This is a genomic window from Desulfovibrio biadhensis, assembly GCF_055388615.1.
This window is the reverse complement of sequence record NZ_AP042477.1, coordinates 171,027-286,369: the sequence shown is the minus strand read 5'-3', so window position 1 is coordinate 286,369 and position 115,343 is coordinate 171,027. Positions and strand designations below refer to the sequence as shown.

At 54.5% G+C, this 115,343-nt stretch carries 98 protein-coding genes and 1 riboswitch (2 of these 99 cut by a window edge); of the genes, 41 read left to right on the top strand and 57 right to left on the bottom strand.

Features of this window, described 5'->3' with window-relative positions; all coding sequences use genetic code 11:
- Window positions 1-571, bottom strand: the 5' portion of a protein-coding gene (locus tag ACZ5EH_RS01205) for an MFS transporter (RefSeq protein WP_464276322.1). It extends 650 nt beyond the left edge of the window; only the first 571 of its 1,221 coding nucleotides appear in the window; its start codon is at window positions 569-571; the stop codon falls past the left edge of the window.
- 215 nt (window positions 572-786) lie between these two features.
- Between ACZ5EH_RS01205 and ACZ5EH_RS01200 the strand changes: the two genes are divergently transcribed.
- Entirely contained in the window at window positions 787-1,308 is a 522-nt protein-coding gene (locus tag ACZ5EH_RS01200; protein WP_464276321.1) for a PilZ domain-containing protein, read from the top strand.
- Window positions 1,309-1,413: 105 nt separating this feature from the next.
- On the opposite strand, the gene ACZ5EH_RS01195 is transcribed toward ACZ5EH_RS01200, so the two are convergent.
- Window positions 1,414-1,626, bottom strand: a complete 213-nt coding sequence (locus ACZ5EH_RS01195; protein ID WP_464276320.1) for a hypothetical protein — start codon at window positions 1,624-1,626, stop codon at window positions 1,414-1,416.
- 304 nt (window positions 1,627-1,930) lie between these two features.
- On the opposite strand from ACZ5EH_RS01195, the gene ACZ5EH_RS01190 reads away from it, so the two are divergent.
- The 6 genes from ACZ5EH_RS01190 to ACZ5EH_RS01165 all read left to right on the top strand — a co-directional run bounded on the left by ACZ5EH_RS01190 (window position 1,931) and on the right by ACZ5EH_RS01165 (window position 8,369).
- Window positions 1,931-2,818: a radical SAM protein gene (locus tag ACZ5EH_RS01190; protein WP_464276319.1), complete on the top strand. Its 888-nt coding sequence runs from the start codon at window positions 1,931-1,933 to the stop codon at window positions 2,816-2,818.
- A 96-nt stretch (window positions 2,819-2,914) separates the two neighbouring features.
- Window positions 2,915-3,304 (top strand): hypothetical protein, encoded by a 390-nt coding sequence (locus tag ACZ5EH_RS01185; protein ID WP_464276318.1) that lies wholly within the window; start codon window positions 2,915-2,917, stop codon window positions 3,302-3,304.
- Window positions 3,288-5,117, top strand: a complete 1,830-nt coding sequence (locus ACZ5EH_RS01180) for a PAS domain-containing sensor histidine kinase (RefSeq protein ID WP_464278243.1) — start codon at window positions 3,288-3,290, stop codon at window positions 5,115-5,117. Before ACZ5EH_RS01185 ends, ACZ5EH_RS01180 begins: the two co-directional genes overlap by 17 nt.
- Window positions 5,118-5,258: 141 nt before the next feature.
- On the top strand, window positions 5,259-6,479 hold the full coding sequence (locus ACZ5EH_RS01175; protein ID WP_464276317.1) for an HD domain-containing phosphohydrolase: 1,221 nt from the start codon (window positions 5,259-5,261) through the stop codon (window positions 6,477-6,479).
- A gap of 18 nt (window positions 6,480-6,497) precedes the next feature.
- Complete coding sequence (locus ACZ5EH_RS01170; protein WP_464276316.1) at window positions 6,498-7,871, top strand: tetratricopeptide repeat protein; 1,374 nt, start codon at window positions 6,498-6,500, stop codon at window positions 7,869-7,871.
- 54 nt (window positions 7,872-7,925) lie between these two features.
- The gene (locus ACZ5EH_RS01165) at window positions 7,926-8,369 is read left to right on the top strand and encodes a hypothetical protein (protein ID WP_464276315.1); all 444 of its coding nucleotides are present in this window, start codon (window positions 7,926-7,928) and stop codon (window positions 8,367-8,369) included.
- A 19-nt stretch (window positions 8,370-8,388) separates the two neighbouring features.
- On the opposite strand, the gene ACZ5EH_RS01160 is transcribed toward ACZ5EH_RS01165, so the two are convergent.
- Window positions 8,389-9,636, bottom strand: a complete 1,248-nt coding sequence (locus ACZ5EH_RS01160; RefSeq protein WP_464276314.1) for an EAL and HDOD domain-containing protein — start codon at window positions 9,634-9,636, stop codon at window positions 8,389-8,391.
- Between the two features lie 333 nt (window positions 9,637-9,969).
- Between ACZ5EH_RS01160 and ACZ5EH_RS01155 the strand changes: the two genes are divergently transcribed.
- The gene (locus ACZ5EH_RS01155; RefSeq protein WP_464276313.1) at window positions 9,970-11,643 is read left to right on the top strand and encodes a GspE/PulE family protein; all 1,674 of its coding nucleotides are present in this window, start codon (window positions 9,970-9,972) and stop codon (window positions 11,641-11,643) included.
- A gap of 34 nt (window positions 11,644-11,677) precedes the next feature.
- On the opposite strand, the gene ACZ5EH_RS01150 is transcribed toward ACZ5EH_RS01155, so the two are convergent.
- The 3 genes from ACZ5EH_RS01150 to ACZ5EH_RS01140 form a co-directional block, all read right to left on the bottom strand.
- Complete coding sequence (locus tag ACZ5EH_RS01150) at window positions 11,678-12,838, bottom strand: HDOD domain-containing protein (protein WP_464276312.1); 1,161 nt, start codon at window positions 12,836-12,838, stop codon at window positions 11,678-11,680.
- Between the two features lie 4 nt (window positions 12,839-12,842).
- Window positions 12,843-14,123, bottom strand: a complete 1,281-nt coding sequence (locus ACZ5EH_RS01145) for an EAL and HDOD domain-containing protein (RefSeq protein WP_464276311.1) — start codon at window positions 14,121-14,123, stop codon at window positions 12,843-12,845.
- 79 nt (window positions 14,124-14,202) lie between these two features.
- Window positions 14,203-15,930 (bottom strand): GspE/PulE family protein, encoded by a 1,728-nt coding sequence (locus tag ACZ5EH_RS01140; protein WP_464276310.1) that lies wholly within the window; start codon window positions 15,928-15,930, stop codon window positions 14,203-14,205.
- Window positions 15,931-16,458: 528 nt separating this feature from the next.
- Here ACZ5EH_RS01140 and ACZ5EH_RS01135 point away from each other — a divergent pair.
- Together ACZ5EH_RS01135 and ACZ5EH_RS01130 are read left to right on the top strand one after the other, a co-directional pair.
- Window positions 16,459-16,962 (top strand): cache domain-containing protein, encoded by a 504-nt coding sequence (locus tag ACZ5EH_RS01135; RefSeq protein WP_464276309.1) that lies wholly within the window; start codon window positions 16,459-16,461, stop codon window positions 16,960-16,962.
- A gap of 14 nt (window positions 16,963-16,976) precedes the next feature.
- The gene (locus ACZ5EH_RS01130; RefSeq protein WP_464276308.1) at window positions 16,977-18,275 is read left to right on the top strand and encodes a methyl-accepting chemotaxis protein; all 1,299 of its coding nucleotides are present in this window, start codon (window positions 16,977-16,979) and stop codon (window positions 18,273-18,275) included.
- Window positions 18,276-18,370: 95 nt separating this feature from the next.
- Here ACZ5EH_RS01130 and ACZ5EH_RS01125 read toward each other — a convergent pair whose 3' ends face one another.
- The 4 genes from ACZ5EH_RS01125 to ACZ5EH_RS01110 form a co-directional block, all read right to left on the bottom strand.
- Entirely contained in the window at window positions 18,371-18,610 is a 240-nt protein-coding gene (locus ACZ5EH_RS01125; RefSeq protein ID WP_464276307.1) for a hypothetical protein, read from the bottom strand.
- 149 nt (window positions 18,611-18,759) lie between these two features.
- Complete coding sequence (locus tag ACZ5EH_RS01120) at window positions 18,760-18,972, bottom strand: hypothetical protein (RefSeq protein WP_464276306.1); 213 nt, start codon at window positions 18,970-18,972, stop codon at window positions 18,760-18,762.
- Between the two features lie 148 nt (window positions 18,973-19,120).
- Window positions 19,121-19,537, bottom strand: a complete 417-nt coding sequence (locus ACZ5EH_RS01115) for a flagellar protein FlaG (RefSeq protein WP_464276305.1) — start codon at window positions 19,535-19,537, stop codon at window positions 19,121-19,123.
- Between the two features lie 145 nt (window positions 19,538-19,682).
- Entirely contained in the window at window positions 19,683-19,949 is a 267-nt protein-coding gene (locus ACZ5EH_RS01110) for a hypothetical protein (RefSeq protein ID WP_464276304.1), read from the bottom strand.
- Between the two features lie 321 nt (window positions 19,950-20,270).
- Here ACZ5EH_RS01110 and ACZ5EH_RS01105 point away from each other — a divergent pair, with 321 nt between their 5' ends.
- Both ACZ5EH_RS01105 and ACZ5EH_RS01100 read left to right on the top strand, forming a co-directional pair.
- Window positions 20,271-21,152 carry an alpha/beta hydrolase family protein gene (locus ACZ5EH_RS01105; RefSeq protein WP_464276303.1) on the top strand — a complete coding sequence of 294 codons (882 nt, stop codon included), beginning with the start codon at window positions 20,271-20,273 and terminating at the stop codon, window positions 21,150-21,152.
- A gap of 966 nt (window positions 21,153-22,118) precedes the next feature.
- Window positions 22,119-23,318 (top strand): ABC transporter permease, encoded by a 1,200-nt coding sequence (locus ACZ5EH_RS01100; RefSeq protein ID WP_464276302.1) that lies wholly within the window; start codon window positions 22,119-22,121, stop codon window positions 23,316-23,318.
- A 22-nt stretch (window positions 23,319-23,340) separates the two neighbouring features.
- Here ACZ5EH_RS01100 and ACZ5EH_RS01095 read toward each other — a convergent pair whose 3' ends face one another.
- Window positions 23,341-24,750 carry a glutamate decarboxylase gene (locus tag ACZ5EH_RS01095; protein ID WP_464276301.1) on the bottom strand — a complete coding sequence of 470 codons (1,410 nt, stop codon included), beginning with the start codon at window positions 24,748-24,750 and terminating at the stop codon, window positions 23,341-23,343.
- Window positions 24,751-24,882: 132 nt separating this feature from the next.
- Between ACZ5EH_RS01095 and ACZ5EH_RS01090 the strand changes: the two genes are divergently transcribed.
- The 3 genes from ACZ5EH_RS01090 (at window position 24,883) to ACZ5EH_RS01080 (ending at window position 28,825) form a co-directional block, all read left to right on the top strand.
- Window positions 24,883-25,962, top strand: a complete 1,080-nt coding sequence (locus ACZ5EH_RS01090) for a glycosyltransferase family 4 protein (protein WP_464276300.1) — start codon at window positions 24,883-24,885, stop codon at window positions 25,960-25,962.
- 283 nt (window positions 25,963-26,245) lie between these two features.
- Window positions 26,246-27,688 carry a DegQ family serine endoprotease gene (locus tag ACZ5EH_RS01085; protein ID WP_464276299.1) on the top strand — a complete coding sequence of 481 codons (1,443 nt, stop codon included), beginning with the start codon at window positions 26,246-26,248 and terminating at the stop codon, window positions 27,686-27,688.
- Window positions 27,689-27,838: 150 nt separating this feature from the next.
- Window positions 27,839-28,825, top strand: coding sequence for a hypothetical protein (locus ACZ5EH_RS01080; RefSeq protein WP_464276298.1), 987 nt, complete (start codon window positions 27,839-27,841; stop codon window positions 28,823-28,825).
- A 4-nt stretch (window positions 28,826-28,829) separates the two neighbouring features.
- Here ACZ5EH_RS01080 and ACZ5EH_RS01075 read toward each other — a convergent pair whose 3' ends face one another.
- The 6 genes from ACZ5EH_RS01075 to ACZ5EH_RS01050 form a co-directional block, all read right to left on the bottom strand.
- The gene (locus tag ACZ5EH_RS01075; protein ID WP_464276297.1) at window positions 28,830-29,768 is read right to left on the bottom strand and encodes an AAA family ATPase; all 939 of its coding nucleotides are present in this window, start codon (window positions 29,766-29,768) and stop codon (window positions 28,830-28,832) included.
- A gap of 21 nt (window positions 29,769-29,789) precedes the next feature.
- The gene (locus tag ACZ5EH_RS01070; RefSeq protein ID WP_464276296.1) at window positions 29,790-32,921 is read right to left on the bottom strand and encodes an efflux RND transporter permease subunit; all 3,132 of its coding nucleotides are present in this window, start codon (window positions 32,919-32,921) and stop codon (window positions 29,790-29,792) included.
- Window positions 32,922-32,927: 6 nt separating this feature from the next.
- Complete coding sequence (locus tag ACZ5EH_RS01065; RefSeq protein ID WP_464276295.1) at window positions 32,928-34,148, bottom strand: efflux RND transporter periplasmic adaptor subunit; 1,221 nt, start codon at window positions 34,146-34,148, stop codon at window positions 32,928-32,930.
- A 125-nt stretch (window positions 34,149-34,273) separates the two neighbouring features.
- Window positions 34,274-35,971, bottom strand: coding sequence for a chemotaxis protein CheA (locus ACZ5EH_RS01060; RefSeq protein ID WP_464276294.1), 1,698 nt, complete (start codon window positions 35,969-35,971; stop codon window positions 34,274-34,276).
- A 10-nt stretch (window positions 35,972-35,981) separates the two neighbouring features.
- A complete protein-coding gene (locus ACZ5EH_RS01055) occupies window positions 35,982-36,599 on the bottom strand; it encodes a chemotaxis protein CheC (protein ID WP_464276293.1) in 618 nt (205 codons plus the stop codon).
- A 26-nt stretch (window positions 36,600-36,625) separates the two neighbouring features.
- Window positions 36,626-36,982 (bottom strand): response regulator, encoded by a 357-nt coding sequence (locus tag ACZ5EH_RS01050; protein WP_464276292.1) that lies wholly within the window; start codon window positions 36,980-36,982, stop codon window positions 36,626-36,628.
- A 329-nt stretch (window positions 36,983-37,311) separates the two neighbouring features.
- Here ACZ5EH_RS01050 and ACZ5EH_RS01045 point away from each other — a divergent pair, with 329 nt between their 5' ends.
- A complete protein-coding gene (locus ACZ5EH_RS01045) occupies window positions 37,312-37,725 on the top strand; it encodes a response regulator (protein WP_464276291.1) in 414 nt (137 codons plus the stop codon).
- Complete coding sequence (locus ACZ5EH_RS01040) at window positions 37,722-38,270, top strand: chemotaxis protein CheD (RefSeq protein ID WP_464276290.1); 549 nt, start codon at window positions 37,722-37,724, stop codon at window positions 38,268-38,270. Before ACZ5EH_RS01045 ends, ACZ5EH_RS01040 begins: the two co-directional genes overlap by 4 nt.
- A gap of 45 nt (window positions 38,271-38,315) precedes the next feature.
- On the opposite strand, the gene ACZ5EH_RS01035 is transcribed toward ACZ5EH_RS01040, so the two are convergent.
- The 3 genes from ACZ5EH_RS01035 to ACZ5EH_RS01025 all read right to left on the bottom strand — a co-directional run bounded on the left by ACZ5EH_RS01035 (window position 38,316) and on the right by ACZ5EH_RS01025 (window position 42,267).
- Entirely contained in the window at window positions 38,316-39,923 is a 1,608-nt protein-coding gene (locus ACZ5EH_RS01035) for a TolC family protein (protein ID WP_464276289.1), read from the bottom strand.
- 362 nt (window positions 39,924-40,285) lie between these two features.
- Complete coding sequence (locus ACZ5EH_RS01030; RefSeq protein WP_464276288.1) at window positions 40,286-41,668, bottom strand: tetratricopeptide repeat protein; 1,383 nt, start codon at window positions 41,666-41,668, stop codon at window positions 40,286-40,288.
- A 23-nt stretch (window positions 41,669-41,691) separates the two neighbouring features.
- Window positions 41,692-42,267, bottom strand: coding sequence for a hypothetical protein (locus tag ACZ5EH_RS01025; RefSeq protein WP_464276287.1), 576 nt, complete (start codon window positions 42,265-42,267; stop codon window positions 41,692-41,694).
- Window positions 42,268-42,664: 397 nt separating this feature from the next.
- On the opposite strand from ACZ5EH_RS01025, the gene ACZ5EH_RS01020 reads away from it, so the two are divergent.
- Together ACZ5EH_RS01020 and ACZ5EH_RS01015 are read left to right on the top strand one after the other, a co-directional pair.
- Window positions 42,665-44,947 (top strand): ATP-binding protein, encoded by a 2,283-nt coding sequence (locus tag ACZ5EH_RS01020; protein ID WP_464276286.1) that lies wholly within the window; start codon window positions 42,665-42,667, stop codon window positions 44,945-44,947.
- Window positions 44,944-45,669: a DUF429 domain-containing protein gene (locus ACZ5EH_RS01015; protein ID WP_464276285.1), complete on the top strand. Its 726-nt coding sequence runs from the start codon at window positions 44,944-44,946 to the stop codon at window positions 45,667-45,669. Before ACZ5EH_RS01020 ends, ACZ5EH_RS01015 begins: the two co-directional genes overlap by 4 nt.
- Before the next feature lie 2 nt (window positions 45,670-45,671).
- On the opposite strand, the gene ACZ5EH_RS01010 is transcribed toward ACZ5EH_RS01015, so the two are convergent.
- Window positions 45,672-48,383: an ATP-binding protein gene (locus ACZ5EH_RS01010; protein ID WP_464276284.1), complete on the bottom strand. Its 2,712-nt coding sequence runs from the start codon at window positions 48,381-48,383 to the stop codon at window positions 45,672-45,674.
- A gap of 267 nt (window positions 48,384-48,650) precedes the next feature.
- Between ACZ5EH_RS01010 and ACZ5EH_RS01005 the strand changes: the two genes are divergently transcribed.
- The 4 genes from ACZ5EH_RS01005 to ACZ5EH_RS00990 all read left to right on the top strand — a co-directional run bounded on the left by ACZ5EH_RS01005 (window position 48,651) and on the right by ACZ5EH_RS00990 (window position 53,875).
- Window positions 48,651-49,325 carry a 4Fe-4S dicluster domain-containing protein gene (locus tag ACZ5EH_RS01005; protein ID WP_464276283.1) on the top strand — a complete coding sequence of 225 codons (675 nt, stop codon included), beginning with the start codon at window positions 48,651-48,653 and terminating at the stop codon, window positions 49,323-49,325.
- The gene (locus ACZ5EH_RS01000) at window positions 49,313-50,629 is read left to right on the top strand and encodes a 4Fe-4S binding protein (protein ID WP_464276282.1); all 1,317 of its coding nucleotides are present in this window, start codon (window positions 49,313-49,315) and stop codon (window positions 50,627-50,629) included. The genes ACZ5EH_RS01005 and ACZ5EH_RS01000 overlap by 13 nt, the downstream gene beginning before the upstream one ends.
- Window positions 50,630-50,799: 170 nt before the next feature.
- Window positions 50,800-51,432 carry a response regulator gene (locus ACZ5EH_RS00995; protein WP_464276281.1) on the top strand — a complete coding sequence of 211 codons (633 nt, stop codon included), beginning with the start codon at window positions 50,800-50,802 and terminating at the stop codon, window positions 51,430-51,432.
- A 361-nt stretch (window positions 51,433-51,793) separates the two neighbouring features.
- Complete coding sequence (locus ACZ5EH_RS00990; protein ID WP_464276280.1) at window positions 51,794-53,875, top strand: copper-translocating P-type ATPase; 2,082 nt, start codon at window positions 51,794-51,796, stop codon at window positions 53,873-53,875.
- Between the two features lie 94 nt (window positions 53,876-53,969).
- Here ACZ5EH_RS00990 and ACZ5EH_RS00985 read toward each other — a convergent pair whose 3' ends face one another.
- Both ACZ5EH_RS00985 and ACZ5EH_RS00980 read right to left on the bottom strand, forming a co-directional pair.
- Complete coding sequence (locus tag ACZ5EH_RS00985) at window positions 53,970-55,427, bottom strand: IS1182 family transposase (RefSeq protein WP_464274772.1); 1,458 nt, start codon at window positions 55,425-55,427, stop codon at window positions 53,970-53,972.
- 101 nt (window positions 55,428-55,528) lie between these two features.
- Window positions 55,529-57,586, bottom strand: a complete 2,058-nt coding sequence (locus ACZ5EH_RS00980; protein ID WP_464276279.1) for a hypothetical protein — start codon at window positions 57,584-57,586, stop codon at window positions 55,529-55,531.
- A 353-nt stretch (window positions 57,587-57,939) separates the two neighbouring features.
- Here ACZ5EH_RS00980 and ACZ5EH_RS00975 point away from each other — a divergent pair, with 353 nt between their 5' ends.
- Window positions 57,940-58,575 carry a chemotaxis protein CheC gene (locus ACZ5EH_RS00975; protein WP_464276278.1) on the top strand — a complete coding sequence of 212 codons (636 nt, stop codon included), beginning with the start codon at window positions 57,940-57,942 and terminating at the stop codon, window positions 58,573-58,575.
- Window positions 58,576-58,587: 12 nt separating this feature from the next.
- On the opposite strand, the gene ACZ5EH_RS00970 is transcribed toward ACZ5EH_RS00975, so the two are convergent.
- On the bottom strand, window positions 58,588-59,580 hold the full coding sequence (locus ACZ5EH_RS00970) for an SAM-dependent methyltransferase (protein ID WP_464276277.1): 993 nt from the start codon (window positions 59,578-59,580) through the stop codon (window positions 58,588-58,590).
- 131 nt (window positions 59,581-59,711) lie between these two features.
- On the opposite strand from ACZ5EH_RS00970, the gene ACZ5EH_RS00965 reads away from it, so the two are divergent.
- From ACZ5EH_RS00965 to ACZ5EH_RS00950, 4 genes are read left to right on the top strand one after another with little or no spacing between them, the layout of a single operon-like run.
- Window positions 59,712-61,460: a sensor histidine kinase gene (locus tag ACZ5EH_RS00965; protein WP_464276276.1), complete on the top strand. Its 1,749-nt coding sequence runs from the start codon at window positions 59,712-59,714 to the stop codon at window positions 61,458-61,460.
- On the top strand, window positions 61,448-61,828 hold the full coding sequence (locus tag ACZ5EH_RS00960) for a response regulator (protein ID WP_464276275.1): 381 nt from the start codon (window positions 61,448-61,450) through the stop codon (window positions 61,826-61,828). Before ACZ5EH_RS00965 ends, ACZ5EH_RS00960 begins: the two co-directional genes overlap by 13 nt.
- 10 nt (window positions 61,829-61,838) lie before the next feature.
- Window positions 61,839-62,510 (top strand): hypothetical protein, encoded by a 672-nt coding sequence (locus ACZ5EH_RS00955; protein ID WP_464276274.1) that lies wholly within the window; start codon window positions 61,839-61,841, stop codon window positions 62,508-62,510.
- Between the two features lie 37 nt (window positions 62,511-62,547).
- Window positions 62,548-62,913, top strand: coding sequence for a response regulator (locus ACZ5EH_RS00950; RefSeq protein WP_464276273.1), 366 nt, complete (start codon window positions 62,548-62,550; stop codon window positions 62,911-62,913).
- Window positions 62,914-63,097: 184 nt separating this feature from the next.
- On the opposite strand, the gene ACZ5EH_RS00945 is transcribed toward ACZ5EH_RS00950, so the two are convergent.
- The 18 genes from ACZ5EH_RS00945 to ACZ5EH_RS00860 all read right to left on the bottom strand — a co-directional run bounded on the left by ACZ5EH_RS00945 (window position 63,098) and on the right by ACZ5EH_RS00860 (window position 87,752).
- The gene (locus tag ACZ5EH_RS00945; RefSeq protein ID WP_464276272.1) at window positions 63,098-63,871 is read right to left on the bottom strand and encodes a hypothetical protein; all 774 of its coding nucleotides are present in this window, start codon (window positions 63,869-63,871) and stop codon (window positions 63,098-63,100) included.
- Between the two features lie 211 nt (window positions 63,872-64,082).
- Window positions 64,083-66,863, bottom strand: coding sequence for a type VI secretion system ATPase TssH (gene tssH, locus ACZ5EH_RS00940; protein WP_464276271.1), 2,781 nt, complete (start codon window positions 66,861-66,863; stop codon window positions 64,083-64,085).
- Window positions 66,864-66,881: 18 nt separating this feature from the next.
- A complete protein-coding gene (gene tssG / locus ACZ5EH_RS00935; protein ID WP_464276270.1) occupies window positions 66,882-67,985 on the bottom strand; it encodes a type VI secretion system baseplate subunit TssG in 1,104 nt (367 codons plus the stop codon).
- The gene (gene tssF / locus ACZ5EH_RS00930) at window positions 67,949-69,682 is read right to left on the bottom strand and encodes a type VI secretion system baseplate subunit TssF (RefSeq protein ID WP_464276269.1); all 1,734 of its coding nucleotides are present in this window, start codon (window positions 69,680-69,682) and stop codon (window positions 67,949-67,951) included. The genes tssG and tssF overlap by 37 nt, the downstream gene beginning before the upstream one ends.
- A 37-nt stretch (window positions 69,683-69,719) precedes the next feature.
- Window positions 69,720-70,163 (bottom strand): type VI secretion system baseplate subunit TssE, encoded by a 444-nt coding sequence (gene tssE / locus ACZ5EH_RS00925; protein WP_464276268.1) that lies wholly within the window; start codon window positions 70,161-70,163, stop codon window positions 69,720-69,722.
- A gap of 24 nt (window positions 70,164-70,187) precedes the next feature.
- Window positions 70,188-70,670 carry a type VI secretion system tube protein TssD gene (gene tssD, locus ACZ5EH_RS00920; protein ID WP_464276267.1) on the bottom strand — a complete coding sequence of 161 codons (483 nt, stop codon included), beginning with the start codon at window positions 70,668-70,670 and terminating at the stop codon, window positions 70,188-70,190.
- Window positions 70,671-70,746: 76 nt separating this feature from the next.
- Entirely contained in the window at window positions 70,747-72,234 is a 1,488-nt protein-coding gene (tssC, locus tag ACZ5EH_RS00915) for a type VI secretion system contractile sheath large subunit (protein ID WP_464276266.1), read from the bottom strand.
- Between the two features lie 138 nt (window positions 72,235-72,372).
- On the bottom strand, window positions 72,373-72,870 hold the full coding sequence (gene tssB / locus ACZ5EH_RS00910; protein WP_464276265.1) for a type VI secretion system contractile sheath small subunit: 498 nt from the start codon (window positions 72,868-72,870) through the stop codon (window positions 72,373-72,375).
- A gap of 103 nt (window positions 72,871-72,973) precedes the next feature.
- Window positions 72,974-74,626, bottom strand: a complete 1,653-nt coding sequence (gene tssA / locus ACZ5EH_RS00905; protein ID WP_464276264.1) for a type VI secretion system protein TssA — start codon at window positions 74,624-74,626, stop codon at window positions 72,974-72,976.
- A gap of 139 nt (window positions 74,627-74,765) precedes the next feature.
- On the bottom strand, window positions 74,766-78,284 hold the full coding sequence (locus ACZ5EH_RS00900) for a type VI secretion protein IcmF/TssM N-terminal domain-containing protein (protein ID WP_464276263.1): 3,519 nt from the start codon (window positions 78,282-78,284) through the stop codon (window positions 74,766-74,768).
- A gap of 15 nt (window positions 78,285-78,299) precedes the next feature.
- Window positions 78,300-78,974 (bottom strand): DotU family type IV/VI secretion system protein, encoded by a 675-nt coding sequence (locus ACZ5EH_RS00895; RefSeq protein WP_464276262.1) that lies wholly within the window; start codon window positions 78,972-78,974, stop codon window positions 78,300-78,302.
- 6 nt (window positions 78,975-78,980) lie between these two features.
- Window positions 78,981-80,375: a type VI secretion system baseplate subunit TssK gene (gene tssK / locus ACZ5EH_RS00890; RefSeq protein WP_464276261.1), complete on the bottom strand. Its 1,395-nt coding sequence runs from the start codon at window positions 80,373-80,375 to the stop codon at window positions 78,981-78,983.
- Window positions 80,372-80,959, bottom strand: a complete 588-nt coding sequence (locus ACZ5EH_RS00885; protein ID WP_464276260.1) for a type VI secretion lipoprotein TssJ — start codon at window positions 80,957-80,959, stop codon at window positions 80,372-80,374. Before ACZ5EH_RS00885 ends, tssK begins: the two co-directional genes overlap by 4 nt.
- A gap of 1,079 nt (window positions 80,960-82,038) precedes the next feature.
- Entirely contained in the window at window positions 82,039-82,674 is a 636-nt protein-coding gene (locus tag ACZ5EH_RS00880; RefSeq protein ID WP_464276259.1) for a response regulator, read from the bottom strand.
- An 80-nt stretch (window positions 82,675-82,754) separates the two neighbouring features.
- Window positions 82,755-84,857 (bottom strand): PAS domain S-box protein, encoded by a 2,103-nt coding sequence (locus tag ACZ5EH_RS00875; protein ID WP_464276258.1) that lies wholly within the window; start codon window positions 84,855-84,857, stop codon window positions 82,755-82,757.
- Complete coding sequence (locus ACZ5EH_RS00870; RefSeq protein WP_464276257.1) at window positions 84,815-85,267, bottom strand: response regulator; 453 nt, start codon at window positions 85,265-85,267, stop codon at window positions 84,815-84,817. The genes ACZ5EH_RS00875 and ACZ5EH_RS00870 overlap by 43 nt, the downstream gene beginning before the upstream one ends.
- Before the next feature lie 46 nt (window positions 85,268-85,313).
- Complete coding sequence (locus ACZ5EH_RS00865) at window positions 85,314-86,879, bottom strand: ABC1 kinase family protein (protein ID WP_464276256.1); 1,566 nt, start codon at window positions 86,877-86,879, stop codon at window positions 85,314-85,316.
- A 42-nt stretch (window positions 86,880-86,921) separates the two neighbouring features.
- Entirely contained in the window at window positions 86,922-87,752 is an 831-nt protein-coding gene (locus ACZ5EH_RS00860) for a hypothetical protein (RefSeq protein ID WP_464276255.1), read from the bottom strand.
- A 243-nt stretch (window positions 87,753-87,995) separates the two neighbouring features.
- On the opposite strand from ACZ5EH_RS00860, the gene ACZ5EH_RS00855 reads away from it, so the two are divergent.
- Entirely contained in the window at window positions 87,996-89,078 is a 1,083-nt protein-coding gene (locus tag ACZ5EH_RS00855; RefSeq protein ID WP_464276254.1) for a TraB/GumN family protein, read from the top strand.
- 40 nt (window positions 89,079-89,118) lie between these two features.
- Here ACZ5EH_RS00855 and alr read toward each other — a convergent pair whose 3' ends face one another.
- Window positions 89,119-90,249, bottom strand: a complete 1,131-nt coding sequence (gene alr / locus ACZ5EH_RS00850; RefSeq protein WP_464276253.1) for an alanine racemase — start codon at window positions 90,247-90,249, stop codon at window positions 89,119-89,121.
- 209 nt (window positions 90,250-90,458) lie between these two features.
- Between alr and ACZ5EH_RS00845 the strand changes: the two genes are divergently transcribed.
- The 4 genes from ACZ5EH_RS00845 (at window position 90,459) to ACZ5EH_RS00830 (ending at window position 94,615) form a co-directional block, all read left to right on the top strand.
- Window positions 90,459-92,816 carry an LPS-assembly protein LptD gene (locus tag ACZ5EH_RS00845; RefSeq protein WP_464276252.1) on the top strand — a complete coding sequence of 786 codons (2,358 nt, stop codon included), beginning with the start codon at window positions 90,459-90,461 and terminating at the stop codon, window positions 92,814-92,816.
- A gap of 172 nt (window positions 92,817-92,988) precedes the next feature.
- Window positions 92,989-93,558: a hypothetical protein gene (locus ACZ5EH_RS00840; protein WP_464276251.1), complete on the top strand. Its 570-nt coding sequence runs from the start codon at window positions 92,989-92,991 to the stop codon at window positions 93,556-93,558.
- Entirely contained in the window at window positions 93,555-94,217 is a 663-nt protein-coding gene (locus ACZ5EH_RS00835; protein ID WP_464276250.1) for a hypothetical protein, read from the top strand. Before ACZ5EH_RS00840 ends, ACZ5EH_RS00835 begins: the two co-directional genes overlap by 4 nt.
- Window positions 94,218-94,240: 23 nt before the next feature.
- Window positions 94,241-94,615, top strand: coding sequence for a hypothetical protein (locus ACZ5EH_RS00830; RefSeq protein ID WP_464276249.1), 375 nt, complete (start codon window positions 94,241-94,243; stop codon window positions 94,613-94,615).
- Between the two features lie 72 nt (window positions 94,616-94,687).
- Here ACZ5EH_RS00830 and ACZ5EH_RS00825 read toward each other — a convergent pair whose 3' ends face one another.
- The 4 genes from ACZ5EH_RS00825 to ACZ5EH_RS00810 are packed head-to-tail and all read right to left on the bottom strand — an operon-like array spanning window position 94,688 to window position 98,095.
- The gene (locus ACZ5EH_RS00825) at window positions 94,688-95,431 is read right to left on the bottom strand and encodes an ATP-binding cassette domain-containing protein (protein ID WP_464276248.1); all 744 of its coding nucleotides are present in this window, start codon (window positions 95,429-95,431) and stop codon (window positions 94,688-94,690) included.
- 14 nt (window positions 95,432-95,445) lie between these two features.
- Window positions 95,446-96,207 carry a molybdate ABC transporter substrate-binding protein gene (gene modA, locus ACZ5EH_RS00820; RefSeq protein ID WP_464276247.1) on the bottom strand — a complete coding sequence of 254 codons (762 nt, stop codon included), beginning with the start codon at window positions 96,205-96,207 and terminating at the stop codon, window positions 95,446-95,448.
- A gap of 22 nt (window positions 96,208-96,229) precedes the next feature.
- On the bottom strand, window positions 96,230-96,919 hold the full coding sequence (gene modB, locus ACZ5EH_RS00815) for a molybdate ABC transporter permease subunit (protein WP_464276246.1): 690 nt from the start codon (window positions 96,917-96,919) through the stop codon (window positions 96,230-96,232).
- A gap of 9 nt (window positions 96,920-96,928) precedes the next feature.
- Complete coding sequence (locus tag ACZ5EH_RS00810) at window positions 96,929-98,095, bottom strand: TOBE domain-containing protein (RefSeq protein WP_464276245.1); 1,167 nt, start codon at window positions 98,093-98,095, stop codon at window positions 96,929-96,931.
- A 379-nt stretch (window positions 98,096-98,474) separates the two neighbouring features.
- Between ACZ5EH_RS00810 and tsaA the strand changes: the two genes are divergently transcribed.
- Genes tsaA through ACZ5EH_RS00785 form a run of 5 tightly spaced genes read left to right on the top strand, consistent with a single transcriptional unit; the run spans window position 98,475 to window position 101,889 of the window.
- Entirely contained in the window at window positions 98,475-98,981 is a 507-nt protein-coding gene (tsaA, locus tag ACZ5EH_RS00805) for a tRNA (N6-threonylcarbamoyladenosine(37)-N6)-methyltransferase TrmO (RefSeq protein ID WP_464276244.1), read from the top strand.
- Window position 98,982: 1 nt separating this feature from the next.
- Window positions 98,983-99,690 carry an alpha/beta fold hydrolase gene (locus ACZ5EH_RS00800; RefSeq protein ID WP_464276243.1) on the top strand — a complete coding sequence of 236 codons (708 nt, stop codon included), beginning with the start codon at window positions 98,983-98,985 and terminating at the stop codon, window positions 99,688-99,690.
- Window positions 99,690-100,442: an ATP-binding cassette domain-containing protein gene (locus ACZ5EH_RS00795; protein WP_464276242.1), complete on the top strand. Its 753-nt coding sequence runs from the start codon at window positions 99,690-99,692 to the stop codon at window positions 100,440-100,442. The genes ACZ5EH_RS00800 and ACZ5EH_RS00795 overlap by 1 nt, the downstream gene beginning before the upstream one ends.
- Window positions 100,423-101,214 carry a molybdate ABC transporter substrate-binding protein gene (modA, locus tag ACZ5EH_RS00790; RefSeq protein WP_464276241.1) on the top strand — a complete coding sequence of 264 codons (792 nt, stop codon included), beginning with the start codon at window positions 100,423-100,425 and terminating at the stop codon, window positions 101,212-101,214. Before ACZ5EH_RS00795 ends, modA (ACZ5EH_RS00790) begins: the two co-directional genes overlap by 20 nt.
- A gap of 9 nt (window positions 101,215-101,223) precedes the next feature.
- Window positions 101,224-101,889, top strand: a complete 666-nt coding sequence (locus tag ACZ5EH_RS00785) for a molybdate ABC transporter permease subunit (RefSeq protein WP_464276240.1) — start codon at window positions 101,224-101,226, stop codon at window positions 101,887-101,889.
- A gap of 22 nt (window positions 101,890-101,911) precedes the next feature.
- Here the strand turns inward: ACZ5EH_RS00785 and ACZ5EH_RS00780 are convergent, their stop codons facing one another.
- The 4 genes from ACZ5EH_RS00780 to ACZ5EH_RS00765 all read right to left on the bottom strand — a co-directional run bounded on the left by ACZ5EH_RS00780 (window position 101,912) and on the right by ACZ5EH_RS00765 (window position 105,703).
- A complete protein-coding gene (locus ACZ5EH_RS00780; protein ID WP_464276239.1) occupies window positions 101,912-102,415 on the bottom strand; it encodes a hypothetical protein in 504 nt (167 codons plus the stop codon).
- A gap of 135 nt (window positions 102,416-102,550) precedes the next feature.
- A complete protein-coding gene (locus ACZ5EH_RS00775) occupies window positions 102,551-102,853 on the bottom strand; it encodes an MTH1187 family thiamine-binding protein (RefSeq protein ID WP_464276238.1) in 303 nt (100 codons plus the stop codon).
- 150 nt (window positions 102,854-103,003) lie between these two features.
- The gene (locus ACZ5EH_RS00770; protein WP_464276237.1) at window positions 103,004-103,741 is read right to left on the bottom strand and encodes a hypothetical protein; all 738 of its coding nucleotides are present in this window, start codon (window positions 103,739-103,741) and stop codon (window positions 103,004-103,006) included.
- Window positions 103,742-103,915: 174 nt separating this feature from the next.
- Complete coding sequence (locus ACZ5EH_RS00765; protein ID WP_464276236.1) at window positions 103,916-105,703, bottom strand: motility associated factor glycosyltransferase family protein; 1,788 nt, start codon at window positions 105,701-105,703, stop codon at window positions 103,916-103,918.
- A 90-nt stretch (window positions 105,704-105,793) separates the two neighbouring features.
- On the opposite strand from ACZ5EH_RS00765, the gene ACZ5EH_RS00760 reads away from it, so the two are divergent.
- Complete coding sequence (locus ACZ5EH_RS00760; protein ID WP_464276235.1) at window positions 105,794-108,112, top strand: cysteine synthase; 2,319 nt, start codon at window positions 105,794-105,796, stop codon at window positions 108,110-108,112.
- Window positions 108,113-108,151: 39 nt separating this feature from the next.
- Here the strand turns inward: ACZ5EH_RS00760 and ACZ5EH_RS00755 are convergent, their stop codons facing one another.
- From ACZ5EH_RS00755 to ACZ5EH_RS00745, 3 genes are all read right to left on the bottom strand, one after another.
- Window positions 108,152-109,750: an Lcl C-terminal domain-containing protein gene (locus tag ACZ5EH_RS00755; RefSeq protein ID WP_464276234.1), complete on the bottom strand. Its 1,599-nt coding sequence runs from the start codon at window positions 109,748-109,750 to the stop codon at window positions 108,152-108,154.
- A gap of 175 nt (window positions 109,751-109,925) precedes the next feature.
- Complete coding sequence (locus ACZ5EH_RS00750; RefSeq protein ID WP_464276233.1) at window positions 109,926-110,396, bottom strand: amphi-Trp domain-containing protein; 471 nt, start codon at window positions 110,394-110,396, stop codon at window positions 109,926-109,928.
- Window positions 110,397-110,583: 187 nt separating this feature from the next.
- Window positions 110,584-110,889 carry a hypothetical protein gene (locus tag ACZ5EH_RS00745; RefSeq protein ID WP_464276232.1) on the bottom strand — a complete coding sequence of 102 codons (306 nt, stop codon included), beginning with the start codon at window positions 110,887-110,889 and terminating at the stop codon, window positions 110,584-110,586.
- Window positions 110,890-111,341: 452 nt separating this feature from the next.
- Window positions 111,342-111,495, top strand: a riboswitch (FMN riboswitch).
- Between the two features lie 122 nt (window positions 111,496-111,617).
- Here ACZ5EH_RS00745 and ribB point away from each other — a divergent pair.
- A complete protein-coding gene (gene ribB, locus ACZ5EH_RS00740) occupies window positions 111,618-112,301 on the top strand; it encodes a 3,4-dihydroxy-2-butanone-4-phosphate synthase (RefSeq protein WP_464276231.1) in 684 nt (227 codons plus the stop codon).
- A 351-nt stretch (window positions 112,302-112,652) separates the two neighbouring features.
- Window positions 112,653-112,994 (top strand): DVU0772 family protein, encoded by a 342-nt coding sequence (locus ACZ5EH_RS00735; RefSeq protein ID WP_464276230.1) that lies wholly within the window; start codon window positions 112,653-112,655, stop codon window positions 112,992-112,994.
- Between the two features lie 72 nt (window positions 112,995-113,066).
- Here the strand turns inward: ACZ5EH_RS00735 and ACZ5EH_RS00730 are convergent, their stop codons facing one another.
- The 3 genes from ACZ5EH_RS00730 to ACZ5EH_RS00720 all read right to left on the bottom strand — a co-directional run.
- Window positions 113,067-113,936, bottom strand: a complete 870-nt coding sequence (locus ACZ5EH_RS00730; RefSeq protein ID WP_464276229.1) for a transglutaminase family protein — start codon at window positions 113,934-113,936, stop codon at window positions 113,067-113,069.
- 8 nt (window positions 113,937-113,944) lie between these two features.
- Window positions 113,945-114,700 carry a proteasome-type protease gene (locus ACZ5EH_RS00725; protein ID WP_464276228.1) on the bottom strand — a complete coding sequence of 252 codons (756 nt, stop codon included), beginning with the start codon at window positions 114,698-114,700 and terminating at the stop codon, window positions 113,945-113,947.
- A gap of 99 nt (window positions 114,701-114,799) precedes the next feature.
- Window positions 114,800-115,343, bottom strand: the 3' portion of a protein-coding gene (locus tag ACZ5EH_RS00720) for an alpha-E domain-containing protein (protein WP_464276227.1). It continues 440 nt past the right edge of the window; 544 of the gene's 984 nt are visible here — the last part of the coding sequence; the start codon falls outside the window, past its right edge; it ends in the stop codon at window positions 114,800-114,802.

Sequence of the window (115,343 nt, the reverse complement as noted above, 5' to 3'; positions counted from 1 at the left end):
TGACGCCGGCCAGGACCAGCAAGGATGTGCGCCAACCGAAATGGGTGGAAAGAAACCCGGAGCCCAGGCGACCGGCAAAAGCGCCAAAGATTGTGCTGGCAATGTAGAGCGCCATGATCCGCTGCACATTGCCTGTACCTTTGGTGGTGCCGATACGGGTCATAAGCGCAGTGAGCATGGCCGGGACAAGAAGCCCCTGCAGACAGCGCAACACCATGAAGGAGGCATATCCAGGCGCCATGGCCATGCCGCATTGCAGCAATGCGAGCAAAGTCATGCAGCTTATCAACACCAGCCTGGGCGAGATCGATTCAAGCATGAACCCGTAGGCGAGGGGGGCAACAGCAAGGGGGAGCAGGACAACTGTAACAACGAGAGATATAGCTGTTTGCTGTACTTCAAATGTTGTAGCCATTGTATTGAACAATGGCTGCGGCGCATACATCATTGCCATTGTGCAGATGGCTGCAAAGCAGATACGCAGCAGATCATTGCCGGCGGTGCCTGCATGCCCTGCAGCAGAAGGCTCGGCGTACGGAGCAGGGTGCTCGAAAGAAGGAGGAATGCTCATTTAATTGATGGATTTCATTATGCCGGACAGGAAAAAAAGGCCGCGTAACAAATGTAGAAATATAATTTACGCCTGGGTTTATTGCATGGCAAGTGAAGATAGCTACATGCCCTGAAAAACGCAAAAAATGCGTCACATAGTGAAAACTGCTTTACCCGATAAGTCCGGGGTGCTATATTAATAAAAAAAGAAGTATTTTCCGTTGGGGGTCTTACATGCAAATACGGTGTCCCAGTTGCAGGGCGGTGGGTAATGTTCCCGAATCAGCTTTGAATAAAAAAGTCCGTTGCCCCCGTTGTGCTGCAATTTTTCAGGTTTCTGAAAAGCTTGCAGCCAAAGGGGCCGACCGCCGCAAGGCCGAACGGGTCGAGGTGGACAAGGTCGGATTGGACTTCGGCGTTGTCATTGGAAATGCGCAAGTGCTGGACATGAGTGCTGTTGGTGTCGGGTTCGAGCCTTCCGATGCGGACTACGATTTTTCCAAGGGGCAGCGTATTGTCTTCAGTATTGTGGATGGGCAGGAAGAAGTCCTCAAAAATATTGCCGCACGCGTAACCCGCACTTCTTCTGACAGCGTAGGCAGTGAATTTGAAAGCCTGACTGATATCCAGACGAGTGAAATAAAACACTTTCTTGCGAGAAAGCGGTTTGAGGCGGTACACGAGGAAGCCCAGCAGAATGTGGAGCTGGAGATGGACGAAGATTCCATCAGACTCAAGAGTAAAGGGTTTCTCTAGGATTCAGCTTGCGACAGAAATGTATTTCCGGCGCCTCCACACGCAAAATGGGGGCGCCGGTTTTTTTGTACATAGTATGTCTAGCATCATGGCGGGTACGTAGGGTCAGGCGCCACGAGTCATGGGCATGGTCTGCCGGCCAATGCCCATGCCTGCTCCGGCAAGGCTGCGCTCCAGTTGTTCACGCGCGCTGCGCAGACACTGGCCATTGGACATCAGGAATTGAAGTTCGGTTTCAGAAACGCCCGCAAATGAGGCCACGTCGCGGATCGAGTATCCCTGTTCCAGTTGCCGCTGCAATAACCATTGCGTAAACATGGCGCCCTCCTGCTTTTTTTGCGTGATGATTTGTTACCATCTTCTATATGCTGCTCATCGGCATATCTCCAGATTCCTTCAGGTCAATGGCGGAATCGGCCAGGCAAGCGCGCACGCAGGGAAAGAATCTGTGGGCAGCCACGGTGAACGGTTCCTCTTGCCCATGAACGGTTGATCATCTATCACCATGCAAGTCCCCAGGCCCCGTGGTAGAGAACGATTTGTTTTGCTACCATGATGATGCATGCTTTTGTTGTATGCGTTGGAATGATTTTATTCACTATTTTACTAAAATGGTTTGAGAATGCAGACACCCGATGAAATGCAGCATGAAGGGGTGGTCATCCGCCCCCCCAGTGAAGCGGACAGCATACTGTTGCAGGTTACGCTGGGGTGCTCTCACAACAAGTGCACGTTTTGTGGTGCCTACAAGGCCAAACGTTTTACCATAAAGCCGCGGGAGGTCGTTCTGCGCGACCTGGATTTTGCGGCCCGTTGTTGCAAACGGCAGCGTCGGGTATTCCTTTGCGACGGGGATGCGCTGGTGATGCCCCAAAAGAGGCTAGTGCCCCTTTTGCAGGATATAAGGGAGCGATTGCCATGGGTCTCCCGCGTGGCCACCTACGCCAATGCAAAGAGTCTGCGGCATAAAAGTATCGATGAGTTGCGCGAGTTGCGTGAATTGGGATTGCGCACGGTCTATATGGGGGTGGAGTCCGGCGACGACGCCACCCTTGCCATGATAAAGAAGGGGGAGACCGCAGCGGAGATGGTGCATCAGGCAGCGCGGGCAAAGGAAGCGGGCTTGAAGCGCAACGTCACAGTCCTGCTGGGAGTGGCTGGCGAAGAGCGCTCCCTGGAGCATGCCCGGCGGACGGCGGAGGTTTTGAATGCCATGCAGCCTGAATACGCCGCGGCGTTGACGTTGATGCTCATACCGGAAACGCCCCTGGCTTTGGATGCGCAAGCGGGGCGGTTCACGCTGCCGGGCGCCATGAGCATGCTGGCGGAACTGCGGGAAATGATCGCCCACTTGGAGCTTGAACGCTCTCAGTTCTTTAGCAACCATGCATCAAACTATGTGCCGCTGGCCTTGCGTCTGCCCCGTGATAAAGAGCACGCTCTAGACATGCTGGACAAGGCCCTTGCAGGGCGTTTGCAATTGCGAGACGAGACCATCCGCCGGCTGTAGTGGGGGCGGCTTTGCTTGATAATCCTTGTAGGGGAGAGCATACTCGCCCCTATCGTCATAATAGTCTTGTAACGACTGCTGCAAAAAGGAGAAGACGTGCCCTCTGGCGACAAAGATCAGAAAAATGATGTGAGCCTGGCTGCCGCGCCTCAGTGCGCCCATGACGCGAAAACGGTACACGGTGAAAAGGCCGGTGACGCAGCATTGCTGGGCGAACTGTGCGATTTGCTGTTCCGCAAGCGTTGGAATGCCATTGAAATAAGCAATCTTGCCTTTATCTTGCGGCATCGGGAGCATATCGACAGTGTGCCTGAGGCGGGAGACGCATTGGCCTGTGTCGAGCGTTACGGAAGAGAGCTGGTCACGGCCGGCGCCGGTGCCGCCGTGGGTGACGCCTCTCGTGAGCAGGCGGTTCAATGTCTGCAGCGGGCCGCAGCCGCCCTGGGCCTGGAGCACGTTCTTGAGCGCCATGAGCAAGCAACGTAAAAGAAGAGGGCCCTGGGCCTCTCTGGGCAAAAGTCTGCGCAGTTCACGAAAGGCGCGCAGCGGGCTGGAGCAGACCAGAAGGGCGCTTTCTAATGAAATCCGCAAACGCGAGCGCGTCGAGGCGGAATTGCTGCACAGTGCAGGGCGCCTTGCCAAGAGCGAAAGGCTTTTCAGCCTGCTGGCGCGCAATGCCAGCGATGTCATTTTTATTATCGATGCGGATCATGTCTGCATTTATATCAGCCCTGCCATTACAGCGCTTACTGGGCACTCCCCGGAAACAATCATTGGTTCGTCCATAGGCGTCCTGGTCCAAGAACGCTGGCTGCCTCTTTTGGAAGGGGCCAGGAAACGGCGCGACCAGGAAGAGACAGATGGTAAGCGCGATAGCTCCCCTGTTCGCTGGGAGCTGGAATTGGTGCGTACTGACGGCTCTTTGGTCTGGACAGATACCATCATCTCCCCCTTGCGTGGGGAAGATGGCGCGCTAGAAGGATTTTTGGGCGTCGCGCGCAACATTGCCTCGCGCAAGCGCGCCGAAGCCGCTCTGGAAGTGGCGCACCGTCAGATGAGCGGCATCATATCCGCGATCACCGCCATTCTCCTGCTTGTGGATGGAGTGGGCAGGGTAACGCATGTAAACGACGCCGCCCGAGCTGCTTTTGGCCTCATTGGCGCAGCAGTGCAGGGGCGTTTTCTTGGCGAGCTGCCCCTTGGACTTGGCGGGCAGGAGCTGGACGCCTTGTTGTCTGAAATCCGCCGCTGCCGCAAAAGTGGGGAAACGCGCAGGCTGGATGATCTGCATTATTTCCGGAAAGATCAGAGTGAGGGGTTGCTTGGTCTTACGCTTTACCCCATGGAAGAGGGCGGGGTGCTGATTCTGGGGAGAGACATCAGCGAAGCCCGCATCAAGGAACAGCGCCAGGCCCATGAACAAAAAATGCAGTCCATTGGGCGTCTGGCTGCAGGGATTGCCCATGAGATAAACACCCCTGTGCAATATTTGGGGTTTAATGCAGGCTTTTTGGAAAACGCCTTCAAGGATGTGTCCGCCCTTATCGCTGCATACCGCAAGCTCCACGGTCTTGTGTTGGAAAACAGCGTCCCGCCCGCAATGGCCACCCTAAGCGATCACATCAAAACTTTGGAAACCGAAGCCGATATTGATTACCTGCTGCAGGAAGCGCCCCTGGCAATAGCGAATTCCCGGCAAGGCGTAGAACAGATAGGGCGCATAGTGCAGGCCATGCACCAGCTGTCGCACCCAGGGCGTCTGGCCCGTAGTGAGATGGGCGTAGTGGACATAAACGCCATGGTTGCCAACGCCGTGGTGGTGACGCGTAATGAATGGAAACGGCATGCGAAAGTCGAACAGCAACTGGACCCCACCCTGCCTGATATACCCGGTTGGGGTGCCGAGCTTGGGCAGGTGGTCATAAATCTGCTGCTGAACGCCGCCCAGGCTATCGAGGAATCCCGCACCGGCAATCCGGAAAAAAGAGATGTATCCGGTCGCATCGTTGTCAGGACCCGTTGGATTCCGGATGCAACAGAAGGGGCGCAGTGTGAAATAATGGTTGCCGATAGCGGTAGCGGTGTGCCAGAGGACTTGCGCGCGCGCATATTTGAACCATTCTTTACGACAAAAGATGTGGGGCAAGGCACGGGGCAAGGACTGGCCATTGCCCATGCCATTGTGGTGGAACAGCACGGGGGGCGCATAACCGTAGAAGATGCCCCCGGTGGAGGCGCCCTGTTCCGCCTGTATCTGCCAGCCACTCTTGAGGATGCAGCAGGCAATGCCTCCAGGTAGCGGATCACTCCAGGATGGGGAAAATTGATTAAGTACCCACTGATTTCAGTGAATGTTTGGCATTGACGCGATCTTGAACTATTCTTGATACAGCAGACGCCGTGGTATGCTTTACAGATCTGCTGCGGCGCGGGGGAGAGCGTGAGTAGCAAGGGACCAAGGATTCTTTTCGTTGATGACGATCAGCAGGTTCTGGCCGCCTATGCGCGTACCTTTCGCAAAGGGTACGCCGTGGATACGGCCCTTGGCCCCGTGGAAGGGCTCGCGGCCATTGCCGAACGCGGGCCGTTTGCCGTGGTCATTTCTGATCTGCGCATGCCGGGTATTGATGGCATCGAGTTTTTTTCCCAACTCAAAAATCGCTGTCCGGACACCATTCGGATAATGCTGACGGGCTATGCCGATATTGGCGCGGCCATATCTGCCGTGAACAAGGGGCATGTTTTCCGTTTTCTGGCCAAGCCATGCCCTGAGCAGGAAATGCACGACGCCCTGGCTGCCGGGGTGCGGCAATACCGGCTTGTGACCGCGGAAAAGGAGTTTATCCGCGGTACATTAAAGGGCGTTATCAAGGTGCTCACCGATCTTTTGGCAATGGCCAACGCCACGGCGCATCAGCGTTGCTCCCGGGTGAAGCGGCTGGTACTCGACCTGGGGCGCGCCCTGGGCATGAACGAACCGTGGAAGCTGGAGCTGGCAGTGATGCTGTCGCAACTTGGCTTTTTGATTCTTCCTGAGGCGTTGCTGCAGAAATATATACAGGGTGATGAGCTGGACACCGAGGAACGGGAGCTTTTTGCCCTGCACCCGCGGTTGGGAAGCGAGTTGCTGACCAATATCCCTCGCATGGAGGAAGTGGCCACTATCATTGCCTGGCAGGAAAAAGGCTATGATGGTTCCGGTCCGCCGGATCAGGAACTCACGGGGAAAGAAATTCCGCTGGGCGCGCGCATCTTGAAGGTGGCGCTGGACTTCGATGCGTTGCAGCAACGTGGTCTTTCCCGCAGAAAGGCGTTGCAGGCAATGCGCGCACGTAACGAATGGTACGATCCGGCTATATTCTCCTTGATGGAGCCCTTGCTGGGAGCGCGGGAAGGCTACGCCCGCGAAAAACTCCCCGTGGACGAGTTGGCGCCTGGCATGGTGTTGGAAAAAGAACTTGCCGCCGGTGTTCCCACACCGGGCAAGCCTCTCAAGGAACAAGATGTGGCGGCGATCAAGGCTTTGGGGTTGGAAAGCAAGTTGCTCGAGGTCTTTGTTCCGCTGCTGGAACCCTCCATCCTGGACGAAATCGACCCCAGTCTCATGGTCCGCATTCAACGCCTCAGACAACGGCTCGGATCAAACGGTCTCAAACCGTAATCACCCATAAGGATACCCATGAGTTACTCAAAACGGGTCAAGGCCGATCTCAAACTCAAGCACTATGACAAGGTGCTCCACGAATTTTGTAATACCGGCGGCAAGATACTGGTATGCACAGAGGACCAGGCTTTTTTCAAGGCTGTGCGATTCGCCCTGGAACAGGTTGGTCTGGATTTTCGGCAGCATGTGACCGAAGTGACGGATTACGACACTGCAGTGACAAGGCTCACCAAGGAAATCGAAAAGCGCAAGCTGCCCACGCTGGTCTTTCTGGAACGTAAAATCGGCGCGCGCTCCTATGTGAAACCCCTCAAAGTGCTGAAGGAATTCTACCCTGAAAAAGCAAGGGTCATCGTCTCAAGCGATGAGATAGGGCGTGGCGACATAGTTCTCATTTTCGAGGTGGGCGCCGACAGCTTGATAATCAAGCCCATTTCGGTCAATGCAATCATCGAAAAAATGGCTTTTGCCATAAAGCCGAACAATGAACTTTCCGTGCTTTTCGATCGAGCCAATGAACTGGTGGAGCAGGGTGACCTGGATGGTGCAGAGCGTATTGCCGAGCGTGTGTTTGAAGTGAAGGCAGACAGTTTGGCGGGGCACATCCTGCTGGGAGATGTTGCCACCAAGCGCGGCAACTTTGAGGACGCCCGTGATCATTATCTGAACGCCGCCAAAAGTGAGCGGTTGTACGTCAAACCTTTGCAACGGTTGGTGGATCTCGCAAAAAAGACAGGCGACACGGAAGCACAGCTCGAATACCTGAACCGCCTGGAAAAGCTTTCGCCATTAAACTACGAGCGCAAGATCGAGATCGGCGAAGTGTATGTGCAGATGGACGACATGGAGCAGGCTCAGAACAGCTTCCAGGAAGCCAAGAAAGTCGTCAAGCGTGTGGCGGACGAGATGGTCAGCGAGTCCTTGATGCGCATGGCCAAGAGCGTGAGTGACAAAGACAAGGATATGGCCCTGCAGTACATGGAAGAAGCCATTGCCCTTCGCGGGGAAAGCCTTGGAAAGGACGACCTCTGGATGTTTAATGAACGCGGCATCATTCTGCGGCAGCAGGGGCGCTGGGAAGAAGCCATCGATAACTACAAAAAGGCCCTGAAGGTTGTGCCGGACGACGGCGGCATCCATTACAATATCGGGGTGGCGTACGCCGTGGGTAAGGAGCACCGCAAGGCACTGCAATATTATGCAAAGGCCATAGATGTAGACAAGGAAGTGCTACGTCAGTCGCCAGCCATTCCCTTTAACATGGGGCTTTCCTACCTGCATGTAGGCAACAGAACAAACGCCCGTAAAATGTTTCGGTATTCTTTGGAGATAGACGAAAAGTACGCCCCTGCGCAGAGAATGCTCGCCAAACTGGATCAATCATCATAAGCTCGCTTCCGTGTTTCTGTGCAACCAGAAAACGGGGGGAGCAGGAGTTTTGCGATGGCTGTTTGTGACTACCTTGGTTTTTCCACCTACCAGGATGTTGAGAATTTTCTGAGCACGCAGAACTGTCTGGCGCTTGTGGTTTTCGTCAGCAGGAACCGCTGCTATCAGGATCAGGTGGAAGCCTTGAAGTACTTGCTTTCAAAAAGCGATGGCAGGTTGCCCACCTTCGTGCTGCCAGGAGGGTATTGCGATGTAGAGCGGGTCAAATACAACATCGCCGGTTACCCTACCTATCTGTTTTTGGAGAATGGAGCAGAAGTCATGCGCTTTGTGGGCAGAGTAACAGGGCGCATGCTTGCTGACTGGTGGAAATGCTCTACGCGGTTGGACAGAAGCGCCAGTATTGCCGCGACCGCGCACCCAGCCGGCAATAAGGATGATGCTTTTTCTTCCCCTGCTCAAGGTGGGGAGTGGGCCGCGAAACCGCCCCTGCAATAGAAAGGGCGGCGCGATCCTCTTAGGATTCGGCTTGTTCGTGGAAGCTTTTAGCCCAGACCAGGGCCTCGCTGTATGAATTTGCTACGATCATGGGGTCCAGCTTCAGGACTTCGACAATCCCTTCCATCTTGTCCCATTCCCCCGTCTCAAAGCTGCGGGCCAGCTCCAACCATTTGGTGTACTCGTTTTCCTGGTGGCAGAGCGCATTTTTTATCTTGTCGTCCAGGGGGAGGTCCTGGGCGATGGTCTCCATGGGCTGGTCGAGCATGGCCTCCAGCAGGGAGAAAAGCCCCAGCAGATAGAGTGAATCGGCTTTGACGTTCTGCACATCGTGATTCACGGCCAGCCGTTCCAGAAATTTGCCACGGATGGTGGAAAGATACGGCAACTCCGAGGATTTGTCCTCGGGAGAGATGTCAGTGAGAATTACCAGCCACAGCCAGCTCTTTATTTGTTTCCACCCCAGCAAAACCAGGGCCTGCTTGATGGATTCCACCTTTCTGGTGAGACCGAAGGCCGCCGAGTTGATGAAGGAGAGCAACCGGTAGCTGATGGAGACATCGGCTTCAATGACCTTGCTCAATTCTTCGAAATCAGGGTCTTCCTTTTCCAGCACCTTGAAAAGCATCAACCGGGAAATCTGGTTGGAGGAAAGTTTGCGCCCGGGCACAATCTGGGGTTTTTCAAAGAAAAATCCCTGGAAAAGGGCGAATCCCAGCTCGCTCACCATCTGGAACTGGGACATTTCCTCAACGCGCTTGGCCGCCAGCATGAAGGGCATGGCGTGGGCTTTGTCCGCCAACGCCTTGATGGTCTCGCGGTCCTTGCCCAATATGTCGACAAAGACGATATCCGCCAGCTTGTAGAGCTGCAAGCACGAGGCTTTTGCGCGGAAGTTGTTGCAGGCGATCATGTAGTTTTCGGCCTTGAGCTTCTTCAAGGCCTCGATCATCTCCGGGTCCTGGCCAAAGCTTTCGTCCACTTCCACCACCGTGGTTTCCGGCGGCAGAGCCAGGGGGATTTCGCGCTGGATGGAGCCCTTGGTAAAGTGGATAAGCACTTTGCGCCCAGACTCTTTGGCCTTGGGCATGTTCATGATGGCGTTTGAGATGACCGTCAGTGTGGCGATATCGTTATCGTCAAATGATGCATAGGTGTCTTCAGGGCTGCTGCGGTACAGCAACTCATATCCCCACACTGATTTGCGTGCACTGAAGATGGGCTGTCGGGCGAAAAATGTGTCAATATATATACGTTCATTATCCATGGCGATATCCTCTCTCTTCATGGCCCAAAAAAGGGTACGCCGTCAATCGGGATACTATGGTTCGGAACCGAACAAATTAAATGTTTGCCTGTGCGGGATTGCCAACATGGTGTTTGAGGTTGCCGTGAATGGATTGAATGATTACTATTGCCTGCAGATGAAAACATCTTCTTCACTTTCCAAGGTCAATACTGGGCGTCTTTGCTGGCATGCTGCGTTTTTGACTTCGGGGTCGAAATTCGGGCATAAGGTATGGGACGCTCAGATTCTTTCGCGCAGCAGCGCACTGTATAGTGGAAATGAAATCTGTAAGGCAAGAGATAATACTTCTTCATGAATCCTGACGAAACACCAAAATCCAACATCACCCAACGGGGCGAATTCGATCAGTTTAAGGCCGTGCAGCGGAAGTCCGGCGTTAAACTGGCGGAATATTTGCGTCGGCAAGGAAAGCTCGGCGAAAAAGAGCTGATGGATTACGTCAGTGCGCAACTGAAGATAGACCGCTATACCCCTGAAAAATATCCCTTGGATGACAACCTCAAGAGCGAATTGCCCGAGGCTGTCTTCAAGGATCGTCAGCTTGTTCCCTTGCGCAAAAAGGACAACATGCTCTGGGTGGCCACTGCAGACCCGTTGAACCTGGGTTTGCTGGATGCGGTGGAGAAACTTACCAAGTTCGACCTGGAGCCCGTCTATTGCCCCAAAGAGGAACTCAACGACCTTATTTTTTCCTATTTTGGCTCCAAGGCCGATATGGGCGAGATGCTGGGCACCCTGGAGGAGCTTTCTGTAGAAAGTGACGAATCCAGGGATATTACACCAGATATTTCCATTGCCTCTCTGGAAGACGCCCCCGTTGTAAAACTGGTGAACCAGATTCTGGTGCAGGCTGTGAACGCTGGCGCATCTGACGTGCATATCAGCCCCAAGCGCGACAGTGTGCAGCTCAGATTCCGTGTGGACGGTCAGCTCCATGAGATGCCCGCCCCTCCAAAAAGCGTGTTCATGTCCGTGGTTTCGCGGCTCAAGCTCATCGCCAGCATGGACATATCCGTGACCCGCGTTCCTCAGGACGGGCGCTTTTCCTTTCATGTACAGACCAAAGAGGTCAACGTCCGCGCGTCCACATTGCCCACGATTTATGGCGAAAACATGGTCATGCGTCTTTTGATGCGCCAGTCGGGCACCTTGACCTTGGCCGACCTGGGCATGATTGACGAGGAGCGTGAGAAGGTCGAGGCCGCGATCAACAAGTCTTACGGCATGATTCTGGCTACAGGCCCCACAGGAAGTGGTAAAACCACCCTGTTGTATTCTCTGCTGCGCGAGATAGATAAACCCAACATCAACATCATCACTTTGGAAGACCCGGTTGAATCGCGTCTGGACACCATCCGCCAGGTGCAACTGAACCGGAAGGCGGGCATGACCTTTGCCAGCGGTTTGCGCGCCATTTTGCGTCAGGACCCGGACGTGCTGATGGTTGGTGAGATTCGTGACGGTGAAACGGCGCATATTGCTGTTGAATCGGCCATGACCGGTCACAGACTGCTCTCCACGGTGCATACCAACGATGCCCCTGGTGCTGTGACGCGTTTTATAGATATGGGCGTTGAGCCGTTTCTGGTGGCTTCCACACTGCTGGTGGCTGTGGGGCAGCGGCTGGTGCGTCGTGTCTGCCCCAATTGCGCTGCGCCGTATAATCCACCGCAGAGCATGGTGGATCAATTAAAGCTGCACCCCAAGAGCAAGATCAACTTCATGAAAGGGCAGGGGTGCCCCTCCTGTAATAACACAGGATATAAGGGGCGTACCGGTATTTATGAAGTCCTGGTCATCGACGATATGATCGGCGAAATGATTTTGCAGCGGAAGTCTTCAAAGGAAATATCCAGGGCAGGTGTACAGGCCAAGAGTTTCCGCACCATGAAGATGGACGCCATATCTAAAGTCGCCAAGGGCATCACCACTCTGGAAGAGGCCGCCCCCATTATCTTCATGTAGCGTCTTTCGTTCTCTTTCCCCTGAAAAAAACGCGTCAGGCCAGGATCTTGGCCATGTCCAGCTCCTCGTGCAGGCCGGGGTCGCGCAGGGCTGCGAGCATGCGTTTTTTGTTTTGCAGCCGGGCTGCCACAGCAGCAGGCAACGGGCGCCATGGTTCGCCCAGCAAGGCGTGGGCCAGACTGTCAGCCAGGGAAAGGCTCAATACCAAAGATTTTGCGGAATCCGTTTTTGCCTCGCTGTCGAGACGCATGTGGTGGTGCGCCCCAATGACCATGGCTGTCTCCTTGGGCAGGTTCCAGGATGTGGCAGCCATGCGGCCGATGGTGGCGTGCTCCACGCCGAAAAGGGCCTCTTCTTCCTCCACGCTCCACCCAGTATGGTAATCGGGATGCTCTTGCTGCTCGTTGACCATGTGCTCCGCCATATCCGCCAGCGCCAGCTTGCCTACATCGTGCAGCAAACCCAGGGTAAACGCGGTTTCAGGGGGCGCCATTTTGAATGCAACACAAAGATGGGCTGCCAAAATGGCAGTGGCGATGGAGTGTCGCCAGACCTGTTGGCGAATGGTGGAGTAATGCCCTCCTTCCTGTCCGATCATTTTGAAATGATCCTGGAAGTACAGGGTCTTCAGGTTGTTGATGCCCAAAATAAGCACGGCGTGGTGCAAAGAGGATACCTGTCCCGGCATACCGAAAAAGGGGGAATTGGCCTGTTTTAGTACTTTGGTGGAAAAGACAATATCCAGCGTGATGGCCTGCGTCAGCCGCTGCAGGCTTGCGTTGGGGTCGTTGAAGACCCGCATTTTCTGAAAGGTCAGGCCGAAGGCATCCAGCTCTTTGAGGCTTTTATCGATGCGTTTCTGAATTTCCGGGGGGATACCCTCTGGTACGGATGGCAGCGATGCCTGTTTGTCTCCAGCCAGGGCTGCATCAAGGGCTTCTTCCAGCAGGGCCACGCGTTCCGGGGGCGGTGCACTCTGCTCCCGTTGTGCTGGCTGGGTGTCATCCGGAAAAGCCGGGACCTCATTCATTCCAGAGGCTGCTGGCTGCTGGCCGCCCTTTTTTTCAGGGGGGTGGTGTCTTTTTTTTTTCTGTTTCCATATCCAATAGCCGGCAAGGAAGCACAGCAAAAGGATAATGCAGGACAGAAGCCATTCTTCGAGAAACAGACTCAAGCTCGCATTGATGAAGGACACCGGTTTACTCCTTCATGTTTTCGGTGGCGGCTGTAATTTCGGCAGCCCACAGTATGGACATGTTATGGGCGACGGCGACGTCGGCGCTACGCAGGCCGAGCTTTTCCATGAGGGGGGTCAGCTCGCCCCATTGGGCAGTCTCGATGCCTTCGGCAAGATCGAGGAGCAGGCGATAGTCGTTGTGCTCTCCACAGAGGGCCTTGCCTATGCTCTCATCGAGATTGAGCTCCTGTACCAGTTTCTCCATGCTTTCAAGGAGGAGGGCGTCGAGCTTCGAAAAAAGTCCCAGCAGGAAAAAGCTTTCTGTATCATCTTTGAAGCGCGTTGACTTCTGGGCTATCTGCTCCATGAAGCGGGCGCGTTTGAGTGAGACGAAATACAGCTCGCTGCAATGCTGGTCCTCACAGATTTCAGAAAGCGAAACGGCCATGAGCCATTGTTTGAGGGGGTTCTGCCCCAGCAGAGAAACGGCGTGCCCCACAGAGGTAATCCGCTTTTCAAACCCGAAGTAAGGGGAATTGATGAACCTGATGAGCCTGTAGCTCAAGCCCACATCCTCGGAAAGCAGCTTGGTAATTTCCTTTGTATTGTAGTCGTCGTTGGCCAGATTTTTGACAAGGCGAAGTTTGGAAATTTTTGAGAGGCCGGGGGTGCGCCCGGGCAGTACGATAGGCTTGCTGAACAGGTACCCCTGAAAAAGGTCAAACCCCTGTTCCAGTAACAGGTCGAAGGTCTCCTTGTGCTCGATTTTTTGCGCAAGGGCGAGACATTTGCGTTTTTTAATCTGCTCCGCTGCGCTTTTCAGGCTTTGTTGATCAAAAAGCGAAGCATCGATGCGGATGATATCGACAAGTTTGACCAGTTCGCTCTTGGCAGGCACTTCTGTTGCCAGCAAAAATCCAAGGTCTTTGAGTTTTTTGCAACCTGCTATGAAGTCAGTGTCGTTGTGCTTGGATGGCAGGTCGGCCACGATACGCTGCCCCGGCAGGGATGCGTACATCTCGTTAACGACCATATCGTGGGTAAAGTTGATGGCCATACGCTGTGTATTTTTGGTGCCGGCGGAGGCCAGGGGAAAACCGTCCACAATGACCGAAGCCGTGGCGGCTTCGGGATCGTCCATGGTTGCGGACGTGGCGTGAGAACTGGAGCGGAAGAGCAGCTCATACCCCCAGACCCGACGGTCTTTGTCGAATATGGGTTGGCGAGCAATGAATATCGGCTGCACACCCTTTGGGTTTGCAGTGGGGTTGGTCTCTTCCATATCGAATTGCGTATCTTGCATAATCTCTTGCGTTGGTTTTACCTGCGCCTCATTTTACTGGAGGGGGCGGGTTACTTTTCGGTCTTACTGTCACTCAATTTTATATGGCTACGGAAAGGTATTCTTCAAAAGTAGTCAAGCCCTGGAGCACCTTGTGGGCGGCATCCGTCCGCAAGGGGCGCAGGCTGCCATCGGCTATTGCTACGTTGCGAATCTCCTGGGCAGAAGCGCGTTGGATGATGAGCTGTTGTACCTTGTCGTCGATATTCAGGACTTCAAATACTCCCATGCGCCCTTTGTATCCGGTGTTGCCACAGCTGGGGCAACCGCGTCCCTTGAAAAAATGCATTATTGGACTTTGCGACGGGTCGAGGCTCATGGCCCTGAGTTCCTTTTTTGAAGCCTGGTAGGGCTCTATGCAATGCGGACAGATTTTTCGCACTAGCCGTTGCGCGATGACAATGAGCATGGTGCTGGCAATGAGAAAGGGCTCCAGCCCCATTTCCAGAAAGCGGCTCACCGCCCCTGATGCATCGTTGGTATGCAGTGTGGAAAGCACCTTGTGCCCTGTCATGGCAGATTCAATGGCGATATGGGCGGTTTCACCGTCGCGAATCTCACCGACCATTATCACGTCGGGGTCCTGGCGCAAAATGGAGCGCAGACCACTGGCAAAGGTCATGCCCACTTTGGTGTTGAGTTGGATCTGGGTCATGTAGTCCACACGCGACTCCACGGGGTCCTCCAGCGTCACGATGTTGATACCGGAGTCGTTGACCATGTCCAACAGGGTATACAAGAGCGTTGTTTTGCCGCTTCCTGTGGGGCCGGTGGTAAGGATCATGCCAAAAGGTTTCTTGGCCGCCCTGCGAACCAGAGTCTGTTCCCTTTCCCCGAGCCCGAGGTCGCCAAGGGTGAAGTGCTTTTTGTCCTGCACATGCAAGCGCATGACTACCTTTTCGCCGTATATAGTGGGCAGGGTGGAGGTGCGGACGCCGATTTCCTTGTTGGCGACTCGATAGGAAAAACGCCCGTCCTGGGGGACGCGGGTGACCGAGATGTCCAGATTGGAAAGCAGCTTGAGGCGTGAGACCAGAGGAAAAAAATATTGTTTTGGAAACGAGTCGAATCGTTTGAGCTTGCCGTCAATACGCAGTTGCAGCAGCACGTTGTTGCGCACAGCACGGAGATGAATGTCGCTGGCGCCGGCATTGAGCGCCTTCACCAGAATAGAGTTGACGAGCTTGATGACGGGCGCTTCTTCAACCATGCTTTGCAGGTTTGAAATATTGATGGTTTCGTCGGGCTCGTCTTCTTCCTGTTCAATCTCTGTCTCATCGATGGCTTCGAGATCGATGAGCTTGTCATCCGCTGCCTGAAAGTCCCGTCCGTACACCGCCTTGAACACTTCGCGCAGTTCGCTGCGTGTGCAGATGACGCTCTCTATTTCGAGGTGGGTGGCGGACTGCAATTCGTCCGTCATGGAAATATCAGTGGGGTCGGTGCACGTTATGATGAGCAGGGAGCCCTTTTTGAGTAGTGGCGCTGCGTGCAGGCGAAGCGCCTCTTCCTCTGAAAGCACCTCGGCAAGTTCAGGGTGGGGGGTGAATTTGTCAATATTGAGCCGGCGTACGCGAAGGTGCCTGGAAAGGATATCAACTATTTGTCGTTCAGTTACGATGCCACGTTGAATGAGCACTTCACCCAGTTTCAGCTGTGTCTGGGCCTGTTCGCCAAGTGCTTCTTCAAGTGCCTCGGCGCTAATGACGCCAGCTTCGACGAGAACATCGCCGAATCGTTTTCGATTTTTTGTGGTAACAGTCTTCATTTTGAATATTCGGTATGGTGCTTATAGTGCAATATAGCAATTATTGTATTTTATGGACGTTTCTGGCTTCGTAACTAAGATCATTTCCATATTGCCTGGGGCAAACAAGGAATGTCTTCCTATCCTGGAAAAGCGGGCAGTACGCGTAATCTTCCAATCTCTGCAGTAAATATTTTGCATAAGTAACATTGAAAAGTATACACTTTTACAGAGAAAAGTCTGTAGGAAAAAACCTACTTAAAATAATCAGCTTGATTCAATAAACCGTAAGTAGAATGCGGAAATACCACCCAACCCAGTGTTGCCACTCAACTATGCTACAAAACTGTAGTGGAAATTGGCAACAAGAAGGGCAAGACGTCAAACTGATCCATCAGCAATAGATGTTGTGTGTATACCGCTGTATTGCAATAAAAATTGTAGCTGCAAAAAAGCGATGAATACTTGCAGCAGGAATAAATATCATATATAAATCACCAAAATTTAAACTGTGTGCTCTAGACCATGAATTGATCCAGGAGGGGGCAAATGCGCGGAATCAGCATCAGGATACGAATATTAATACTGATAAGTATAGCGGTGATTTTTGCGTTAGGGGTTGGCGGCGCGTTTTACGCGGAAATGCTGACCTTGCGAGGGCTGGCTGTAGACACGACGCAGGAGGCAATGCTTGAAGGACAGAAAGACAAGTTGCAGGTTGCCGTTCACTCCATGGCCGTCAGTATGGGTGAAATGATCCAAGGCCAGGATAATCCTGAATCAATAGTTGAGATGATCCGCAAGGCCGTTGATCCCATCCGTTTCGAGTATGATGAATTCGGCTACTATTTTGTCTACAACGAAACAACGAATATCGCCTTGCCCCCCAGCAAGCAGCTTCAGGGAAAAGATCTCAAAGATCTCAAAGACAAGAACGATGTATATATTGTTCAGGAAATGTTTGCCAACGCCAAGAAAGGGGGCGGTTTCATACAATATATATGCCCAAGCCCAATGCTGGCGACCAACCCAAACTTTCCTACTCAGAGATGATTCCTGGTACGAATATGTGGCTAGGTACCGGCATCTACATTGATAATATTGATGCCAAAAAGGAAAGCATCAATGAAACGATCAGCAACCGTGTAGATAATGTCGCTTTTTACATCGGCAGCGGTGTACTGGCTGTATTGCTGCTGCTGGTTCTGCCATTGTCCATAACGATATTTCTCTCCATTGTTCGGCCTTTGCGTAGTGCAACGGATGCCGCCCAGAAAATTGCGGATAACAATCTGGACGTGGAGGTACAGCCCAGTGGACGCGACGAGATAACGCTCCTTGAGCGGGCGCTGCAGATAATGATCAGCACGCTTCGTAACAACATTCATGAGATAGAAGAGCAGCGGAAGGATGCCCAGACCAAGGCTGAAGCTGCGGAAGAATCCGCCAGACAGGCCGAGCAAGCCCGTATGCGGTCGGAAAGTGCGCGGAGTGAAGGCTTGCTGGATGCCGCCAGCAGATTGGAACAGGTCGTTCTCAGACTGAATGACTCTTCTGAAGAAATTTCCATTCAAACCGAAAATATCAACAAGGGAACCGACTACCAGCGGGAGCGTATCGCCGAGACGGCAACCGCCATTGAAGAGATGAACGCCACCGTTGCCGAGGTGGCGCGAAACGCTTCTTATGCGGCGGAGCGGGCTTCCACTTCCAAAGACAAAGCCCTTGAAGGACGACAGATGGTGAGCAAGTCCGTGGACGCCATGGGCAGGCTCAATTCCATTGCTGGAGAATTACATAAGAATATGGGGATGCTCGGCGAAAAGGCCGGAAATATCGGGCAGGTCATGAGCGTGATCAATGATATTGCCGATCAGACCAACCTGCTGGCGCTCAATGCCGCCATTGAAGCCGCACGCGCAGGAGAAGCGGGCAGAGGTTTTGCCGTTGTTGCGGATGAAGTTCGCAAACTGGCGGAGAAAACCATGAGCGCCACCAACGAGGTGCGCGAGGCCATCACAGGGATTCAGGACGTTTCTCAGGGGGCTCTGGGATTCGCCGAGCAGGCTGTAGAGGCCATTAATGAAGCTTCAACCCTTGCAGACAAGTCGGACGAAATGCTCAGCGATATTCTGGCCATGGCCGAAGACACCGCATCTCAGATAACTTCGATCGCAACCGCTGCGGAGCAACAGGCTGCCTCCTCTGAGGAAATCAATAACTCTGTGGTGGATGTGAACAGAATCGCTTCGGAAAATGCAGAGGCCATGGACCAGGCGACTGCGGCTACCAATGATATGGTGCAGCAGGCCGAAGAACTGCGACAGTTGGTAGATGATCTCAAAAGTGACGGCGGGAAACGCTGATAGATAGAATTGTCTGTCGTTTTTCCTGATGCAAAAAAAAGGGAGCCCGGACCGAAATGGTCAGGCTCCCTTTTGTTTTTGATCAGTGGAGGAGGTTAGTAGTAACGCCACTCGCCCGGGGCTTCGCGCAGATAAAGGTCCATTTCTTCGCTGATGCCCAGGCGGACTTCCTCCTGTCCTTCATCTGTTGCCCTTGTCTCCCGGATGTTCAATTCAGGATCAAGACCTGAATCAAGGGCCAGACCCTCGAGATGTTCCCGCAATCCATCGAGTTTGGCGCGGACTTCAGGGTGTTCCAGGTCATTTTTCTTGAAGCGTGCCACGGTAGTATACATGGCGGCCTCCTTGTGTTTGTCCTACAGGACGTTGCTTCTGTCCTTTCAAATATAGATAATGTTCAAAAGGGCAAAAGCAAGCCCCACCCTTTCCTGGAGTGCTGCACAAGTCAGGAACGGGTGGGGCTTAAGAACCCGCGATCATGTTGTCAGGCCATGATGTTCAAGTTACCGCCCTTGCCGATGGCGCCGGCTTGCAACACGCTGGTTTGAAAAGCGTGGTCAGCGTTTCGGCTGCCATCCGGGTTCGTGTTGAGGTGTTCAATGGTCTGGGTCACGAGCTGGGAGTTGTTGACGTCCTTGGTCATCTGCTGTGCCTGCGTCGCAACCCCTGCCTGGAAACCTGATCCGCTGATTTCCATGCAGTACCTCCTTGTTCATGGTTCATAGTGGGGGGCGGTAAAGCCACCCCCTGGGCCTAAGATAAAACAATTGCCGCGTGTGACGTCCGCTGGTGCGTTACCCGCTTGAGCCGTCAATTCCGTACAGACCGCTGGCGCATTATCAGGTCTATATGGATCGGTTCAAAAAGGTACCGGCCATTTCTCGAAGCGATGCGGAAAGCTCCAGAAGCTCATCTGGAGGGATTTTTCGTACGACCTTGTCGTTATCCGCATTGACGAGTTCCACCTGCAGATCACCGGATTCATGGAATTTGAATTTCAATTCCACCCCGCTTTTGGCGAGGTGTTTCTTGGCATCGCCAAGATACGTTTCCAGTGCTTCCTTATCCGCAGTAGTTAATGGTTCGGACGTTACCTTCTCGTTTTTCTTGGTGCTTTTTGTGTTGTCCGCTATGGAACTGGTAAGGGCGCTTGACGTGCGCTCTTCCCCTTCCATGCGGGTGTTGGCCGACTTGTGTGGCGTGTACGCCACGGGGCCTTCTACCACGCGCTTGAGTTCGGTTTCCATAACACGAGCTTCCATGCCGCCTTACCTCCCGTTGATCATCCTTGACGCGGGAACATGGGATTTCGGTACAAGTCGTATCGGACGATTACAGCGCTAACTTTAGGGGGCGAGGAAGAAAAAAGGAAACTGCCTGGAAAAAGGCGTGCAAGCGGAAAGATTATCAGGAGCGAGGTGCTGTTTCCAAGCTGGAAAAGGCTTGGTGGGCGAGCCGTGTTTCATTGTGCATGATGTTAATGGCGTTCTGCACAATGGCGTGCCCCGGCAGACAGGTGGGGGCGGTTCGGCGGCGTTGTTCCACTACACGCGCCATGGCCCTGCGCAGCATGGTTTGCACAGGGACTTTAGTCCGGGTTGCGTGGGCTTGCAGCGGGGCGAGCACGCGCACCGTGAAGGTGAAGTGGACTGTGGAAAAAGGGCTCTTTCTCATGAACTCAGATATACGCGCAAGCACACCACCCTGCAAGCCCTTTGGGGATATTCTTTGCAGGAAAACACTCGGTTTGGAACAGTTTTGAAACGGGTTATGAACTATAAACGGACAAGATAAGAATAGGGTAAGAACATCTTATGAACAAGTTTTCCACAGAGAAAACCGGCAGACGCAGATGGGGAAAGACTTTGATTCCAGAGAGAAATGGGGTATGGCTGTGGCAGGTTCAGGAACAAAGCAGGCTGTTGCCGCGGCGTCCTTGTATATATGGCTCGTAGGGGCAGAAACGATCTGTTCAAGAATAAACTGAGGTTATCTATGCGCGGTATTTCCAAGTTGCATGCAGTCCATCGTCAAAGCATATTTCCTCCGGCTACCGCCACTGGGCGATGCAATTGGTATCTGCTTGCGGCGTTTGTTTTCGGATGCCTGCTGCTCGTTGGTTGCTCCATGGGAGATACGGCGGGCGATGCCTACAATTTTATCGAGGCTAGCCGTCCTGAAGCGGGAAGCGTGTTGCAACTCACCGGCGCCAGGGGATCCTGCGACGTGGAGGTGGAGTTCCCCAAAGGATATTCAAAGTCGAAAAGCTATCCGGTGATGGTTGTCATTCAGGATTCGTGGAAACACCCGTTGCCGGATTTGAACCGTGCAGCAGCAGCCACAGGCTACATACTTGCCACGCCCCGTCTGTTTTCAATGGATGCTCAGGAGCAAGCCGGGGAAGCAAAGCTGCAATCCGTACTGGATTGCCTTGCATTGCTCCAGGCCCGACTGGTGGCGGACTACGCTGCCGACCCTCGCCGTTTCATGCTCATGGGGCGTGGTGATGACGCCGCCCTGGTGCAGCAGGTAGCCTGTGCGCGCTCCCATTCCATCGGCGGCCTGGCGCTTATTGATCCACCTGCAGTTCCCGTGGGGTGCCGCCCTGTTCATGCTATTCCCGCTGCTGTGCTCACCAGCGATACGTCCTCATCTCCCAGCACGCTTTTTTGGGTGCGCAACAACGATTGCGATACCACCCCTTTGCAACAAACCAAGGGGCAAGTGCTCCGTGAGCGGTATGACTCCTCCTTGCCCGCCGCCACTGTGCAACGCTACACTCTGCTGGAAAAGTCGTCAGATGCTGATCCTTTCACCACGTTTCCGGCTGCTGCCTGGGCAGCCTTGGAATTTCTTGCAAGAGAAAGCAATCGGTAGGGGGTAGGGCTGGTCGCTACGTGCGGCTTTATGAGAGACAGATGGGGTGGGGGGAACTGTCCGGTTTGATCTGCAGCGCTTCTCATTTCTCAATTTCTTTGCTCGTTCAGAATAGTTTATACTGAGCGGAAAACCCTTCCAGCAGCAGGGCGCCGCAAGTCGCTGTTGGGTTCCCAGAGAACAGTGTGGGATGTTCCTGGCTCAGTTGCTCTGCCATAATACCACAAGCGCAGATACACGCGCCCATTCAATGTCTTTGTAATCATTGGATGGGCAGGGTAATGTCCAGTTTCCAAAGGAAAGGGTGGGGAAACTGGCGATGTGTAAATATCTTCAATCGTTCTGGACATTGTGACTCTCAAAGTGCTTCATGGTCTTGAATGAGCCTTCTGGCAGGGAAGGCATTTTTTCCTCGATCGTTTTGGGACATGAATTCCAAGTGCGCCGCGCGTTCTTTATTCCGTAAGGAAAAAAAGGAGCCCGGCAGGGGAAACCGGGCTCCGGAGGGCACTACTGGTTAAAGGTGAGCAAGGGGGTGGGATGTGCGATGGAAAAGACTTTGCACCAAACAAGTTGCTCCAGCCTTGCAACACCATTACAAGCCTGTAATCCTGCTAGGGACTGTTGCCGGGTGATAAGCCCGCAACGCATCAAAATGTAAAAAATATGTTAATGTTGCTGTAATTCAGCGCAGAGTGGGGGGTGCCAGACTGGAAATGTTTGGCGTTCTGGGATAGGTTCCCCAGCGAACTGTGCCTGGGGGTGCCTTCCGGGACGCTCTAAGCGTGCATCGAGTCGGCTAATGAGTGCTTTGATGACACTGCCGACGGGGGAAGTGGGGGTGATGGCGGCGGCTTCATACTGCCATGAAGGGAGCGACATCTTCCATTTGGGGCTTTCCACTTTCCGGTAAATATTTTTGGATGGCAATCCGGCCATCAATCCGGCCTTAAATCCGGAAAGTTGATGATACTCAGAAAAAAGTTCGACATAATCCAGATTAGTATCCGCTACGTCTTCAGAGTCAAGAAGCGTTTCAGCGGGATATTTTTCTCTATTGCCCTGGGTATAGCCGGCTTGATTTTGCTTGTCACCATGGGCTCCAACGTAGAGAAGAGCCTCAATGCCGACCTGGAATTGCTGGGTGGCGCCACAGTCATTAAGCTCGAATACCGCCAAGCAGGGTCGGCCAGCGAAAGGCTTGATGATCCTGTGGAATTCACAAAGGCCACAACGGATCGTGTAAAGGAAATTCCAGGCGTCATGGCCGTTACCATCCTTACCTACGGGGATGGGCTTATCGTCTATAATGGCGAGGATTATTACGGCTTCACGCTGCTCGGGGTGGACCAGGATTTTTGGGCCATCAACACGGTGGAACCGGTAAAGGGGCGTTTTTTCAGCGAAGCAGACGTTGCCGGCCGCAGACGAATATGCGTTTTGGGCGAAGCCCTTGCTAATCAGGTTTTTGGCACGACGGACGTGGTGGGCACCTTCCTGCAGATCCGCGAGGCCCTTTACGAAGTTGTCGGCATCTTAGGGGGGCCCAACGCCGAAGAACGCGTCAATAATGCCTATATTCCGTATACCACCATAAATGATCGCATGACGGATTTAGTTAGACCTCGGATGTATGTACGCACGGATACCTGGGATAACGTTCCCAAGGTCGCTGAGGCCCTGGTGCCTGCCATAGCAGAAGTGCAGTCCGTGGATGGTCTGGATGTGGATGTTGCGCTCGGTCCACTCAAGCACCTGAAACGCATGATTTTCTGGGTTCAGGCCTTTATTGTCTTTTCCATTTGCACATCCATTTTCATCGGTGGCTTTGGCATCTGGAACGGCATGATGGCCTCGGTCAAATCAAGAACCCGGGAAATCGGCCTGAAAAAGGCCATGGGCGGAACGGACAATGACATCATGCTCCAGTTCTTGACCGAAGCCCTCACCGTGACCCTCATGGCCTCGATCATGGGTATTCTTCTAGGGCGCATAGCAGTAGAAGTGTTTTGCTACATGCTCAATACGCGGCCCGATGAATCCCTGTTTTTCCTTTCCAGCGCGGCCAGCTTTTTGTTCTCCCTGTCCATCGGTTTTGTGGCCGGCTGGTTTCCAGCCTTCAAGGCCAGCCGTATGGATGTGGTCAGCGCCATCCGCTACGAGTAGCAGCGGAAGGCGCTGCCGTAGTCTATTTTTTTATTTTTCCGCCATGGCTGAAGCCGCCCACCTCTTCCTCACCAAGGGGTGTGGTCACCGGATTACGTTCAAAATAGGCAAGACATCGTTCAATATCCGCGGTCAACAGGTCGCAAAGGTCGCGGCTGAAGCCGTGACGTACCAACGCACGCATGATGACCAGGTCCTCACGATGGGGGGGCATGGAGTATGCCGCAACCTGCCATCCACGGCTCCTTAAGCGGTCGGAGAGGTCGTACAAGGTGAATGGCGCGTCTGCGTCTTCTTTCAGACTCCAGCTGACGGCGGGAATACCGCCTCGCCCGTTGTAGATGATGTCAAAGGGGCCCAGTTCGGCGAGCTTGTCACCCAGATAGGCCGCCGTCTCATAACAGGACTGGTGGATCTTGCGGTATCCTTCGCGCCCCAGCCTGAGAAAGTTATAGTATTGCGCTACGATTTGCCCGCCGGGCCGTGAGAAGTTCAGCGCAAAGGATGGCATGTTGCCGCCCAGGTAGTTGACCCAGAATATCAGGTCATCCGGCAGATCCTTGGCGTCGCGCCAGACAATCCACCCTACACCAAGGGGTGACAGGCCGAATTTGTGGCCCGAGGCGTTGATTGATTTGACGCGTTCAAGCCTGAAGTCCCAGGGCAGATCGGGATCGCAGAAGGGCGCCAGAAAAGCGCCGCTTGCGCCGTCTACATGCACGGGAATATCGAGCCCTGTGTCTTGCTGCAGCTTGTCCAGCGCTTTGCATACGGCTTCCACGGGCTCGTACTGGCAGGTAAAGGTCACGCCCAGTGTCGGCACAACCCCAATGGTGTTTTCGTCGCAGCGTTTCAGAACCTCTTCGGGAGACATGATCAAGCGGTCTTTTTCCATGGGGATTTCACGCAGTTCCACATCCCAGTAGCGGGCGAACTTGTGCCAGCACACCTGCACGGGGCCGCAGATCATGTTTGGCTTGTCTGTCTGCTTGCCCTGGACCAGGCGCTTTTCGCGCCAGCGCCATTTCATGGCCATGCCGCCGAGCATGGCTGCCTCGCTTGATCCTGTTGTCGAACACCCCAAGGTATTTGCCGCGTCCGGAGAATTCCAGAGCTCGGCCAGCATGTGTACGCAGCGGGCTTCGATTTCAGCCGTTTGCGGGTACTCGTCCTTGTCGATCATGTTTTTGTCCATGCACTCGTCCATGAGCTTGTGCACTTCCGGCTCGGCCCATGTTTGGCAAAACGTTGCCAGATTCTGGCGGGAGTTTCCGTCCAGCATCAATTCGTCATGTACAAGCTGATAGACATTGCGAGGCAGGCTTTCTTTTGTGGGAAAACGGTATTTGGGCAGCACTACACTGCCGGCCGGCCCGGCATATACGTCATCCATGATGTTGGCGCGTACGTTGTCCTTCTTATGCAATGGCATGGCGTGTCTCCTGTTGGCGGTGAATGGTCCCCGGGTAAGCGGAGAATACTCATTACAATAAAAAAGTGTCGGATAAAAGGCGATTGCCCCTTGTTATGAATTTGCGCTACCACCATTGAAATGGAGGAGACAATGAAGGGTAATGCCCGCATCAGAGTAATGCACGTGTTGCACGGCCTGGGGGCTGGCGGCACGGAAAAGACCATGCAGCTCCTTGTTACGGGGGTGGACAAAAAGCGCTTTTTGCCTTGTGTGTTCAGCTTCGAGCCGGGAGAGCGGGAGGACTCGATACGAAAAAGCGGTATTCCTGTCATGATTGGTGGCGATTTGTTCGCTGCATTACAGCAATTTGCACCGCACATTGTCCATTTGCATCGGGCGGGTTGGCCAGAGCGCGCAGTGATGCGCTCCTTGCTTTTGCACAGGGGAAGCGCCGATCTTCCCAAGATAGTGGAAACCAACGTGTTTGGCCGCTATGATCCAACGCCTGACGGCAGAGCAATCGACATGCACCTGTTTGTTTCCGACTTCTGCAGAGAGCGATACGGGCGTATCGTTGGCATTGATCTTTTTCCTGAACGCCACCGCGTTTTGTATAATCCTGTTGATACGGAGTGTTTTGCACGTTTGTGCCCCCAGCGTGCTGCTTTGCACTCGCCCCCGGTTGTCGGGCGTTTGTCCCGTGCGGACAGGGGCAAGTGGTCTTCCCTTGCCTGGGAATTTTTGCCCCATGCGCTGAAGGCATTGCCTGGTTTGCGCTACCGTGTCATCGGCATGGTGGAGGAAGCACAGGCGTTTTTTGAACATATCGGTGTTGCAGAAAGTGTAGAAGTTCTGCCCCCTGTTTTGGGGGATGATGCACTTGCCGCATTTTTCAATTCCATTGATTTGCTGGCCCATGCAAACGATACGGGGGAGTCTTTTGGCCTGGTCATTGCCGAAGCAATGGCAGCGGGCCTGCCCATTGTCACACACCCCGCCGTTGGCGAACGCGATAACGCCCAGCTGGAACTGGTGGAACACGGCGTTACCGGATATGTGGCCACGGGGGCGAAAGAATACGCCGCGGCTGTTGTTTCCTTGCTGCAGGACCCTGCACGCGCCTTGGCAATGGGGGAGGCGGGGCGTGAAAAGGCTGCCAGAGAGTTTGCCGCCCCTGTAGTGGTAAAGCAACTGGAAGATATTTATATGACGTTGCTGCAAGGGGTGTGATGGCGCTGCGCCCTTTTTTCAGTGGGGAGAGCGGCTGCGTGCTCGCGCCTGCTTGCTCAGACTCCTTCTCTTCTCCCCATTTTTTCCCTTTTTATGATTCATTGACGCGAAGGCCCCCCGTGTTATCTTAATGGATGGTGGGCAAGTTTGCGGCTGCCTTTTTCCGAGGATTGCAACGCTGTAATGCTGGCGCAAGCGCAGTGCAATAAATCGGTTCTAAATGCATAATGAACACGTTGACGAAATACCCCTTACGTAAAAAACCTCTTCAAAGGAGTTTCATATGATTCGCAGAATCTACAGTGTTAGCATCGCAGCTGTGCTTTGCATGTTGCTGTCCATGCCTGCCCTGGCGGCAAATTTGCCCGAGTTGGCTGATTTGGCGGAGCAGGCTGGTAAATCCGTAGTGAACATCAGCACAAGTAAAACTGTGAAGCAGCAAAAGATGCCCCGCGGCTTTCCCGGAATGCCCAAGGGCCATGGGCAGGACGGTCCCTTCGAAGATTTCTTCGACCAGTTCGAAAAATTCTTCGGTCAACCCCGCAACACCCCCCGCACCCAACAGTCCTTGGGCTCTGGCTTCATCATCTCCTCTGATGGCTACATCGTCACCAACAACCACGTGGTTGCCGGCGCAGACGAAGTGGAAGTCAAACTGCAGGGCGATGATGCTTCATATAAGGCAGAGATCATTGGCCGCGACCCTGAGACAGACCTGGCCTTGATCAAGGTGGACGTCGACAAGAAGCTTCCTGTGCTTGAGTTCGGCGATTCCAAAGATGCCCGAGTTGGTGAATGGGTGGTGGCCATCGGCAACCCCTTTGGTCTGGACCACACGGTGACTACAGGCATCATCAGCGCCAAGGGGCGCGTCATTGGCGCCGGTCCTTATGATGACTACATCCAGACCGACGCTTCCATCAACCCCGGTAACTCCGGCGGCCCCCTTATCGATCTCGAGGGCAGGGTCATCGGTATCAACACGGCCATCATTGCCAGCGGCCAGGGAATCGGATTTGCCGTTCCCAGCGACATTGCAAGTAACGTCATCAACCAGTTGAAGGAGAACAAGAAGGTCTCCCGTGGCTGGATGGGCGTTTCCATTCAGAATGTTGACGAAAATGCAGCCAAGGCGCTTGGCATGGACGAACCCAAGGGCGCTCTGGTGGCTGGGGTAACCAGCGGCGATCCCGCTGATGAGGCTGGTATCCGTACTGGTGATGTCATCATCGCGCTTGATGGCGATAGTGTAGAAGACGCCGGCGACCTGACCCGCCGTGTGGGTAAATACGCTCCTGGCAGCAAGATATCCGTAACCGTGCTGCGCAAGGGCGATGAGAAAAAGCTGGAAATGACGTTGGGCGAGCGCGACAGCGAAAAGGTTGCCGCAGAGATGGGACGCCCCGGTTCTGGTGGTCCTGACGAAGGCGCCAAGGAAGCCGCCCTCGGCCTGTCCGTGCGCAAGGTCATGGAGAACGAAGCCAAGGCGCTTGGTATGGACAAGGCGGAAGGCCTGCTTGTCATAGAAGTTGAGGCCGGCAGCATAGCGGAAGAGGGCGGTCTGCGCCCCGGCGACGTGTTGCTCGAGGCCAACCAGCATACCCTGGATTCGGCCAAGGATCTTGACGAGGTCGTGTCCAAGGAAGGTAAGAAGAAGGGCGTTATCATGCTTCTGGTGAAGCGCCAGGGTCGCAACTTCTTCAAGACCTTTGAACTGGAAAAATAACCCAACCGGCAGATATCCCTGCCACTGAGCAAACAAGGCGGCTCTCCAAAAATGGAGGGCCGCCTTTTTTTTGTTGGCCAATCAACATGATGCAAGGTAAAAGGAGAGTGAAGCCCCCTGCCATTTTATTGCATTTACAGAGGAGTATACATGCAGAAATTTGTCGCCCTGTTGTTGCTCGCCATACTGTGTGCTGCACCAGCCCATGCAAAGGTACTGGAAAGTTATGGAAGTTACAGTTTGCCAGGCGAGGATGCGAATTGCGATGCGGTGTCGGACCACGTGTACAGGGTGTTGCCCAATTTTGAAGCGTCCGAGGATGATCGTCTCGCCTTTCAAGGGGGCGCCATTGGCAGTAAGCTCTGCTTCAATGCGCTGTATCCAAACGTAAATGACGTGGTCAATATGTTTGATTGGGCCTACATGGTAAGCATCATGGGCAGTTATCCCCTGGAAGAACTAAGCACGCCGCAGCCTGCCATCACGGGGCCCATTGAGGATTGCTGGCCTGTGGATGTGGGGTTTGATGATTACAATGGAGACAATGTCCCGGATATATTGATGCTTATCAGTTGCTACAATGTGTCGGAGCAACAGGAATTGAACAACAACGTTGTCTGGTATTCCGTGCAGGAGCAGGGAGACTTTCACTGGCGGCAAGACCCGGGCCTGAACGCCGCGGTGGCGTCCAAGGTTGATTACGCATCCGCAAAAGCCGCTGTGCTCCAAGCCCTTTCCAGCACGGGAAAAGGGGGCGCGCAAACGGCGCAGCCCGCTCCTCCAGGTGGGGTAAGCGGCATTGGCGGTGGCAAAACGGCCGCTTCGCCTCCTCCACCACCGCCCAGTCCTTCTCCTGCAGCGGGTATCAGTATCTGCACCTACGACACCGAATGGGGAGAGTTGACCATCACCTTTGACGAAAACACCAGCGTCGGGGTGGGCAACTATGCCTACAAGAATGGCCGCATCGAAGGAAAGCTGTGGGAAGGTACTCTGGAAGGCGTCTGGACACAGAGCGACGGACAGGGGCAGTTTTCCTTTGTTTTTGGTCCGGACGGATTTACCGGCAAGTGGAAATATATGGGCGACCCCAATTGGCGTGGAGAGTGGAACGGAACGTTGCGCGGTTGCCGGTAGTCGTTCAGGAGAGGGGCACGCGTTGCATGAGTTCTGTCAGCTCTTCGCGGGAAGGCTCCTGCAGATCATGTTCGCGGCGCAGGCGGTGCAGGGCGACATATGGCAGCACCGCCTGTACGTCTTCAGGCAGCACGTGGTCGCGCCCTCCTAACCAGGCCTGGGCTTTTGCTGCACGCAGCACGCCAAGCCCAGCGCGGGGGGAGAGCCCTTGAACAAAAGCTCCTGACTCGCGCGTGAGCCGTAACACATCCAAAATATACTCCACCACAGGGGGCGCTGCGTACACGTCAGACGCCGCGCTCTGTATTTCCAGCACGCGTTCGGCGTCCATGTCCACCTCGAGCTGCGGTATAATGCCTTTTGTACCACCGTATTGCAGCAGCGAGCGCTCGGCCTCGTACGCAGGGTACCCCAGCTCAATGCGCATCAGGAACCGGTCAAGCTGCGAGTCCGGCAGCGGGTAGGCGCCGGAATGCTCCACCGGGTTTTGCGTGGCAATGACAAAGAAAGGTTTTTGCAAAGGGCGTGTGGCGCCCTCCAATGTTACCTGCCCCTCTTCCATTGCCTCTAACAGGGCGCTTTGTGTCCGCGGGGTGGCGCGGTTGATTTCATCTGCCAGCAGCACCTGGGTGAAAACCGGACCAGGGTGAAAGACAAAGCGCCCTTCTTCCTGTTGCCCCTTTTTTTGCTGATAGATGGAAACGCCAAGTATATCGCCGGGGAGCAGATCGCTGGTAAACTGCACGCGCCGGTATTCCAAGCCCAGACAACGGGCCACTCCCTGGGCCATGGTGGTCTTGCCGATGCCGGGGAGGTCTTCGATGAGCAGGTGCCCCCCTGCGAACAGGCAGGTGAGGGCCAGCCGCAGTTGCTCTTCCTTTCCCAGCACCACGCGTTCCAGTTGAGCCAGAACGTGCTTTACACCACTATCGTGGACATTCATGTAAATCCTTGCCTGTCATCGTTATTCTTCTTCATGCAAGAGGCGGCCATTTTCAGAAAGGCTGCCCGGTTTCTCCATACCTATGAAGAACAAGAGCAATGAAGGTATCACGAAAACGGTGAACACGGTAGACAAAGCCAGTCCGCCAAGCACAACGCTGCCCAGCCCGCGATAGAGCTCGGAGCCTGGGCCCGGAGCAACAGCCAGGGGCAGCATGCCAAAGACAGAAGTGGTGGCGCTCATGAAAATGGGGCGCAGCCTGGTGCGCACTGATTCGCGCACGCCTTCCTTGTGCCCCATGCCATGAATACGGATATTGTTCAGCGACTGGTGAACAATGAGAATGGCGTTGTTCACCACCACGCCGATGAGAATGACAAATCCCAGCATGGTCAGGATGTCCATAGGCTGGGGCGCTATGAACAGGTTTTCCAACTGCAGCCCAAGAAAGCCACCTGCTGCTGCCAGCGGCACAGTGAACAGAATGACCAGCGGATAAATGAAGTTGCCGAAAAGCGCCGTCATCAACAGATAGGTGATGACGATGGCCAACAGGAAGTTCCATTGCAGGGCGCTAGCCGTTTCGGTGAGCTTGTCTGCAGCGCCGCTCATGCGGAACCCTATGCCGTTGAGCGGTCCTTGCCGCAGCTTGGGCACCAGACCATCGGCAATGGTTTCCATGGCTTGTTGCAAAGGCACATTTGCAGGGGGCGTCACTTGCAAGGTGATGGTGCGGCGGCGTTCCAGGTGGCGTATCTGGGTAATACCGGTGGTGCGCTCGAGTTCTGCAAGTGATGAGACAGGCACGAGACGCCCTCCAGCCGTAGCCAGCAAAGAGGTATACAGCTGCTCTGGTGTGGAGATGCTTTCTTCCGCAGCTTTGAGCACCAGGTCGATGGTTTTTGCGCCTTCGCGTTTGAACTCGCCAATTTTGCGCCCCTGCATGAGAACGTCCAGGGCCACACCCAGGGATTCCGTATTCAGGCCGGCAGCTTTGAGACGGTCGCGGATGGGGATGATCTCCACTTCGGGAAAAAGCAGTTCGATTGAGGGTACGGGCCGTATTTGCGCCCCCGGTATGGCTTGCATCAGTGCGCCGAACATGGCGCCCGCGCCGCCAACCAGGCGGTTGATGTCGCTATGGCTCAGGTCCACATCGATGGTGCGCCCCCCGCCGAGTCGGTTTTGGAAGATACCGGCCTGCAGGCTGATGCCGAACATGCCTGGAATGGAGTGGATGATCCCGGTAAGCATGGGGATCATTTCTCCGGCCCGTTGCTCCTGGGTGCTGATCACGCCAAAAAGCATGATGCGGTCTGCCCCGACGTAGAAGACGCTCTGAATGCCTGGAATACCTTGGTATTCGTCCTTACCGTAATAGGGCTGCAGGGACGAGTCGATGTATTCGCCTATTTCCATGCGTTCTTCATAGGAAAGGCCCGGAGGAGGCACGAGGATGTTCAGAATCAGGTTGCGGTTGCCCTGGGGCAGGTACTCCATCTTGGGAAACAGGGTCGTGACCGTCAAAACGGCAAGGGCTGTGAGGGCGCCTATGGTGATCAGCCTAGTGACGACATTGGCCGTGGCCATGCGCACGAAAAGCATGATGAACGAATTGAGCAAATGCCCAATGCCACGGGGCGGCCCTTCTTTGATTTTTTTCTTGGATATCCCAAAGAGCTGTTTGGCCAGCATGGGAATGACCGAGATGGAGACAAAGAGACTGAGCACAATGGCGCAGGTTACGGCAATGGCGATATCCTTGAAAAGCTGCCCGGCTTCCTGCTCCATGAATACAACAGGGAGAAATACGGCGATCGTTGTTGCTGATGAGGCGACAATGGCCCCCCATACTTCCTTGGTGCCGTCATAGGCCGCGGTGTAGGGCTTTTTGCCCATTGATCGGTGGCGGTCGATGTTTTCCAGCACCACGATGGCGTTATCCACCAGCATGCCCACGGCAAAGGAAATACCGGCCAGGGAAACAACGTTCAGGTTCCTGCCAAGGGCATTCATGAAAATGAATGTGCCGATGATGCTTATGGGGATGGACAACCCGACGATGATTGTGGAGGAGATGCTGCGCAAAAAGGTGAGCAGCACGATGATCGCAAGTATGCCGCCGATGAGGATGTTTTGTTGCACCAGTTCGATGGCGCCATTGATGTAGGGGCGCTGGTCGTATGACCAGTCGAAGAAAAGCCCCTGTTCGGCCAATTGCCCTTCGTTGAGAGAGGTGACGACCTCTTCCATGGCGTCGGTAAGGTCCAGGACGTTGACGCCGGGCTCGGGCTGCACGCCGCAGACGATGCCAGGCTCGCCGTTGGAGAGCATGGCCACTTCGTGTTTGGCGTACCCGTATTCCACGTGGGCAATATCGCCTATGCTCACGCGTTGTTCCCCCGTGCTGCTGATGACCACATTCTTTATTTCATCGGGGTCCTGGAATTCGCCCACCGTACGGATGCGGTATTGCCTGCGCCCCACATCCATGGTGCCGGAGGCGACGTTGACGTTTTCCATGCTGAGTACGGCGATGATGTCGTCGATGGTCAGTTTGTGGGAAACAAGCTGGCTTTCGTCCACAATGACGTGCATCTCACGTTCCGTACCGCCGAAGACAAAGAGGTCGGCAACACCGGACACGCGTTCCAGGCTTTGGCGTACATCGTCCTCAAAATATGTGCGATAGTGGCTGATGGGCTCTGGGTTGTCCGGCAGGGCTTTCAGCACCATCCAGATGACGGGCGAAGCGGCAGCGCCAGTGGCGTTTATGACAGGGCGCTCCACGTTTTGCGGGTAGTCCGGCACTTCATTGAGCTTGTTGGAGACCCGCAGCAGGGCGTTGTTCACGTCCGTGCCAATGGCGAACTTCAGCGTGACCTCGGCATAGGAGGTGTAGGAGGCGCTCTCCAGGGTCAGCAGGCCGGGAATGCCTTTGAGCACCTCTTCCTGCTCTTCCACTACCTCGCGCTCCATTTCATAGGGGGTGGCGCCAGGCCAGGACGTGGTGACGGAAATTTCAGGCTCGGTAACATCCGGAGAAAGCTGGTAGGGCAGGCTCAAAAGCCCGATAACGCCGAACAGCACGATGAGGATGATCCCCACCATGACCGGGACGGGTTTTTCAATAAAAAATCGAAGCGGATTCATTATGGTCTATTGCTCCGTCTTTTGGGCGGGAGTGGTGGATTTCTGGTCGGACGGGGCGTCCATATGACCGCTGATTTTTACATTCTGTCCGGGGCGCAGGCGCTCGTTGCCCTTGACCACCACTTGCATGCCTTCCTGCAGTGGTGTTTCTGGCGAGAGTGATTGTACTGCCGCATCAAAATCCTGGTAGGCGGTGACCACCACGGGGATGTTCACGGCGTGGCCATCAACCACAACCCAGATACTGGTGTTCCCCATGTTCATGAGGACGCCGTCCCGCGGGATGAGCACGGCCTGCTCCGCCTTGCCGGAGGGGATGCCGACACGCGCTTCCATGCCCTGGGCCAATCCATCATTTGGGGCGCGGAGCTTGATGGGAAACGTCCGTGTTGCCACGTCGCCTTCAGGGATCAGGGCGTGCACTTCGGCTTTCAGTTTTTTGCTTCCTGTTGTAGCGGGCAGTTTCATGCCCACCTGGAGAAAGGGCAGCACCTTTTGGGGCACGTGAACCAGTATGTCTACCATGTCGTTGCGCGCCAGGGTCGCGACAGGGGTGCCGCGGTTGAGCCATTCGCCCCTGCTCACTGAGCGGCTCAGGACTATGCCGTCAAAGGGAGCCTTGACCCGGGATTTATCGTACTGCAGTTGCAGGCGGCCGGATTGCGCCTTGAGGGACACAACGCGGTTTTCGAGGCCGGCTACCAGATAGTAGGCCCTGTCAAAGTCCTGGGCTGATACGGTTTTCTTTTCAAACAGTGCGCGGATGCGATTCAGTTCGCGTTTGGCGTTATCAAGCTGGGTGGCCAGGTTCTTGTATTCGAACTGCGCGCTTTCCAAATCCTTTTCCACCAGGTCGGTATTCAAACGGACAAGTTCCTGTCCTTTGGTGACAGAGCCGCCTTCTTCGAAAAAATATTCTTCCACCCTGCCTTCGACCTCGGATGCCACCTGGGCCACTTCAGGAAAATATATGGTGCCGATATATTCCAACTGGGGGCGCACCTGGCCGCTTCTGGCCGTTGCCGTGACAACAAGCGCCGGCGGCTGCGCATTCTTTTTAGCCGCACCTTCAGGGGCTTTCTTGGATGCTCCATCGGCCTTACCGTCAGGCGTTTCTTTCTGTCCTTCTGCAGAAGCTGCAAGGGAGCTGGTTGCCGCCACAAACATAATAAGGGCGGTGCACAGGATACAGATGGCCAGCCCGCGATGACCTTTGGCGATGTGCATAAAAGGATCTCCGTCGTTAGAACGGTAAAATGATATAAAAAACTGTATTGATAGTATCTTTAGAAATTATTGTCCAATGAGAGCTGTCATGGTGATTTCATGCTGCGCCCGGGTAAAAACGGGTATCAGCCCCAGCGTTGTTCTTCTTCCTGCTGCGCAGCATCGGCCAATGACGGCATGTCGAGTATCAGTCCCATGGTTCCCTGCTCCGTCACCGTGGCGCCCAGGATTCCATCCACTTTACCCACTGCGTTTCCCAATTGGCGCAAGACAGCCTGATGTTGTCCTACAATCTGGTCTACGATGACGCCAAAACGCCCCACATTGGTTTTTACGACAACAATATGCGAGGCGGCTGGTTGTTCACCTGGTATGGCGAAAAAGCGGCGCAGGCAGACAAGCGGGAGGAATTCCCCCCGCAGGGACAGCTCTCTAAAATCGTTTTCATGGTCTGCCCTCGGGTGGTGTTCGAGGCACTCCTGCACGTAGTCCAGATGGATGAAGTAGTCTTCTCCTCCTGCTTCCACACGCAGACAATCGATGATGGCCATTGAGATGGGCACCTGAATGCGAAAGGTCGCGCCCTGGTCTTGCTTCGAGGCAATTTCGATAGTGCCGCGCAATGCCTGTACGCTGGCCTTGACGGCGTCCATGCCAACGCCGCGGCCGGAAACCGCGTCCACCTTTTCTGCTGTTGTCAGCCCGGGCAGGAATATGAGCTGCAATTTCTCATCGTCCGTAAGTTCATGGCCAGGGGCCTGTTCGGGCAGCAAGCCTCGCTGTCGGGCCAGCCGCTCAAGCCGGTCACCGTCAATACCTGCGCCATCATCCGAAATCTCAATGACAACATCAGACCCTTGCTGCCTGGCTGAAAGCTCGATGCGCCCCTGTTTCTCCTTGCCGGTACGTTCGCGCACATCAGGGGGTTCTATGCCGTGGTCCACGGCATTGCGCAGCAGGTGGATGAGAGGGGTGTTGAGTTCCTCTATGAGCTTTTTGTCCAGTTCCGTATTCTGGCCGTGCATGATGAATGCAGCGTTTTTGCCCAGGTCGGCGCACAGGTCCCGGACAAGGCGGCGGTACTTGGTGAAGCTGATCTGCAGCGGCAGCAGTCTGAGCCCCAGCACCTGGTCCCGAAGCTGGTTGCACAGGCTCTCGATTTCCTCGGCAACACCCAAAAACCGGGACTCGTGATCGGATCTGGCCATACGCCCCAGTCTGCTTTGGGCAATGGACAGCTCGCCCACCCGGTCTACCAGAATGTCCAGTTGCACTGCCGGAATGGTGACACGGGTGATCTTGTCCTGTGCAGCAAAACTTTCCGCTATCTGGCTGATCTCGGATGCTTCTTCCTCAGACGGGGCAGTTTCCTCTCCAGGCTGGGAAGGGGGCGCAGTGTTGTCATTCCCTTGGGCGGCAGAAGGAGGTTCCTGTTCGTCCACCTGGTCGAGCAGTTTCTCAAGACGGGAAAAATCCTGTTCCATGGCCGCATCCACACCCTGGTTGGGGGCAGTGATCAAGGCGCGCAACCTGTCGAAACCGTGGAGCAGCTCGTTGATTATGTGGGTGGAAACGGGCAGAAGCCTTTCACGAACCAGCTGCAGCACATTTTCTATGGCATGGGCATATCCGGAGATGTGTTCGAGCCCCATGGACCCGGCATCTCCCTTGATGGAATGCGCTGCACGAAAAATCCTGGTGACGCGTTCTTGGAATTCATCGCCCTTGGCGGATTCCAGATCAAGCAGCAGGCTCTCTACATCTTTGAGCTGCTCCAGGCAGCTTTCAAGAAAAATCTCTTGTATCTTGTCGTTTGCTTGCATGAATCTCCGCTCAACTCATCTGACCCGCGCCAGGTGCTATGCGGTTGATGGCTGCAATGAGAGAGTCGAAGGTGCCGAGTTGGAAAAAGATGACAATGTCGCCGCCGATTGAATGGGCTTCCAGGTCGAAGCTTGTACGGACCAGCAGTACGGTGCTTTGGCCTTCCCCTTTGGATTCGCGCAGCATATTGCTCAGATCGCCCTCAAAATAGTCCAGGGGAGAATACATGAGATGTTCTTCCAGGATATTTGCAAGAGAGCCGATGACGCCATTGAGCAAAATGTTGCCGACTTCCTGCAGGGTGCCGATGCGCAGGGAATCCATGTCCAGGGGCAATTCTTCCTGGCCGATGATGATGGAGACAAGCTTGGCTGCGCTGTCCGGCGAGAATATCAGGGCGCTGGAACCGGAAAATTCTCCAGAAAAGGAGAGCTGTACGGTTGCGTATGTGTCGTTGTCTTGGGAATTGTAGTGCGCAAGGAGGTCGGCAAACGTCAGCACCCGCAGTTCAGGCACCTGCAGGCGGATGTGCGTATCGACCATGCTGTTCAGCATGCTGGCCGCCTTCCCCACTCCTATGTTGATGAGTTCCTGAAGGACGTCGATTTGGTACGGCGTCAATTCCATTGTCTCTCCTGCAAGAGCTGTCGGGATCAGCCCAGGAGTTCGGTCAGCTTTCCGGTGACCTGGTTTTCGTCCACAGGTTTGTTCAAAAAGTCAGTAACGCCCAGTTCGGCGCAGCGCTGCCGCGTTGTGTTCTGGATGTCCGCCGTAATGACTATGGTCTTGAGCGGTATGGTTTCATCATGAATGGCCTGCAATACTTCCAGGCCGCTCATGCCGGGCATGTTGAGGTCCAGCAACAACAATTCGGCCTTGTTCTGTCGCGCCAACTCAAGGCATTCATTGCCGTTCTTTGCTTCAATCACGGTGTGGCCAAGACTTTGGACCGCTTTTGACAGTAAAAAACGTTGGAACATTGAATCGTCAGCAACGATGATGGAAGCCATTTTCATCTCCTTGAAAAACAACAATCCGGCAACCTAAACCGGAAACAGGCGCTATCTTCTGGCTGAGAAATCCTAGCGTAAAGGATGGGGACAAGCAACAAACTCACTGTCCGCCATTTTGGAGGGTACGGAGTGCGTGTTTGAATCATTTTTTATATAAACCAGCCAGGGAGGGCATGATTGTGATGCTAAATACAGTGCGTATGGTTCATAGGGTTTAACTTACAAATGGAATAATTATGGAATTGTCCCCTGAGTTGTAGTATACTTACTTCTTTATGGTCAGAGCGACACCAGCACAGGAGCGAAAAATGTTGCGGTGCCTTATAGTGGACGACAGTAAATACCAGCGCTTTATTATCGAACTTTGCCTTGCAAACTTTGGTAAATGCGATCATGCCGCTGATGGCGCGGAGGCCTTGGCATTGTTTGAAAGCGCCGTTGTCAAAGGACATCCTTATCAATTGGTGGTTTTGGATATTTTGATGCCTGGGGTTGATGGTCATACAGCGCTGGAACGCCTACGAACCCTTGAAAAAGTCCATGGCATTGCCGAGGGTGCGAAGATCGTGATGCTTTCCAGCCTTGATGACCCCAGGAACATGATGCAGGCGCAATTTCAGGGCGGTGCCGACGCCTATCTCACTAAACCCTTTGAAGATAAAACTCTGATAGAAATTTTACGAAATCTCGATCTGATAGAGAATCCCCTGGAAGACGATATTGAAGAGGATTTTTCATGAAGAATCTTCTCGAGCGTTTTCCTGGAATTGCAACGCGCTATATGCTGGTTGCAGAAGGGGGTGTGTTCAGGGAACCCACTGCGGTGCAGACTGTGCTTGGGTCTTGCGTCACAGTGACGTTTTATTCACCCAGGCAACGTGTCGGCGCCATGTTCCACGCGCTTATGCCGCGCCAGGTCGAGTATGAACGGGGGGCAGCGCAGGAAGCGCCCTTCAAGTATGTGGATTCAGCCATTGAAGCCTGCTGCCGTAAGCTGTTTGCCCTGGGCGTGCACAAACAAGACCTCGAGTGCAAGATTTTTGGTGGCGCCAGCGCCATGTTCAAGCACGAGATTTCAATAGGCCCCAGAAATGTGCAAACCGCCTATGAGACCCTTGCAGCGATTCCTCTGCGTGTCGCCGCCTCCAACGTGGGGGGCAGTTTGGGGCGCAAGCTGCTTTTTATCAGCCATACAGGCGAGGTATACGTCAAGCAACTCAAGCGGACCAACGAACAGGCTCCCCCTCATTCCAGCGCCGCCCAAAAAAAACGCCGCACCCTCTAAAGCAGAGGCGTGCGGCGCTTCAATTCACTGATTGGGGCAGAGGAACTATTCAGGCAGCAGCGTGTAGTTCCGTTCGCCCATTGCAGCATACATATCGGAAAGTGAAAGCTGATAGTCGGCCAGGGCCTGGGTCAGGCTGGCTTCCGCTTCGGTGAGCCGCGCCTGGGCATCCAGCACGTCTGTGTTGGTGCCTACCTGGGCCTGATAGCGGGCAACCGCCATCCTGTAGGATTCTTTGGCCTGTTCCAGCGCCTTGCGAGCAACCTTGATGCGTTCCTCGGTTTCCGTGATGTTGAGGTGCGAGGACTTGATCTGGTAGGCGATCTCCTCGCGCAGGTCCTGCTCGTCGGCCTGGTTCTTATAAATACCTTTTTGGGCAGAGCGCCACCCGTACCAGGTGCTGCCAAAGTCAAAAAGCTTCCATTCGGCATTCACGGACACCGACCACTGGCTGAATTCTGTGCGGCCGCCAATACTGCCGGAGCCCCCGTCAAGCCCGTAATCGTTGCCGTGGACGGTAAAGCTGTCACCCGTGCGGGAGAGGTTTACGTCTGCGCCCACCTGAGGAAGCAATTCGCTGAAAGCGATGTTCGCATCCTTGCGTGCAATTTCGATTTGTCTCTTGGCTACTTCCAGGTCAGGGCGCTTGTCATACGCCTTGGCCAGGCATTCCTGCAGTGTCAGGCTGAAAGGTGTGTACAGCAGTTCGCCTGTGTAGTTAATAGGAGCGTCCAGGGGTTCAGTCAGCAAGGTGTTCAGCCTTGCCTGCTGCGTGGCCACGGCGTTGCGCGCCTGCAGCAGCTGGTCTTCCGCCTGGGCCAGGTCAACCTCTGCCTGCAACACGTCAAGCTTTGGCCGGAGCCCAACGTCGTAAAAGGCCTGGGTGACGCGCAATTGAGAAGTCAAACGGGTCACGGAGTCACGGGCGCTGCGTACGTCTTCCCTGGCCTTGAGCAGGTTCAGGAAGTTTTGTTGTACGCTCAGGATAAGATTGAGTTCCGTGTAGGCCAGATTGTGTTCGCTCAGTTGCTTGTTGAGCCGCGCCCGCTGGAAGTTGTTCGAGAGGCGGAATCCCGTGAAGATGTCCTGGTGCACGTTGACGCCAAGTTCCCAGACATCGTCATCACTCTGGGAAGCGCGTATCGTGTCTCGGGTCGGCTTCTCATGGTCTAATTTTGTGTACCCATACTGTACGCTCACAGAAGGGAAAAAGTCGCCAAGAGCCGATTTGCGTAAGTCTTCGGCAGCCAGCGTGTCGGTCTTGGAAGAAAGAATCGAATAGTTCCGGGAAAGCGCTTCGCGCACCGCCTCGCCCATGTCGATTTTTCGACCGTTGGGGTAGTAGTTTTCCATGCCCTGTCCGGATTCTTTGACAGACATGTCTCCACCATTGGCGTCGGATGCTTTCTTCAGGGCTTCCTGGGCCAGGGATTCTTTCTCCACAGCCTCGGAAGCGGCATTTCCGGCTGGATCGTCAGGATTGGCCGGGTCCGGGGGGAGAAGCGGAATATCGTTGGTGACACTCGGGATGTCCGATATGGGGTCAGCGGATGCGCCGGTGTTTTCCTGGGCCGCAGCGTGCTGTACTGGCGCGCACAAGAACATAAACAGGGCGCTGCAAACCAGAATGCGCAAACAGACAGAAAACGGCATCAGGGAGTCTCCTTCGTCAGGGTTTTGCCTGGTGTTGATGATAGCGAAGCAAAGCCCGCTTCTCACTCGTCGCGGCACATGCCGCGGTTTTATAGCACTTCAGACAGTCTTCTCGTCTTTGCTTACCAAGCACGTTCGTTAAGGCAAGGTTAAAGCAAAAAGTTGCAATCACCAGCACTCGCAAAAGCCTGCAAATGGCGTCAATAAAGGGCGCAGGAGCCATGTACAGCGCAAAGACGCTGCACCATACCCCGTTTCTTTTGGGGCATCAAGCCAGTGGCTGGAACCTTGGCGTACATGTTTTTACAGCGCCCTTGCGCGTATTGAGGCTTCTGCAGCCGTTTTTCCGCAAGCAAAATCCATTAAGGACGCAAAGCTTTTTCCATCTGTTTTTTCCGCTTCATGGCTGTAGCGTCATCAGGGGCCAGCTCCAGGACTTTTTTGAAGTCATCCAGAGCCAGTTGGTGCTTGTTCATCTTGGCGTAAGCACTGCCACGGTTGAAATAGGCGTCCACGTAATTGGGGTCCAGCCGGATTGCCTGGTCAAAATCGTGGATTGCGTCCTGCAGGTCCCCCCTGTTGTAAAGCGCCGTGCCGTGGGCATTGAAAATATCCGGAACATTGCGATTCAACTCTATGGCCTTCTCATAGTCAGCAAGGGCTTCGTTTAAGTCACCCTGCATGAGTAAGGCGTTGCCGCGATGGAAGAAAGCCGACAGGTTCATGTCGTCCAGTTCGATGGCTTTTGTAAGGTCCAGAATGGCAAAATCGTAATTGCCCATCTTGTAATAGGCAAAACCTCTGCCGACATAAGCGTTTACGTTTTTGGGTTCCTGCTGCAGCACCATGGTAAAACCCTGGATGGCATTGGGCAGGTCGCCTACCTGGGTCAGATGGTTGGATACCAGCATGAGCTCTTCCGGGCTGGGGGGTTCACCAGAATCAGGCAACGTGGGGGGCAATTCCGCCTGGGCTGGCTGCTCTTCCTGGCCGACTTCCGAAGGAATCACCAGGTCGGAAGGGGCAGATTCCTGAGGTTGGGAAATCGCGCCGTCAGGACCAATCTGTCCGGAATACGGTTCATTGGCTGGAGCCTGGTACTGCAGATCCGGTGCGGATTGTGCGGGAGCAGGCGCCTGCACAGGTTCTTTTACAGGTGCAGGAGCCGGTGCAGGGGCAGGCGCGGATTGTTTGGGAGTAGGCGCATCCGCAGGTTCTTTCTTACGCGATTTTTTGCCCAAAGCCTGATCGAACAGGTTGCTGTACTTCATGGAGGAAGGGGTATCGTCGCTTTCCGGAGCATCTTGGGAAGCAAGGACCGTTGCGTTGCCAGCATCACCAGAGATGGTATCTTCCAGGGCGATGCGCTTGTCCTCTGGTTCGGCCAGTGTGGCGGCGTTTCCAAGGCCGTCTGGATTGTCCAAGTCCACAAAAACGACATTGTCACGCCCGGGAACGATATTCACTTCCTTGAGCAGCGGTGCATAGCCAGGCTTGCTGATTTCGACGACGTACCGCCCTTCTTTGAGAATGATGCCGGGCTTGTAGCGATACTGGAGATGCACAAAACGTATGTTGGTGTCGCTGGGGGTTGTCTCCACAAAAAGTTTGCCCATGCGGCGGGATGCTTCTTCCTGTGATTGAGCAGCCTGGGCAGCGTTGGCGACGTGGGAAGGCAGCGTAAACATGAGCATAAACATTGCTACATAGGCAATGCTACGGCAGTGGCTGAAAAAGAGGGGCATGAAGACTCCTGTCTTGGTTGCGTTCAGGCAAAAATTTTATCGAGTTGGGTCTGCAGGTAGGGCATGTACTGGAAATACACCCAGCAGAATCCTGCCGAGCCGGCAGCAGTGGTTATGGCTTCAAATACGGAATTGACCCATGGGAAACGAAAAATGCTCAGGAAAAGGCAAACAACCATCACGCCCAGGAACGATACCGCCATGGACAGCAAAGAAAACGCCAGCACCAGAGCCCAATACACGTATTCCCCGTATTGAGCGTAATTCGGTGCGTTACGGAAGGCGATCTTGGCGATTTCCGTTGCCTTGCCCATGTCGAAGATGGTGTACTGGTTGAAGAACCACAGGTTGCCCGCCAGCGTAAGGCAGTAGAACAAAAGGGCGATGGAAAGCCGGCGGTAGCTGATCCCCTTTTTGACGTATACGCGCTTGGGGAAGTCTTTGACAAAGGCATCCACCCTGCCGGAAAGCGAGCGGACTTCGTTCAGTACAGGGGCGCCATGGCCATTGGTTCCGGCTTGTTGGTGCAGGACCTCCTGCTGATGCACCCGGATCGTTCTGCAGGCGTGGTCTATGATGCTGGCAGGGATTTCTTTCATGGGATTTTCGCGGGGGATCATGTTTTGCTGACAAACAGGCCGCCGGCACCATGCCGCCGTACCCAGCACCTTTCATGGCCTTTTTGATGCAACTGAAAGGGCAATGGAACAGGCGCAATATCCAGAAAATCCCCCCTACCACAAGACAGCCTGGATAACAATATGCTGGGCAACAATACCATCTTTGCAGTGTGTTGGCGGTTACTGCAACACACGGCGACTGCTGGCCGGGTAGGTACAGTATTTCTTTACAAAATTACTCTTTTTCAGTATGAAAAAATACAAACAATATAGTAGAATATGTTATGGGGCCGAGACATATTTTTTAAGGGGGATGTTGTTTATGGGGGGAAAAGGGCCGCACCCTGCCAATGAAAATTCATGTAAAGGCAATAGCTTGTCTGGGGGGGGAGACAAGAGCGCCGCACATGATGATTCCTTGCGCTCCAGGGCTGAGCGACATTTCCAGAATGCACAAGAATGGGAAAAGTGGAGTGAAGACGTTCCCGAAGAACGCATGCGCCATGAGTTGAGCGTGCAGCAAATAGAGCTGGAAATGCAGAACGAGGAGCTGTTGCGCTCCCATGCGGAACTGCAGACAGCTCGTAATTATCTGGAAAGTTTGTTTTTTAACTCTCCCGTCGCGTTTATCACCCTGGACGAAGACAAAAACATCTCTGAAGCCAATGCCGCTGCAGAAGAGTTGCTGCAATTTCCTAATGGTCTGGCAGGGGTGAACCTGCTGCGTTTCATCTCTTCCCGGCATCATGCCGTGGCCCAGAATACCATGGGTAAAGCCTTGCGCAGCGGCAGACGCCAGACCTGCGAACTCGAATACAAGGCCTTCGAAGATGCGAGCCTGCGCTGGCTTAAGCTTCATTGTGCTGGGTTGCCCCAGTTGTATAGCAATACCAGCGCCATTTGCCTCTGCGTTTTGGAGGACGTGACAGCGGCCAAGAATTTTGAGCAGAATCTGGTGATGGCCAAAAACGCGGTGGAAAGCGAGGTGCATAAGCGGACTATTGCCCTTGAAGACATGGTCGCCAAATTCAAAGTTGAGCTCGAGGAGCGTAAGCGTGCTGAACAAGCCCTGGTGGATAGCGAGCGTCGTTACCGCACCCTTGTGGAGCAACTCCCCGCAGCAGTTTATATAGCAGCCCCCACTGTTCCGCGTGATTTTCTGTTCGTCAGTTCCAGAATCGCATCTATGACAGGGTATTTACCTGAATTTATATTGCAAAATCCACAGGAATGGCGCAGCGCGATTTTTGAGAAAGACAGACCCCGCATTCAGGAGGCGTTGGTTCGGAGTGTCGCGAGCCTTGAGCCGTTTGCGGAACAATACCGTTTCACCACAAAAGACGGTCGGATAATATGGCTGGAAGATAAGGCGACACCCATTATAGGAAAAGATGGGGCGGTCCTTCTACAGGGCCTGCTTTTTGATGTCACGGACAGAAAAGAGCTTGAAGACGAGCTGGTTGCCGCAAAAGTCAAGGCGGAATCAGCAAGCATGGCAAAGAGCGAGTTCTTGGCGAACATGAGCCATGAAGTCCGCACGCCTCTCAACGGGGTGTTGGGTATGCTCCAACTGATGCAAATGGACAAAGCCGGCAATGGAGACGAACACGAGTATCTGGAACTCGCCATGCAATCCAGCAGAAGCCTTTTAACCGTAATCAACGACATTCTCGATTTCAGCAAAGTGGAAGCCGGCCGTCTGGACATTCTTATAGCGCCTTTTTCCCTGACGGAACTCGTGCAGGGGGTGCAGGGCATCTTTCAAGGACAGGCAGAGAACAAGGGTATAGCGCTGGAAAGCACCCTGGCCAATGAGATTCCGGAGAGCCTTCTTGGCGATGAAGCCAGGTTGCGTCAGGTCCTGTTCAATCTGGTGGGCAATGCCGTTAAGTTCACGTGCTCAGGGAAAGTCAGCGTCGAGGTTGACTTGGTTGATGATTCCACGGGAGAGCACGACTTTTTTGTCCGTATAATGGTCAGGGATACGGGCATAGGCATTCCGGAATCGCATCTTGAAGCCATTTTTGAACCGTTTACCCAGATCGACAGCAGCTCGACACGCATGTTTCAGGGCACAGGGCTGGGGCTCGGCATTGTCAAACGGCTGGTGGAGCTGATGCACGGCAAGATATATGTACGGAGTACCCTGGGCAAGGGCACCACATTCACCCTGGTGTTGCCCATGCAGGAAGAGGTCGCTGTCGTGGCGCCACCTGATTTTCAGGCGGAGCAGAGCGGCGGACGCCCCTTGTCTGTGCTGCTGGCGGAAGACAATGACGTGAACAGAATCGCAGCTCAAGCCATGCTCAAGAGACTGGGGCATGATGTCACCGTGGCGAAGGACGGGCAGGAGGCCTTGGAACGACTGCTTGAAAAAGAATTCGACTGTCTGTTTCTGGATATTCAGATGCCCAGGATGGATGGCACCGATGTGGCGCGCCACATAAGAAGCGGCAACGTTGCCGGATTGGATGGGGGCATATACATTGTCGCCATGACGGCCTACGCTATGTCAGGGGACAAAGAGAAATTCCTCTCCCTGGGAATGAATGATTACCTCGCCAAGCCCGTGGAATTTTCTGAGCTCAAGGAAGTCCTTGTCCGCGCAGCTTCACATGTAGCTGCAATCCGGTCAGGGAAGCAGAACCACGCACCATGACCGGCACAGGCATCGACGGCTGCAGAGGAGGGTGGTGTTGCATCTGCCTCAGCCAGTCCAGCTCAGACAAGCCGATCTGCTTTGTGGCGCCCTCCTTTGACGCGCTTTGGAAGGAATTGCCGCAGGCTCGTTACCGCGATAATCCCGTACTTGTGGACATGCCCATTGGGTTACCTTCTGCTGCATACCCCGTGCGGGAGTGCGATGTGCAGGCGCGCACCCTGCTTGGCAAAAGGCGCTCCACCGTGTTCTCTCCTCCCTGTCGCGAGGCGCTCTCCGCGTCCAACCATGCCATGGCCAACAGCGTGAACAAAAGCGTCACCGGGCGGGGGCTGAGCATTCAGGCCTGGGGTATAGCCAAGCGCATCCGCGAGTTGGATATTTTTTTACAGGAGCATCCCGGATTGGCGGATGCTGTATGGGAAGCGCACCCTGAGCTGTGCTTTGCAAAATTGGCGGGCGCGCCATTGCCGGAAAGTAAACGCAGCAAGGAAGGGCGCATGCGCAGGCTTTGCCTACTGGAGGAGGAAATCCCCGGCGCAACTGCCATGCTGGACTATGCCTGCAAAAAATATCCGAGATCCGTGGTGCAACCGGATGATATACTCGATGCTATGGTTCTGGCGGTGTGCGCATCAAAAGGAATGGGCGGCGTCGAACGCCTGGGCAGTGCAATTTTGGATGAGACAGGGCTGCCCATGCGTATTGCATTACCTGGTTAGTCTCAATTCTCGGAAGAATATTCTTCCAGCACCTTTTTAACGACCCGGGCTGCAGTGTCCATGTGGTCGAAGAGTTCTTGCACGTCAGACTCTTCCAAGGGGTGGTGCAGCTTGGTGACTTTTGCGTCCAGGGCCCTGCAGTAGGCAAGCAGTTCCAGCAGGCCGAGCACCCCGGCCGCCCCTGCCAGTGAATGGGCAAGGTGCGCCAGAACGGCATCTTGTCTGTTCTCCCAGGCCTCCTGCATTGCTTTCTTTTTTTGTACTATGTCGCTGAGAAACTCATCGTAAAGCAGGTGGGACTGGCGCAGTGTCGCATGTCTGGAGCGTAGATTGCGTTCTTCCTTTTCGAGAAGATCATAATTTTCCTCCGGGGCAGCGGCATTCTCTGGTTTTTGCGCCGGCTTTTGATTGGTTGCTGATTGGTAAATGATTTCAATCAGCTCAGGACCTTCTACCGGCTTGGAAATGTACTCGTTCATTCCTGCTTCGAGAAAGCGCTTTTTGTCCCCTTCCATGGCATAGGCAGTCAAGGCGATAATGGGAATGGAGGCGTATTCTTTGCCGCTTGAACGTATCTTATGCGTTGCCGCAACACCGTCCATACCTGGCAGTTGCACGTCCATCAGGATGCAATCAAAAACCTTATTTTCCAGGTTTTCCAATATTTCCAGCGCCTCAAAGGCGTCTTTGGCAAGGGTCACCGTGTGGCCGTCTTCCTCTAAGATACCTTGTAAAAAGAGCCGATTGATGGCGTTATCGTCTACAGCCAGAATATTGAATGAGGTGTTGTGCTGCTTATGGGTAACAGGTTTATCATGCAGCGTTTGTTGCTTTTGCTGCGCTGTTGGTTCTGCCAGTGGCAAAGAGAAGCTGAAAACGCTGCCTTTGCCCTCTGTACTTGAAACGCTGAGATTGCCATCCATGAGTCCGACGAATTCCTTGGAGATGGCAAGCCCCAGGCCGGTGCCTCCATGTTGTTTGGAATACGAGCTATCCAACTGCTTGAAGCTGGTGAAGAGCATCTTCTGTTTGTCTTCGGCAATGCCCACCCCTGTATCCTTGACCTGAAACAAGACCATGGTTTGGCCATCATTTGTTTTTTGCGGTGAAATATCGAGGGTTACAGAGCCTGCATGGGTGAATTTGATGGCATTGGACAACAGGTTGCGTAAAATCTGGGCTATGCGTTGTTCATCCCCCACCAGTATGGCGGGCAGCTTTTCGGATATCTTGATGGCGAACTCAAGCTCCTTTGCAGCAGCCAGGTGTTCGAACATGTCCCTTATGTTGTCTACCATCCGCTCCAGGAAGAACGGTTCGTTAATAATTTCTATGCCTCTTGCTTCCAGCTTGCTGAGGTCGAGTACGTCGTTGATAATGCCCAGCAGACTCTGGCCGGCATGGCTTATCATTTCCAGTTTGTCGCGCCCCATGCGCATGGCCGGGTCTTTGAGCATAAGTTCGGCCATACCGAGAATTCCAGAGATGGGGGTGCGGATTTCGTGGCTCATGTTGGCCAGGAATTCACTCTTGCTGCGGCTTGCAGCTTCTGCGCGCTCTTTTGCTTTTTTGAGCTCATGCTCATGCGCCTTGAGTTGGGAGAGGTCATGGGCGATTACGGAAAAAATGGAGGAGCCTTCGTCACTAGCCTTTTGCGCCAGGATAGTTTGCTTGACGCTGATATGGCTGCCTTCACGACAGAGCAGGTGCGTTTCCCCTGTCCAGATTCCTTCTTCCGTGGCGTGGGGCAGGGCTTCATTTTTCAGGAATTTGTAGTCTTCTGGGGGGTGGATGTCCTGCATGCTCCAGGAGGTGACATCGGATTCGTCCGGTATAAGCAGCAGGCTGCTGGCGGACTTGTTGCAATAGAGCAGCTTGCCTGCGCCATCCATGGTGTAGACAATGTCCGGAGTCACTTCCACCAGTTCAAGCAGGCGCTCCTTTTCTCGCTCCAGATCGTAGAGCCCCGTGATGTCTCTGGCCACGCAGAGGGCGCTTTCCATATTGCCACTTACATCGTGTTCAGGGGCAATGCGTATGTCAAAGGTCACCTGGCGATGTTTCGTGGGAATGGACAGCGTAAGATAGGCTTCGGTTTCCGAGTCAAAGACATGGCCTACGGCTTGTGTCAACTTGGCCTTGTTTTCATCTGATAAACCCAGTGAAAAAAGATCAATACCGATGAACTCCTTGCGGGAGCGGATGCTGTATCGGGTAATAGCCTGGTTGATGAACAATATCCGCAGGTTTTTGTCAAAGCGGATGATGATGTCTGGTGCGTTGTCTATGAGGTTGCGGTAAACCTCCTGACGTTCATGGATAAGGCGCTGCCCTTGTGTGCGCCCTGTTATGTTTTGCGTAATCACCATCCCCGCCATGGGCGTACCTTCGGCATTACAAATCTGGCGCGTGGTTATTTCAAAAAACTCGCTGCCGTGCTGCACGTCCATTGTGGTGTTGTTTCCAGCAAGGGTATTGGTGAAAATTTCGTCGAGAAAAGAGGCCATGCCCTCGTCATGCACATCGCCAGGAGTCTTGCCAATGATATCCGCGGGGAAAATACCGTTGCCGCCCAGTTCATCTCCGCCTGCAAGGATGTACCGCTTTTGGGTATCGAACAGGACTACTGCGCCGTTGGGGAAGCTGTTGAGAACTGTCTGGTAAAGGTCCAGGGTCTCACGTGGTGTGTTGTTTAATTGTGCATTTATCGGCATGGGCCCTCCAATGAAGGCATCCTGCACTGTTGCGGTCGCAGCAACGGATGTTATGCTTGAGGCTTACTCGGTGTCTTGTCTGTACAGAATGCCCGGAACATAAGATAGGCGCAAGGTTAAAAAATCGGGTATTTAAGACACATTCAAGGTGAAGTTGACTCAGGTCAAATGCCTGCACCCTGCAAAATGGTATTGCTCTTTCCGCGTTGGATTTGGTTTATGCAGGGTGTGGAAGGTACTTATAAAGACATTCAGGTGAATAAGAACATGAAAGCAAATGCAGAAGGCCCGAGCGCGGGATGTCGCATAGAAGTTTGTCGTGGTGTCGAGCGCGGGTGTGTGCATGCGTTGCCCGTTGATAGCGGCTTGATCCGCGACCTGGAGCAAGCCGTCCTGGAGAGCGGATTCCAGAAGATGCAGGCCAAGGTGCTGGGTGCAGCGCCAAAGGGGCACCATGCATTTCGTATTTCTATCGCCGCATGTCCCAATGGCTGTTCTCGTCCGCAAGTGGCGGACCTGGGGCTTTTGGCGGCCCAAGCTCCCTTTGTGGTGGAGGAGGCCGCCTGCACGGAATGTGGCGCGTGCGAGCTTGCCTGTCCGGACAAGGCAATACATCTGACGGCTAAGTCAGCAGGCGTGGCAGTGCACCCCGTGATTGATACCGGGCGGTGTTTGCAATGCAAGAAATGCGTCCAGGCCTGTGCATTCGGTGTGCTGGCGGCGGAACACAGTGCTCTCAGAATACAGGTTGGCGGTAAACTGGGCAGGCGTCCGCTTCTGGCGGCTGAACTCTCCGGCACATATGGGGCGGATGCTGTGCAATTGATCCTGTCGGCTGTTCTGCATGAACTGATGCGTCGCTATCGCCCTGGTATGCGGGTGGCGGATATGCGGCATGAGTTTGGCGATCAATGGATTCAGGAGCTGCCGTGCGGTTCGTGATTCAGGGATTCGTGCTTTTTGCGCTGCTTTTGCTGGGCGCACATTCGCTCAGGTGGGGCGATACGCCCCAGACTGCATTGTGGTGTCTCCTGGGAGGGCTCGTCTTTGTTCGTCAGACGTGGTGTCGATATGTACTCGTTGTCGTCTTGGCGTACGGTGCATGGCAATGGTGGGGGACCACCACAACGCTGGTGCAGATGCGCCTTGCAATGGAGGAGCCCTGGCTGCGTCTTGCAGGAATTATGGGGGGCGTTTTCCTGTTAACCCTTTCAAGCGCGTTTTTACTGCTGAGCGCCGCTGCGAAACGTTATTTTGCAGCCGGAGAAGACAAGGCTGGCGCTCAAGCAATGGCGTTCATGCTGACTTTTGCCATTTTGACTGTGGCGCGGGACAAAGCTCCTTTGCCCTTGTTGCTCGCTGACCGCTTTTTTCCCGGATGGGGGCTTTTCCAGACTGGTTGTCTCGCGTTGTATGCTGCTTTCTTGTCAGGGGCGCTGCTTGATCCTGCTCGCCATAAACGGCTGCGCCCCATCTTGTGGGGGGGCTTTTCACTGGTCTTTTTTCTGCAACTCGCACTGGGGGTGTCTGGCCTGGAGCAATTGCTGATGACCGGAAAACTGCATTTGCCCGTCCCCGCCTTGGTTATTGGCGGCCCGCTTTACAGGGGCGGTGGTTTTTTCATGCCTATTCTGTTTGGCGTCACCGTTCTGCTTGTGGGGCCTGCCTGGTGCAGCCACCTGTGCTACATAGGCGCCTGGGATGACATGTGCTCCCGATCGGGCGGCGGCAGCAGGGGAGTGCAACAGCCTGAGCGCCCCCCTTGGCGGGGGCGGGTTGTAGCGCTGGTTCTGACCATTGTGCTAGCCGTGGTGCTGCGAATTTCGGGTGCGCCCCTGGCTGTGGCGGTTTTTCTGGCAGTGGGGTTCGGACTCGGGGGTGTAGCGGTTATGGTGTTTGTATCCAGGAAAAAGGGCCGCATGATGCACTGCACTTTGTGGTGTCCACTTGGTGTGGTGGCCAATTTTATGGGGAAACTGACGCCTTGGCGTATGCGCATCGGGGAGGGGTGCACAAAGTGTGGCAAGTGCGGCACGGTTTGCCGCTATGGCGCCTTGCGGAAGGAGGACCTGGCAGCTGGACGTCCAGGCATTTCCTGCACTTTGTGTGGTGATTGCATCCCTTTTTGTAAACACGGGCAACTCGGGTATTCGTTTGCAAGGGTGCCCCAACATCTGGTGAGGCCTTTATTCATTTGTTTAGCAACCAGCTTGCATGCCGTTTTTTTAGCGATTGCCAGAATTTGAAAGAATCAAGAACTTATTTTCACTTGCCAATAGAGAGTCCTGTCAGCTATAGATATTTTCAAGTTTCAGAATTCTCTAATTTGTAAAAATAGTTAATAAATTGGGCATGAGTCGTAGGGGGGGCAGCCCAGGAGAAGGGCTTTGCAGATTATAATGACGAGAGCAGCGTCATGATAAGGGTACTCATTGCCGATGATCATCCTATTGTGCGTAAGGGGTTCATACAGATACTTGAAGGTGAACCTGACATAGTTGTCGTTGGTGAAGCTGGCGACACTGAAGAAGTACTGCGCAAAGTAGGTGAAAGCAGATGTAATGTTGTGCTGCTGGACCTGGGAATGCCCGGAGCCGGTGGTCTTGAGGTTATACGCGAACTGCGTAACGGCAGTTCGCCTCCCGCCGTATTGGTCATCAGTGTACATCCAGAAGAACGGTTTGGTTTGCGGGCGCTGAAGGCCGGCGCTTCAGGCTATCTTACCAAGGAAAGCGCCCCAGATATGCTCATTAACGCCATCCGCAAGGTACATAGTGGGGCGCGGTTCATCACGCCTTCGCTTGCGGAACTCATGGCCGACGACCTGGGCAAGGACAGCGAAGTCGAACCGCATGAAATGCTTTCGGACCGCGAATTTCAGGTCATGCGAATGGTGTCTCAGGGACTGACCGTTTCCGCCATTGCCGAACAACTCGGCCTGAGTGTGAAGACGGTGAGCACCTACCGCACCCGCCTGCTGCGCAAGATGCAACTCAAGAACAATGCTGAATTGACTCACTACTCCATTCGAAAGGGCCTTGTGGACTGACCCTCCCACCATTCACCGCGTTTTTTCCACTGCTAGCTGCATAATAACACTGGCGGGCTGGCGCGCCTTTAATCCCTGTAGGATAAAAGCCTACGTTGAAAAAGGGCGAAATCTTACTTTGAATTGCTGTCTCGGACTATGGCGCAGTGACGCTGGTGTTAATACATTACCAATCATGGATAGGTCGGATGTGCCGAGCTTCGGCACGAGGCTTCGGCTGACGTCCTTCCTTGCGTGCGCGTCTTTGGCCCCCCCCCTCCCAAATGGCGCGCACGCAATCTAGTCCTCCCACAGTGCTGTAACGGCAGTCCCTTTTTCTGAGTAATTCCAAAGAAATTCAAGATGAAAGGTTTCATTTTCCATGAGTGACAGGAATACGCACGCCGCACATGATGCCAAGAAGCAGGAAACGTCGCAGTCCTCTCAGAACCACGGGCATAAACATAACGAACACAAGGGGCACCAGTCGCACCATGAACATATGGTGCAGGATTTCAAGCGCCGATTTTTTGTTTCGCTTGTATTGACCATCCCGCTCGCCTGGCTGTCTCCCATGCTGCGGGGGTTTGTGGGCGCAGGGGAAGTTACCTGGCTGCCTGGTTCCTCCCTTGTGCTTTTCGGCTTGGCCAGTGCTGTATTCTTTTATGGTGGCTGGCCATTTCTCAAAGGTGCGGTTGATGAGTTGAAGCAGGGCAAGCCCGCCATGATGACACTCATCGGCCTGGCAATCGCCGTGGCCTATGGCTATTCCGGGCTCGTCACTTTCGGGGTCGCGGGCAAGGTCTTTTACTGGGAATTGGCGAGTCTTATCGACATCATGCTCGTTGGGCACTGGATTGAGATGCGTTCTGTGATGCACGCCTCAGGCGCCATGGAGAGCCTGGCTTCGCTGATGCCGGGCACAGCCCGACGGGTAAAAGATGATGACTCCACGGAAGAAGTGCCGGTGGAGGAACTGCAGGAAGGCGACGTTGTGCGCATTGCACCGGGTGAAAAGGCTCCGGCTGACGGCACTGTGGTGGCAGGTAAGACTTCCTTGGACGAATCCCTATTAACGGGTGAAACCAAGCCCGTTTCCAAAGGCGAGGGCGATGATGTCATTGGCGGCGCCGTTAATCAGGAAGGCTCCATTGATGTCCGCGTTGAAAAGGCAGGTGAGGATTCATTTTTGAACCAGGTCATGGGCATGGTGGAAAAAGCGCAGAAGAGTAAATCCAGAGCGCAGGGCCTGGCGGATCGCGCAGCGTTTTGGCTCACCATTGTCGCACTCGGTTCCGGCGCCGTCACTATGCTGTTGTGGGTGTTGCTCAGCAGCAAGGATTTCGCCTACTCGCTTGAGCGCACCGTGACGGTGATGATCACCACCTGCCCCCATGCTTTGGGGCTCGCCATTCCCCTTGTCATAGCCGTTTCCACTTCGCTTGCCGCCAAGCGAGGGTTTCTGGTGCGTAACCGCACCCCCTTTGAATCCGCGCGCAAGATCGACACCGTAATTTTCGATAAGACGGGGACCCTCACAGAAGGGCGATTCGGCGTCAGCGCCGTGCTGCCTGTCAAAGGAAATGACAAGGACGAAGTGCTGCGTCTGGCAGCCGCTGTGGAATCCAGGGCGGAACACCCCATTGCCGTGGCCATTGCCGCAGAAGTGGACGAACCTCAGGACGTTGAAGACTTCGAGGCCATTGCAGGAAAAGGCGCGAAAGCAAAAACCGATGGCGCCGAAGTAATAGTTTGCAGCAGACGCTATGTGGAAGAACTGGGGCACGAAAAAGAACTGGAAGCCCTGGATATTTCTGAGCAAGAGGGCAAAACCATCGTCTATGTTTTGAAGGATGACGAACTGGTAGGCGCCGTGGCGGTGGAAGATCAGATACGCGACGCCTCAAAAGAAGCGATTGACGACCTGAGCGACATGGGCGTGAAGTCGGTGATGCTGACGGGCGATAACGAGGCCGTGGCCAAACGGGTGGCGAAACAGCTTGGGTTGGACGATTACGTGGCCGAAGTGCTGCCCGATGAAAAAGCTGATAAGGTCAAGGACTTCCAGGGTAAAGGCCATGTGGTGGCCATGGTGGGTGATGGCGTGAATGACGCGCCTGCCCTGGCACAGGCCGACGTGGGCATTGCCATTGGCGCAGGAACAGATGTTGCCATGGAGTCGGCCGACGTGGTGCTGGTGCGCAACGATCCGCGCGATGTGGCAGCCATCATGGCCCTTTCCAAGGCCACGTACCGCAAGACCGTTCAGAACCTGTTCTGGGCCACGGGGTACAACGTCATCGCCATTCCTCTGGCGGCCGGGGTGCTGTTTTGGGCCGGCATTATCCTGAGTCCGGCTGCAGGCGCCGTGATCATGTCACTTTCCACAGTGATTGTGGCCATTAACGCGAAGTTCTTGGATTTTCCTGAGAAATACAAACCCAAGGACGCAGAAGCACAATAATGAAAACCAAAAAGCCTTCCGCAAGGAAGGCTCAGCTCATTGACAAACCCCGCTTTTTGCAAAGTGGGGTTTGTTTTTATGAACCGATTTCTTTTCAGGCCGCTGCCAGCTGGGATGTTGGCTCGATCGGCCCCAATCGAACGAGACAGAGAGACTGAGGAAGAAAGTACAGGCATTTGGGCTGCAAATATTTGTATGACAGCTCCAAAGGGGCCAGCAGCAAGGCCATTTTCTTCATGTTTTGACATGTGGCGGAAAGCAGGCTTTGAACCTGGACCTTAGCCAGGCCGCAGAACCGAGCATAGCGATGCCCGTGCAGTTGTTTGGCGTCGGCAAAGCTGCGCTCTACGGTCTCTTTCCGGCGAGCATAGATTCTTTTTCCGAATTCCGTGAGCCGGTGCGCATCCACCGTATCCACGTATTCCCGCCACACATGGCGTGTCACTGTTTTCTTGCAATTCCGGTTTGTTGTGCACTCTTTCAGTAACGGACAGCGGCGGCAAACCTTTGGTAACGAGTCATAGAGACGATATCCTTCGCGGTTGGTGGTGGAGTAGTGAAGCTCCTGGCCTTCGGGGCAAAGATAGCAGTCCTTGTCCGGCAGGTATTCAAAGGCGCGTTTGGGGAGCATCCCTTTGCGACGAGTGGGACGACGATAGCCAATGACACCATAAATATGCTTTTCTTCCAGCGTCTTGCAAATGTGTGAGGTGAAATATCCTGCATCGAGGCCGACGTGCTTCACAGCAAAGCCGAAGCGGTTGATTTGTCGGTCCAGCCGATCGAGATAGGGCATGCTGTCATGCACCGAGGCCGGAGTTACGTAACTGTCGGTGATAATGTTGTGTCGGCTGTCCACAGTGCGATGATCCAAGTAAAAGAAGCCCTTAGGCTTGCCCTCGCGTACCATGTACCCGCTGTCCGGATCGGTTGTGCTCTGCTTGATCCGCTTGGACCCCGCTTCGCGGTTGTCCTGCTTCAGCGGTTTCTTTCCATGCCTGCGCCTGTCTTCCTCCACGGCGTCTTCAAGTTCGCCCAAGTATGACTTCGTGCTTTGGGCAACGAGCTTTTCCGTAAATTTATGCTTGTTGGCGTTGGCTTTCAGGTGGGTGGAATCGGTGTAAAGCGTGTGTCCGCCGACAAGCCTCTTTTTCATGGCCTGGAACACTATACCGTCAAAAATGTCCTGGGCAACGCTGGTGTCGTTAAATCTGCGCCGCCGGTTTTGGCTGATGGTGCTGGCATCGGGCACTTTGTCCTGCAATCCCAGGCCAAGGAACCAGCGATAGGCAACATTGACCTGGATTTCCTTGACAAGCTGACGCTCGCTGCGGATGCCAAACAGATAGCCGATGAATAGCATTTTGAAGAGCACCACCGGTTCAATGGCCGGACGGCCATTGCCCTCGCAATACAAATCCTTGGTGAGCTCATGAATAAAGGAGAAATCAATAACCTTGGCAATTTTGCGAAGCAGATGATTCATGGGGACAAGTTCGTTGATCGAAACAAACTCCATTTTCACCTGCTGATTTTTGGGCGGCTTTAGCATGAAGATAGTATAAGAAAACCCTCGCCGATTGGCGAGGGTTTGTCAGCATTCTGAGCCTTCCGCAAGGAAGGCTTTTTTTGTGTAGTTGGGACTGCGCGGCCTTACTGCCGCAGGCTGGGTTTGCGGTGGTAGCCGTCAACGATGGTTTCCAGGATTTTTTCCAGGTTGTTGAAGCTTCGTTGCAACCTGTCGGTGAAACTGCCGTTGAGGTCATCATCCAGCCGCAGTTTGTTGCCCCCCATGATAATGGGGATGCCGTCATGCATCTGGCGCTCTACCTTGCGCCAGAAACGTTCATCCTTTTTCTTGATGGCGTCCACTTCGCGCAGACGGGAGACCAGCTGGGTCATGCTCTTGCCCAGAGGTTCGAAGCTGTTGGCGGAAAAATGCTTGCCGTTGCCGGCAGGGGAGGCCGCCAGTTTTTCCAGCATGCGTTGCAACCCTTGGCCGGACTCCAGGGCCTTGTTGGCCTGGTGCATGAGTTCCTGCAGCGTCTTGTTGTCGGAAGCCAGATCATCGGTACGGCGTCCGAGTTCCTCGATGCGTTCAAAAGCCCGCTGTACCTGTGCTGTTACCTGCTCGAGCTTGTCTGCAAGTGCTTTGGTCTTTGTAGAAAAGGCATTTTCCATATTCTCCGCTGTGTGCAAACCTTGCTGCCGTGCCTGCTCCTGGGCGATATCGGCGAGATGAGCCGCCCATTCCTGAAGCTGGGGCGCAAAGCTGTCCTTGAAGCTGCGCACTGCGGTGCGTGCGGCTTCCGCCGCAGCGGTGGCCTGTTGTCTTGCCAGCTCCCGGGCTAGTTCGTTGGACACTGCTTCGCGCATTTCCTGCACCAGGGCGCGCTGCTCTTGTAGGGCAGCGGTCAGCTGTTTTTGCCCTTTGGCCAATGCCTGTAAGGATTTTGCGCTTTCTCCGCCTTGGCGCGACTGTAAAATCTCAAGCTCTGTCAGCCGCGAATGCAGCGTCTGCATACGCTCCGTCATGGTCTGTTGCACACCCGGGAGAATTTGTGCGGCCAACGCCGCCAGGCTGTCGGTTTGCTCTCTGCTTTCCTGCAATAAGGACTCCAGCCTTTCGCTGTGTTGTCTCTGCTCTGCGGTGGCGGCTATCATTGCTTCGCGGGTTTCGGCCGCGGCTTTTTCCATGGTCTCGCGCTGCAAACGCCCTTCTTCGCGTATCATGTGAATAAGGTGCGCCCGGGTTGCATCGGCGGCGTCCATCCTGTTTGCGATCATATCCCCTGTCTGGCGGGTCTGGTCGCTGATGATTCTGGAGAGGGCGTCGGTCTGGTCTTTGAGACCGGCGCGAAGGGATTGTCCCAGATTTTTGGTATTGAGGGTGCGCAGATGTTCGTACAGTGCGCCCATGTTGGTCTCCAGGCGTTGACCGCGTTCGCGTTGCTCCAGCCGCACGGCCTGGAGCTGACTGGTCAGGCTGCGTTCTCCTGTGCCGGAGAGTGAAGCGGCTATGTGTTGCAGCAGTTTTTCCTGACGCCGCCCCTGTTCGATCATGGATTCCGTATTACGCAGCAGATCCTGATGGAGGTTTTGGACTTGGTCGGAAAGCGGGGGTGCTTCCGGGGTGCGCAGGGCGCTTACCACGGCTTCCTGCAATTCTTGCGAATTGCGCTTCAGGTACGGGGCCAGGGCGCGCACATCATGACGCACCCCTTTGAGCATATCCAGTGAGCCGCCTGCGTGTTTCTGATCTTTGCCATAGGCCTTGAGCTGCAATTTCAAAAGACGTTTGAGTACAAACAGTTCGTTGTTTTCCAACGCCTTGCGCATCTCCACCTTGTAGTGCGTCATGGAAATGAGCTTGCCGAACAGAAGTGATAACGCAATCCCGGCAAGGGCGGTGGCGCAGGAGCCCAGCAGGCCTTTGAACATGGTTTTGGAGCCGGAAAGCAGATCCTCGGGTGAAAAACCCCAGATAAAACCGATACTGCCGCTTATGGCCCCCAGTATGCCAAGAATGGTGAACACAAAGGGGATCATTTGCAGCAGGTAACGATTGATGCTTTCGTAATCGCGAAACGCTTTTGCTACATACCAGATGCTGAACAGCAGCCAGGCTCCCATGGCCCAGTATGGAAACGGGTTGAGCTGGTAGAGGCTCTGCAGAACGTTCAGGGCTTCTGTAATGTGGTTCATATTCATTAAAAGCGCCCCCTATGGTGCGTGGGGTACATTTCCGGGCAATTTTTGTCAGTTGAACATAGCACGACGGCCTGTGAACGCAAGCTGCGTTCTGGTTAGTCGGGGACACCGTCCGTTGTCAGCAATATTCGGTCACTTCAGCAAAAGGTTTAGAGCAGGGCGTCCTTGAAAAACACCAGGTCATTTTGCATGGCCCTGAAATGTAGAAGTATGTTTCAGGACAAGACGACAGCAAAATGTTCGCCGCTTCCGCCAGGGGTGTTTTTTGCCTGCATGAATTAATAATGCAAAGGGCGGGCCTAATATGAATAATGCGATTGTTCGAGTCCTTTGGCTGTGGTAGGGGACAATGCATGAAAGAAGCTAATTCCCAAGATGGTTGCCAGGAACTGCGCCTGGATACCATGCAGCAGGACCTGCTGCAGGAGCTTGTGAATATTGGCCTGGGGCGTGCTGCAGGCGCACTGAATCAGATGACGAATACGCATGTTGACCTGGAGGCGCCATCTGTGCGCTTGGTCAAACTTTCCGTGTTGCAACGTCTGGCCCGGCTGCGGGAGCAAGAGGGACTGGATGTGGTGCGCCTCAGCTTTTCCGGCGCCATTCACGGAGGGGCGGGGCTCATTTTTACTGCGGAAAGCGGCGCCAGCCTGCTTCGGTTATTATTTGCAGGGCGCATGGAAGAGGAACAAATGGCCGACTACCGGAGCGACGCCATACGCGAGGTGGGCAATGTTGTCCTGATCTGGACCATGGGCGCCATAGGCAATGCCATTGACAGTTATTTCGAGTATTCAAAGGTCGAGTACCTGACCTCCCTGGGCGAGCTTCTTACGCAGGATGTACCGGCTGCAAATGCACTGGTTATTCGCGCGGCCTTCCGCATGCAGGGCAAGGTTGTGGAAGGCAACATCATCCTCTTTTTCGACGGCAGGCATTGCGAATCTTTGCTGCAGGCCGTGGACGCCATCATCGAGAGTAGTCTCTGATTGTTGCGGTGTTTATTCTGCTGTGTCCAGTTTGTACCAAGTGAGCTCGTGCTTGTTATGGAACAGGTGCACCAGCCGCGAACCTGGGATGGACGCAAATTCACGCGCTGTGGCGTAGTCCGTTTCCCCTTGGAATTTAAGGGTGCAGGCAAAATTGCGCACCACCCCCGTTTCCATCCAGCGATGGATGTGGGTAAGCAAGCGCGACGGGTAGCAGATCACGTCGCTGAACAGCCAGTCAACAGGGGCTTGCAATTCGCGGAGGTCCAGGGCGAAAGCGCTGCCTTGCCGCCACTCCACCCCTGGCAAAGCGGTCACCTCGGGAGCCAGGGGCGCCTTGTCTATTGTCAGAACTCTGGCGCCCAGATGACCCAGCACCCATGCCCACCCCCCTGGGGAGCCGCCCAGGTCAATGCAGAAATCATCTTTCCTGGGGCGTGCGCCGGTAAGGGTGAACAGCTCCCATAATTTGAGATAGGCCCGATTGGGGGGGCTGCTTTTGTCCTCCACAAAATGCGCCTCTCCATGCGGGTAAGGGCTCGAGCACTGCTGCGCCGCCAAAAGTGTATTCCGGTCCAAAAGCGTCCAGGATCCCAACGGCGCGGCGGGAGCCGCCTCCCCAAAAACTTGTGGCGCGGCCTTTACCGGGGGGAGCTGTTCCTGGATCAATGCTGCGCGACGGTGCTCGGTAATGGAATAGAGCGACCAGTTACGCTGCATGCCACGCAGAATTTTGGCAGCCCCTTTGATGGACGGTATGGTTGCGCGCACTGGGTGTAGCCAGATGTTTTGGACCCAGGCCGGCTCCACCCCTTCAGGGGGTGTTTCGTGCGCCAGAAAAAGTCTGTCATCCAGCTTTTCGATACTCCGGGCGGGAAAAAGCAGTGCGAGTTCTGCTTCCAGCACATCTCCCAAGCCACGCGGAGCCAGATAAGCCCGTGCTGCCGCGGCCTGACCAGCTGCAACAGGTTGCGGGGAAGATACATTGTCTTTTGTGTACATCATCGCCATTATTTCCTATATTACCAACAACAAAAAAGTTGCAAATGCAAAATGCCCCGCATTTTGCCACCCAAAGGTATCAGAACGGCCTTGCCCTTGGCGAGGCCAGCAGGCCCCCTTCTGGAGGAAAGAGCATGCCCGTGGGCAACGTATTGAAGCGTCTGTTCAAGGACATCTACATGGTTCCTGACGAGATAATCTCTGGCAGGCGCTATGCCGTACTCAAGCGGAACATCATCATCTTGATGCTCATGGTGACGTTGGTGCCTTTGGCTCTGTTGGCCGCTATCGACTATTACCAATATCAGAGCCGGCTCAAAGTCGAAATCCTGACGCCAATGCGCTCTCTGGCGAGCAAGACCAAGTTCTCCTTTGAGCTGTTCATGCGAGAGCGGCTTGCAGCGGTGAGTTTCATCGCCCAGGCATACAGTCTGGAGGATTTGACCACTGGCGAAAATCTGGGGCGCATTTTTCGTGCAGCCCAGGCAGAGTTCGAGGGACTCATAGACCTTGCAGTGCTCGACGGCAAGGGTGTGGTCCGCGCCTACGTCGGTCCCTATGCTCTTGAGGGCGAATCGTTTGCCGCTACCCCCTGGTTCAGGACCATGCAGGCGCGGGGCAAGGTTGTCAGCAATGTGGTTCGCAAGGATGGCGAGGTACCGCATCTTGTCATCGCAGTGGAGCCGGCGTCAGAAAAGGCGAACTGGTCGTTGCGCGCTGGCGTTGATATTGTGAAATTCAAGGACATCGTGGCGTCTCTCAATTTGGGCGGTGGCAGCGATGCCTTTATAGTGAACCGTGAAGGGGTGTTGCAGACGCCATCGGCCATGTTTGGCGACGTACTGGACAAGGTGCCCTTTGCATTACCCCAGGTTGGGCTGGAACCCCAGGTTTCAGAGCTGGAAAGCCCCAAGGGCACGGAACTCTACATGACCAGCGTGGCCTGCTCCCGCTCCGATTTCATCCTAATGCTGGCGCACCCAAAGGAGGAGGTGTTCCGCTCATGGTCGGCGCTGCGCGGTGAAATCGTGCTGATCTTCCTTTTGAGCGTGCTTATTGATTTTGCCGTGGTTTTCAAGCTCACGGGGATTCTCGTAAACCGCATCAAGGAATCGGACCAGAAACGGGAGCTTATGTTCCGCGAAGTGGAGCATACCCAGAAGCTTTCCTCCATTGGGCGTCTGGCGGCAGGGGTGGCGCACGAGATCAACAACCCCCTGGCCATTATCAACGAAAAGGCAGGCTTGCTAAAAGACCTCATCAGCATGACCGAGGGCCTGCCCAAGCGGGACAAATTTCTGAAGGTCACTGATTCCATTCTTGGCAGTGTCGTGCGCTGTCGTACGATTACCCATAGATTGTTGGGGTTTGCGCGCCGTATGGAAGTTCAGGTGGAAGAGCTGGAGATCAATGACGTCATGCGCGAAGTCTTGGGATTTCTAGAAAAGGAAGCCCTGTACCGCAAGATTTCTCTCGATCTGGACCTGGCCGAGAATCTGCCCCGCGTGGTGACGGACAGGGGGCAGGTGCAGCAGGTATTTTTGAATATTCTGAACAACGCCATGCAGGCCGTGGCGGATGAAGGACACATAGCGATACGGTCCTTCATGCGGGGCAGCGAGCAGGTGGCCCTCGCCATTGCCGACGACGGGTGCGGCATGAATGAGGAAACCCTGAAGCATATTTTCGAACCCTTTTTCACGACAAAAGGAAGCAAGGGCACCGGCCTCGGCCTGTCCATCACCTATGGCATTGTAAACAAGCTCGGTGGCGAACTTGAAGTGAAGAGCACTCCCGGCAAGGGCACCACCTTCACAGTGGTGTTGCCGCTCACCATCGAAAAAACAGAAGAGGACGGTGGAGGCAGGACATGCCCGGTATGATCAAGGTTTTGATAGTTGATGACGAGGAGGAGTTTGCATCCGCCCTGGCTGAACGGCTGGAGTTGCGTGACATGGAGGCCAGCCTGGCCCATGACGCGGCGCAGGCCAGGGAGCAGCTTCAAAAACAGCGGCCCGATGTCGTCTTGCTGGACGTCTTGCTGCCAGGCGAGAGCGGCTTGGATGTATTGACCGAAATTAAAAGCGAAATGCCCGACTTGCCTGTATTGCTGCTGACAGGAAGAGGCGGTGAACGGAAGGATTTGGGAATAGAGGCGGAACAGGCTTTTTGCTGTTTGGCAAAACCCGTGGATATCGACAATTTGCTGGCAAATCTGCGTGAAGCACTGCACGAGGCAGACAAGGCATAAGGAGAGCCCCTTGAGCGAACCCAAGCACCCGAGAGCCTATTTTTTCGGCCGCATGGCCGCGGCAATGACCCATGAAATGAAAAATGTGCTCGCGATCATGAAAGAATCCCGCGGCCTGATGCAAGACCTTATGGAGATCAACGAGGACATTGATTTTCCGCACAAGGCGCGGTTCATCAAGGCCATGGACACCATTGGCGCGCAACTTGACCGCGGTGTGACCATAGCTTCCCGTTTCAACCGGTTCGCCCACTCTCCGGATGCTGGCACGCGCGAGGTGGACTGCGGCGAATGGTGCGCGCTTATTGCGCATCTGTGCCTGAGACATGCCCGTAGCAAGGAGCTGGAACTGGTGGCTGAAGAGCCGGATGCGCCTCTTCTCATTGTCACGGATCCGTACCTCCTGCTGGAAACCCTGGAAGCCGGCATTCAGGTGCATTATGCCTGTACCCCGCCGGGCAGTGATGTGCACATTGGCTGTGTGCCAGCTGCGGAAGGGGTTTCCTTTACCCTGATGAGCAAGGACACTCCCCCGGATGCTGCTGTTGCGGCGGCGGATGCACCTGAAGCGGCCGTGGCTTTTGATGCGTTTTCCGAGCTTGCCGCTGCCTTGTCCGGCACGGCTGCCTGGACAGAAGACGCACTTGGTGTGCGTTTTACCATTGCTGCCTTGAACGCCTGATCGCGGATGATCACCATTATTCTGTGAGGATGACACCATGGACGAGATTACGGTGATGCTTGTCGATGACGAAGAGGAATTCGTCACCACGCTTGCCGAGCGTTTGGAATTGCGGGACATGGAAGTGCGCGTGGCCCTGAGCGGTGAGGAAGCGGTGCACCTTTTGGTGGAATTCGTTCCCCAGGTGATGGTGCTGGACCTCAAGATGCCCGGTATGGACGGCCTGGAGGTGCTGCGTGTGGTGCACAGCCAGCACCCAGAGGTCAAAGCCATCATGCTCACGGGGCATGGTTCGGAAAAAGACCGTGAAGAGGCGATGCGCATAGGCGCCTGCGATTATCTGCATAAGCCCGTGGATATTACGGAATTGACCGAACGCATCAAAAAGGCGGTGGCAGGCTGAGCCCCTTTTAGCCTTTCATGGCGCCGCAAATATTTGCGACCAGGGGCATTTCCTTACAGGCAAAACAGGGAGCGGCAGGAGGGGAGTTGTTTCAGAAGCGGGCGCCTTCCCAGGGATGAAAGGCAGAAAGAAAAGATGCGGGGAGACTGGAGGCCTTATCGGTTCCGTCTCCCCGCTGATTATTTTATTGAAGCCCCACCACGTAGACGTCGGCGTCGTCGCTTTCTGGCAGTTCGCCAAAGATCAAGGCCGCCGGCGAGCCCTGGACACGGGCGTAATAGGATTGTCCCTCAGGGAGGGCGTTTTTCACACCCCAGGCAGTGAATTCTGTCTCACCGCTTTGCAGCGTCAGCCCCTTCATGGGGTATTCCAGCACGGCTTTTTCCGGCAGCTTGCCAGAAGGACCCACACCGTGCGCCGTTATCTCAGCGCCGGATACGCCGAACAGCCCGCCACTCCAGGATCCTCCCTGTGCGGGGCCGACTTCGTACCACAAGCCCAGCCCAGGGATAGGGTAGGCGCGCAGCAGGTAGGGACTTGCCACGGGTTTGATAGGGATGTTGGCCTTGGCTGCAACCTTTGCGCCCAGTTTGGCCATGTCCAGGGTTTCAGCGTCCTTGAGCGGCGTAGGCAAGGTGGCGTTATCCAGGGTGCCACTATAAGGCACCATGATGATGGGGAAACCGTGCCCCCTGCGGTCGTGCAGCATCAGGGCCAGCATGGACAGGCCAAAGCGTACGCTCTCCTTGGCGAAACTCTCCCTCGCGCCGCAAATGATCCAAAGATGATTTTCCGGCTTGAGCAGCTCGGGCGCTACGTTGGACCAGGCCAGTTTTTCCAGGTCGTCTTCCCAGAAGTGCCCCCCAGTGTCCAGGCCGTAGCGCTGGGCCGTGGTGAACACCTTCTTGGCCGCCACCTCGTCCTTATCCAGGGCCGTGATCCAGATGCTTTTCTTCATGTCTGCTCCTGCTGCGAATTATGTCAGTTAAGAGGGGGGCGAGGGGACACCATGAGAAAATAGTTCTTCCCTTAGCGCTTCCCTTCCTAATCTAAAATACATTTACACCAAAAAAATAAACAAAAGTCTTTGAAAGAGGGGGCCGGGGAGACACCTTTCTGCAGAAAGGCTTCTCTCCGGAAAAACTTTCAATTTGCTGTAATGTCAGCAGTTAATCGTCGTGGCCGAAATCCATGGTGAATTCGCCGTCCTTGTCCACGTCCAGGTAGACCTTGCTGGGCATGCCGCCTTCGGTCATGTGCTCCAGAATGGTCTGGGAGAGTTGGGGCAGGACGTTGCCATTGAGGATATAGTCGATGTTGCGCGCCCCTGTTTCGACTTCGGTGCAGCGATCGGCGATGGTGTCCACCACCTTGTCACCGTAGGTGAGCTGCATCTTGTTGTTTTCCAACAGCATGGTTTGCAGCTTGGAAAGCTTCAGCTTGACGATGTTCTTCATGGCCGCCGGGTTCAGGCTGCGATAGGGAATCACGTTCATGCGCGCCAGCAAAGCGGGCTTGAAATGTTCAGAAAGCAGGGGGCGCACAGCGCCGAGGACGGCGTCGAAGGGCATTTCCTCGCCTTCGGCTTCCTGCGCGGTCATTTCCTGAATCACGTCGGTGGCCAGGTTGCTGGTCAGGATGAGGATGGTGTTTTTGAAGTTGATTTCCTTGCCTTCACCATCTGTGAGCACGCCCTTGTCAAAGACCTGGTAGAAAAGTTCCATGACGTTGATATGCGCTTTTTCCACTTCGTCCAGCAGCACCACGGAGTAGGGCTGCTGGCGTACAGCTTCGGTGAGCATGCCGCCTTCGCCGTAACCGACGTAGCCCGGAGGGGAGCCAATGAGACGGCTGACGGTGTGGCTTTCCTTGAATTCGCTCATGTTGATGGTCACTATGTGGCGCTCGCCGCCGAAGAGCAGGTCGGCCAGGGACAAACCGGTTTCGGTCTTACCCACGCCGCTGGGGCCTACCAGCAGAAACACGCCGATGGGTTGATTGGGATTCTTGATGCCGGATTTGGCGGCCTTGATGACCTTGGCCATGGCGTCAAGCGCCTGGTTCTGCCCTTTGATGCGTTCGCGCAGGCGGTCCGCCAGGTGCAGAACCGTCTGTGATTCGTCGCGCTGCAATTTGCCCAGAGGCACGCCTGTCCAGTCCGAGACCACCTGGGCCACAACGTCGGGACTAACCTCGATGCGGATCAGGGGGTCTTCTTCGCAGAGCTGCTGGAATGCCGCGTCAGCTTCCTTGAGCTGGGCCTTGAGTTCGTCCACGGACGCCTCAGGAGCAGGGGCGGGGGCGGCTTCCTCTGCAGGCGCTGCAGCAGCGGCAGGGGCGTCACCTTCTGCAGGTGCATCATCTTCTGCAGGTGTCTCGCCTTCTCCGCCCGTCACTTCCACCTGGGGTATGGGGTCTCCCTGGGTGATGGCGATGATCTGCTGCCGCAGGTCGATGACCTTTTGTGCAGCGTCTTTCTGCTCGTTCCAGCTGGCCTTTATGGTTTCGGCTTTTGCGTTCAGGTCTTCTATGCTCTGGAGCACGTCGTTGTATTTGTCTTCGTCAATGTCGATATCATTGTCGCGATCGCGTTCCAGGGCGCGCTTGACGCGCTCCTTGGCCTGGATGGCGCGTTCCGTGTCTTCGAGCACGGGGGGCTTGCCCGTGAGGTTGATCTTGATACGCGCACAGGAGGTATCCAGAAGGTCGATGGCTTTGTCAGGAAGAAAACGCCCCATGATGTAGCGGTCCGCGTATTCCGCCGCTGCTTCCACGGCGTCGTTGCGCACGATGACTTTATGGCTCTGCTCGAATTTCTCTTTGAGTCCCTGAAGGATGAGCACCGAAGTGGAGACATCGGGCTCCTTGAGAGAAATGAGCTGGAAGCGGCGGGCCAGCGCCGGATCTTTCTCAAAGTATTTTTTGTATTCGCTCCAGGTTGTGGCGGCGCAGGTGCGCAGTTCGCCACGGGCAAGGGCGGGTTTGAGCAGGTTGGCGGCGTCGGAACCGCCTGCCTGTCCGCCGGCGCCGACCAGGGTGTGGGCTTCGTCAATAAAAAGAATGATGGGCTTTTCAGAAGCCTTGATCTCGTTGATGACGCCTTTGAGGCGGTTTTCAAACTCACCCTTCATGCCTGCGCCGGCTTCCAGTGCGCCCATGTCCAGCCCCAGCAGGCTGACGCCCTGGAGCATGTCGGGCACATCGGCTTCGGCTATGCGCAATGCCAGACCTTCGATGGCGGCCGTCTTACCAACGCCGGGTTCGCCCACCAGAATGGGGTTGTTCTTGCGCCGGCGGGCCAGCACATCAACAATCTGTCGTGTTTCCTCGTCCCGGCCGAAAACGGGGTCGATTTTGCCTTCCCGGGCGCGTGCGGTGAAATCAACGCAGAAACGCTGCAAAAAGCTGCCTTCGCCCTGTGGACCACCGGCGGGGCCTCCCTCACCGGGTTTGCCTTCGGCAATGGGGGCGGATTGTTCGCTGGAGCCTTTGACAATGGCCCAGAATTCTCTCTGCAGGGTTTCGCGGTTGATGGCCTTGAACAGGTCAACGTAGCGCCCTGTACCGTAAAAGGAAGGCTTGGCCAGAAAAGCCAGGAGCACGGCGCCGCTGCGCATGCGCGCTTCGCCCATGTCCACGGAGCTGACGAGCCAGGCGTCCTCGAAAAGTTCGATGAGGATGGGCGAAAACACGGGCTTTCCTGCATTACCGGTTTTGGCGTCTTCCAGGGAATCGGTGAGTGCCTGCAGCACACGGGACGGGTCTATCTCGAAACGGCGAAGGATCAGCGGCAGGTCGCTTTGTGGTGTCTCCAGGCATTTGAGCAGAAAATGCTCGACCAGAATTTCGTAATTCGTGCGCGAAACACACAGCCCGGCTGCATTGTGCAGGGCAGTGGTGCAAAAGCCGTTAAGCTTGGTAAGCAATGCTTTCATGTCCACATTGACCATGGTGTCGCTTCCTTTGTTTTACAGTGTATTTTCACGGGGATGAAATATGGCCTCGGCAAGCCCGGGGGACTCTGACGAGAAACTCCATGTGTCGAGCCCCAAGGCGGACCAGGACATATTGCCGAGTTGCACACAGTGGACCTCTTCTGGCTGTACGACAAGCTCTATGTCACACTCCAGAGGTTCCACCAGATAGAGCTGGATGAGTTGAACGATCCATTCATAGCGATCAGTGCCCGGGAGGCAGTCATGGTACTTTGTTGCATCCATGGGACCGATACGGACCTTGATTTTGCCCAGGCGGTCGTCCACCATCTCTCCCAGCACGGCTTCTTCGCCCAGAACATTGTTGACTATGCCTAGCTGCAGCCGCTGATCCTCAGGAATGCAAACACGGCGGTGTACGCAGGGCTCAACGTCCACAGGTACTTTTCCCAAGGCATCCGAAAGCATGGTGGCCAGCCCCATGGCGGAGCGTGGCCATTGGGTGAAGAGACCAATGTAACGCAGTAGTTGGTTGGGATGTTTCACCTTTGCGCGCAGTTCCGGCATGCCGAATCCACACAGGCAGAACATCCGCTCAATGTAGTCCTTGTCCTGCTCGTCCACCACCTTGATCATGGCCCGGTATTTGGTCCAGGCGCGGATCAACAAGGGGTAGAGAGGGATATTGACGATGTCGATGAAATCGCGGACCACGTCCACGTCTTCATTGGCATCATCCAGCAATTCTTCCGTATAGAATGTCGGCAGGGGCGATGAAGCGCCATATAGCCCCAGAAAAGTGGCTGTAATATGGTACTGGAGCGAGTCTTCGTCCCGCTCTTCGCGCATATCGGTCATGTCCGTGCCTGGGAAACCCAGGGACATGTCCGGCCGCACACGCAGGTTTTCGGAAAGGAAACGCTCGTCGTCGCGCATGCCTTCGCGCCCTGCGTAATATCGCAGGAGGCGAATGGCCTGGAAAAAGGAGTAAGCCGGCGTGTTCTCCAACAAATCTTTTTTGATGGAGAACTGCTCGCGCGCAGGTTTGCCCGCAAGCTCCTTCTTTTTCGGCTGCGCTGATTTTTTCTTTGCTGGCTGCTTTACAGCAGCAGGCGGTCGCCTATCCGCATCGGCCATTGATAGGTCTCTCCTGAATGCTGATCGTCCATTGTGCATCTGGTGAAACTATTGATGCTGGAATAACTTGCCAGGAAGCGATCGAGCACGGTGCCGAAAAGGAACAGGTCGCCGTTGCTCGCGAAATTGCCGCCATCGGCCTTGATGGTGAGTTCTCTGCCGCGCATCATCTGCCCTTTGACGAGGCGATCCGATGTGTGTGCTGTTATATCCAAGAGGCCTTCGACGCGTTTTCTGTTGGCAATCACGGCTGCGCGGTTGCGGGTGTCCGGCAGAATATACAATTGCAGCAAGGAGCGCAGATTTTCCGAATTGCACAGGGAAAGATAGTTAAGGGAAAGATGTGAGAGCAGGCGCCAGAGCAGATCCTTGCCTATGGGAGGCTGCACCACAGCCGTAGGGGGATGAATATTGCGAAAATTCAGTAGGCTGGGGGAAGTCTCAGTGGGTTGGGATATGTCGCCCAACTGCAAGCTTTCCGGCAGATAAGCGTTGGTGCAGAGCAGGTCGATGGAAAGGGTTTCTGTCTGCGGCACGGCAGTGCCCCTGGGATATGCAACAGAGATATACATCTCGCTGTTTTCACCAATGGGGGAGATGCGCCGATTGATATGGTAAATTGCCGTGTCGCCTGTCTGGGCGCTGATCATTTCAAAAGGGACGTATTCGCGCTGCTTCACTGTACCTTTCACAAAACCTATGACCTGTTCCAGGGAATATACCTGGAAGTTGCCGCCCCTTTGATCTGCAGGGCGCACCCTGTACTCGGTGTGGCGGTGGTCCAGCAGAATGGGCTCGGCAGAATGCTTAAAGACATTGATGGCCGGGGAGGCGCCAAGAATGAAATGTTCTTTTTTGAACTGGGGCGCTTCGTGGGTCGGGGGCGCCAGGTCAAATGCGAGTTCAAAGCTGTTGCCCGAACCGCGGTCGGTCCAGTGTTCGAAGCCTTCCACCTCGAAAAAGAGAAATTTATGCGGCAGGGTAAAATATTCCTGCAATAACCGGTACCCGGGAAAGCTGTAGCTGGGGTAGGGCAGCAGGGCCTCGTTGAGCTCGAAACCCACAGCCTTCAGGTTTTTTCTGGGCAGGGTTACGCTTTGTCCGCCCTGACCGGGAACTATGCGGATATTGCGGGTATTGTTCAGGATGAGATGGTAGCGGTCCGCAGCGTTTTCATAGCTGCCGCCTATGAGCAGCCTGAGTTTTTTGGCTTTCCAGTCCTGCAAGGTGGGGCCCGTGATGCGGAAGAAAAGACGCAGCTGCATTGCGCCGCCAGGCGCCTTTTCCAGGCGGGCGTCGCTCAGTTGCAGGGGGTGCACCTCCACGTCGTAGCTGGTGGTGAACAGGCAACTGGTGCCGTCCACAGGCACAGAGGCAACCGCGGAACCGGCCTCCACGTTCATTATCTCCATCAGCCCGGGTTTGGGCGTGAATTGGATGATGGTGGCGGAAGGAATGGGGCGCAGATAATGTGGCAGTATGATCTGCAGCAGACTGTGCAGGATTTCCGGAAACTGGTCGTCGAGCTTTTCGCGAATGAGTCCGGAAAGAAAGGCCGTGCCTTCGAGCAGACGCTCCACGTCCGGATCGGAGGTGGGGCCGCTGAGCATGGGCGCAAGAGCGGGGTGCGCCTTTGAAAACTCGACAGCCAGTTCTTTGAGATGGGCCAGTTCCTGCTGGTAGTATGTGTTTATCATGTTCTCTGGCGGCTAGTGGAAAAAATGGATGTCACGGTCATGAATTCACCGTGATTTTGCCGTCGGACTGCACCACACTCTCGAAGACCACTGGAAAATCCTGTCCCTCAAGGTCCAGTTTGCCCATGATGCGAAATTTTAAGGCGAGCACGTCGTCTTGCTGCTCCTCAAATTCGATCCGTGCATCGGTGAGTCGGGTTTCAAATTTGTTGATGACTGCGGAAATGCTTTCTTCCATCTGCTGTACGGCGTCGGAAGCATAGGAACCGGCAATGTCCGTGAAGTCTGGGACGCCATAGTCCGGTGCAATGGGCACTGCGCCCTGCTTGGTGTTGAGAATTTTCTGCACGTGGTGCAGCACGGAATTGAGCATTGCGTTAGGATCTGAACCGCCGCGGCGTTCAGGATCCTTTTCTATGTTGCGGATACGTTCCAGTAGCCTGTATTCTTTCATGATGATCAAGAAGACCCGAGCCGGCATGCGCCAGCCCGGGCCTGTTCAATTCTAGTCGCCCTTCCAGGAGTCGGTGTACTCGATGTTGCCATCGTTGTAGGTCCACGTAATCTTGGAGTAGGTAAAGCAGACTTCTTCCATGTCGTGGAACGGCTTGTTGTCCGGCAGGAAGGTCATAGGCGTGTATTGACGCATATTAACGATAATGGCTTCGTTAAGCTTGATGGTGAAGTACTTTTCTTCGGTGCCATCAGGCTTGATGCGGTAGTGGTCGATCTGTACGTCGCACTGCTCACCCTTACAGGTGGCTTGAAAGAGTTTGGGCGTTGCCTGGTCCTTGTGCTTGACTACACAAATGGGATTGTGGATGCGCTGGCCGGTAGGCAGGCCGGTGTGCGTATCCTTGGGGATCTCCACATTGTGCTCAATCTGGTACACCAGGATGGTGTCTTTCTTGTCGCCACTTTGGGTGCAATCGCCTTTGATATCACCCTGACTTTTGCCTTTGACCTTCATGTAGGAAGTAAGCGCCATGTCCGTAATCTCCTTACGTCTGCAGTTGGTGAAGTGCGGTAGTTGACTCTACGCCAACCCCTTGTATGGGGACTCGCTATTCCTTATCCAGCTTGCCTACCAGAGACAGTGTGAAAGAGGCGCCCATGTACTTGAAATGGGGGCGCATCTTCATGGACACACTGTACCAGCCGGGATCGCCTTCCACATCCTGAACATCGATTTGGCACATGCGCAGGGGCCGCTTGCTGCGGACTTCCGGCGCAGGGTTGTCCATCTCTGTAACGTACTGTGAAACCCACTTGTTGAGTTCCTGTTCCAGATCCTGACGTTCTTTCCATGTACCGATGTTTTCGCGCTGGATGACCTTGATGTAGTGGGCCAGCCTGTCCACGATCATCATGTACGGAAGCTGTGTGGAAAGTTTATAGTTGAGTTCCGCTTCCTTGCCTTCCTTGGAAGTGCCAAAGAATTTGGGCTTCTGGCAGGAGTTGGCGGAGAAGAACGCTGCATTGTCGCTGCCTTTACGCATGGTCAGGGCAATAAACCCTTCTTCGGCCAGTTCGTACTCGCGGCGTTCCGAGATGAGCACCTCTGTGGGAATCTTGGTCTGGATGGCGCCCATGGCCTCAAACTGGTAAAGAGGCAGGTCTTCCACTGCGCCGCCGCCCTGGGGACCGATGATGTTGGCACACCAGCGGTACTTGGCAAAGCTGTCCGTAAGGCGGGAAGCAAAGGCGAAAGCCGTGTTGCCCCAGCAAAAGTCATCGTTGCCGGTGGCGACGTCTTCCTTGTAATTAAAGGTCTTGGTCGGCTCGGTATCCGGACCGTAGGGCAGACGCAGCAGAAAACGCGGCAGGGTCAGGCCCACGTTGCGCGCATCTTCAGACGCACGGAAGGACTGCCATTTGGTGTATTGCGGCATTTCAAAGATGGCATGCAGATCCTTCAGGTTGGGCAGCTTGTCCCAGGAATCGATGCCAAAGAACTCGCGTCCTGCAGCGGCCAGGAAGGGAGCATGGGCCATGGCCGCAACACTGGCGGTGTACTGCAGCAGCTTCATGTCCTGCGGACCGGGGCCGAACTCGTAGTTCGCCACCATGGCGCCGTAGGGCTGGCCGCCGAACTGACCGTATTCAGCCGTGTACACGCGGCGGTAAAGTCCGGATTTCGGCACTTCGGGAGCGTCTTCAAAGTCGTCAAGCAGGTCCTGCTTGCTGACGTTGAGCACTTCAATTTTGATATTTTCGCGAAAATCAGTGCGGTCCACAAGAAACTTGAGCGAACGCCAAGACGATTCGAGCTTTTGGAAATCCGCGTTGTGGATAATGGCGTCCACTTGGCGAGAAAGCTTTTCATCGATCTGGGAGATCATCTCGTCTACAAGATTGCCAGATATTTTGGCGCCTTGGCGCTCAGGCTTGACCATTTCCTCCAGAAAAGCCTGCAATCCGGCCTTGGTGGTGGAGTAGTATTCATCTGAGGGTTTGAGCTTGGTAGCTTGAACGATATCGTCGAGCAACGACCCCTCGGCCGCTTCGGCCTGGGCAGTTTGCTGTTGCGCCTGGGCTTGTTCGTCTGCCATTCCACTTCCTCCTGTTATCGCTCAGAGCAGGGGGTTCAAAGCATTCTGCTCTCAGGGCCGCCGGCCGGATATCTTAATGCCGGGGGAGCCGTTTTGATGTCATCAAACGGAAAAAATTCCGTCTTGCGCACCTAGGGGTTATTCTTCGACGTCAAGTTCCTTGAGCAGCCTTTCACGCGCACCATCATCCTTGACCAGTTCCTGAACTTTCTTACGGAATTCGGGAACGTTGCCAAGGGGCCCTTTAACAGCTTTCAGTGCATCACGCAGTTCCATCAGCTTCTTCAGTTCAGGAACCTTTTGCACGATGGCATCCGGTGAAAAGTCCTTGAGGCTGTCGAAATCGAGCTTTACGCCCATTTCGTCTTCCTCTTCACCTTCCTTGGGCGCAGCCAGTTTGTTGGGCACCACGATATTCAGTGAAAGGTTGTGGGCCTTCAGCACATCGTCAAAATTGTCCTTGTCGATGCTGATAGGATCACGATCTTCCACCATGCGCTCGTCTGACTGCTGCGTGAAGTCGCCCATGACCAAGAGCTTCAGTGGCAGTTCCACTTCTTCCTTGGCATCGCCGGTCGCAGGCTTATACGTGATGTTAACACGCTCCTTAGGAGCGACGGAGCCTTCTTTCGCCATTGATTGAACCTCCTGCTGGACGTTGTATGCGGATTAGTTTTTTGTAGTCCAAAAACCTACTTTATTCCGTGAAGATTGTCATTACTTCCTGGTGAAATTCCTATCAACTTACACCTGAAATCTTGATTGCCTCTGCGGGACTGATGCGCGCAAGCCGCATAAGAAGCTCGCGACCCTTTGCCGCACTTTCTTCATTGGCCAGGGCTTCACAGGCATCGCACCCCAGGCGTAGCGTCTCCACAGCCAGATCAGGGGCAAATTCCTCCACCCTGAATGCTTCTATATCGGCCAAAGCCTGTTCAACCATAGAGAGTGCGAGATCGGGTTTGGCGGCCTGCAACAGAAAACGCCCTGTGCCATTGCGCCAGAGCAGACGCTCCCGTGCCGTGCCGGCCTTGTTCAACCCTTGCTGCATCAGTTCAGCGGCGGCAATGGCCTTTTTGTCTTGCAACAGGGCGCGGGCGTCCTGCAACGCTTGCGCAACATCTTGCTTTGCAGGATCACCCCCTGCTGCCGAGCCGCTGCCTGCGCCCAGTCCCAGGGTATTCAGCCAGGTCCTTGTGTTCTGGTCCGCAAAGGGTGTTCCATCAGAAAAAGCCAGATTTTCTATGCCTTGCATGCGCTCCACCAGCAACAGCGTTTCGGCGGCTACGGCTTTGGCTGCGTCGGCATAGGCAGGGCCCATGTTTTCCAGAGCCGTTGCTGTGAAGCGCGTCATGTCCAGCCAAAAGCGAAACTCATTGATGCGAGATTCACTGGCCTTGATGGCGCTCTCCCAATTGACGTTTTGCAGCAAATTCTCAATGGGTCCTTTCACCGCGTCTTCCGGCGGTGGCAGCATCGTTTTGCCATCGGATGCAGGGGGCGGTCCGGATAAGGGCAACCACGCCGCCATACGTCGCAGACGATAGGACAGTGGGTTGGTGGGGTCGTTTTCGAGGTAAAAGTCCGCAACCGTCAGCAGTTCGTCAAGCCCTGTGCGCAAGGCCTCTTGTGCTTCCTTGTCGGATTTGGCGGGATGTGCAGAAGCTTTTCTGCCAGAACTTGGGGGTGGCGGACTCGGAGCAGGCGACTGTTTAGGGGGCGCGGCCGGCTGTGGCGCAGGCTGTGCGGTTGCCTGCTGTTGCTGCTCCTGAGGCGCGGAAGGGGCGCTTTGAAATTCTTCTGGCTCTGGTTGCGGCTCTGGTTCCGGTTCCGGTTCGGGTTGGGCTTCTTCCTCTGCAGGCGCCATGTCGAGATACGTCAAGAGCTGACGCATTGAAGGCGCATCATCGCTTTTTTCCGCTAGGGTTGCGTCCAGATCTCCCAGACTTTTCTTGGCTGCAGCCATCTGCTCCGCCGCAACAGGGGCGTCTTCCGGCAAGGATTTGATGAACGCTTCCATGCGCTCTTCCCACCAGCTGATGGCGTTCAGACGTCCCCGCATGCGACGTTTGGGAGGGTAAAGGGTGTCCCAAAAATTGGAGACAAGATCGTTTAGAAAACCAACACCAACGGTAAAGCCTTCGAAACCGTGTGTTTTGGTCAAGCCCGTTACCAGATAGACGGCAACGAGCAAATCTTTTGACTTTTCACTGAGGATTGCAACGCAAAGATTAGTAACCCGTTTCCAATCAGTGCCTTCTCCAGTTGCAGAAGCAATGGAAAGCTTGTCAATTTCCTGTTGCAGTTCTTCGAATTCGGGTTCGTAATGAGCGTCGTCGCCGGCAGGTTTTTCAGGGCTGATAGGATTCTGCCCAAGCTCGCGAACTTTCATGCACTAAGGTCCTTTGACTTCTCAGGTGCAGAACTGTTCGAACGGTCTACGATTCTGCGGCAGAGAGAGTTGTATATTCTATGGATGGTAGTTGAAAATACAATATCCTGTTACCCCCCATAGCATAATAAACTCTCCACTAAAAGACCCAAGGTTCGACAACAACCTGTGGGACTGAAAATTCTCTTTTGTCGAGCATCTGAATAAGTGGCGTGCCGCCCGTAATAGAATAGGTGACTACGATTTCCGTGATTCCCTGGAGTTCCAGATTCTGCTGCTGCTCTGGAAAATCCGATGGCGAGAAAACACGGGTGCCGTACTGGAAGTCTTTAAGGAATTTGGCAAAACCAAGATCACCTTCGTAACGTCTGGTAAGATCGAAAGAGTCAAACTTGATGGTGAATACGGTATCGCCGCATTGATCCTTTTTCCATGTGAAGTCTGTAGTCTGCGGAAAGTTCAGGTTTTCGAGTGTTTGTGGCTTCGGCGCACAGTCCAACGTGAGCAATGTCGCGTATGGGTCGAGATCCGTACCCTGGTTGGTGTCGGTGGGAAAGCCCTGGATGGTCACCTGATACTGGTCTTTGCCTTGCTGGGTCTGCGCCGCCCCTTGCTCCAGAAAACGGAAAAGCTTGTCATCGAACGGAAAGCGTTTTCCGTAAGCGCTCTTGGCAAAATAGCCAGCGGCATTGCGCCCCAGAAATGGTTTGGCCGGGCCTTCTGCAAATTTCCAGGCTGCTCCTTTTTGCTTATCAAAAAGAAGTTCGGGCAATTTGTTTTGCGGCGCGTCGGCAACGGCTGCCAGAACAATGGATTCGTATTGGTTCTGCATTTCTCTGGCGGCTTCTATTATGGTGAAGTCCATGAGAAAACGCAGGGGGCCGCCAATGACATCCCAGACGAACTGATCGTTACTGCCGGTTTTGCTGACCAGGTGCTCCATGGATGCCAGAGACTGGTTTGCCTGATGGAAGGGGGATTTGCTGTCCTTGTCTGTTGCCTTACCACCGCCCTGGAAAAATCCGGAGGCCATGTTCAATGCTGCATCGCCCGTCAAGGTCGCGGGCAGGATATCAGAGAGGGCGTTGTCATACTTGTCGTAGGCGTCCACCGCATCCATCAAAGAAGCGCGCTGTTTAAGTGAATCCGAATCATCAGCGGCCTTATCCTTGCTATCGCTTTCCGCGTCGCCGGCAAGCGCCTTCAGCAGATTCTTGCCAGTGTCCACATCCCGCATGAGAGTGCTTTCGGCCTTGGCCACATCGCGTTTGTCATCCATGTTCTGGATGGAGGCGAATCGCATGACGGTTTGTACCCACTGCATTTGCAGCGAGTTGTCGTCTTTCAAAGGCTCAAGCTGCTTTGCCAGGCTGCTCATGAGTTGAAAGTAGGGGTTCTGTTCACTGGCCATGGAAGAGGCCAGGGTCTTCCATTCGAGGTATGTGCGCTCCCAGTTTTCGCCGTCAGGAAAATGCACGGCAAAGGTCTGCCAACTGTTGGCGTACTGCTGCAGATACCATTTCCGGAAGGTCTGGACCCTTTTGTCCAGTTGTTCCTCATTTTGCAGTGCGGTTTCCACGCGTTTGAGGAATGAATCGATGCGCTCCTTGCCCTGGAGCGTGTAGGCCGGGGGAACCGAAGCAGTATCATCGGGCGATTGCGCAGTGAGCCCCCAAAATTGGGCCATGGTTACGGAATCGAGGTCTGGCTGATCGTTTGCCCAGTCTACCAGCCAGTAGAGTTCAGTCTGACGGGCCTTGAGCACTGAACGCAGAAATCCCATGAGCTGCTGGCGTTCACGCAGCAGATCGGATTGGTTCTTGGTCAGTTCCAGATAGGTTGTGTAAAGCTTATCAAAATATTCAGCAACTTCTGGAATGATGCTGGCTTCCACCTGGGTGAAGACACGCTCGTCAGGCATGGGTTCGGATTGAAGTTTTTCCGGGTCAGCACCGGAGAGCTGGGCGTCAATGAGATTGATGCGTCCAACAATATGCGCGATGTAGCGTGTGAGCTGTTGTTCGGGGCTGTCCTGGTTAAGTGCGGCAATGTTCTGGTCCAGCGCCAGGTCAAGCCGGCTCAGCAACCCTTTGCGGAAGATGTCGGTAAAGAGGCCTTCGAGTTTGTGCTCGGCCAGAAGGCTCTGGTCAAAGCCCATGCGCGGCAGCAGCCAATCCCGGTTCAGAACCTTCATGCGGAACAGTTCTTCACGGAAGTCATCCATCAAGATCAGATCTTTGCGCAAGTCTCCCGTGAGTTCGGGAACGGTGTGAAAGTCTTCCGTAAATTCCAACAGAGCCTGGCGGTTTTTGATGTAGGAAAAGCTGATGAGCCCGATGAAACAGAGGATGACGGCCAGAGCCGCTGTCATGCCCATGGCATGAGTCAGAGTCCGCCAGCGTACGAATTCAAAGAGGGGAGAGTAGAGCCGTCTGTCTCCAGGCAGCACCTTGGAGAAAAAGTCATGAAGGAAAAGACCTTTATGGGTGTCCGGGCGCTTTTGGACCTGCAGCCGGAAGTCTTCCAGCACTTTGGGCAGGTGGGGGAGGGCATCGCCCTCTTGTCGTCCGCTACCAAAATAAATACCACGTAAGAAGGGAGTTTCCTGGAATGGGTTGCTCTCGAACAGGGCCTCGGAAAAGCGCGCCAACCCAGGTTTGAGTGCGTTTATCTCCTGGGGCAGCAGAACCAGGGCGGGATCGGCCTCCGGGTGCCGGTCTGCAAGCCAGATGCGCAAGTCCTTGAGCCTGTCGGCAACGGTATCGACGGCTTCCTTGGCGCACTCCTCAGGGGAGCGCTTGGGGTGATCGTTCATCCACCCCATGGCCTGGTTCAGGTCGCCTTTGTTCAAAAGCGCGCTGAAACTCTTCATCCCCATGAGCCGGTCCGTTTTTGTGATCAGCACATAGACGGGGAATGTAGCGCCAAGAGCCCGCATGAGCTCGTCCGCTCGCCGGCGAATGCTGCGGGCATCGCGCACAATGGCGTCCATATCATCATCAAAAAGACGCTCGGCCCCTATGGTGACAACAAAGCCGCTGATGGGTTCCTTTTTACGGTGCTTGGTAAGCAGCGTAAGAAATTCACGCCATTCTTCCCGGTCCAGGGTCTGGTCCACGCTGGTTGCGTAGCGCCCCGCCGTGTCCATGATGACGGCATCGTCCAGAAACCACCAGTCGCAATTGCGGGTGGCGGATATTCCATCCGCGGGGGTGACATCCGTCAGGGGGGAGTGCAGGCGCGCGCTTTTGACGGCCGTTGTCTTTCCCGAGCCTGGAGGGCCCATGAGCAGATACCAGGGCAAAGCATAGAGCGGATTGCCCATGCTGCTCAGCCGGGACTCCTTGAGCACGCGCAAGGCTTGCCGCCAGCGCTCCTGCAGTTCGTAGGCGCTGCGGGCTTCCTGGGCGTTGGTGGCCTCGATGCGCTCCTTGTCCTGGTCTATGACGCGCTTGACGAATTTGCGCTCTCTGCGGCGGAAAAACCAACGTTTGAGAAAAAGCAGAAAAAGAACCAGACCGAAAACCCCGGCAAGCAGCACCAAGGCCATCCACCATGGCCAGCCTTCGCGGCTGGACAGCCAAAAGGCGCCGACCACGGCTCCAGCGATGAGCAGGATGTAGAGAAATATCTTGGCTGCGGCCAAAAGGAACTTCATCTGCTTACCTGATGTCTAGTTCATGGCCCCAAAAAACTGGAGCAGGTCAATGTTCAGGCTGTTTCTGTAGAACAGGAACAGCTCTATAGCTATGGCTGCGGCCACAACGGGTATCAGCAGCGAAACCCAGTCAAAAGGGCGGAAAATAGCTTTGCTTTTGGCGCTTTTCCCGGAAAGGTAGGCTTCAGGGAACAGCTTGATGCCAGCCAGGTCTGTTTCATCGGCCAGATCGCCCAGCAGCTTTTTTATGTTGCTTTGGCGAATATTCTCCAGTTCCGGCAGTTCATCTTCTCTGAAAAAGCGACCATGAAAGCCAAGGCTGAGACAAAGCGTGTATACTTCAAGCACTGGTTTACGGTTGTCATCCAGTCGCTCAAGCCGTTCAAAAAACTCCACACCGGCGTTATTGGTATTGAAAAATTCACGTTGGAGCTGGTTCTTGCGCCACTCTGGCATGCCTTCCCAGGAAGAGGTAAGCACTTTTTCATCAATCCAGGCGCAAATGGCGAACTTGGCGTCAATGGTGTCGTCAGTTGAAAAGCCGCCGCTTCTGGCCGCTTCTCCAGCCTTGTTCAGGATGCCTTCAATATCCTCACGCGCACGGTCAAAGCTTTGCCCTCCCTGTTCGCTGCCGCGTAACAGGTACAAGGTGTAGCCTATGGCATCCATATAACAGTCGATCAAGCGCATCGGATATCAGCTCCGCAATACCACTATTTCGGCCATCAGATCTTTTGGCGCAGTGTCCCAGTAAAGTGAAACGTTCTGGTTATTTTCCACATCACGCCACTGGGGGCAATCTTTATCGATACGGAAATATTTCGCGTTTGTGGTGCGGGGCAGACCTGCAGGTGTTTCAGGCGAGTAGTCCAGCGGAATGCCGGGCACAGCGCGCGCAATAAGCGTGGTCAGGTTTTGCTGTGCGGAAAGCTTGACCACATGCTGCATGGATTCGAGTAACCGGCCTTCTTCCATGCTTGTACGCAGAACCAGCCAGTAATTGTTGCCCGTCTCGAAAAAGGTCTCCGGCAACTCGGCAGAGTAGTACTCCCCGTCATATTCAAGGCGGATCAGGAACTCCGGCCCCATCATGATGCCCTCGAGAAGCCTGTTTATCAGGTTGCGGGCTGTGGCGTAGCACAGCCAGAGATTTTCATGATCATAAGGGGGGAGCGCCTGGGTGCCATCACGTGTTTCCCCAAAGGCGTTGATGCTTTCTGAAAAGGTGGAAAGTTCGCCCACCAACTGGCGCAAAGTGAGATACACCTGCCAGGGGTGCAGGTGGCTGCCTTCTGTGAAATGCTGCATGACAGGGACGTATCGGTTCAAGGAACGCAGCGCCAGGAGAAAAATGAGGTAGCGGATTTCAAGGTCCATGCCCTGGATGTCGCGGGGGCTTTTGTAGGCTTCGAGCTGGCGGCAGCGTGAGCCGATAAGATCTCTTATTTCTTTGATAAAGGAATACAGTTTGTCGGAGCTGCGGACACTCAGGCAGGGGGGGACGAACTGTTTCGCCAGCTTGACGTCTTCGCCTTCGCGTTCCAGTCTGGCAATGGGAATGAGATGGTAGTTTTCGAGTTCGTCGATTTCGTTTTCCCAAAAAATGCGCAGCACATAACGTAGCCGCCGGACGTGGGCCACAGGGCCATCCCCCTGTGAGTCCGTGATGTTTTCGGGTTCTTCCGTTGCTGCGTAACGGGTGACCAGCTGCCCTGCATCCTTGAGGTCGGCAACCGTGGTTACATTGTTACCGTCCGGATTCTCCTTGAAAATGCCAAGATAAACCGTAAAAGGCTTTTCGCTTTCCACCCAGGCTTCATCAAAAGAACGCGACTGCAAGACGCAGTTCCCCGGGTAAACAGCGTAAATGCCGTCCGGAAAGAGAAAATCACCCTCAAGAATTTCGAAAAGCTTGTTGCCGAAGCCTGGTTCGTTAATGCGCAAGGAGCCAACACCCCAAAAGTATTGTTGCCCATAAGTGCGCACAGGCTGGCGAGAAAATTCATTAAAGGCTTCTGCTCGCTGAAAATGCTGTGGTTGCAGAAATAGCCCTTGGTGCCAGTAGATAGGAGATTGGGGTTGCACCGTCATTCGCTCCCGATAAGCTGGATGCCCGCGGGCCCCATGAAAAGGTTCACCAGTAATTTGCCAGGGTGCCGAACAATGTCAGTGGTAAAAAAACCCACATCCTTGGATATTACCGGAATCTGAAACAGCCGCGTGGAACGCTGTGGCGCCAGGTCGTAATAGCCTGCTGCCACTGCGACGTACTGGGCCTTTTCCGCGCGGTCCAAAGGCACGATTTTATCTTCGTTCGGCTGTACTATCAGCCGCTGATAATAGACGGCAGTCTTGTCAAAATCAGCACATTCCAACAGCTTGAGCAGCCCCTTCTGATTCTTAACCAGCTTGTTCCACCCATTGGGGTCGCTGAGCTGATATACGCAAAGTACGACTGTGTGTCCTAGTTCATCATATAAATTCAACTGCTTGTCAGAACGAATGCGCAGTTGCAGCGCCCCTTCCGCATATGACCACTTGGGCTTGGAACTGGGGGTTGAAGAATCCGAAGACGGATCCTGTGGGTCGGGTGATGATGAACCGCCGCAGCCACACAATGACAAACAGACCATGAAACTGGGGAGGAGCACAAGCAAAAACAATATTCTGGACATGCGAAGGGACTGCTCTCGATGCGTACGAGCAATTTCTCCTGCATCTCTTGAACACATGGGATGCAACGTGACAACCCTTGGCGCCTTCGGGTGGCCGGGGGGTGGCTGCATAGGCATCTCGTATGATTTGTTCTGGCTATACGCCGGGATAATAGCATTATTATGTTGCTGTGAATACTAGTGCCAGTGTGCCAGGATTTGTCAAGAGAATTTTATGATTTTTTTTAGTGATTCTGTAAAATAACGATATTTTCATGAAAATAGCCTACGGAGAAGCGTTGTGTATGAACATGGTAAGATAAAAGCAGTCCGGCTCGACAGCAACTTCTGTTTCAGGAAAATATTGTGTGAGTAAACGGACTGAGGAGAGATTCAGGTATTGTAAGAGCTCCGCACTGCAGTATAACAGTCCCCTATTTTGAGTAGAAAAGAGTTTGTCCAGGGTGTTTTTACAGTGTTAATTGCGTTTTTGGTGCCATGTGACGTTGAAAAGCAAATGTTGTGCAGTGCTCTTGGGAGGGCAGGTGACAAAAATATTTTTCTTCAGGTGAAGCTTGAAGTTTTTTTGTGGCTTTGCATAAAACCTTCAATTGGAAGAGGTTTTCGTATTTTGCGATAATAATGATCTTACATGTTATATGTCTCTATGCGTAGACATTTTTCTTGTAGGCCGTGGTGTTTGTCGTGTTGTGCAGGCGTTTGGAAAAATGGATTTTTACATTCAGAAAAAGGAAGGCCAGGGTGGGGAACCCTGGCCATTGGAATGCCCCCCTGGTTAGGCATTGAGGTGACAAGAATCAGTGTGCGTTCGCCATCTGCTGTGGAGACCGGGGGGAGGGGGTGGTCTCCATGAAGACATGGGAGGCATTTACCAAATATCTGAACAAATCAGTAACTCCCAAAAGAAAAGTGTATTAGAATTCACTTGCATCAGATTTTTTATGCAAAAGCAAATATGTAAGTTTGCCCCTACAGCATGCAGTATTATTACTACACGGGCGTAGGGTTTTGTGCCGGTTCAGGGCAGACATGAAGGCTAACGCCCTTACAGGTCGCAGGCAGGATTCAGTGGAGGGGGGTCAATATTCTGCGAGTCCAAGGCTGAGTGCATAGCGCATCAACTGCGCATTATTGTCAATGTCCAGTTTTTTCATGATCCTGGATTTGTAGGTGCTCACAGTCTTGGGGTGAACATTCATTTCTTCTGCAATGTTGGTTAGTTTGTGTCCTTTTGCCAACAGTCGCAGCACATGCCACTCCCGTTCGGAGAGCAAATCATGGGGCATTCTCGCCCCCCGGCCACTGGCAATGCCTTTGAGCAGGCCGTTTGCCAGGGAATCGCTGGCGTAAGTGCCCCCGTTGAGAATCTTCTTGATTGCCCCCAAAAGTTCCGAGGGCACAGAGGCTTTGTTGAGGTAGCCGTTGGCGCCGGCTTTCAGGGCCCTGATGGCGTACCCCTCTTCGGGGTGCATGGAGAGGATGAGTACAGGTAAATCAGGTTTTTGTTCACGGATTTTGGAGAGCAGGCGCAGGCCGCTTTCATCTGGCAGGCTGATATCGAGGATCACCATGTCGAATTCATTGGCGAAAACGATATCCATAGCCTCTTTGGCAGTGGCGGCTTCGGTAAATGACGCCTGCGTGCCAGACACGTTGACAATGTCGCGAATGCCGGAACGCACGACAGCATGATCATCTACTAATAAGAGGTGCATTGCATTATCTCCAGATACAATACCTACCCTTCACGCAATACCAAGGCAAGTTTGTAGGGAAATTCTTACTCCCGAGTCTATCAACAGACATTTTCGTCAGCCCGCTGACTCAGAGGGAGGCATGCGGTGACGGTCGTGCCCTTACCGGATTCTCCCTTGATGTCCAGGGTTCCGTTCACTGCATGCAGGCGTTCGTACATGCCGAGTAACCCAAAGGAATTCGGTGAATCCATGGCAGCTGGAGATATCCCTTTACCGTTATCCTTAATGGTGACCTGAATGTGATGGTCCATTTGGACCATATCCACCCATACGGTGTCTGCCTGGGCATGGCGAGCAGCGTTTGTCAGCGCCTCTTGAACCAGCCTGTATACGGCTGTGGCGATTTCTGGAGCGGCTTCAAATTCTTCAGGTTCAAGAGTCAGTATGGTTCGCAGTCCCGTGGTTTTCTGAAAATCGTTGATGCGCCAGGCTATGGCGGCGCTCAATCCCAGATCGTCCAGTTGCATGGGCCTGAGTTCCTGACAGATACGCTGCACCGAGTTTATCATCTGTTCAAGGGTTGATCGCAGCACATCCACCCTTGTCAGGGCTTGCGTGTTTTCCTTGTTTACCATGTTGCCGAGCACGGACATTCCCATATTGAGGGCGGTGAGGTTCTGCCCCAATTCGTCGTGAATTTCCCGGGCAATGCGCTTACGCTCCTGTTCGATGATCTCCCCCTGCCGGGTGGCCAGGCGTCGCAGTTGTTCACTCGCCCAGTGCAATTCCCGCGTCCGTTCCTCCACGCGGAGCTCCAACTCGTCCCGGGCTTTTTGCAATGCTTCTTCAGCGACTTTTCTGGCGGTTATGTCCGTGACCACGGAGGTGAAACTGATCAGGTTGTCGTCTTCATCAAGGTTGTAATTCCAGTCTGCCTGGAGGTCGATCATAAAGCCATCAATGTGCTGCGAACTGAAAAAAAACGGTTGCGGTTGAGGGCGCTTGTACTGAATACGCTGCAAAAAATTGCGGAATCGTTCGCGATCTTTCTCGAGCGCGATATATTCAGTGATATTATCGCCTATCATGTCGAGGGCATCCATGCCGTGTCTGTCGGCAATGACCTGATTGCAAAACAATATCCGCCCCTGACGATCAAACTCGATCAGTCCGTGGGGGATAGTGTCTATGAGGTTGCGGTATTTGGCTTCGCTGGCGCGCAGGGCTTCCTGGGCCTTGATCGTGGCGAAAACCCCCCCTGCTTGAGAAGAAACGGCTTCCAGTATGTAGCGGATGTCCTGGGGCATGTGTTCCAGGCTACGCGAGCCCGTATAGATTGCTCCAACAACATTTTTTTCGAATATCATTGGGATAACGGCAACTGCCTGGAGCTGTAACGAGCGTGTGTCATCCACCATCAGAGCGCTGAGTTCATTGTGCCTGCTATAAAAGGGAATCCCTTGGCGCAACATTTTGTACTGTGGCGAGGAACCGTCAAAATTGTCCATTTTTTCAAGTAGCTTGTCGTCAACTCCTCTGCTGCTCATGACCTGAAGCGTATGTTCTTCGTCATTGACGGCGTAGACAACAAAAATGTCGAGTCCTTGATATGGTGCGAGCGCATCAAGCGTTATTGCAGCGGCTTGTTGCAGGGTGGTGGCCGTATTCAGGGCAATGCCAAGGTCGCGTTGCAGCTCCATGAGTTGCCGTGCCCGCAATTGGGATGTGACATCCATGGCGACGCCGACGATGCGGGTGGCCTTGCCTTCTTCATCGTGCTCCACAGCCCGCGCAAGCTGGCGCTGGTACATGGATTTGCCGTCCGGGCGCGTGTAGGAGAACGTGACATCCAAAAGCTCTATGTCACCACGCAGAATCTTGTCCGATTGTTCAATGCACTTGAGCTTATCCTGTTCCGGAATGCGCTGTGACCATTCATTAAGCGCCTCGGAATATGGAATATCATTGAAAAAATGCACATCGTTGAGTTCGTTGAAGCGATCGCTCGTGATGGAGATATTTTGCTGCGGATATATTTCGAATTCTGCAGCCCCGCTTATATCCATGGCCATTGCCAGGCGTTCCTGATTTTTGCGCAATTCTTGTTCCGCCTGCTGCCGTTCTTTTACTTCGGAACGCAGGCGGGCGTTTGCCAGGCTCAGTTGTTTGGTCCGCTCTCGTACGAGTTCTTCCAGGTGCAATCGGTAGCGGGTGTTTTCCTGCTCCAGGATGTGTTTGCCATCGAGCAGTGATTTGTGCTCAAGCGCTCGGGAAACACGTGCAGAAGGTCGTTTTTACGGACAGGCTTGACTAGGTAATCGAAAGCCCCCTGCCGGAGGGATTCTGCGGCGTTGTCGATGGTGGGTTGCCCGGTGATCATGATAACAGGGCAACGGGCGTGTAGTTCCCGGACCTTGTCCAGCAGGCTGGTGCCGGAGTCGCCGGGCAGGATGATGTCGCTGATGACTACGTCGAATTCGCCGCTGCTGAGGATTTTTTCGGCCTCGGCTACGGTCCTGGCCTCATGCACGGTGTGCCCTACACGTTGAAGAAATATGCTGAAGGTATCGCGTATACTGGTTTCGTCGTCTACGATAAGAATTTTGTTCATGGCGCCACCAAATGTGTACAAACGTCGTACCTGGCCTTGCAGGAATTTACTTCAGAGACCAAAAGACGCGTAAGGCCCCCGCTGCGAAAGCAGCCACGGCAAGCCATTGCATGACTTCGCCATCCCATTGCAGCAGAAAAAAACCCGTTATCATGAGCACTCCCCCCATGATGATGGGGCGAAACATCTGGCGCAAACGGTCTTCAAGCAATTCCATGGTTTCCTGGGCGAGTTTAACGTGTAGATTGTGCTCGCTCAGGTCATTCAAAATCGTTTTGGCCTTTCTCGCCGTTAAGGGCAAGTCCTTGATTTCGCCTGTGACGGTAGGGAACAAGCCTGCTTCCGCATCCAGTGCACGGGGCAGATTGTTCTTCAAAATGGGCAGGATATCCTTCACGCCATTGAAATTTTCAATAAAGCTTGTGCCCAGCCCCTCGATAAGCGAGGAGGCGCGCATTACATAGACGACTTCTTGCGGTAGCTTGAAGGGGAGATGTTTCATGGAATCTAGCACTTGGAATGCAAGAGCCTGCATGCTGGCCGCGCTCAGGTGCTCGTCGCCGAAGATGGCGAACATTCTTTCCGCAAAATCCAGCATCTGGTCTTCTGGCGCATTGTGGGCCACCACCCCCAACCGTTTGCAGGCCATGATGAACAGCTCGAAGTCCTGCTCGTGGGCGGCCTTCACCATTTCTATCATGGCGACCCTGGTGCGCTTGGAAAGACGCTTGACCATGCCGAAATCCAGCAGCACCAGACCACCGTCCTGGCGCACCAAAAGGTTGCCGGGATGCGGGTCACAATGAAAGTATCCTTTCACCAGCATTTGTTCCGTATAAAAAAGCACCAGCTTTTCCATGAGAGCGGAAAAGTCCAGCCCCATGCCGGCAAGGGCTTCCTTATCGTCGATGCGCACGCCTTCTTCAAAGTCCATGACCAGTGCGTCCGGGCTGCAGTATTCGGGGTGCGGTTCCGGAAAACGCACACCGCTGCCGGCATAGCGCTCCCTGAATTGGCGCAGATGCTCCAGTTCCTGCCAGAGGTCCACTTCCTTGAGGATCATCGTATTGAATTCGGCAATGACCGCATCCAGGGAATTTCGGGTGTAATTACTAAACAAGGGGCGCAGCACCCGCAAGAATGAGCGGATAATGCGGATGTCTGCCAGAACTCTTGGGGTTATGTTTCGACGACGGATTTTAGCAACCACCATGCGTCCATCATGCAATACGGCCCGGTGCACCTGGCCGATGGAGGCGCTGGCAATGGGGGTGCGCTCAAAAAAGCTGAATGGAGGTGTTGCGCCAAAAGCCTTTTGATACATGGCGTCCAGGTCCTTTGCATCCATGGGGGCCACTTCGTCATGAATACTTCGTAACCGGGACAGGTAGGCTTCGTTGAAGAAGTCGGCACGGGTCGCCAGTACCTGGGCCATTTTGATGAAGCTGACACCAAGTTCAAGGATGGCGGCCTGCAGGCCTTCAGGATCAAGGGGGCGCAGCAAAAGGAAGCGGCTGCGCCGCCGGAGGGTGCAAAATACAGTGTGCAGAAAACGAAAAGCCAACCACAAACGACGTGGTGCGTAATAACCGGGGGTAAAGGAAAAGTGCATGGGAAAAGAAGCCTCGGGCGCCCCTGGATAAGGGGATTTATCTTACCAGTTCGGGGCCTGGGGTTTGGGAGGCGAGGGTTTATAATCCCAGGGGCGTGAATCATCCAGGGCCAAAAAGATAATGGGGATAAAGAACAAGGTGCATATCGCGCCCCAGATGAACGGGTTTTTGCCTAGGCGTCCCGCTATTTTTCCCCAGAGTATGAACGTTGCGGCGATTTGAATGAAGGGAATGAGCAGCAGCACCATGTAGGGGCCCGCCAACCCTGCGCAACGGCAGAGCAGGTAGACATTATAGAGTGGAATGAGGAATTCACCAAAGGATCCCACACCGAATTTTTGCCCCAGTCTGTAAAGTATGTAGGTGATGCAAACATAAATAAAAAATGCGAGCAGCAACGGCGGAAGCAGGCCCAGCAAAATCATCTTGGGGGTTGGCTCGAAAGCAGTACCCTGCTCTTGCGCTGCATCAGAGGGAGATTCCGTGAGGCCGCTGAAAATGCCCCGCAGCATCTCTTTCAGCAATTGGGAAGGGGAGGGATCTTCCGGTTCGAGTGGAGAAGGCTCTTGCGGTGGCAACTGAGGGATGTCTTTAGGCTGGGATTCCTGGTCGGCGTAAGTGCCCCCGCCCGGCGCCTGAGATTTGCGTTCCTGCTCCAGCATAAAATTCTGTTCGGCCGCATCGGGGTTCTGATCCATAAAGCGCTGCCGTTGCTCCATCCTGGTTTCGTGCTCTTCAAGATGCTCGGGCTTTGTATTTTGCATGTGCAAAATACCCTGCGAATCGCGCCAGACATAAATCTCCTTTGCGCAGTAGGCTGGCGCAGCATAGACCACAAGGGCCAGGATGAAGAACGCGATGCGCAGTAGCATTTCAGTGCCCCTAACCTTCAAAGGTTTTACGCGAAAATACGAGAAGGAGCCGGGAGAAAACTTTGGAGAATCCCTTACCATTACAATAGGTGTTTTTTACCTTGTCGACAAGATGGAACAGAGACTCTTTAAGGTTTTACAAAAGGACACGTTGCAGAAGTCCCAGTCATTTCTTACTGGCGGCTTTACGGTATCATCCATCTGGGCTACCGTGCATGGCAAGTGGAGGAAAGTATGTGTTACATGAAAGGATCGAGCTGTGGCTCTGAGAAAAGAGAGCGCCGCGGATGGGGGGCAATGTTCTTCCTTGCGCTTCTGTTGTTTGCGTTTTTGTTCTGCCTGCCAGGGGAGGGAGCGCGCCGGTCCTTTGCCGGGATGCACAGCTGGGTGGACGAGCAGGGCGTCATGCACTTCTCGGACAAACCCGTGCAGGCAGCCAAACCGAAAATGCAGCAGGGGGAAGCGCCCCCGACAGATAAAACAAGCGCGCCAGCCCAGGCAACACTACCGGCAGGCCATGGACCCGTTTTCATGTGGAAAGTCTCGACTGCTACCAATTTCGTCTATCTGCTCGGCTCCATGCACTTTGTCCAGGCTGGCACCTACCCGTTGGACCCGCGCATCGAGGCTGCTTATGAGCAGTGCCCCGTCATTGCCGTAGAAAGCGATGTGGAAGGCAAGCAGGGACAGCTTCAGGCGCTGACACTCAAGCTTGGCATGTATGAACAGGGGGATACCCTGGACAAGCACATTTCCCCACAAACCATTGCCCTGCTGCGGGAAAAAGGGTTCTGGAATCCGTTGTTTCTGCAGATGAAGCCCTGGCTTCTGGCGCTGCAGCTCCAGAATCAGCAATTCATGATGCTGGGGTACGACATGAACAGCGGCATTGACCGCTATTTTTTGCGCAAGGCCAAGGCCCGAGGCAAGAAGGTTAAGGAACTTGAAGATATGGGCGCGACCTTGCGCCTTCTCGCTTCTGCCTCTGAAGGGCGCGAGGACGAATTTCTTAGCTACTCGATAAAGGAACTGGACCGCACTGCGGAAGTCATTCCCAACATCAATCGCCACTGGAAAAAGGGGGACGCCAAGGGCATGGCTGATCTGATACTGGGAGAAATCAGCCGCAACCCGGAATTCAGGGAATTTGGCAGGCTTCTTTTTGACGAGCGCAACAAGGCCATGGCCGCAAAGGTGGAGCAGTACCTCAAAAGCGGCACGCCGCATTTCGTCATAGCCGGGGCGGGGCACATGGTCGGCAGTATGGGGATTCCCCGGCTGTTGGAACAGCGGGGGTACGATGTGGTGCAGATAGGGGCTGAGTAGGAAGAACGCGCCGCTTGTTCGCGGCGCGCTCCCGAGAGCATTATTTGCGTGGATTCTGCCCCAGCAGGCACATTACCTCGTAGGAAATGGTACCCCACCAGCTGGCGAGTTCATCCGGGCTGATGGCTTCCTTGCCGCGCCCTCCTAATAAGGTGACGGTATCTCCGGCCTTGGTATGGGGGGCATTTTCAATATTTACCGCAGTCATTTGCATGCAGACGCGTCCGACGATAGGCACGCGCTTGCCGTGCAGCAGCATGGCGGATTGGGTGTCCTTACCGCTGGAAAGCCCGCGGCTGTAAGCATCTGCGTAACCTGTCGCCACTATGGCCACCCGTGTTGGCTTATCCGCCACCCAGGTGCGCCCGTAGCTTATGCTTTCCCCTGGCGCCAACTCACGAACCTGCAAAACGGGAGCCTCAACATGCATGACCTGCTTGAGGCCGTGCCCCTTTTCCTCCCAGGCAGTGCCGTAAAAGGGATTGCCGCCATACAGCGCGACGCCTGGGCGCTGTAAATCCAGATGCAGCGCTGGGTAGGCCATGATCGCGGCCGAGTTGGCCAGGCAGCTGTCAAAAGGGGCGAGTGGGGCCAGGGCATTGCAAATTTCCGCAAAGTCCCGCCCCTGCTGGAGGACGAAATCCTCTTGTTCGGGCATATCTGCAGTGGCCAGGTGTGAAGCTGCCATGACCACCTGCAGGCCTGGATGTTTTTCAAGGTACTGGAGGAGCTTATGAATCTGCCCCTTGTTGAATCCCAGGCGTCGCATGCCGGTGTCGAACTTTAGCGCCAGGGGGAGTCGTTCGTCCGGGGTAAAGGTGCGACGGACCTTTTCCAGGTGTTCAAGTTGTGCTTCGGACCCGCAGAAAGGGATGATGTCGTGGCGGGTCACGGCTTCGCAATCAGTGTCATCCAGGGCGCCCAGAAGCGCGACAATTTGCCCTGTAAAACCGTTTTCACGCAGGTAGACTGCTTCCTGCACCGTGCCGACCGCCATGCGTCGACATCCAGCGTCATCCAGCACGCGTGCAACATGGAGCAGGCCATGGCCGTATGCGTCGGCCTTGACCACGGCCATGGCGTTGCCACCTTTGCCGTGCATCATCTGCCAGTTGTGTTTAAGAGCGTCGGAATCGATGGAAACACGTATCAAGTTGTAGGGAATACTCATTGTTTTTCAGCCTTTGGGACAGCAAATTTAAAACAGGTGATAGGAAATTGAATTAACAGAATTTTTTCATGTAATAAAGCCTCTTGTTTTGCAGCTGCATAGTGTGTTAGTTCATCCAAAATCGAGCCGTGTTCGTTAGCATGGCAATCCCGGTCCGGATGTGCGAAATGAGGTCCGGGCGAGACCCTCGATCCAGGAAACAAAAAGGCATGACCCGCATCCAGTTGCCAGGCATATTCAGCCTCCGACTCCTCTCCACCGCTCTTTTGGCGCTGTTTGTTTTTGCGTTTTTTTCGCCGTGTTCTGCAACGGCTGACGAATTGGTTAACGTCTTGCCCGAGCTGGAAGAAGACGCTGTTTGGGATATTGAGGCCGACAAGGCTGTGAGTCTTGAAGACGGCGCCATTCTCGAAGCCTCGGGCGACGTTGTGCTGCGCCAGGGCGTCAACTATCTCAAGGCGGATTTCGCCCGCTACCATCGTGAAACCCACTGGGTATTTCTGAGGGGTAATGTTCGCGCTGGTTTGGGCGGTGACGAACTGGAAGCCGAGGAAGCCGAATTCGATCTCACCAAGCATGTGGGCTGGCTCAAGAACGGGCGAATTTTTCTGGCAGACCCGCACATGTACTTCAAAGGCTCCTACGTGGAAAAGAAGTTCGGGGAGACCTACGAATTCAAGGAAGCCAAGGTCACTGCCTGCGATGGCGACGTGCCTGCCTGGTCTTTTGAGGCCGACGAAGGCACCGTTACTGTTGACGGCATGGCCAACCTCAAGAATGCCCGCTTCAACGTCAAAGACGTGCCTGTGATGTATACGCCGTACTTTTCCATGAGTACGGCCAAACGCCACACCGGTCTGCTCATGCCCGGCGTGGGGTACAGCAACCGTCTTGGCGCGCAGATTAACCTGCCGATCTACCTTGTCCTTAATGAAGAGAACGATATCACCCTGTATGAGAACCTGATGACTTCCCGCGGGTTCATGCAGGGGGTTGAGTACCGCCACAACTGGGATTTTCTCCAGGGCAAGGGCTACTGGCGTTTCGATTACCTGTACGATGCTGTCATCCACGAGAAAGAAGGCGACGAGCCTTCCGCCCTAGAAGATGATGGTTTGGTGCGCACCAACCACGATCGGTTCTGGCTGCGCTCCATGTTCAATGGCAACATTCCCGTTGCAGACATAGACGTCAAACTGGACCTGGATTTTGTTTCCGACCAGAACTACCTGCGCGAATTCGAGAGCGGGCTTTCCGGCTACGATCACAGCCGTGATGTCATGGAAGAAGAATTTCGACGGTCGCTGAACGAAATCGACCAGGACAGGGTGAGCACGCTGCTCTTATCCCGCGGCTGGGACCGGGGGCTGCTTTCCGGAATGCTGCAGTACACGCAGCCCGTTGAATACGGGCACGGCAACCGCTCCCTGGAATATGCGCCCCAGTTGCAGAAATTACCCGAAATTTCCGGCTATCTTTATAAGGATACCATACCCGGTCTCGAAAATCTGCCCATAGAGGTGCAGGCAGACCTGGTCGCCACCAACTTCCGGCGCAACATCGGCTCCACGGGAACGCGCATAGACTTTCACCCCAAATTGAGCGTGCCTTTGGAATCAAAATACGGCTCCATCATCCCCACGGTAGGATTTCGTGAAACCTTCTACTCCGTGGACAGGCATGAAGCCACGCCCGGAGCGCCGGAAGGGGATACGGAAAACACCAGTCGCAGCTATGTCGATGTCGATGTCACGGCGCAATCCGATGTCTATCGCATCTTCGACTTCGGGGTGGGCCCCATGGATGTGAGCCTGGACAATCTCGGCGAAGGGCACTGGACCGCGATGAAGCACAGCGTGCAGCCGCGTGTCAGCTACAACTATGTGCCTGATCTGGATCAGAACGATAACCCCTATTTCGACTTCGAGGACCGCGTCGAAGAGCGCAACATGATTTCCTACTCTTTGACCAACGTTCTGACGCGCAAGCGCGAAGAAGTTATCATGCGCACCGAAGGGGAAAACGATCCCGTTCCCGGGTTGAGCGTTGACTATCTGGATATTTTTCGCCTGGATATCGGGCAAGGGTATGACATTGTGGAAGCCGAGCGCAACCACATGAGCGATGTGTATGAGCGGCGCCCCTTTACCGACGTGTTGGCGGACCTCACCCTGCAGCTTGATTCCTGGGTGAGCCTGAACAGCAAATCCTGGTTCTCCCCCTATACCTTGGGCTTTACTGAGCATTCCCATACGCTGATACTTGAAGTTCCCAACTGGGTCAGCACCTCCTTTGGCCTTGATTTCATGGAAGGCATCAACGAATACAAGCGCCAGAACCGGCCTGAGATGGACGTCATCGATCTGGGGCTGGACCTCTCGCTTTTCGGGGGCTTGACCGTTGGCGCAGGCTGGAAGACCGATCTGCTTCGGGAAGAAAACCTCGAAACTTCACTTGCCGTCGGCTACAAGCACCAGTGCTTTGATGTGGAGGTCAAAGGTACCACCACGCCCATTGAGGACCGTGTTGAAGCCTGGATCAACCTCACGGGCATCAGTTTCTTCTAACTGCCTACTTGTTTCAGCATCTTATCGGCGCTACAATAAATCTGGAGCGTCCGTTTTCTGCGTTTTTTCATGTATTAAAGACGGCGCATCCCCATTGGTTTGTACTGCGTAATGCAGTACTGCGCGGTTTCACGTGTTTTCAAGCCATGATATTCGGAGGAATATTTTTTACATGTTCAAGAAATTGTTGCCTCTTGTAGTAGGCGCGCTGCTTCTTGTGGCGCCCGCCTGCATGAAAAAGGATGAGACGACCACAATACCCCCTCGCCCCGGGCAGACTGAGACCAAGGCGCGAGGTTCGGTGCGCGCGGTGCATAAGGGTATGCCCAAGATCGACGGACAGCAGGTGCGTGACTGGTTTGGCTCGATAAAGCTTCCCGGCTGGCGCAGGCTGTCCATATTCAGCGAGTTCCATCCTGATGAAGGGAGTTTTGTGGCGCGTTATGGTAAAAAAAATAAAATCCTGTACCTTTCGTACATAGATAACCAAAGGATGAGCCAGTTCGGTTTGCCCCGTACCGCCCGGGAAATGCTCATGGTGGGGCGCAGTTCCTTGCCGCAAACAGTGGAATTGGAGGGACGAAAATGGTACGCGCAAAAAGGAGAACAACCTATGCTGGCTACAGACGCCACTGCGGATGTTCGCGTTTTGCTCATGGGGTATAGAGATCTGAAAATCGAGGAACTGGAAGAATTGGCACTGCAATTGCCGGTCGGCAAACTCAAGGAAATGTCGCAATGAAAACATTGAGGACGGCGCCCTATAAGCGTGTTCCGGGTAAATGGCTCTATTGGCTTGCAGCAGCCCTTTATCTGGGGGTGCCCCTTGTTCTTGCGGCGTTTGCCGTGCCCAAGGCCATTCATTTCTATGAGGAGATGCAATCCCATGGCCAGCATCTGTATGCACCGGGGCGCCAGGCCTTCACCCTGGAAGCACCTGGAGAGTATGCAATGTACCTTGGCGACACCTTTGAAAACGCCTCATCCTATTCCCAGTCGGAAGGGCGCATGGCCATCTCCCCTACAGGTCCAGAAAGCGGCGTGAGCCTGCGTCTGGAAGATCCCACCGGGAAAACCGTTCCCCTGCGGACACCAAAAATGAACAGCACCGTGACCATGGGGACTTCCCGCTGGGTCTGCATTGGTTTGTTCACGGCGCATTCTGCGGGTGAGTATGTCCTGGTGGGAGAGCCCGGCCCTAAGCGCAGTCCCGAAGCACGGGAGCTTTTTTTGCTTGTAGTGGAGTCTGGCTGGCCTTTTGGGGAAATCCTGGATGCGGTGACCTTGTTGCTGCCCCTTTTGTTTTGCGCGTTCATCAGTATTTTGGCCGGTGTTGGGCTGGCGATGTTCGTATACGTAAAACGCTACGACGAGCGGGCCCCGAAAGCTTGCAATATGTAAAACAAATTGTATCGAGGTGAGCGATGGAAGTGGCTGGTGGTATGCTGATTTTAGGGATTCTCGTGCTGTTGGCCGGGCTTTTGGTCAGCGCCTTGTTCGTGCATCTTGCCGCAAAATTATCCGGTGTGGAGGGTGCAACCTTTGGCAAGGCTGTACGTGCCGTTATTGCAAACGCAATTGTTTCCGTCCTCGTGTCTCTGGTGTTTTCGATTGTTCCTCTGGCCGGCACGCTCCTGGGCATGCTCATCAGCCTTGCTGTCACGCTCTGGGTGCTGCGAAAAATCTACCAGATTGGCTGGGGCAAGGCTCTCTTGCTTTGGGTCATGCAGTGGATCGTGCTTTTTATCTTGATTCTCGTGCTCGGCAGCGTGATGGGCATGAGCATCCTCGCCTTGTAAGCGCATAATAACCAGGCAGTCGCGGTCTCTACGGGCCACGGCTGCCTGGTCGTCATAAAAGCATGACGCCCGCTATTCGTAAGCCAGGGCGACTTCTCGTCGGATTGTCTCGGTGAGAGTGCTTCCGGAATGGGCAATTTCTTGGGCGTTATGAATGCTGGCAACACTCCCGTGGCGATAAACAACAACCGCCTCGGCCAGGGATTCCACTTCGTCTGAATCATGCGTCACCATGATCATGGGGATGTCGAAGGTTTCCAGCACCCGGCTCAACTCCTGGCGCATGCGTAGCCGCAACGGTTGATCCAGCGCGCTGAAGGGTTCGTCCAGCAGCAGCATGCGGGGAGAGGTCGCGAGCGCTCTGGCCAGGGCAGTACGTTGCTGCTGCCCTCCGGAAAGCAGGGCAGGCTTTAATCCTGCGACCTTATCCAACCCAAAGATGTGAATGAGCTCCTGAACCCTGCGCCTGTCCCGATTGGAGATTCTGCCAAAAAGGGATGCAAGGCCAAAGCTGACGTTCTGCTCCACATTCAGATGCGGGAAAAGCGCATAATCCTGGAATACATAGCCTACGCCGCGAGACCTTGAAGGCAGGTCGATGCCTGCCGCAGAATCAAAAATCACGTCGCCATTGACGCGGATGTACCCTGCATCCGGACGCAGCATGCCGGCAATGGCCCTGAGCGTCAGCGTCTTGCCGGAGCCGGAAGGACCGAAGAGCACCAACGCCTGTTCCGTTGTGGAAAACTGGGAGCGGAGGAGAAATTCTTCTCCCCCGCTTTTCATCCGTTTTTCGATCGAGAGTTCGAACTTCATTTGCAACCTTATAGTTAGGGGCGCTTGAAGCCTCTGGCTTCGAGGAGCGCTACACCGGCATCGCTACGGACAAAGTCGACAAACTTTTGGGCCAACGCGCCGGACTTTGCATTCTTCAGTACGGAAATGGGGTAGGTTACGGGTTTTTCCAGGGGGATTTCAGCAATGATCTTGACCTTCTCGCCACCCTTTACGGCGTCAGTGCGGTACACAAAGCCGCAATCCACCTCTCCTCTGGAAAGATAATCCAACACCTGGCGTACGGATTCGGCAAAGATCATCTTGGGTTGCAAAGGGGCGAACATTTTGGCGGCTACCAGGGCAGACTTGGCGTACTGTCCGGCGGGTACGGTTTCCGGCGTGCCTATGCCGATTTTCTCCACCGTGTCTTTGGTCAGATCTTCCAGGCTGCTGACGCCGGCTGGGTTATCGGCAGGGGTGGCAAGCACCAGCGAGTTGTGCGCGAAAACAACCACATCATCTTTGTTGGCGAAACCGCCCTCTACTGCCTTGGCCATCCATTTGGGGTTGGCGGAGGCGAATACCTCTACGGGAGCGCCTTGTTCTATCTGCCTGTAAAGCGCGCCGGATGCCGCGTAGTTGAGCACCACATCCACACCTGGATTGGCTTTTTCGAAAGCAGGCTCGATGTCGTTGAAGGCGTCGGTCAGGCTGGCGGCCGCAGAGACGATGAGTTCTTCGGCCTGGGCCGCCGGGGACAGAGAGAATACAGCAAGGGCGCATACGAGGCAGGCGACGAGAATGAAGCGTTTCATTTTTTTGCTCCTTGAAGAGGGGTCAGAATTGAGGTTTGAGGAGTCTGCTTGTTGTCATCAGAATGATGACGCATACAATACTGATGATAAGCACCAGGGTGTTGGCCAGAGCGTCATTCCCGGCCTGAACCGCTGAATATACTGCAAGAGAAAGGGTTTGTGTTTTGCCGGGCAGATTGCCCGCCACCATGAGCGTGGCGCCGAATTCGCCAAGAGCCCTTGCAAAAGCCAGCATTGTGCCGGCAAGCACGCCCCTGAATGCCAGAGGCAGCGACACGCGGAGGAAAACTGCCAGCTCGCCCTTTCCAAGAGTCCGGGCTGCGTCTTCATACTGTTTGCCCACGCCCTCCAGTGCAGCGCGCGCAGACTTGAACACAAGGGGAAAAGCCACGACAGCAGCCGCAATGACAGCGCCCTGCCAGGTAAACATGAGGGTGATGTCAAAGGTCTCCTGCAGCCACTGCCCGAGAATGCCCCGGCGACCGATGAGCACAAGCAGATAATAGCCCAGAACAGTGGGGGGCATGACCATGGGCAGGGTGCAGATGGCGTCGCAAAGGTCCTTGCATGGAAAACGCGGCCGCGTCAGCGCGTAGGCTGTGCCTACGCCAAGAAGCAGCGCTGCAAAGGTTGCCAGCCCTGCGACCTTCAGGGTCAGAAAAAGGGGCTGGATAAAGGCGGCGCTGTTGAAATCGAAAATGGCTGCTGACATGACGCCTGCTTAGCTGATGATGACGGACATGGCCTTGAACATGAATACGAAATCATCACCTTCTTTGATATCCAGTTTTTCCATGCTGTTGGCCGTGAGCAGGGCGCAGACATGCGTTCCGTCGGAGAGTTGCCCCTGGACATCGACAACCACGCCGTCCGAGGCCAGGCGCGTCACCTTGCCCGGAAAGGCGTTCCGTGCGCTGCTGTCTGCAGGGACCTTGCCCTTTTCGAGGATTACCCAGGTGGCCTTGACCAATGCGGAGGCGGACATGCCGACTTCCAACCCGATCTTTTCCCTGCTCTGGTTGGTGATGATGGCGGTTATTTCATACCCTGCATCTGTCTTGAGCGTGACTTCCGATAAAACGGGGGTGGATTCCACCCGTATGACTTTTCCGGTGAATGTATTGCGAGCGCTTGTTTCCATACCGAATTCCTTTTTACAGTGAAATTGAATGATGTGTTTGAGATCGTTGTCCGCAAGGGTGACGTATGAAGATGTAAAATCCATTTTACTGTGCCCCAGAAGCGCTTGAACAGCCCGCATGGGCATGCCCCCTTGCAGCAGTTCCACAGCCCGTGAATTACGCAATACTCTTGGGTTCAGAAGCTCCCGGGATAAACCGCAACGCTCTTCTTGTTCATAGAATTTGCGCCGCAAAAAGCCCTGATCCAGATCAAAAAGTCGCTCCCGGCGTTCATCTTTAGGGCGTGCCCTCCACATACGGATGTATTCCAACACTATTTCCGGCAAGGGCAACTCCCGAACGCCTTCTTCCGCATTATCTGTCGCTGCAGGAATACGAACAGTGCCTGATGCGAAATCAATGTCGCGTTCCTCATCGAGGGACAACACCTCGCCCAAACGCGCCCCCGTGTAGCGTAGCACCAGATAGACGATGCGCACCCGCTCGCGCGAGCGTCTGGTGCGGTGGTCTCGCGCCGCTTCGGTCCAGGCGTCAAAGGCGGCCGTCAAGGCGTCTATTTGCGTCTTATCAAGCCTACGCACCCCTTCTGAAACAGTGAACATTCTGCAGGCAGGGGGCAATGATGCGGCATGTGCAGCGTGAGCGCCCCTGTGGGTAAGCTCTGCTTCGACCTGTTCTCTCAGGTCGTATAGCTGGCCGTCACTAAGGCGGCGGATATTGGAGATGTTACTGTTTGTGTGTTTCATGATGATTTCGTGGATTATTATGCACAATGATTGAAAGGTGTAAAGACGTTTCTTTTGACACGAAAAGTAAAAAAAGAGTGACATGTAATTTATGTATTGACATTTTTTGGTTATAAATCGTGTGAGAAGCTTGTTGTAGTATGTATAGATTTGGTTTTTATTGGCACGTAAAAATTCAAATTGGTGTCATTTAATATTTAGTTGCAAAAAAATACATTAGTGTATTAAGGAATGTTCCAAATTGTAGCAAAAGTTGTGTTTGTGTTGCGATTAGGAAAAGGAAAATGGCCTGCTTCCAAGGATTGCTGCAGTCGGCACGGTCCATGCTTTGTTCCATTGGTCGTGCATTATACAACCCTGAAAGCAGGAGGAGTCTACAATGACCATCAACTATACGCCGATTGGCTTTTTCCTCACGCCACATAAGGATGTGCAGGGCATGCCTATCCAACCTTCTGGAGCCAGAGGCGTACGCGGCGCCATCTCCGTATTGCCAGAATATTGTGCAGGACTCACTGATATAGAAGGGTTTTCATACCTTATAGTGCTTTACCATCTGCATGAGATTTGCGGGCATGATCTGCTCGTCACCCCTTTTCTCGATACAAAGCAGCATGGCATCTTCGCCACCCGCTCTCCCAAGAGACCAAATCCCCTGGGTCTTTCCGTAATGCGTCTGGCTGGTGTGGCCGACAACATGCTGTTGCTGGATAATGTGGATGTTTTGGATGGCACGCCCGTCGTCGATATCAAACCCTATGTGCCTGACTTTGATATTTGGCCTGCAGAGCGTGTGGGCTGGTTTGAAGGCAAATCCCATAATGCGAGGCACTACCACAGCGACGCCAGGTTCGCTTGCGTTGTTGCTGAAATGACGGAGGATTAACATGGAGACGTTTTTATTTGTGCATGGCGCCTTCCAGGGAGGGTGGGTCTGGAAATACGTGAGCACTGAGCTTGCACAGCAAGGGCATCAGACGCATGCGCCTACACTTTCCGGATGCGGTTATCTTTCCAATGGCTTCAAAAAGGGCATAGGGCTTACCAATTACATTCAGGACGTTACGAACTACCTGTTTTTTCATGATTTACAGGACGTTGTCATGGTGGCGCACAGCTATTCAGGTATGGTGGCGGCCGCCGCGGCAATGCGCTCATCCAGTATGGTAAAGCGGCTGGTATTTGTGGATTCCATCATTCCTGAACAGGGGCGCTCCTTTGCGGATATGTCGGGGGAAGCCTTCCGCCACATGCTGGACAGCAATCGCGTTGATGGATGGAAGATCAAACCCTGGCCGTTGCAGGTTTTTGGCGTGCCGAAAGAAAAGGCGGAATGGTTTGGCCCGCGGCTACGGGAATTTCCAGAAGCAGCCTTTACCACACCTTTTCCGGACGACTTCGATACGGGCGTTGTTCCGGCATCCTTCATCGGCTGCAGCAACACCGCAAATAAAGTCATACGCGAGATGGAGACCAAAGCGCGCAGCCTGGGGTGGCCAGTTGCATCGTTGGCGTCGGCCCACAGCCCTATGACAACGCACCCTATAGAATTGGCAGGGCTGCTTGTTGCAGCCGCCAAGGGCGGAAACACCTGATGCTTTCCGCCGTGCTCCACAAGCAACTGGGGCATTTCCGCCTGGAGCTGGAACTGGCATGCCAAAAAGGCAAGACGCTCTGCATCGTGGGGCCTTCGGGCTCAGGCAAGACCACGATGCTGCGTCTCCTTGCCGGTTTGGAGCGCCCAGATTCAGGACGTATTTGTATGGGGCGGGATGTTTGGCAGGATAGTGCAAAAGGCGTTTTTCTTCCTCCAAGAAAGCGCTCCGCCGGGTTGGTGTTTCAAGACTACAGTCTCTTCCCGCACATGACCCTTTGGCAGAACGTGCTGTATGCTGCCCAGAATGAGAGCATGCCGACACGCCTGCTTAAAGCATTCGGTATTGCTCACCTTAAAGATATGCGCCCCAATCGTATTTCTGGTGGCGAAAGACAAAGGGGGGCGCTGTGCCAAGCGCTGGCGCGCAAACCGCAATTGCTGCTGCTGGATGAGCCTTTTTCCGCTTTGGACCTGGAGACCCGCCTGGAACTGCGTCATGTTTTGCAAAAGATGCAACAAGAAACGCCCCTTTGCATGGTGCATGTCACCCATGACCTTAATGAAGCACTGTTTCTGGGGGACAAGATACTGCCAGTAGTAAAGGGTAGAGCTGCCCCGGAATGGCTTGAGCGGCAACTGCAACTGCTGCGGCATGAGCAGCAATTGCTTGCCCGCAGCAGCCAGCCAATCAAACCCAAGACCCGCATCGAATATGAAAGGAGTGAGGAATATGCCAAGGAATATATGTAGCTCGGTCTGCTTGTCGCGGGCCCTTTACAACAGCTTCAAACTTGCCGCTCTGACTATCGCACTATTGTTATTTTGCCTGCTTACACAGCCTCTTGGCACTGCCTGGGCCGGTGGCAAGCTCACCATTGCGGCGGGGGCAGGCTACAAGAAAATGGTGGCCGAACTGGGCAAGGCGTTTACCGCGGAGAGCGGCATCGAAGTGGAGCAGATATTCGGCAACATGGGGCAGACCGTTGCCAAGGCCAAAAATAGCGGCTTGGTGGATTGTGTCATCGGCGATCAACGTTATCTGGATGGCGCAGACCTGCCAATCGTTACAAAACATGAAATAGGGCGAGGCAAACTTGTGGCTATCTATGCCAAGGGGCTGCGTATTACATCTCCTGAAGATGTGCAGCGTGACGACGTGACCCGGGTTGCCATGCCTGACCCCAAAAAGGCCATATACGGCCGCGCCGGTGATGCGTATCTGCGTAATGCCGGCCTCATGGACAAGGTGAAAGATAAGCTTTTCATCGTCGCCACGGTGCCTCAGGTTTCTTCCTACGTGCTCAGCAAGGAAGTCGATATGGGATTCATCAACCTGACAGACGCCCTGGCCATAAAGGATAAAATAGGGGGCATGTTCATGGTGGATCAAAAGTACTACTCGCCCATCGTCATCATTGCCGCCGCCCTTAACACTGCGCCCAATACAGAACAGCTTGACGCCTTCACCACCTTTCTCGCCTCCGAAAAGGCCCGGGAAATCGCAACCCGCCACGGGCTGTAATTCAACGTCATGCTTGTGGATGCGGCCATTGTCGGTCCGGTACTGCTCTCGGCCAAGGTGGCCGCGTCCACGCTGCCGTTGTTCCTCGTCTGCGGCGTGGGGCTCGGCTACATACTGGGGCGCTGGCGCACGCCGCTTACCATAATGCTGGATTTCGTGGTCTCGTTGCCACTCATCTTTCCACCAATAGCAACAGGCTTTCTGCTGCTGCTCATTCTTGGGCGCGCTGGCATCCTGGGGAAATATCTGAAAAGTCTTCTGGGAGTGGAGATAATATTCAGTTTCTGGGGTGTGCTGCTGGCTGCATTCATCGCAGGGCTGCCCCTGGCCGTCAAAACCATACAGGCCGCCGTTAGTCAGGATACACTTCGGTTGATGGAAGTGTCTGAAGTGTTGGGAAAATCCCCGGCCACTACCTTTTTCCGGGTGACACTCCCTTCAATAAAACGCAGCATTGCCGCCGGTGTTTTTTTGGCCCTGGCCAGAACCCTGGGTGAGGTAGGTGTAACGCTCATGCTCGGCGGCAATATCGTTGGCCGCACAAACACCATTTCTCTTGAGATCTACAATTCGGTCTTTACCGGTGAATTTCGCAGAGCAGCCATACTCGCAGGGCTCCTGGGCGCGACATCACTTGGTATTCTTGGCGGCATGCACTGGCTTTCGCGGGATTAGAAAGCACAGACAACACCAGCGCCTACTGAAGAATCTTGACCAGGGACCAGGAGTACTCACCTTGGGACTGTATATCTGCCAGCCGCCATGCGCCTTCCACCTGCTTGAAAAGGTAGAGTATTTTTTTGGGTTCGTTGAAATTTTTGAAAGATGCGGTGACTTCTAGGGTGGTGTCGGTCCGGGATGTTTCCTGGATGTTCAGGTCGCTCAGCTCATAGTCCTGCCCATCAACAATGACACTGAACTCATACCCGCATATACCGTCCCCGGCATCCCAGCAGGCCATTTCCTTATCAATCAGGCCGCGCAGTTCGAAATCCGCTATGGGGTAAATCATGTCGAGGTCGGAAGGCATGTCTTCCTGATCTTCCATAAAATGGGCGTATATGTCCCGGACCATTTCCACGGGGCTTTCTTCTGTGGCGCATGCGCCCTGAGGCGCAACGCACAGGATCGCTGCAAACCAGAAGCAAACGGCAAATTTTATGATGTAGGGCGTGCTTATGGAAAAAAATGGGCGATTCACGGTGCTGGCCTCCTCAAGTATAGGGCGCATGCGAAAGAACACAGATGATCTGGTTAATGTCGCGTTCTCAAAAAGTCGATAGATGCGGCGCTGGACGGGCATAGTCAGACTCGGCGCGAATGCGCCGTCATCACACTAAACGTCCTCTCCAATGGCGTTCTTGACTGCGGACATCTTCTGCTGCATGCGGTTGCCGCCATCGCGGGAATCGGCTCGTATGTAGAGCAGCACGCGGTTGTTGTCTTCGCGGAGCAGGTCGTGGCAGCGAGTGACCACGTCCATTACTTCGCTCCATTCACCTTCGATGCTGGTGCTCATGGGGCCGAATTTATAGGGCAGGCCCGATTTGCGGATAAGGTCCACTGCTTTGGCGACTTCTCCGCTGACGCTTTCTCCAGCGCCCAGGGGAAAGATGGAAAATTCGACGATCACGCTCATGGAATGCCTCCTGGCGGTAATTGTGTTTCTATTGGGGAAATCCCCGTTTCCACGATTATCACCAGGGGGGCGTTCGGTCCAGAGGGTGTAAAAAAGACGGGAAGCATGCGGTCCGCAGACCGATGCCCCCCGTCTGTTCAGTTTTGGTGACTACTGTTCGATTGTTTCGGGCTCGGTTTCCGCCCCTGTTTGCTCTTGTGACTCCTCATACATGTGGTGCCTGCGGCCCTGCTTGCCGTCGTGCATTTCGTCATGCCAGTTCTGTCCGTGGCGATCCATTTTGGGGTGCTGCCATCCTCGATTGGACAAGTCTTCCATGCCGGGATCGGCGAACGGTGCGTGCCCCATACGGCAGATGGAGTGGTACGGCATGCCCAAGGCGCGAAGCGCTATGGCGAGGTCCAGCTTGTTTTGAATTCTCCGGGCTTCGAGATCTGCCAGCTGTTTGCCCAATTCCTTGACCTTGTCCTGGTCAAAGTTCTCGGCAGCGAAAGCTTCATGCAGGTCGAGCTGCAGGATGAGGTTCTGGCTGCGGATGTCCACACGCTGCTTCTGAAAAGTGGCAAGCGCCTGGACATAGGCTTTGGCATCCTCAGGGGAAAATTGCATCAGCTCCCGCAGGGAGGGCATGCGCATATCACCTTTGCGCTTGTGTCCTTTGCCGTAGCCGGAAGAGTGCATATGCATGCCCTTCATACCTTGCATGCCCTTCATGCCTTGCATGCCCTTCATGCCTTGCATTCCGTGGTTTTGCATCATGCCCTGGTGCATATTGCCGGCGCCGCATGGGGGCTGTTGCGTGTGCGGCTTGAGGGCGGATGCGGGCTGCACTACGGCAAAGAGGAAAAAAAGGGCCACTGCGAAAAACATGGGTGTCTTGTTGATCATGACAACCTCCTGAATTGGTTTTGTCTCTCTTTGGTAAGACGTGTGAAGCTACTTATTGGTGCACAATGGTAATGCCTTTTGTTTGCATTTGTATCCAGGGGGAACTTTCAGGGAGGGCAAAAAAAAAGGAGACGCCAGGCGCCTCCTTTTATGGGGTGTCATGTTTTCGACGGCTCAGGCAGCCTTTTTATCGCTGACGTCGCTTTTATCTGCTGTAGCCAGGCAGCTGTCCATTTCCCGCACCTTGGTCTTCACGCGCTCCATGATTTTTTTGAAGGTGCTGAAGTCTTTAAGACCAAGCGTACGACCGCCATGGAGCATGCCTGCAAGGTCGGTGAGCTCGTTGTACAGGTACGGTAGGTAGAGCGGATCGTGCCGCAGGTAGCCGTGGAAGCGCTGGATGCTCTCCCGGATTTCCTTTTGCCGGACCTGGGGCTTTTTGAAAAGTTTTTCCAGATGTTTCCGGGCGTTGCGCATGGAGGACATCCACTTTGGCCAGCGTGGCTCAATATCCGGTATGCTGCGGGATGTTTGGGCGTTTCGCATTGCCATGGTGAAGTTTTCGAGACTGCCCGGCCGGGATGTGTTCAGCCCTTCGCGTAGCAGGTCGTTTTCGTCCACGTTTTGTGCGCCTTTTATGACGGCTAGGCCGCCATACAGATTGTATGTAGGGAGATTGTTGCTTGCGATATCCTTCTCCAGATCGCGAAGGGCAGTGATATAGGAAAGCGTGGAGTGGATGGTTTCGCCTGCAGCGTTTTTCAATTCAATGAGCTTGAGTTTTTTGTAGTGCTTTTCCTTACGGACGTGGTCGTGGTGGCCTGCGGCGTGGGTAGTCTGGTCTTTCCAGGCAAAATCCTGGCCGCACAGAAGGATGCGCTCTACGCCGCACCAGTGTAAAAAGCGGTAGATGGCCACGGAAACGTTGCCGCCTGCGTCGATGAGGTGCTCATTGTCGCGCATGGCGTAGGTTCCCATGCCGCCCATGGTCCAGAAAGGAATTGTAGGGCCGGGATAATTGTTCACGACATCGGGGTGCATTTTCGTGGAATAGAGAAGGGGTACGTCTTTGCACCATTCGGGGTCCAGGCGGTCGTAGACTTTGAGCATGCCTTCGCTGTAGTCGATGGCCATGGCGAAGTGCGGTTTCAGGCCGATGCTTTGCAACGGCGTGAGTGTTTGCAACGCCGTGGCGTAAAGGGCATGCCCCCTGTTTTTGGCAAGTACTGGACCATAATGCCCCAGCGAAGGGCCGGCGCCGAGAATAACTGCGGTAAGCCCGTGGGCGGTGCCTCGCATGTTGCGTATGGTTCCATCGGTGATGGCGCGGCGAAAGTTTTTGATTTCGTGGCCGACCATTTCGTCCTGGCGCAGGCGCAGGGTGGTCAGTTCCACTGAGAAATTTTCCAAAGCTTCTTGGCAGATGCGCGACCATTGCGCATACTGGGTGCCGAGCTGGCGGCTCGGGGTATCCACACGCAGATGAATGGCGCCAAAAAGAAAGTGCATATTCATCTGTTGAATGGTCTCACGAATCATCTTGGCATCGGGGGGCAAAAACACAAGCCGCCCTGCGCGGATGAACGGGGAGTAGTCGCTATTGCCCAGGCAGGCCAGCAACATTTCGGGGTCAGGCTCCACCACAAGCACTCTGTGCGTATTTGGGGTGTTGACCAGAACGTAGTTCAGACCATATCCAAGGTTGCAGCCCACAATGATGGACGCGCCGGCAGCAGCTTTCTCGCTGGTATCCGCCCATCCATGGTAGAAGATTTGCGGGGGCGTCTCAAACATGGTCTGTCCCGAAGGCAATGTGAAATCCATTTGGCCACGGGAGTTTCTGGTCAGTTTTTCCATCACCGCCTGTTCGTCCGGGCGCTGATGCGCGAGCCAGAACGCGGCGGGATTCTTGACGTGGGCCATGGCCTCGAGGTTATCCTTGATAAAGGGCAGAGCGTTCATGCTGCACCAAATGCAATCTTCTTGCCAGATAGCGCAGATTAAAAACACAACCATTGGCTATGATAATTTTTCAATATATGAGGCTTACTTATGAAAGTTTATGACGATGTTTTACAGGCCATGGGTAATACGCCCCTGGTGATGCTCAGGCGGTTGAACACCAACCCGAGTGTCAAAATCCTGGCCAAGATCGAGTCTGCCAATCCTGGCGGCTCCATCAAGGACCGCGTCGCTTTGAGCATGATTGAGGCTGCGGAGCGTTCCCGCGAGTTGACCCCTGACAAGACCATCATCGAGGCGACCTCGGGCAATACGGGCATAGGCCTGGCAATGGTCTGCGCTGTGAAAGGGTACAAGCTGCGGTTGCTGATGAGTGAGCGCGCCTCAGAAGAACGCAAGAAAATTCTGTTGGCCTATGGCGCGGAGCTGCAGTTCACGCCGGGGCACCTGAGCACGGACGGCGCCATTGAAGAAGCCTATCGCCTGGCGCGGGAAGAGCCGGAAAAATACGTGCTCATGGACCAGTTTAACAATCAGGCCAGCATTCAGGCCCATTACGAAGGTACAGGGCGTGAAATCTGGGAGCAGACAGACGGGCAGGTGACGCATGTTGTCTGCACCCTGGGTACATCCGGCACGGCCATGGGTATTACCAAGCGGATGAAGGAGATGAACCCTGCCATACAGGTGGTGGCTGTGGAACCCTACGCAGGGCACGCCATCCAGGGGTTGAAGAATATGCAGGAGTCCTATCCCCCCGGCATTTATAACAAGAGCGCGCTGGACAGAATTTTGCGTGTGGAGGACGAGGACGCCTTTGCAACCGCTAGGCGGCTGGCGAAGGAAGAAGGTATTTTTGCCGGCATGAGTTCTGGCGCTGCTGTCGCCGCTGCGCTGCGCCTTTCCGGCGAACTGGAAAACGGTTTGATTGTTGTCATTCTGCCGGACAGTGGTGAGCGGTATTTGAGCACCCCGCTTTTTGCCCCCAAACGTCGCCATGGCATTACCCTGCAGAGCGTGGACAGTGACGAGCCGCATTACCTGGAGCCCGGCAAGCATGGGATAGGGCTGTTCACAACTGGCCCTGCACTGGATGCTCTGGCCAACCTGGATGCCTGGCGTCGCATCGTGGTGCTGGACGTGCTCGCCCGCCACCTGGACCAGGCGGGTATCCCTGCGCGGCTGGCCGTTGGGCTGGCCGATATGGACGACCGGGCCATCAATGCGCAGCGTGACTCCGGCATGGCCAAGGAGCGTTTTCTCGAGAACGTAACCAAGGACCTGGCGACAAACGCCGCGTTCTGGGGTGTTTCTTCCAAGACTGATTTTCACATGGCGGGGCGCAGCGTCGATGCCATGCTGGAACTCTGCCGCAAGCTGCTGGTCAAGGGCGCCGCCTATGAAAAGCTGCGCTCCGTGTATTTTGATGTGCTGCGTTTCCCTTCCTACGGGCTGCTGAGCCCCCAGGACCTGGAAACCCTGAGTCTGGGCAAGACAGTGGATCTCGCCAACTACGTCAAGGACAACCCCAAGGATTTCACTTTGCTGAAGCGCGCCACCTTGCAGGATCTCAAAAGCATGGACTGCCTGCAGACCGAATGGGGCAACGTGCGGCCAAGCTGGTTCCTGCAGCATGCCGCAGCGGCAAAGGATGCCTTGCAGGGCATAGATGTGGTCATGGCTGGAGAGACGCAGCGGTTCCCGCATCTGGAGAACCTGCGCGCCCTTTGGTCCTTGGGAGCAGGAGGGGCAGCCGGAAAGCCCCAAGCCTGGCTTGTCTGCCAGGGGATTCATGGCGACGGGGGCGAGCCAGGACTGCCTGAATACGCAGGGCAGATGGAGCGCCAGGCGCTGCGCATGTGGCTGCTTTCAACATCCCCCCACAAGTCATTGACCCTTTCTGAGGAAAGCCTGCAGATGTGGCGCCGCAACTGGACCCGGGTTCAAAGCCTGGCCATGGATCTGGCGGAAATGGTTTTTGATGCGCCAGCCGCCTCGCGGAAAATGGTGCTGCGTCCGGAAGTGGAGCAACAGCTTGTAGATGTGCGGACAGGGTACAAACAGGCCATGGAAGAGGACCTGTCGCTGCATCGCTACTGGGCTGGACTTTTTGCTGCAGCGCGCGACGTGCGCAAGTTGATAAGTCAGAATGCGCTGCTGCCCGAGGAAGCCGTGGCCTGGAAAAAGCAGCTCGAAGCCCACGACACGGTGCTTGGCTTTTTGGATTCCAAGCGCATGCCTGTTGCACGCAAAGACTGGCCCAAGGATGTGGCAAGCATGGTTCTGGAACGCGATGCCGCCCGTAAAGAAAAAGACTTTAAACGTGCGGATGATCTACGCGAGGAAATTGCCTCAGCCGGCTATACCATAGAGGATACCCCCCACGGGGGGCGTTTGTACCCCGCCTGAAGAGAGGGGCTGCCTAACTATGAACCGCCGGAGCCCGCATCATTGCATGGATGCGGGGCCGCCTTTGGGAACACAGGCCAACCCTTGCCCGCGTCTTCCTGGGGGGGTGCGGCAGATGCCGTTCACATTGCCCCGCGGAGATAGAAACAGGCAGACCTGCCCCTGTGTTTTCCCTGCACAGGCCTCCAGGGCTTTGCGCGGGGGCCTTTGATACCTTGGGCCAAGTGTCTGGCCCGGTGTCTGGCTGTTTCTTCCCTGGATGCGCGGGGAGGGAATGACCGGCCCGCCCTGCTGGTCAGGCTGTCTGGGGACGCCAAAAGAGCGCGGTTCTAAACGTGTCGGGTCCTTTTGCAATATCTCGGGCGGTTGTCTCTTTTCCGGGCGTAAATCAATACCGGTTACATATCCCCACGGCGGGGTGTCATCACCTTTGCCGCCAGACTCCATAAGCGCCGCCACTCCGCCCCTGACACAGCGGGCGTAATTGAATATGCGTATGTCATCGCCCTGCGGACCAAATCCGCGGGGAAATTTCCCCGGATCTCCGGATTTCGGGTCGCTCCTCTGGGCGCCTGCACCGTGCACGTCCATAAATTTTTTGGCTATGCCGCTATACGGGGGGGCAAAGTAGCCCATGGCTTGGCCAAAGGCTATGTATACCGCTCTGCTGCCAGGGGTTTGTCCTTCGATGTGGGTGGTGCTTGTCCAGAAATAGGCCTCTGTCTCGCTGTTATTGAACACTGGATCAATTGCAGCGCTCCCCGTTCCCAAAGGGGAGCGGGTGTAGTCCACAATGCTCTGGAGTTCCTTGGCGTTAGGCAGGCGCCAGTCGTCGTGCTCGGCCAGCTCCAGGTTCTCGCAATAGGAGAGGGCGCTTTGCCAGTCCATGGGCGCGCCGCTGTCATCCTGTTGCCACACCAGAGATGTGGCGGCGTCGACAACGGTGCCGTCTTCCTTGGCTTCGAAATCGTTTTGCCCGTACTCGGGATTTTCCCTGACGTAGCGTACGTAATGTTGAGTAAGTCCTCGTGGAGAGACGATGGGGTAACCCTTGATGCGGCCGTCAGCAAAGTTGACCCCGAAGGCTGTGGAGGCGTTGTCCATGGTGGTGCCGGTATAGCGGGTGGCTGACCAGTCCTGACTGTCTATGCTGCGCTTGCCCTTGGATGTGTCTCCGTAGGCAAAGTCGAAGTATCGGGTATCAATCCAGGGGGCGGCGCCTTTTGCCTCGGGGGAGAGCGTGCCGCGAAAATCTATAAGGGAGTACAATTCCTTGATCGTCGGCATGCGCCAGTCGTCATAGCCCCCCACGCGACAGACAGCAGCACCTTGTCGTGCCTCCTCCCAGCTTATTTCGGCGTACCGCTCCTTTACCCACATGAGCCCGGTCTGCAAGTCGCTCACGGTGCCGTCCTTATTATCCTTGTACATTGGCGCATTGCCCAGGTATTGCGCATCCTGACCAAAGAACGCCTGCCCCGGCACAGGACACGGAATGGGGCCGGCATCGTCGTAACAGGCGGATTGCCCCGTATCGACGATGACGTAAGGATCAGCATGACCTGGGGTTATGTTCCAGAAAAGACACAGGAGGAACATGATGCACAGTGCACAAGACCGGGAGGGCGGTTGTATCATGACGGCTCCCTGAAGGGTTGCGGTTGGCAATTGCAGGCAGTGCGTGGCCATACTGTAGAACACTGTGGCGAGGAAGTGAATGGTCGGGGAAAAAAGCGCCCCTTCCGGTACTAAGGACCGAAAGGGGCGATAAGGGCGTGGAATAAGCGCCCGGGGAATGATGATTTTCAGCTAGTTATTTCTTTGCGCCTTTAGCGGCTTTGGCCTTTTCTTTTGCGCCCTTGGCTTCTTCTGCAGCGGCAGTGCCCAGGCCGGCCTCAGGCTGCTTGATGACGGTCTTGCTCTTTTCGTCGGCAGCGGCTTCAGGGGCAACAGCAGCCTCAGGGGTTTCAGTGGGGGCGTCAGCAGCGGGCTCTTCCACAGGCGCAGGCTCGGGAACTTCACACCCTACCTTGAAGGGCACACCTGCTTCAACGGGAGTTTCTTCACGCCATTCGAGCTCCAGGGAGAGCTTTTGCTTGCCTTTTTTCTCCACGGCTTCCAGTTCCATTTCAATGCTGTCGGCAGGAGTCAGGGTGATGAACTCGTCGCCACGCTGTACGCAAACTGTCTTGGCTTTGAAGCTGTTGACCACGTCTTCGAGGAAGGTGATGATGGATTGGAAGTCCATGGTGCCTTTGATTACGATTCCGTTTTTGCTGCTCATTGTACTTCTCCTGTTTTGTTTAAGCATCTGTTCATGCGGCATTGCCGCTTTAGTGTATTTTTGCCGGCGAAATTTTGATGCCGGATTGCATGGCGGGCCTGATATTGCCTGGCGTGTCGGCCCACGCGTGAACTTTTTTCAGGAAACAGCCCTCTGCCCCCTGACACTTCCTTCGTACCTGTGAGGATCAGATGTTGCAGTCCTCTGCGGGTGCAGATGCATCAGGCGATGCGGTGTCTTTTTGGGAAGCATCTTCAGGCATTGTATCGCCTTTATCGGCGTTTTCCTCTGAATCCTCTTCAAGAATCTCAGACAATTTTTTTTCGGCTTTTTTGAGATATTTTTCCAAAGCCTTGTCTACTGCAGTATCAACGTCCAGTTTTTTGCCGAGAGTTCTTGCTGTTTCCTTCGCTTTTTCAAGCCGTTCTGCGAGCGCGATGTCTACATTGAAAATGACGCGCTTGGTTTCCTTATCCTTGACAAAGACACTCATTGCTCTCTCCTCGTGTACAGTTTTTGTACGAAAGTTGTGATCATTTTGAGCAAAGAAGCTAATCTGTCAACAAGTAAAAAAGTATTACATTTGCATAACTCTTTCATAAAAAAGGAAAAATCTTAGCTACCGGGCTGTTTTGATTGCACTTAATCTTTGTTGGATGGTGCAAAAAAAAATTAAAAAAATTATGTGAAAGCGCTTACATTAAGTAAAAAAGATGATTCCATTTTTTGCTTACTCAGTAATTTAGGTAATTTATCGTGTTTTTTACGTACACTTTGTGTACGCTTTTTGTCTTGATGATAACGCATGGCAGGGCCTGGCGGCATTATAATGTCAGGACTGCGCGCACTTTCTCAAAGGGCTCGGGGAGTGCGTTCTTTTTTTTGTGATATTCTATTGCAAGAGCCTGCTTGACAGGACCTTTCTGTGGGGCCTAGGTTGGCTGCGGAAATTCTCAGGGCGGGGTGAAAGTCCCCACCGGCGGTATTCCGGCAATTTGCCGGAGAGCCCGCGAGCGCCTTTGCAACTGGTGCAAAGGGTCCAGCAGATCCGGTGTGATGCCGGAGCCGACGGTTACAGTCCGGATGGAAGAGAATATGACAGTCTCCTGCCGCGAGCGCGTTCTGCGCACGTGAGTAGTCCATTGCGCCCCGTTTTTCAGGGGGCATGGACTGTCTGTTCTACACCCTGATTCTGGTACTTCAACCTTAAGGAGACTTACCGTGAATCAGTCGCTTTTGGATGCATTCGGCACATCGGAGCAGCGGATGGAAAATGCGTTGCGCGCCTTGGCGGAAGGCCAGGGCGTTCTCGTCGTGGATGACGAGCGCAGGGAAAACGAGGGCGACCTCATATTTTCAGCCGAAAAGCTTACCCAGTCCCAGATGGCCATGCTTATCCGTGAATGCAGTGGCATCGTGTGTCTGTGTCTTACTGACGAAAAGGTGGACGCCCTCAACTTGCCAATGATGGTTGAGGAAAACGGGAGCCGGTATCAGACGGCCTTTACCGTGAGTATCGAGGCGGCAGAGGGGGTGACCACCGGCGTTTCCGCGGCCGACAGGCTGCGCACCGTGCAGGCCGCAGCCGCTGCTGGCGCAACGCCTGCGGATTTGCGCAGTCCCGGCCATGTTTTCCCGTTGCGGGCCAAGGCAGGGGGCGTGCTGGAGCGTCGTGGCCATACCGAGGCGACCGTCGACCTCATGCGGCTGGCTGGTCTCGCTCCTTGTGGTGTGCTGTGCGAATTGACCAACCCGGATGGCACCATGGCGCGGCTGCCTGAAATCGTGCGCTTTGCCAGAGAGCATGACTTGCTGGTTTTGAGCGTGGAAGACATTGCCGCATGGCGGCTTGCCCATGAGGGACAAAATGCCCCCGAGCATAAAAGGCAAAGTGTAGCTGCCTGATAGTATTTACCGGCAAACCTGAGCACGCCAGGAAAATACGTTTGCGTGTAAATTGTAGGCACAAAAAAAGCCCGTAACCTAGGTTGCGGGCTTTTTTTGTTTCATGTGGAATCTTAACGATATTGAGCTGTTGTTGCGTGAATCTTCCAACTGCATCGGTCAAAACAAAAAAAAGACTAAAATGGTGCAGAATTTTCTTTACATAAGAATCAGAATGATTATTATTACCATCAAGAGTCGGCACGTGCCGTCCGCATGCCGACGTACCGTTATGTCCGAGCGGCCTGAAATCTGGTTCATAAAGACGCACCCCACGCTCGGGGGCTGGAAAACACTTCTCAGGAGGCAGACATGCAACTTCGCGATTTTTCCAACTTGGTCATCGATTGGGACATGAGCCCTGAAGACGCCGTTATTCTGTATCTGGAATGGGGCAATAACAATTGGCATGGCAAGCATCAGCCAGTGCGTTCCAAGAATGACTACACCAACTACTTTGTGGTGGATAATTGGGAAGAGCGTCCGACAGTGCGACTGGTAAGAAGAAATTCCGAGCAAGCCGAGGACCTGTTGTCCATGGAGCTGCCACACCACCTGGAGCAATCCTTCAAGGAAGAATTCCAGGGGCTCAAGGGGGTGTATGAGCCGACGGACGAAATCAAGACTTGGCTGCAGCATCAGCTGGAAAATTAGGCCGGGGGGTATATGGCCGCATTGCGCGGCGCCAGCGAACTGGGATTGTTTACAGTTCGCTTTTTTTTATGCTCAGCCCTCAAGCCTGGAGAGGTTGACCACGTGCTCCTGTGTGGAGGTTGCGTCTGTTCCTCGGAAGCTGCCGGAGAGGGGCATGGCCAGTTCCGGCATGCAGGAAGCGGCCAGTGCAATATGCTGTTCGGCGACAGCCAGGCCGCAGGAAGGGTCGAATCCGCGCCACCCTCCGCCGGGAATGAAGGCCTCTGCCCAGGCGTGGAGTTCGTGGGCCTGGGATCTGGTGTCCTCGGGGAGGTCAGGGTCCTGGTAGCCGCTTACAAAACGGGCCGGCAGCCCCACTGCTCTGCAGGCGTCCACGAACAGCACCGCAAGATCGCGGCATGCGCCGGAGCGTTTTTGCAAGGTTGTGGCAGGCGTATGGATGCCTTCTTCATGGCGCACCACGTTTTCAAAATCTGCGCTAATGGCGTCCAGCAAGCCCGCGCAGAAACGCATTGTCTGGTTTTCCGCTGCGGCCAGGATATTCTCGGCAAAGAGTTTTACAGGATCGTCTTCCGGCTCCGGTACGGCGCGCACCATGGCGGGCGCCAGCACTTGTTGCAGATTTTGCGACAGGGAAAGGGGGAGCTTCTGTGCCTGGGTTTCCAGAAGGAAACCGTATGGGTTGTCCAGCATGGTCCGGACCACGGCTTCGGTTTCTATTTCAAAATGGTCCGTAACCCCTTCGAACCAGCACTGTGCATAGGAGTTGCCTTCGGCGTCTATGCCCATGGAGCATCCCGCTGGCTCCGGTTGGAGGCGTAACGTAAAAGATTCCAGTGATTGCCAGCCATCGCAACGAGGGCGCAGCAGCAACCTGTGCGGTTCCAGAAAGACGGGCTTGGAATAGGTGTAACGGCTGGTGTGCTGGATGTGGAAGCGCACACTAACTCCTAGGAGGTCCGCCCCCGTGGCGCTTGCACTCTGGTCAATTTGGCTGCGATGTCGTCAATCCATTCAGAGGGGAGCCGGTTCACGGAATCCCGGAGGCGCTCTTGCCACCAGGAGGAAATGTGCGCCAGGTCGTTTTGCTGAAAACGATGCTCGACAATCTGAAATGAATTTTTGGCCAACAGAACCACATCCACGGGGAAATCAACGTCGGATGCGCTGATTCTGGTGGAATCGAATGCCAGGCACCCAACTTTCAGGGCAAAACGCAGGGGATCGGAATACTTGAGTGTTCTGTCGAGCACGGGTTTACCGTACCCGCCTTCGCCAATGATATGATAGGGCGTCTGATGCCCCACTTCCACCCAGTTGCCCTGGGGGTAAACAAGGTAAAGCTTGTGCTCGGTGTCGCCTTTCAGCTGCCCGCCAACCAAGGCGTGGAGGTTGAACGACAAGCCGCTTTCTTCAAGGGGTTCCTTGTCTTCCTTGGCTACTCTGCGCAGTTGTTTGGCGAATTCATTGATGGTTTGGTACAGCCGTTTGGGGTGTTCCTCGTGGGCTTCCATTTCTTCTTCAAAGTAGGTCAGCGCCTTGTCCCGCACAGAGCGCAATCCGGAAGTCATAACAAAGAAGGCCCCGTCATTATTTTCATAACAGGTTACCTTGTGCGCAGAAATGAGTTCATTGCCAGAGGTGATACGGGTATCGGCAATGCCGACGAGTCCTTCCTCGACGGTAATTCCAAGGCAAAAGGTCATGCCTGTGTCTTCCTTGTAAAGAGCATAAGCCCCTTGCAGGGGCATGCTGCATTTTGTGCATTCCTTCAAGGCAAAGTCGTTTGCCTCGAAAAAATGGCGTTATTGTTGGGCCTGTACTTCGCCTTCCACGGGGATGTAGAAGAAGGATTCGGAAATCGCCTTATCCACAATGTTCATCCGTCTTTGGAAGTGATCGACGAATTGATGTAGGCCCAGGGTGATGATTTCGTCAACACTTTCGTAGGAGAGCTCTGCGCATAAACGCCCCAGCAGGCGTTCCGCCTCGTTGCTGAAGCTGCCGGCTGGCGTGCCGGTTATGGCGTTGAGGGATTGCAGGGCGTTATGCAGGCAATAAAAGGCTGCACGGGGAAAATCCCGCGCCAACAGCATGAACTGCACCACGGATGACGGGGAAATGCGGCCGTAGCGGTGGCGATATTCATCAAAGCTCGAGGTGGAGCGTAAAAGCGCAGTCCAGTAAATGTCATCGTAAACTGTGCCCACACAGTTCACGTTGGGCAGCAGGATGAAGTATTTCACATCCAGAATGCGGGTGACCTTGTCGGCCCGCTCCAGCAGACGTCCCACACGGAAAAAATGCCACCCTTCGCCATGGGCCATGGTGCCGTCGGCAATGCCGCAG

Coding starts and splice junctions, on each gene's coding strand:
- tssA (WP_464276264.1), bottom strand. CDS start 74,626: ATGAAAGTTCGCGAGCTTGGGCAGAATCCTATCAGCCCTGAAAAACCT.
- ACZ5EH_RS00990 (WP_464276280.1), top strand. CDS start 51,794: ATGAGTGACAGGAATACGCACGCCGCACATGATGCCAAGAAGCAGGAA.
- alr (WP_464276253.1), bottom strand. CDS start 90,249: ATGAGTATTCCCTACAACTTGATACGTGTTTCCATCGATTCCGACGCT.
- ACZ5EH_RS01165 (WP_464276315.1), top strand. CDS start 7,926: ATGGCTGTTTGTGACTACCTTGGTTTTTCCACCTACCAGGATGTTGAG.
- ACZ5EH_RS00960 (WP_464276275.1), top strand. CDS start 61,448: ATGCCCGGTATGATCAAGGTTTTGATAGTTGATGACGAGGAGGAGTTT.
- ACZ5EH_RS00775 (WP_464276238.1), bottom strand. CDS start 102,853: ATGAGCGTGATCGTCGAATTTTCCATCTTTCCCCTGGGCGCTGGAGAA.
- ACZ5EH_RS01055 (WP_464276293.1), bottom strand. CDS start 36,599: ATGGAATTGACGCCGTACCAAATCGACGTCCTTCAGGAACTCATCAAC.
- modA (WP_464276241.1), top strand. CDS start 100,423: ATGCCAAGGAATATATGTAGCTCGGTCTGCTTGTCGCGGGCCCTTTAC.
- ACZ5EH_RS01125 (WP_464276307.1), bottom strand. CDS start 18,610: ATGTATACTACCGTGGCACGCTTCAAGAAAAATGACCTGGAACACCCT.
- tssG (WP_464276270.1), bottom strand. CDS start 67,985: ATGGCCGATGCGGATAGGCGACCGCCTGCTGCTGTAAAGCAGCCAGCA.
- ACZ5EH_RS00830 (WP_464276249.1), top strand. CDS start 94,241: ATGGAAGTGGCTGGTGGTATGCTGATTTTAGGGATTCTCGTGCTGTTG.
- ACZ5EH_RS00860 (WP_464276255.1), bottom strand. CDS start 87,752: ATGCTACTGCGCATCGCGTTCTTCATCCTGGCCCTTGTGGTCTATGCT.
- ACZ5EH_RS00980 (WP_464276279.1), bottom strand. CDS start 57,586: ATGAATATGAACCACATTACAGAAGCCCTGAACGTTCTGCAGAGCCTC.
- ACZ5EH_RS01005 (WP_464276283.1), top strand. CDS start 48,651: ATGAAAGCAAATGCAGAAGGCCCGAGCGCGGGATGTCGCATAGAAGTT.
- ACZ5EH_RS01070 (WP_464276296.1), bottom strand. CDS start 32,921: ATGAATCCGCTTCGATTTTTTATTGAAAAACCCGTCCCGGTCATGGTG.
- ACZ5EH_RS00945 (WP_464276272.1), bottom strand. CDS start 63,871: ATGAAGAAAAGCATCTGGATCACGGCCCTGGATAAGGACGAGGTGGCG.
- ACZ5EH_RS01160 (WP_464276314.1), bottom strand. CDS start 9,636: ATGGATAATGAACGTATATATATTGACACATTTTTCGCCCGACAGCCC.
- ACZ5EH_RS01200 (WP_464276321.1), top strand. CDS start 787: ATGCAAATACGGTGTCCCAGTTGCAGGGCGGTGGGTAATGTTCCCGAA.
- modA (WP_464276247.1), bottom strand. CDS start 96,207: ATGAAACGCTTCATTCTCGTCGCCTGCCTCGTATGCGCCCTTGCTGTA.
- ACZ5EH_RS01010 (WP_464276284.1), bottom strand. CDS start 48,383: ATGCCGATAAATGCACAATTAAACAACACACCACGTGAGACCCTGGAC.
- ACZ5EH_RS01085 (WP_464276299.1), top strand. CDS start 26,246: ATGATTCGCAGAATCTACAGTGTTAGCATCGCAGCTGTGCTTTGCATG.
- ACZ5EH_RS00810 (WP_464276245.1), bottom strand. CDS start 98,095: ATGAAACACACAAACAGTAACATCTCCAATATCCGCCGCCTTAGTGAC.
- ACZ5EH_RS00965 (WP_464276276.1), top strand. CDS start 59,712: ATGCCCGTGGGCAACGTATTGAAGCGTCTGTTCAAGGACATCTACATG.
- ACZ5EH_RS01015 (WP_464276285.1), top strand. CDS start 44,944: ATGACCGGCACAGGCATCGACGGCTGCAGAGGAGGGTGGTGTTGCATC.
- ACZ5EH_RS01130 (WP_464276308.1), top strand. CDS start 16,977: ATGTGGCTAGGTACCGGCATCTACATTGATAATATTGATGCCAAAAAG.
- ACZ5EH_RS01190 (WP_464276319.1), top strand. CDS start 1,931: ATGCAGACACCCGATGAAATGCAGCATGAAGGGGTGGTCATCCGCCCC.
- ACZ5EH_RS01075 (WP_464276297.1), bottom strand. CDS start 29,768: ATGAATGTCCACGATAGTGGTGTAAAGCACGTTCTGGCTCAACTGGAA.
- ACZ5EH_RS01145 (WP_464276311.1), bottom strand. CDS start 14,123: ATGCAAGATACGCAATTCGATATGGAAGAGACCAACCCCACTGCAAAC.
- tssF (WP_464276269.1), bottom strand. CDS start 69,682: ATGATAAACACATACTACCAGCAGGAACTGGCCCATCTCAAAGAACTG.
- ACZ5EH_RS00845 (WP_464276252.1), top strand. CDS start 90,459: ATGACCCGCATCCAGTTGCCAGGCATATTCAGCCTCCGACTCCTCTCC.
- ACZ5EH_RS00800 (WP_464276243.1), top strand. CDS start 98,983: ATGGAGACGTTTTTATTTGTGCATGGCGCCTTCCAGGGAGGGTGGGTC.
- ACZ5EH_RS00755 (WP_464276234.1), bottom strand. CDS start 109,750: ATGATACAACCGCCCTCCCGGTCTTGTGCACTGTGCATCATGTTCCTC.
- ACZ5EH_RS01140 (WP_464276310.1), bottom strand. CDS start 15,930: ATGAAGACTGTTACCACAAAAAATCGAAAACGATTCGGCGATGTTCTC.
- ACZ5EH_RS00895 (WP_464276262.1), bottom strand. CDS start 78,974: ATGCGCTTGATCGACTGTTATATGGATGCCATAGGCTACACCTTGTAC.
- ACZ5EH_RS01060 (WP_464276294.1), bottom strand. CDS start 35,971: ATGCAAGCAAACGACAAGATACAAGAGATTTTTCTTGAAAGCTGCCTG.
- ACZ5EH_RS01135 (WP_464276309.1), top strand. CDS start 16,459: ATGCGCGGAATCAGCATCAGGATACGAATATTAATACTGATAAGTATA.
- tssH (WP_464276271.1), bottom strand. CDS start 66,863: ATGGTCAATGTGGACATGAAAGCATTGCTTACCAAGCTTAACGGCTTT.
- ACZ5EH_RS00865 (WP_464276256.1), bottom strand. CDS start 86,879: ATGCACTTTTCCTTTACCCCCGGTTATTACGCACCACGTCGTTTGTGG.
- ACZ5EH_RS00770 (WP_464276237.1), bottom strand. CDS start 103,741: ATGATCAACAAGACACCCATGTTTTTCGCAGTGGCCCTTTTTTTCCTC.
- ACZ5EH_RS01155 (WP_464276313.1), top strand. CDS start 9,970: ATGAATCCTGACGAAACACCAAAATCCAACATCACCCAACGGGGCGAA.
- ACZ5EH_RS00880 (WP_464276259.1), bottom strand. CDS start 82,674: ATGCACCTCTTATTAGTAGATGATCATGCTGTCGTGCGTTCCGGCATT.
- ACZ5EH_RS01090 (WP_464276300.1), top strand. CDS start 24,883: ATGAAGGGTAATGCCCGCATCAGAGTAATGCACGTGTTGCACGGCCTG.
- ACZ5EH_RS00950 (WP_464276273.1), top strand. CDS start 62,548: ATGGACGAGATTACGGTGATGCTTGTCGATGACGAAGAGGAATTCGTC.
- ACZ5EH_RS00995 (WP_464276281.1), top strand. CDS start 50,800: ATGATAAGGGTACTCATTGCCGATGATCATCCTATTGTGCGTAAGGGG.
- ACZ5EH_RS00745 (WP_464276232.1), bottom strand. CDS start 110,889: ATGAGTGTCTTTGTCAAGGATAAGGAAACCAAGCGCGTCATTTTCAAT.
- tssD (WP_464276267.1), bottom strand. CDS start 70,670: ATGGCGCTTACTTCCTACATGAAGGTCAAAGGCAAAAGTCAGGGTGAT.
- ACZ5EH_RS00825 (WP_464276248.1), bottom strand. CDS start 95,431: ATGAAGTTCGAACTCTCGATCGAAAAACGGATGAAAAGCGGGGGAGAA.
- ACZ5EH_RS00975 (WP_464276278.1), top strand. CDS start 57,940: ATGAAAGAAGCTAATTCCCAAGATGGTTGCCAGGAACTGCGCCTGGAT.
- tssB (WP_464276265.1), bottom strand. CDS start 72,870: ATGGCGAAAGAAGGCTCCGTCGCTCCTAAGGAGCGTGTTAACATCACG.
- ACZ5EH_RS01080 (WP_464276298.1), top strand. CDS start 27,839: ATGCAGAAATTTGTCGCCCTGTTGTTGCTCGCCATACTGTGTGCTGCA.
- ACZ5EH_RS00735 (WP_464276230.1), top strand. CDS start 112,653: ATGCAACTTCGCGATTTTTCCAACTTGGTCATCGATTGGGACATGAGC.
- ACZ5EH_RS00870 (WP_464276257.1), bottom strand. CDS start 85,267: ATGAACAAAATTCTTATCGTAGACGACGAAACCAGTATACGCGATACC.
- ACZ5EH_RS01030 (WP_464276288.1), bottom strand. CDS start 41,668: ATGCCCCTCTTTTTCAGCCACTGCCGTAGCATTGCCTATGTAGCAATG.
- ACZ5EH_RS01115 (WP_464276305.1), bottom strand. CDS start 19,537: ATGGAAGCTCGTGTTATGGAAACCGAACTCAAGCGCGTGGTAGAAGGC.
- ACZ5EH_RS00900 (WP_464276263.1), bottom strand. CDS start 78,284: ATGAAGTTCCTTTTGGCCGCAGCCAAGATATTTCTCTACATCCTGCTC.
- ACZ5EH_RS01170 (WP_464276316.1), top strand. CDS start 6,498: ATGAGTTACTCAAAACGGGTCAAGGCCGATCTCAAACTCAAGCACTAT.
- ACZ5EH_RS00725 (WP_464276228.1), bottom strand. CDS start 114,700: ATGACCTTTTGCCTTGGAATTACCGTCGAGGAAGGACTCGTCGGCATT.
- tssE (WP_464276268.1), bottom strand. CDS start 70,163: ATGCCGGCTCGGGTCTTCTTGATCATCATGAAAGAATACAGGCTACTG.
- ACZ5EH_RS00750 (WP_464276233.1), bottom strand. CDS start 110,396: ATGAGCAGCAAAAACGGAATCGTAATCAAAGGCACCATGGACTTCCAA.
- ACZ5EH_RS00835 (WP_464276250.1), top strand. CDS start 93,555: ATGAAAACATTGAGGACGGCGCCCTATAAGCGTGTTCCGGGTAAATGG.
- ACZ5EH_RS00855 (WP_464276254.1), top strand. CDS start 87,996: ATGAAAGGATCGAGCTGTGGCTCTGAGAAAAGAGAGCGCCGCGGATGG.
- tssK (WP_464276261.1), bottom strand. CDS start 80,375: ATGACGGTGCAACCCCAATCTCCTATCTACTGGCACCAAGGGCTATTT.
- ACZ5EH_RS01180 (WP_464278243.1), top strand. CDS start 3,288: ATGAGCAAGCAACGTAAAAGAAGAGGGCCCTGGGCCTCTCTGGGCAAA.
- ACZ5EH_RS01110 (WP_464276304.1), bottom strand. CDS start 19,949: ATGAGAAAGAGCCCTTTTTCCACAGTCCACTTCACCTTCACGGTGCGC.
- ACZ5EH_RS01195 (WP_464276320.1), bottom strand. CDS start 1,626: ATGTTTACGCAATGGTTATTGCAGCGGCAACTGGAACAGGGATACTCG.
- tsaA (WP_464276244.1), top strand. CDS start 98,475: ATGACCATCAACTATACGCCGATTGGCTTTTTCCTCACGCCACATAAG.
- ACZ5EH_RS01095 (WP_464276301.1), bottom strand. CDS start 24,750: ATGCCATTGCATAAGAAGGACAACGTACGCGCCAACATCATGGATGAC.
- ACZ5EH_RS00840 (WP_464276251.1), top strand. CDS start 92,989: ATGTTCAAGAAATTGTTGCCTCTTGTAGTAGGCGCGCTGCTTCTTGTG.
- tssC (WP_464276266.1), bottom strand. CDS start 72,234: ATGGCAGACGAACAAGCCCAGGCGCAACAGCAAACTGCCCAGGCCGAA.
- ACZ5EH_RS00765 (WP_464276236.1), bottom strand. CDS start 105,703: ATGAACGCTCTGCCCTTTATCAAGGATAACCTCGAGGCCATGGCCCAC.
- ACZ5EH_RS01105 (WP_464276303.1), top strand. CDS start 20,271: ATGCGCGGTATTTCCAAGTTGCATGCAGTCCATCGTCAAAGCATATTT.
- ACZ5EH_RS01120 (WP_464276306.1), bottom strand. CDS start 18,972: ATGGAAATCAGCGGATCAGGTTTCCAGGCAGGGGTTGCGACGCAGGCA.
- ACZ5EH_RS01035 (WP_464276289.1), bottom strand. CDS start 39,923: ATGCCGTTTTCTGTCTGTTTGCGCATTCTGGTTTGCAGCGCCCTGTTT.
- ACZ5EH_RS00795 (WP_464276242.1), top strand. CDS start 99,690: ATGCTTTCCGCCGTGCTCCACAAGCAACTGGGGCATTTCCGCCTGGAG.
- modB (WP_464276246.1), bottom strand. CDS start 96,919: ATGTCAGCAGCCATTTTCGATTTCAACAGCGCCGCCTTTATCCAGCCC.
- ACZ5EH_RS01065 (WP_464276295.1), bottom strand. CDS start 34,148: ATGCACATCGCCAAAGGTCATCGCGGGCTGGCCATCTGTATCCTGTGC.
- ACZ5EH_RS01040 (WP_464276290.1), top strand. CDS start 37,722: ATGAAGAATCTTCTCGAGCGTTTTCCTGGAATTGCAACGCGCTATATG.
- ACZ5EH_RS01100 (WP_464276302.1), top strand. CDS start 22,119: ATGATACTCAGAAAAAAGTTCGACATAATCCAGATTAGTATCCGCTAC.
- ACZ5EH_RS01050 (WP_464276292.1), bottom strand. CDS start 36,982: ATGGCTTCCATCATCGTTGCTGACGATTCAATGTTCCAACGTTTTTTA.
- ACZ5EH_RS00970 (WP_464276277.1), bottom strand. CDS start 59,580: ATGATGTACACAAAAGACAATGTATCTTCCCCGCAACCTGTTGCAGCT.
- ACZ5EH_RS00885 (WP_464276260.1), bottom strand. CDS start 80,959: ATGTCCAGAATATTGTTTTTGCTTGTGCTCCTCCCCAGTTTCATGGTC.
- ACZ5EH_RS01025 (WP_464276287.1), bottom strand. CDS start 42,267: ATGAAAGAAATCCCTGCCAGCATCATAGACCACGCCTGCAGAACGATC.
- ACZ5EH_RS00785 (WP_464276240.1), top strand. CDS start 101,224: ATGCTTGTGGATGCGGCCATTGTCGGTCCGGTACTGCTCTCGGCCAAG.
- ACZ5EH_RS00760 (WP_464276235.1), top strand. CDS start 105,794: ATGAAAGTTTATGACGATGTTTTACAGGCCATGGGTAATACGCCCCTG.
- ACZ5EH_RS00985 (WP_464274772.1), bottom strand. CDS start 55,427: ATGCTAAAGCCGCCCAAAAATCAGCAGGTGAAAATGGAGTTTGTTTCG.